111 protein-coding genes, 1 CRISPR repeat array and 2 riboswitches (2 of these 114 cut by a window edge) are annotated in these 115,343 nt (G+C 41.1%); of the genes, 91 read left to right on the top strand and 20 right to left on the bottom strand.

Features of this window, described 5'->3' with window-relative positions; all coding sequences use genetic code 11:
• From cas3 to NST12_RS13525, 10 genes are all read left to right on the top strand, one after another.
• On the top strand, positions 1-8 hold the 3' portion of the coding sequence (gene cas3 / locus NST12_RS13570) for a CRISPR-associated helicase Cas3' (protein WP_341101517.1). It extends 2,509 nt beyond the left edge of the window; only the last 8 of its 2,517 coding nucleotides appear in the window; its start codon lies beyond the left edge, outside the window; its stop codon occupies positions 6-8.
• Between the two features lie 15 nt (positions 9-23).
• On the top strand, positions 24-533 hold the full coding sequence (cas4, locus tag NST12_RS13565; protein ID WP_327824093.1) for a CRISPR-associated protein Cas4: 510 nt from the start codon (positions 24-26) through the stop codon (positions 531-533).
• A gap of 2 nt (positions 534-535) precedes the next feature.
• Entirely contained in the window at positions 536-1,540 is a 1,005-nt protein-coding gene (gene cas1b / locus NST12_RS13560) for a type I-B CRISPR-associated endonuclease Cas1b (protein ID WP_327824094.1), read from the top strand.
• Positions 1,541-1,548: 8 nt separating this feature from the next.
• On the top strand, positions 1,549-1,812 hold the full coding sequence (cas2, locus tag NST12_RS13555) for a CRISPR-associated endonuclease Cas2 (RefSeq protein WP_327824095.1): 264 nt from the start codon (positions 1,549-1,551) through the stop codon (positions 1,810-1,812).
• Positions 1,813-2,022: 210 nt separating this feature from the next.
• Positions 2,023-3,991: a CRISPR direct-repeat array (repeat unit 30 nt; unit sequence GTTTAGATCTTACCTATGAGGAATTGAAAC).
• 454 nt (positions 3,992-4,445) lie between these two features.
• Positions 4,446-5,864, top strand: coding sequence for a glycoside hydrolase family 1 protein (locus tag NST12_RS13550; RefSeq protein ID WP_341101512.1), 1,419 nt, complete (start codon positions 4,446-4,448; stop codon positions 5,862-5,864).
• Positions 5,865-6,883: 1,019 nt separating this feature from the next.
• Positions 6,884-7,600, top strand: a complete 717-nt coding sequence (gene cas6 / locus NST12_RS13545) for a CRISPR-associated endoribonuclease Cas6 (protein ID WP_048623973.1) — start codon at positions 6,884-6,886, stop codon at positions 7,598-7,600.
• Between the two features lie 2 nt (positions 7,601-7,602).
• Positions 7,603-9,396, top strand: a complete 1,794-nt coding sequence (locus NST12_RS13540; protein ID WP_341101510.1) for a hypothetical protein — start codon at positions 7,603-7,605, stop codon at positions 9,394-9,396.
• Positions 9,389-10,288 (top strand): type I-B CRISPR-associated protein Cas7/Cst2/DevR, encoded by a 900-nt coding sequence (gene cas7i / locus NST12_RS13535; RefSeq protein ID WP_341030113.1) that lies wholly within the window; start codon positions 9,389-9,391, stop codon positions 10,286-10,288. The genes NST12_RS13540 and cas7i overlap by 8 nt, the downstream gene beginning before the upstream one ends.
• Positions 10,285-10,977 carry a type I-B CRISPR-associated protein Cas5b gene (gene cas5b / locus NST12_RS13530; protein WP_048623969.1) on the top strand — a complete coding sequence of 231 codons (693 nt, stop codon included), beginning with the start codon at positions 10,285-10,287 and terminating at the stop codon, positions 10,975-10,977. Before cas7i ends, cas5b begins: the two co-directional genes overlap by 4 nt.
• A gap of 1,055 nt (positions 10,978-12,032) precedes the next feature.
• Entirely contained in the window at positions 12,033-12,446 is a 414-nt protein-coding gene (locus NST12_RS13525; protein WP_341101507.1) for a FixH family protein, read from the top strand.
• A gap of 169 nt (positions 12,447-12,615) precedes the next feature.
• Here the strand turns inward: NST12_RS13525 and NST12_RS13520 are convergent, their stop codons facing one another.
• Positions 12,616-13,119 carry a sigma-70 family RNA polymerase sigma factor gene (locus NST12_RS13520; RefSeq protein WP_341101505.1) on the bottom strand — a complete coding sequence of 168 codons (504 nt, stop codon included), beginning with the start codon at positions 13,117-13,119 and terminating at the stop codon, positions 12,616-12,618.
• 484 nt (positions 13,120-13,603) lie between these two features.
• On the opposite strand from NST12_RS13520, the gene NST12_RS13515 reads away from it, so the two are divergent.
• The 14 genes from NST12_RS13515 (at position 13,604) to NST12_RS13450 (ending at position 29,064) form a co-directional block, all read left to right on the top strand.
• Positions 13,604-14,419, top strand: a complete 816-nt coding sequence (locus tag NST12_RS13515) for a basic amino acid ABC transporter substrate-binding protein (RefSeq protein ID WP_341101504.1) — start codon at positions 13,604-13,606, stop codon at positions 14,417-14,419.
• Positions 14,420-14,520: 101 nt separating this feature from the next.
• Entirely contained in the window at positions 14,521-15,177 is a 657-nt protein-coding gene (locus tag NST12_RS13510; protein WP_341101503.1) for an amino acid ABC transporter permease, read from the top strand.
• Positions 15,174-15,896, top strand: coding sequence for an amino acid ABC transporter ATP-binding protein (locus NST12_RS13505; protein ID WP_341101501.1), 723 nt, complete (start codon positions 15,174-15,176; stop codon positions 15,894-15,896). Before NST12_RS13510 ends, NST12_RS13505 begins: the two co-directional genes overlap by 4 nt.
• A 164-nt stretch (positions 15,897-16,060) precedes the next feature.
• A complete protein-coding gene (lepB, locus tag NST12_RS13500) occupies positions 16,061-16,606 on the top strand; it encodes a signal peptidase I (RefSeq protein ID WP_341101500.1) in 546 nt (181 codons plus the stop codon).
• A gap of 838 nt (positions 16,607-17,444) precedes the next feature.
• Positions 17,445-18,263, top strand: coding sequence for an alpha/beta hydrolase family protein (locus NST12_RS13495; protein ID WP_341101498.1), 819 nt, complete (start codon positions 17,445-17,447; stop codon positions 18,261-18,263).
• Between the two features lie 485 nt (positions 18,264-18,748).
• The gene (locus tag NST12_RS13490) at positions 18,749-19,771 is read left to right on the top strand and encodes an AI-2E family transporter (protein ID WP_270583451.1); all 1,023 of its coding nucleotides are present in this window, start codon (positions 18,749-18,751) and stop codon (positions 19,769-19,771) included.
• Between the two features lie 153 nt (positions 19,772-19,924).
• A complete protein-coding gene (locus tag NST12_RS13485) occupies positions 19,925-20,743 on the top strand; it encodes an ABC transporter substrate-binding protein (RefSeq protein WP_341101495.1) in 819 nt (272 codons plus the stop codon).
• A 210-nt stretch (positions 20,744-20,953) separates the two neighbouring features.
• Positions 20,954-23,026: a BglG family transcription antiterminator gene (locus NST12_RS13480; RefSeq protein ID WP_341101493.1), complete on the top strand. Its 2,073-nt coding sequence runs from the start codon at positions 20,954-20,956 to the stop codon at positions 23,024-23,026.
• Positions 23,027-23,039: 13 nt separating this feature from the next.
• Complete coding sequence (locus tag NST12_RS13475; RefSeq protein ID WP_003352540.1) at positions 23,040-23,306, top strand: PTS sugar transporter subunit IIB; 267 nt, start codon at positions 23,040-23,042, stop codon at positions 23,304-23,306.
• Between the two features lie 12 nt (positions 23,307-23,318).
• Positions 23,319-24,581, top strand: coding sequence for a PTS ascorbate transporter subunit IIC (locus NST12_RS13470; RefSeq protein WP_341101491.1), 1,263 nt, complete (start codon positions 23,319-23,321; stop codon positions 24,579-24,581).
• Positions 24,582-24,848: 267 nt separating this feature from the next.
• On the top strand, positions 24,849-25,175 hold the full coding sequence (locus tag NST12_RS13465) for a YnfA family protein (RefSeq protein WP_341101488.1): 327 nt from the start codon (positions 24,849-24,851) through the stop codon (positions 25,173-25,175).
• A 111-nt stretch (positions 25,176-25,286) separates the two neighbouring features.
• The gene (locus tag NST12_RS13460; protein ID WP_341101486.1) at positions 25,287-26,267 is read left to right on the top strand and encodes a S66 peptidase family protein; all 981 of its coding nucleotides are present in this window, start codon (positions 25,287-25,289) and stop codon (positions 26,265-26,267) included.
• 202 nt (positions 26,268-26,469) lie between these two features.
• Positions 26,470-27,645, top strand: coding sequence for a M20 family metallopeptidase (locus tag NST12_RS13455; protein WP_445662332.1), 1,176 nt, complete (start codon positions 26,470-26,472; stop codon positions 27,643-27,645).
• A 270-nt stretch (positions 27,646-27,915) separates the two neighbouring features.
• Positions 27,916-29,064: a saccharopine dehydrogenase family protein gene (locus NST12_RS13450; protein ID WP_341101483.1), complete on the top strand. Its 1,149-nt coding sequence runs from the start codon at positions 27,916-27,918 to the stop codon at positions 29,062-29,064.
• A 161-nt stretch (positions 29,065-29,225) separates the two neighbouring features.
• Here the strand turns inward: NST12_RS13450 and NST12_RS13445 are convergent, their stop codons facing one another.
• Positions 29,226-30,641: a LysM peptidoglycan-binding domain-containing protein gene (locus tag NST12_RS13445; RefSeq protein WP_341101481.1), complete on the bottom strand. Its 1,416-nt coding sequence runs from the start codon at positions 30,639-30,641 to the stop codon at positions 29,226-29,228.
• A 353-nt stretch (positions 30,642-30,994) separates the two neighbouring features.
• On the opposite strand from NST12_RS13445, the gene NST12_RS13440 reads away from it, so the two are divergent.
• The 13 genes from NST12_RS13440 (at position 30,995) to rodA (ending at position 45,780) form a co-directional block, all read left to right on the top strand.
• A complete protein-coding gene (locus NST12_RS13440) occupies positions 30,995-31,873 on the top strand; it encodes a CvfB family protein (RefSeq protein ID WP_327805501.1) in 879 nt (292 codons plus the stop codon).
• 158 nt (positions 31,874-32,031) lie between these two features.
• On the top strand, positions 32,032-32,670 hold the full coding sequence (locus NST12_RS13435) for a TetR/AcrR family transcriptional regulator (RefSeq protein WP_341101479.1): 639 nt from the start codon (positions 32,032-32,034) through the stop codon (positions 32,668-32,670).
• 99 nt (positions 32,671-32,769) lie between these two features.
• The gene (locus NST12_RS13430) at positions 32,770-33,912 is read left to right on the top strand and encodes an acyl-CoA dehydrogenase (RefSeq protein WP_327805499.1); all 1,143 of its coding nucleotides are present in this window, start codon (positions 32,770-32,772) and stop codon (positions 33,910-33,912) included.
• Positions 33,913-33,933: 21 nt separating this feature from the next.
• Positions 33,934-35,574, top strand: coding sequence for an AMP-binding protein (locus tag NST12_RS13425; RefSeq protein ID WP_341030105.1), 1,641 nt, complete (start codon positions 33,934-33,936; stop codon positions 35,572-35,574).
• Position 35,575: 1 nt separating this feature from the next.
• Positions 35,576-36,943 (top strand): acetyl-CoA carboxylase biotin carboxylase subunit, encoded by a 1,368-nt coding sequence (locus NST12_RS13420; RefSeq protein ID WP_003352521.1) that lies wholly within the window; start codon positions 35,576-35,578, stop codon positions 36,941-36,943.
• 219 nt (positions 36,944-37,162) lie between these two features.
• On the top strand, positions 37,163-37,375 hold the full coding sequence (locus NST12_RS13415; protein ID WP_327805493.1) for an acetyl-CoA carboxylase biotin carboxyl carrier protein subunit: 213 nt from the start codon (positions 37,163-37,165) through the stop codon (positions 37,373-37,375).
• Positions 37,376-37,382: 7 nt separating this feature from the next.
• Entirely contained in the window at positions 37,383-38,297 is a 915-nt protein-coding gene (locus tag NST12_RS13410; RefSeq protein ID WP_003352519.1) for a hydroxymethylglutaryl-CoA lyase, read from the top strand.
• A gap of 7 nt (positions 38,298-38,304) precedes the next feature.
• Complete coding sequence (locus NST12_RS13405) at positions 38,305-39,081, top strand: enoyl-CoA hydratase (protein WP_048623950.1); 777 nt, start codon at positions 38,305-38,307, stop codon at positions 39,079-39,081.
• A gap of 14 nt (positions 39,082-39,095) precedes the next feature.
• Entirely contained in the window at positions 39,096-40,637 is a 1,542-nt protein-coding gene (locus NST12_RS13400; RefSeq protein ID WP_341030104.1) for an acyl-CoA carboxylase subunit beta, read from the top strand.
• A 417-nt stretch (positions 40,638-41,054) separates the two neighbouring features.
• Positions 41,055-41,513 (top strand): hypothetical protein, encoded by a 459-nt coding sequence (locus NST12_RS13395; protein WP_341030103.1) that lies wholly within the window; start codon positions 41,055-41,057, stop codon positions 41,511-41,513.
• Between the two features lie 217 nt (positions 41,514-41,730).
• Positions 41,731-42,354, top strand: a complete 624-nt coding sequence (locus NST12_RS13390; protein WP_048623947.1) for a sterol desaturase family protein — start codon at positions 41,731-41,733, stop codon at positions 42,352-42,354.
• A gap of 226 nt (positions 42,355-42,580) precedes the next feature.
• Entirely contained in the window at positions 42,581-43,207 is a 627-nt protein-coding gene (locus NST12_RS13385; RefSeq protein ID WP_048623946.1) for a nitroreductase family protein, read from the top strand.
• A gap of 1,403 nt (positions 43,208-44,610) precedes the next feature.
• Positions 44,611-45,780, top strand: a complete 1,170-nt coding sequence (gene rodA, locus NST12_RS13380; RefSeq protein WP_327804689.1) for a rod shape-determining protein RodA — start codon at positions 44,611-44,613, stop codon at positions 45,778-45,780.
• A 62-nt stretch (positions 45,781-45,842) separates the two neighbouring features.
• Here the strand turns inward: rodA and NST12_RS13375 are convergent, their stop codons facing one another.
• Positions 45,843-47,060 carry an MFS transporter gene (locus NST12_RS13375; RefSeq protein WP_048623944.1) on the bottom strand — a complete coding sequence of 406 codons (1,218 nt, stop codon included), beginning with the start codon at positions 47,058-47,060 and terminating at the stop codon, positions 45,843-45,845.
• 133 nt (positions 47,061-47,193) lie between these two features.
• Between NST12_RS13375 and NST12_RS13370 the strand changes: the two genes are divergently transcribed.
• The 4 genes from NST12_RS13370 to NST12_RS13355 all read left to right on the top strand — a co-directional run bounded on the left by NST12_RS13370 (position 47,194) and on the right by NST12_RS13355 (position 51,201).
• Entirely contained in the window at positions 47,194-47,928 is a 735-nt protein-coding gene (locus NST12_RS13370) for a FadR/GntR family transcriptional regulator (protein WP_048623943.1), read from the top strand.
• A 392-nt stretch (positions 47,929-48,320) separates the two neighbouring features.
• Positions 48,321-49,040: a (Fe-S)-binding protein gene (locus tag NST12_RS13365; RefSeq protein WP_003352507.1), complete on the top strand. Its 720-nt coding sequence runs from the start codon at positions 48,321-48,323 to the stop codon at positions 49,038-49,040.
• 20 nt (positions 49,041-49,060) lie between these two features.
• Positions 49,061-50,485: a LutB/LldF family L-lactate oxidation iron-sulfur protein gene (locus NST12_RS13360; RefSeq protein WP_327824119.1), complete on the top strand. Its 1,425-nt coding sequence runs from the start codon at positions 49,061-49,063 to the stop codon at positions 50,483-50,485.
• A complete protein-coding gene (locus tag NST12_RS13355) occupies positions 50,482-51,201 on the top strand; it encodes a LutC/YkgG family protein (protein WP_341030102.1) in 720 nt (239 codons plus the stop codon). Before NST12_RS13360 ends, NST12_RS13355 begins: the two co-directional genes overlap by 4 nt.
• 78 nt (positions 51,202-51,279) lie before the next feature.
• On the opposite strand, the gene NST12_RS13350 is transcribed toward NST12_RS13355, so the two are convergent.
• A complete protein-coding gene (locus NST12_RS13350) occupies positions 51,280-51,624 on the bottom strand; it encodes a spore coat protein (RefSeq protein ID WP_147542741.1) in 345 nt (114 codons plus the stop codon).
• A gap of 17 nt (positions 51,625-51,641) precedes the next feature.
• Positions 51,642-51,896, bottom strand: coding sequence for a hypothetical protein (locus tag NST12_RS13345; protein ID WP_003352503.1), 255 nt, complete (start codon positions 51,894-51,896; stop codon positions 51,642-51,644).
• Between the two features lie 191 nt (positions 51,897-52,087).
• Here NST12_RS13345 and NST12_RS13340 point away from each other — a divergent pair, with 191 nt between their 5' ends.
• From NST12_RS13340 to yunB, 25 genes are all read left to right on the top strand, one after another.
• Positions 52,088-53,005, top strand: coding sequence for a proline dehydrogenase family protein (locus tag NST12_RS13340; protein WP_048623940.1), 918 nt, complete (start codon positions 52,088-52,090; stop codon positions 53,003-53,005).
• Between the two features lie 333 nt (positions 53,006-53,338).
• Entirely contained in the window at positions 53,339-55,723 is a 2,385-nt protein-coding gene (locus NST12_RS13335; RefSeq protein ID WP_048623939.1) for a 3-hydroxyacyl-CoA dehydrogenase/enoyl-CoA hydratase family protein, read from the top strand.
• A gap of 76 nt (positions 55,724-55,799) precedes the next feature.
• On the top strand, positions 55,800-56,978 hold the full coding sequence (locus NST12_RS13330; RefSeq protein ID WP_003352500.1) for an acetyl-CoA C-acetyltransferase: 1,179 nt from the start codon (positions 55,800-55,802) through the stop codon (positions 56,976-56,978).
• Positions 56,979-57,086: 108 nt separating this feature from the next.
• Positions 57,087-58,874, top strand: a complete 1,788-nt coding sequence (locus tag NST12_RS13325; RefSeq protein WP_048623938.1) for an acyl-CoA dehydrogenase family protein — start codon at positions 57,087-57,089, stop codon at positions 58,872-58,874.
• Positions 58,875-59,024: 150 nt separating this feature from the next.
• Positions 59,025-59,387, top strand: a complete 363-nt coding sequence (locus NST12_RS13320; RefSeq protein ID WP_040340845.1) for an arsenate reductase family protein — start codon at positions 59,025-59,027, stop codon at positions 59,385-59,387.
• Positions 59,388-59,461: 74 nt separating this feature from the next.
• Positions 59,462-59,845 (top strand): glycine cleavage system protein GcvH, encoded by a 384-nt coding sequence (gene gcvH, locus NST12_RS13315; RefSeq protein ID WP_048623937.1) that lies wholly within the window; start codon positions 59,462-59,464, stop codon positions 59,843-59,845.
• Positions 59,846-59,967: 122 nt separating this feature from the next.
• Positions 59,968-60,333, top strand: coding sequence for a toprim domain-containing protein (locus NST12_RS13310; RefSeq protein WP_003352495.1), 366 nt, complete (start codon positions 59,968-59,970; stop codon positions 60,331-60,333).
• Positions 60,323-60,640: a thioredoxin family protein gene (locus NST12_RS13305; protein WP_003352494.1), complete on the top strand. Its 318-nt coding sequence runs from the start codon at positions 60,323-60,325 to the stop codon at positions 60,638-60,640. The genes NST12_RS13310 and NST12_RS13305 overlap by 11 nt, the downstream gene beginning before the upstream one ends.
• A 324-nt stretch (positions 60,641-60,964) precedes the next feature.
• The gene (locus NST12_RS13300; RefSeq protein ID WP_003352493.1) at positions 60,965-61,324 is read left to right on the top strand and encodes a hypothetical protein; all 360 of its coding nucleotides are present in this window, start codon (positions 60,965-60,967) and stop codon (positions 61,322-61,324) included.
• 95 nt (positions 61,325-61,419) lie between these two features.
• Positions 61,420-61,529, top strand: a riboswitch (SAM riboswitch).
• 92 nt (positions 61,530-61,621) lie between these two features.
• Positions 61,622-62,647 carry a methionine ABC transporter ATP-binding protein gene (locus tag NST12_RS13295; RefSeq protein ID WP_048624526.1) on the top strand — a complete coding sequence of 342 codons (1,026 nt, stop codon included), beginning with the start codon at positions 61,622-61,624 and terminating at the stop codon, positions 62,645-62,647.
• Complete coding sequence (locus NST12_RS13290) at positions 62,640-63,308, top strand: methionine ABC transporter permease (protein WP_003352491.1); 669 nt, start codon at positions 62,640-62,642, stop codon at positions 63,306-63,308. The genes NST12_RS13295 and NST12_RS13290 overlap by 8 nt, the downstream gene beginning before the upstream one ends.
• A 14-nt stretch (positions 63,309-63,322) precedes the next feature.
• On the top strand, positions 63,323-64,159 hold the full coding sequence (locus tag NST12_RS13285; protein WP_341101471.1) for a MetQ/NlpA family ABC transporter substrate-binding protein: 837 nt from the start codon (positions 63,323-63,325) through the stop codon (positions 64,157-64,159).
• Between the two features lie 309 nt (positions 64,160-64,468).
• On the top strand, positions 64,469-64,651 hold the full coding sequence (locus NST12_RS13280; RefSeq protein WP_048623934.1) for a hypothetical protein: 183 nt from the start codon (positions 64,469-64,471) through the stop codon (positions 64,649-64,651).
• Positions 64,652-64,899: 248 nt separating this feature from the next.
• Positions 64,900-65,685, top strand: a complete 786-nt coding sequence (sufC, locus tag NST12_RS13275) for a Fe-S cluster assembly ATPase SufC (RefSeq protein WP_341101469.1) — start codon at positions 64,900-64,902, stop codon at positions 65,683-65,685.
• A 17-nt stretch (positions 65,686-65,702) separates the two neighbouring features.
• Positions 65,703-67,007 (top strand): Fe-S cluster assembly protein SufD, encoded by a 1,305-nt coding sequence (gene sufD, locus NST12_RS13270; RefSeq protein WP_048623933.1) that lies wholly within the window; start codon positions 65,703-65,705, stop codon positions 67,005-67,007.
• Between the two features lies 1 nt (position 67,008).
• Positions 67,009-68,238, top strand: a complete 1,230-nt coding sequence (locus NST12_RS13265) for a cysteine desulfurase (protein ID WP_341101467.1) — start codon at positions 67,009-67,011, stop codon at positions 68,236-68,238.
• The gene (gene sufU, locus NST12_RS13260) at positions 68,228-68,668 is read left to right on the top strand and encodes a Fe-S cluster assembly sulfur transfer protein SufU (RefSeq protein WP_003352484.1); all 441 of its coding nucleotides are present in this window, start codon (positions 68,228-68,230) and stop codon (positions 68,666-68,668) included. The genes NST12_RS13265 and sufU overlap by 11 nt, the downstream gene beginning before the upstream one ends.
• Before the next feature lie 116 nt (positions 68,669-68,784).
• Complete coding sequence (sufB, locus tag NST12_RS13255) at positions 68,785-70,182, top strand: Fe-S cluster assembly protein SufB (RefSeq protein WP_003352483.1); 1,398 nt, start codon at positions 68,785-68,787, stop codon at positions 70,180-70,182.
• Positions 70,183-71,353: 1,171 nt separating this feature from the next.
• Positions 71,354-71,617, top strand: a complete 264-nt coding sequence (locus NST12_RS17155; RefSeq protein ID WP_445662348.1) for a fatty acid desaturase — start codon at positions 71,354-71,356, stop codon at positions 71,615-71,617.
• 100 nt (positions 71,618-71,717) lie between these two features.
• The gene (locus tag NST12_RS13250) at positions 71,718-72,881 is read left to right on the top strand and encodes an IS256 family transposase (protein ID WP_048623008.1); all 1,164 of its coding nucleotides are present in this window, start codon (positions 71,718-71,720) and stop codon (positions 72,879-72,881) included.
• A 143-nt stretch (positions 72,882-73,024) separates the two neighbouring features.
• Complete coding sequence (locus NST12_RS13245) at positions 73,025-73,633, top strand: fatty acid desaturase (RefSeq protein ID WP_341102235.1); 609 nt, start codon at positions 73,025-73,027, stop codon at positions 73,631-73,633.
• Complete coding sequence (locus tag NST12_RS13240; protein ID WP_003352481.1) at positions 73,633-74,550, top strand: DMT family transporter; 918 nt, start codon at positions 73,633-73,635, stop codon at positions 74,548-74,550. Before NST12_RS13245 ends, NST12_RS13240 begins: the two co-directional genes overlap by 1 nt.
• Before the next feature lie 550 nt (positions 74,551-75,100).
• Positions 75,101-75,946, top strand: coding sequence for a DUF72 domain-containing protein (locus NST12_RS13235; protein ID WP_048623928.1), 846 nt, complete (start codon positions 75,101-75,103; stop codon positions 75,944-75,946).
• A 329-nt stretch (positions 75,947-76,275) separates the two neighbouring features.
• Positions 76,276-77,646, top strand: coding sequence for a bifunctional metallophosphatase/5'-nucleotidase (locus NST12_RS13230; protein ID WP_341030101.1), 1,371 nt, complete (start codon positions 76,276-76,278; stop codon positions 77,644-77,646).
• Positions 77,647-77,945: 299 nt separating this feature from the next.
• On the top strand, positions 77,946-78,698 hold the full coding sequence (gene yunB, locus NST12_RS13225) for a sporulation protein YunB (RefSeq protein WP_270583989.1): 753 nt from the start codon (positions 77,946-77,948) through the stop codon (positions 78,696-78,698).
• 114 nt (positions 78,699-78,812) lie between these two features.
• On the opposite strand, the gene NST12_RS13220 is transcribed toward yunB, so the two are convergent.
• Entirely contained in the window at positions 78,813-79,805 is a 993-nt protein-coding gene (locus NST12_RS13220; protein WP_341102232.1) for a M23 family metallopeptidase, read from the bottom strand.
• Positions 79,806-79,991: 186 nt separating this feature from the next.
• On the opposite strand from NST12_RS13220, the gene lipA reads away from it, so the two are divergent.
• Entirely contained in the window at positions 79,992-80,942 is a 951-nt protein-coding gene (lipA, locus tag NST12_RS13215; protein ID WP_255287945.1) for a lipoyl synthase, read from the top strand.
• A 282-nt stretch (positions 80,943-81,224) separates the two neighbouring features.
• On the opposite strand, the gene NST12_RS13210 is transcribed toward lipA, so the two are convergent.
• Complete coding sequence (locus NST12_RS13210; protein WP_048623925.1) at positions 81,225-81,911, bottom strand: YhcN/YlaJ family sporulation lipoprotein; 687 nt, start codon at positions 81,909-81,911, stop codon at positions 81,225-81,227.
• A gap of 137 nt (positions 81,912-82,048) precedes the next feature.
• Here NST12_RS13210 and NST12_RS13205 point away from each other — a divergent pair, with 137 nt between their 5' ends.
• The gene (locus NST12_RS13205; RefSeq protein ID WP_270583991.1) at positions 82,049-82,324 is read left to right on the top strand and encodes a YutD family protein; all 276 of its coding nucleotides are present in this window, start codon (positions 82,049-82,051) and stop codon (positions 82,322-82,324) included.
• Between the two features lie 399 nt (positions 82,325-82,723).
• Here NST12_RS13205 and NST12_RS13200 read toward each other — a convergent pair whose 3' ends face one another.
• Both NST12_RS13200 and NST12_RS13195 read right to left on the bottom strand, forming a co-directional pair.
• On the bottom strand, positions 82,724-83,059 hold the full coding sequence (locus NST12_RS13200; protein ID WP_003352471.1) for a hypothetical protein: 336 nt from the start codon (positions 83,057-83,059) through the stop codon (positions 82,724-82,726).
• 61 nt (positions 83,060-83,120) lie between these two features.
• Positions 83,121-83,384 (bottom strand): DUF3055 domain-containing protein, encoded by a 264-nt coding sequence (locus NST12_RS13195; RefSeq protein WP_003352470.1) that lies wholly within the window; start codon positions 83,382-83,384, stop codon positions 83,121-83,123.
• A gap of 105 nt (positions 83,385-83,489) precedes the next feature.
• Here NST12_RS13195 and hepT point away from each other — a divergent pair, with 105 nt between their 5' ends.
• Positions 83,490-83,930, top strand: coding sequence for a type VII toxin-antitoxin system HepT family RNase toxin (gene hepT / locus NST12_RS13190; protein WP_003352469.1), 441 nt, complete (start codon positions 83,490-83,492; stop codon positions 83,928-83,930).
• Positions 83,931-83,993: 63 nt separating this feature from the next.
• Positions 83,994-84,758, top strand: a complete 765-nt coding sequence (locus tag NST12_RS13185) for a TIGR01457 family HAD-type hydrolase (RefSeq protein ID WP_048624523.1) — start codon at positions 83,994-83,996, stop codon at positions 84,756-84,758.
• Between the two features lie 74 nt (positions 84,759-84,832).
• Here the strand turns inward: NST12_RS13185 and NST12_RS13180 are convergent, their stop codons facing one another.
• The gene (locus NST12_RS13180; protein WP_048623923.1) at positions 84,833-85,348 is read right to left on the bottom strand and encodes a phosphatidylglycerophosphatase A family protein; all 516 of its coding nucleotides are present in this window, start codon (positions 85,346-85,348) and stop codon (positions 84,833-84,835) included.
• 371 nt (positions 85,349-85,719) lie between these two features.
• Between NST12_RS13180 and yutH the strand changes: the two genes are divergently transcribed.
• The gene (gene yutH / locus NST12_RS13175; protein WP_048623922.1) at positions 85,720-86,727 is read left to right on the top strand and encodes a spore coat putative kinase YutH; all 1,008 of its coding nucleotides are present in this window, start codon (positions 85,720-85,722) and stop codon (positions 86,725-86,727) included.
• Between the two features lie 253 nt (positions 86,728-86,980).
• On the opposite strand, the gene NST12_RS13170 is transcribed toward yutH, so the two are convergent.
• Positions 86,981-87,217: a NifU family protein gene (locus NST12_RS13170; RefSeq protein ID WP_003352465.1), complete on the bottom strand. Its 237-nt coding sequence runs from the start codon at positions 87,215-87,217 to the stop codon at positions 86,981-86,983.
• 133 nt (positions 87,218-87,350) lie between these two features.
• Between NST12_RS13170 and NST12_RS13165 the strand changes: the two genes are divergently transcribed.
• Positions 87,351-87,674: a YuzD family protein gene (locus tag NST12_RS13165; RefSeq protein ID WP_048623920.1), complete on the top strand. Its 324-nt coding sequence runs from the start codon at positions 87,351-87,353 to the stop codon at positions 87,672-87,674.
• Between the two features lie 182 nt (positions 87,675-87,856).
• Here NST12_RS13165 and NST12_RS13160 read toward each other — a convergent pair whose 3' ends face one another.
• Positions 87,857-88,921, bottom strand: a complete 1,065-nt coding sequence (locus NST12_RS13160; protein ID WP_040340814.1) for an NAD(P)/FAD-dependent oxidoreductase — start codon at positions 88,919-88,921, stop codon at positions 87,857-87,859.
• Positions 88,922-89,144: 223 nt separating this feature from the next.
• Between NST12_RS13160 and NST12_RS13155 the strand changes: the two genes are divergently transcribed.
• Positions 89,145-89,381: a YuzB family protein gene (locus NST12_RS13155; RefSeq protein ID WP_003352462.1), complete on the top strand. Its 237-nt coding sequence runs from the start codon at positions 89,145-89,147 to the stop codon at positions 89,379-89,381.
• A 132-nt stretch (positions 89,382-89,513) separates the two neighbouring features.
• Here the strand turns inward: NST12_RS13155 and NST12_RS13150 are convergent, their stop codons facing one another.
• Entirely contained in the window at positions 89,514-90,197 is a 684-nt protein-coding gene (locus NST12_RS13150) for a DUF2225 domain-containing protein (RefSeq protein WP_341101463.1), read from the bottom strand.
• 338 nt (positions 90,198-90,535) lie between these two features.
• Here NST12_RS13150 and erpA point away from each other — a divergent pair, with 338 nt between their 5' ends.
• Together erpA and NST12_RS13140 are read left to right on the top strand one after the other, a co-directional pair.
• On the top strand, positions 90,536-90,898 hold the full coding sequence (gene erpA / locus NST12_RS13145) for an iron-sulfur cluster insertion protein ErpA (protein WP_003352460.1): 363 nt from the start codon (positions 90,536-90,538) through the stop codon (positions 90,896-90,898).
• A gap of 362 nt (positions 90,899-91,260) precedes the next feature.
• The gene (locus tag NST12_RS13140) at positions 91,261-92,586 is read left to right on the top strand and encodes an L-dopachrome tautomerase-related protein (RefSeq protein ID WP_341101462.1); all 1,326 of its coding nucleotides are present in this window, start codon (positions 91,261-91,263) and stop codon (positions 92,584-92,586) included.
• 325 nt (positions 92,587-92,911) lie between these two features.
• Here NST12_RS13140 and NST12_RS13135 read toward each other — a convergent pair whose 3' ends face one another.
• Positions 92,912-93,925, bottom strand: coding sequence for an NAD(P)/FAD-dependent oxidoreductase (locus NST12_RS13135; RefSeq protein ID WP_412677263.1), 1,014 nt, complete (start codon positions 93,923-93,925; stop codon positions 92,912-92,914).
• A gap of 381 nt (positions 93,926-94,306) precedes the next feature.
• Here NST12_RS13135 and NST12_RS13130 point away from each other — a divergent pair, with 381 nt between their 5' ends.
• Both NST12_RS13130 and NST12_RS13125 read left to right on the top strand, forming a co-directional pair.
• On the top strand, positions 94,307-95,530 hold the full coding sequence (locus NST12_RS13130; RefSeq protein WP_174521023.1) for an NAD(P)/FAD-dependent oxidoreductase: 1,224 nt from the start codon (positions 94,307-94,309) through the stop codon (positions 95,528-95,530).
• A 327-nt stretch (positions 95,531-95,857) separates the two neighbouring features.
• A complete protein-coding gene (locus NST12_RS13125) occupies positions 95,858-96,148 on the top strand; it encodes a YuiB family protein (protein ID WP_048624522.1) in 291 nt (96 codons plus the stop codon).
• An 82-nt stretch (positions 96,149-96,230) separates the two neighbouring features.
• Here NST12_RS13125 and NST12_RS13120 read toward each other — a convergent pair whose 3' ends face one another.
• Entirely contained in the window at positions 96,231-96,683 is a 453-nt protein-coding gene (locus NST12_RS13120) for an OsmC family protein (RefSeq protein ID WP_270584447.1), read from the bottom strand.
• 300 nt (positions 96,684-96,983) lie between these two features.
• Here NST12_RS13120 and NST12_RS13115 point away from each other — a divergent pair, with 300 nt between their 5' ends.
• The 3 genes from NST12_RS13115 to NST12_RS13105 all read left to right on the top strand — a co-directional run bounded on the left by NST12_RS13115 (position 96,984) and on the right by NST12_RS13105 (position 99,647).
• On the top strand, positions 96,984-97,682 hold the full coding sequence (locus tag NST12_RS13115) for a 3D domain-containing protein (protein WP_003353569.1): 699 nt from the start codon (positions 96,984-96,986) through the stop codon (positions 97,680-97,682).
• A gap of 196 nt (positions 97,683-97,878) precedes the next feature.
• The gene (locus NST12_RS13110) at positions 97,879-99,378 is read left to right on the top strand and encodes a leucyl aminopeptidase (RefSeq protein ID WP_341101459.1); all 1,500 of its coding nucleotides are present in this window, start codon (positions 97,879-97,881) and stop codon (positions 99,376-99,378) included.
• A 119-nt stretch (positions 99,379-99,497) separates the two neighbouring features.
• Positions 99,498-99,647 (top strand): hypothetical protein, encoded by a 150-nt coding sequence (locus NST12_RS13105; protein WP_003353567.1) that lies wholly within the window; start codon positions 99,498-99,500, stop codon positions 99,645-99,647.
• Positions 99,648-99,806: 159 nt separating this feature from the next.
• Here NST12_RS13105 and NST12_RS13100 read toward each other — a convergent pair whose 3' ends face one another.
• Positions 99,807-100,202, bottom strand: a complete 396-nt coding sequence (locus NST12_RS13100; RefSeq protein WP_048623912.1) for a hypothetical protein — start codon at positions 100,200-100,202, stop codon at positions 99,807-99,809.
• A gap of 137 nt (positions 100,203-100,339) precedes the next feature.
• Here NST12_RS13100 and NST12_RS13095 point away from each other — a divergent pair, with 137 nt between their 5' ends.
• Both NST12_RS13095 and NST12_RS13090 read left to right on the top strand, forming a co-directional pair.
• Positions 100,340-100,726: a hotdog fold thioesterase gene (locus tag NST12_RS13095; protein WP_327797043.1), complete on the top strand. Its 387-nt coding sequence runs from the start codon at positions 100,340-100,342 to the stop codon at positions 100,724-100,726.
• A 247-nt stretch (positions 100,727-100,973) separates the two neighbouring features.
• Entirely contained in the window at positions 100,974-101,534 is a 561-nt protein-coding gene (locus NST12_RS13090) for a DUF5366 family protein (protein WP_341101458.1), read from the top strand.
• 117 nt (positions 101,535-101,651) lie between these two features.
• Here the strand turns inward: NST12_RS13090 and NST12_RS13085 are convergent, their stop codons facing one another.
• Complete coding sequence (locus NST12_RS13085) at positions 101,652-103,499, bottom strand: transglycosylase domain-containing protein (protein ID WP_341101457.1); 1,848 nt, start codon at positions 103,497-103,499, stop codon at positions 101,652-101,654.
• A gap of 471 nt (positions 103,500-103,970) precedes the next feature.
• Here NST12_RS13085 and NST12_RS13080 point away from each other — a divergent pair, with 471 nt between their 5' ends.
• A complete protein-coding gene (locus NST12_RS13080; protein WP_341101456.1) occupies positions 103,971-104,588 on the top strand; it encodes a hypothetical protein in 618 nt (205 codons plus the stop codon).
• On the top strand, positions 104,585-105,961 hold the full coding sequence (locus NST12_RS13075) for a VanW family protein (protein ID WP_341101454.1): 1,377 nt from the start codon (positions 104,585-104,587) through the stop codon (positions 105,959-105,961). The genes NST12_RS13080 and NST12_RS13075 overlap by 4 nt, the downstream gene beginning before the upstream one ends.
• A gap of 58 nt (positions 105,962-106,019) precedes the next feature.
• On the opposite strand, the gene NST12_RS13070 is transcribed toward NST12_RS13075, so the two are convergent.
• Genes NST12_RS13070 through NST12_RS13060 form a run of 3 tightly spaced genes read right to left on the bottom strand, consistent with a single transcriptional unit; the run spans position 106,020 to position 108,196 of the window.
• Positions 106,020-107,324 carry a hypothetical protein gene (locus tag NST12_RS13070; RefSeq protein ID WP_327797039.1) on the bottom strand — a complete coding sequence of 435 codons (1,305 nt, stop codon included), beginning with the start codon at positions 107,322-107,324 and terminating at the stop codon, positions 106,020-106,022.
• 15 nt (positions 107,325-107,339) lie between these two features.
• A complete protein-coding gene (locus NST12_RS13065; protein WP_327797038.1) occupies positions 107,340-107,786 on the bottom strand; it encodes a PilW family protein in 447 nt (148 codons plus the stop codon).
• Positions 107,783-108,196 carry a type IV pilus modification PilV family protein gene (locus NST12_RS13060; protein WP_328200941.1) on the bottom strand — a complete coding sequence of 138 codons (414 nt, stop codon included), beginning with the start codon at positions 108,194-108,196 and terminating at the stop codon, positions 107,783-107,785. The genes NST12_RS13065 and NST12_RS13060 overlap by 4 nt, the downstream gene beginning before the upstream one ends.
• A 100-nt stretch (positions 108,197-108,296) precedes the next feature.
• On the opposite strand from NST12_RS13060, the gene NST12_RS13055 reads away from it, so the two are divergent.
• The 7 genes from NST12_RS13055 to NST12_RS13025 form a co-directional block, all read left to right on the top strand.
• Positions 108,297-109,925: a GspE/PulE family protein gene (locus tag NST12_RS13055; protein WP_341101452.1), complete on the top strand. Its 1,629-nt coding sequence runs from the start codon at positions 108,297-108,299 to the stop codon at positions 109,923-109,925.
• A 33-nt stretch (positions 109,926-109,958) separates the two neighbouring features.
• A complete protein-coding gene (locus tag NST12_RS13050; RefSeq protein WP_341101450.1) occupies positions 109,959-110,999 on the top strand; it encodes a type IV pilus twitching motility protein PilT in 1,041 nt (346 codons plus the stop codon).
• Entirely contained in the window at positions 110,999-112,204 is a 1,206-nt protein-coding gene (locus tag NST12_RS13045) for a type II secretion system F family protein (protein ID WP_341101448.1), read from the top strand. Before NST12_RS13050 ends, NST12_RS13045 begins: the two co-directional genes overlap by 1 nt.
• A 113-nt stretch (positions 112,205-112,317) precedes the next feature.
• Positions 112,318-112,400, top strand: a riboswitch (cyclic di-GMP riboswitch).
• A gap of 123 nt (positions 112,401-112,523) precedes the next feature.
• Positions 112,524-112,955 carry a competence type IV pilus major pilin ComGC gene (locus tag NST12_RS13040; protein WP_341101446.1) on the top strand — a complete coding sequence of 144 codons (432 nt, stop codon included), beginning with the start codon at positions 112,524-112,526 and terminating at the stop codon, positions 112,953-112,955.
• Positions 112,956-113,146: 191 nt separating this feature from the next.
• A complete protein-coding gene (locus NST12_RS13035) occupies positions 113,147-113,905 on the top strand; it encodes a prepilin peptidase (protein ID WP_270583752.1) in 759 nt (252 codons plus the stop codon).
• Between the two features lie 12 nt (positions 113,906-113,917).
• Positions 113,918-114,904 carry a type IV pilus biogenesis protein PilM gene (gene pilM, locus NST12_RS13030; RefSeq protein WP_327824403.1) on the top strand — a complete coding sequence of 329 codons (987 nt, stop codon included), beginning with the start codon at positions 113,918-113,920 and terminating at the stop codon, positions 114,902-114,904.
• Between the two features lie 18 nt (positions 114,905-114,922).
• On the top strand, positions 114,923-115,343 hold the 5' portion of the coding sequence (locus tag NST12_RS13025) for a hypothetical protein (RefSeq protein WP_048623903.1). The gene runs 212 nt beyond the window's last position; 421 of the gene's 633 nt are visible here — the first part of the coding sequence; it begins with the start codon at positions 114,923-114,925; its stop codon lies beyond the right edge, outside the window.

The following is a 115,343-nucleotide window of genomic DNA, read 5'->3' as shown; positions in this document are numbered from 1 at the left end:
TAATTTAAAATAGGGTGATCAGAATGTCTTTTACATTGGATGTGACCGGTACGCATATTTGGTATTTTTTCATTTGCCACAGGGAGCTTTGGCTCATCATTCATCAAATCGCCGCCGATCAAGATGATGAAAATCTGGATATAGGTCGATTCATTTCAGAGCATAGGTATCAAAACAACAAAAAAGAAGTCGTTATAGGAAACATTAAAGTGGATCGTGTTAGAATGCATGGACAACAACTGATCATTGGTGAGGTAAAAAAATCGTCCCGTTTTAAAGAAAGCGCCCGTTACCAATTATTATTTTACTTGGACACGTTGAAACAGATGGGGATTGAAGCGAAAGGCGAGTTGCTTTTTCCGGAGGAACGGCGACGTGAAGTTGTTGAATGGACACCTGAAGCGAAAGAAAAGCTGGATGAGGCGATTCGAGATATTCGCCTTATCGCAAGTCAACCCGTGCCTCCGCCTCCTAAAAAAATTAATTTTTGCCGGAAATGTGCTTATCGCGAATATTGTTGGGCGGAGGGATAACGATGAAAAAAACATTGTACATCTTCACCAGCGGAGAATTGAAGCGAAAGGATAACAGTCTTTATTTTGAATCGGAGGGTGGACGAAAGTATATCCCGGTTGAAGATACAAATGATATTTACATTTTTGGCGAAGTGGATGTAACAAAACGTTTTCTCGAATTTGTCTCAACAAAGGAAATATGTATCCATTACTTTAATCATTATGGTTTTTATACAGGTACCTTTTATCCACGTGAACATTACAATGCTGGACATGTTATTTTAAAACAGGCGGAACACTACATAGACAAAGAAAAGCGGCTGGAACTGGCTCGAATTTTTATCGCCGGCTCCATTGCTCAAATGAGTCAAGTATTAAAATATTATCGAACACGAGCTAAAAATGGTAAAGAAGAAATCACAGCACTCATTGAGAAATTCAAAGATCGTACAAGTGAACTGAACGAAGGCCATACGGTAGAAGAATTAATGGCGATTGAAGGGCATGCAAGAGAAGATTATTACAAAATGTTTGATTACATCATTAACGACCAAGATTTTCTCTTTGAAAAGAGAAGCAAGCGCCCGCCGTTAAACCGATTGAATGCAATGATTAGTTTCGGCAATTCTTTATGCTATACCACGGTTTTAAGTGAAATATACAAGACGTATCTTGATCCTCGGATAGGTTTTCTGCATGCCACAAATTTCCGCAGATTTTCTTTAAATTTGGATGTGGCCGAGATTTTTAAACCCATCATGGTGGATCGTCTTATATTCATGTTAATTAATAAAAAAATGATTGCGAAGAAAGATTTTGATAAGCAGATGAACGGCATTTTGTTGACTGAATCCGGTCGAAAAAAATTTGTTGCAGAACTGGATAAAAGGATGCGAACGACAGTAAATCATCGGCATTTGGGCAAGTCGGTTTCCTATCGTCGTTTGATTCGGTTAGAGTTATATAAAATTCAAAAACATTTAATGGGTGAAAAAACATATGAACCGTACCGTTCAATGTGGTAGGTGATTGAATGTTTGTCATTTTGGTTTATGATTTTGCAGAAAAGCGGGTAGGTAAAGCGTTAAAAATATCGCGTAAGTATCTTAATTGGGTGCAAAATTCCGTTTTGGAAGGCGAGATTTCCGATGCGAACTATTTTAAGCTGAAAAAAGAATTGCAAGACTTAATGGATCAGGATGAAGATTCTATAATCTTTTACACATTCCGGACACAAAAATATTCCAAGCGGGAAGAATTTGGTGTCAAAAAAGGAGGAGACGAGAATATTATTTAAGTGAGTTTTTGGCAACAACTTTTAGCAAGAGAAAAATGGTACATTTGTCGTCGATCCCCAGTAGCGTCGTAAACCCGGGGGATCGACGACATTTTGTTTTTCAAAAAATCCTTTAGACGGCGCGGTATTTTGGAAATCTCAAAAAATTTACTATGAAAAAAAGGATTTTTATTCTCAATGAAGAATATTGATATATCGATAATTTTTGGGGTTTAGATCTTACCTATGAGGAATTGAAACTTTGAAAATTAGCAAAAAAGTATTTTCGCAGTTTTGGGTTTAGATCTTACCTATGAGGAATTGAAACTCAAACCAATCTTCGACCTTGCTCATACCGTCACGGAGGTTTAGATCTTACCTATGAGGAATTGAAACATCTGTAAAATCTGATGAAATTGATCCAAGGCAGGAAGTTTAGATCTTACCTATGAGGAATTGAAACACGGCACCTAAAATGTTGTAATCAGGGTCTCCAAGTTTAGATCTTACCTATGAGGAATTGAAACTTTTTGAAAATAGTGAAGCAAGTGAAGTGGTTTTATCGTTTAGATCTTACCTATGAGGAATTGAAACTAGAAATCAAAAAATTGACTTTTCATTGGGTAGTACCTGTTTAGATCTTACCTATGAGGAATTGAAACATACCATTCCAAGCATTCGATGCACTGGTTTTTAAACCGTTTAGATCTTACCTATGAGGAATTGAAACTTAAGTAAGTATCTTGCTCCACAATCCCGCAACATGCGTTTAGATCTTACCTATGAGGAATTGAAACTCCCAAGGTAAATTCGCGATTGTAGATGAAGATGATTGTTTAGATCTTACCTATGAGGAATTGAAACTGGACAATCCCATATAAAAAATTTTCTTTTCCGTATGTTTAGATCTTACCTATGAGGAATTGAAACTTGGTCTCATTTGCCTCTTTGGGTTTGAGTAACTTGGTTTAGATCTTACCTATGAGGAATTGAAACGTTTCAGAAAATAATTCAACTCCGAACGTTCCTTCCGTGTTTAGATCTTACCTATGAGGAATTGAAACTTTCGTCAATGACCCATTTCAATTGATCTTCATAATCCGTTTAGATCTTACCTATGAGGAATTGAAACAATTGCTATGAATATCCGTTAGATTACCGGATTTGCGTTTAGATCTTACCTATGAGGAATTGAAACATGAATACTAGGGTGCGACCTGTAACCCCGAACGCCGTTTAGATCTTACCTATGAGGAATTGAAACCAAGATTACAAAGGAGTCAATGCGTCAGCACATGATCCAGTTTAGATCTTACCTATGAGGAATTGAAACAAGCATGGTAACTTTTACCACTGCCAACTGCGCCCAAGTTTAGATCTTACCTATGAGGAATTGAAACCACTTACATTCGAGAGCCAATACCAGGCTCAACAACCGTTTAGATCTTACCTATGAGGAATTGAAACCACAACGATGAACGCCAGCGCCCCAAAGGCTCGTCTCGTTTAGATCTTACCTATGAGGAATTGAAACTTTGACAAAGGAGGTATAGACGGTGAGCGACAACAAAGTTTAGATCTTACCTATGAGGAATTGAAACACGGGATTCGCCGGGTATGACGCTAGCCACGGCTTGTCGTTTAGATCTTACCTATGAGGAATTGAAACTCGGTTATGTTCATTTTTGCGAGCAACTTATCGAGTGCGTTTAGATCTTACCTATGAGGAATTGAAACTTATCCGTTGTTTTTTCGCTTCGTCCGCGTCGTTCCAGTTTAGATCTTACCTATGAGGAATTGAAACTAAGTGAAAAAATCGTTGAATATCAGTTTCTTGAGTAGTTTAGATCTTACCTATGAGGAATTGAAACTATGCTTCACTTGCACTTAGTCCACATGTATATTCGGTTTAGATCTTACCTATGAGGAATTGAAACTCGGCCGATGTCGTCGTCCCAAACAACCATTGCGGGTTTAGATCTTACCTATGAGGAATTGAAACCCGTTCCACAGGACGGATTTCCTGGCGGTAGTATAATGAGTTTAGATCTTACCTATGAGGAATTGAAACACCCAATTTGTTGTATTGTTCGCCAATGCCGAAGCGTTTAGATCTTACCTATGAGGAATTGAAACCTTGATCATTTTTAACATAAAATTCCCATTTACTGTTTAGATCTTACCTATGAGGAATTGAAACCTGAATAACCGGCACATCACCAATCTCAATGCCGTGTTTAAATCTTACCTATAAGGAATCTTTCATTGATATACTGGCCGGCGGGGAGTTTTGTTCGTTAATGGATGGATATAATAAATTTCGTATGCAATCGTTTTGGTTCGGTGAAACTTATGCCTTAGGTCTATTTTTGTGTCTTAATAAGTAAGCGGTTTCGCGAATCGTTAAACAATGATTGACTAGATACATGGACGGATCAACCATTTTGTTTTGGAAGTAAGTGGAATAACTGTACGTTAACTTAGCCTCAGACTATTTACGCAGTTAGAGTAATTAGAGCCAATTTTGACAAATTTAACATTCCGTTGTTGGTGTATCATGAATATGGGAAGAATAAAGGATTCAGAGTATATAGTATAAAAAGCGGCGTTCCTTTTTCTCGCGATAAAAAACTTCAATTTTGGAGGAACATGATATGGACCATAAAACGTTAAAACCTTTTCCAAAAGATTTTTTATGGGGCGCTTCTACATCTGCCTATCAATTTGAAGGAGCATGGAATGAAGACGGCAAAGGACCGTCCGTCATTGACAAAGCTCTCCATCCGGAAGGGACAGCGGATTTCAAAGTAGCCAGCGACCATTATCATCGTTATAAGGAAGATATCGCTTTACTGGCGGAGCTTGGATTGAAAGCCTATCGTTTTTCCATCGCTTGGACTCGGATTTATCCTAATGGAACCGGGGAAGTCAACCGAAAAGGAATTGAATTTTACAATCATCTGATTAACGAACTGATCGCACATGGGATTGAGCCGATTGTGACGATGTATCACTTCGATTTGCCGTACGCTTTGGAGGAAAAAGGCGGATGGTCCAATCGAGAGACGATTGACGCTTTTGAGAGGTATGCCAGAACTTTATTCAGCGAGTTCGGCGACCGTGTGAAGTATTGGCTGACGATCAATGAGCAAAACACGATGATTCTTCATGGCTCAGCCATCGGAACGACGGATCCCGGTATAGAAGATCCAAGAAAAATGCTGTACCAGCAAAATCATCATATGCTTTTGGCCCAAGCAAAAGCGATGAAGCTTTGTCATGAAATGCTCCCGAATGCAAAGATAGGGCCGGCTCCTAATATCGCTTATGTCTATCCGGCGTCTTCCAAACCGGAAGATGTGCTGGCGGCTCAAACTTTCAATTCGATCCGCAACTGGCTTTATTTGGATGCGGCGGTATTCGGACGCTACAACAGCACAGTCTGGGGATACATGGAAGAAAAAGGCTATACTCCTCATGTGGAAGAGGGGGATATGAACATATTAGCTGGCGCCAATCCGGATTTTATTGCGTTTAATTATTATAATTCGATTACGGTCAAAGCAAGCGAAGAGGAAAAAGAGGCGCACAGCACCGGAGACGAGCACATTGTTATTGGTGAACCGGGCGCTTATCAAGGGTGTTCCAATCCATACTTGACAACAACCGAATTTGGCTGGGAAGTCGATCCGATGGGTTTCAGAATTACTTTGCGCGAATTGTACGATCGCTATCATTTACCGTTGATCGTGACGGAAAACGGATTAGGGGCTTACGATAAACTGGAAGATGGCGATGTCATAAATGACGATTACCGCATAGACTACTTGGCCAAACATTTGGAACAATGTCAGTTGGCTATTACGGACGGAGTAGAATTGTTTGGCTACTCGCCTTGGTCCGCCATAGACTTGGTCAGCACTCACCAAGGAATCAACAAACGCTATGGCTTCATTTATGTCAACCGCGATGAGTTTGATTTAAAAGATTTACGCCGCATCAAAAAGAAAAGTTTTTACTGGTATCAAAATGTCATAAAGACCAATGGCGCGATCATTTCCAACAGCAAATAAACCGATCATGAAAAAGACGGAGAAGGGAACACTTTCTCCGTCTTTTTTTTTTGTGTGTGCGCCCGGCATGTACATGAACTATAGGGTGTAAGTCCCGAACCCCGAAGACAGAAGTAGAGGTTAGCCAAGAGCAAGGGTGTCCGTGGTGACGCGGAATCTGAAGGAAGCTGGAGGCAAAACACCGGTCCGAGGAACACGAACCTCATATAAGGCTAGGTATGATTGAGTGAGTTTGCATAACAAAACAAAGCTCTTTCTGTCGAAGGTCATATCGAGTAAATGAGGCGGATAGATGGTGTGAAAGTGCATGTACTTACCCGGGGAGGTCTGGCGGATATGTGAAGTACTCTTCATAACCTACTTAGTGATAAGTAGCTGAACCGTCAGAAGTCAGCAGAGGTCATAGTATTAGTTGGTCTAGAACAACTAAGAAGGACCGAACAATTAAGAGAGAATAGCCCTTGGTATTCAGTGAGTCATGATGAACACAGAAAACGTAGTACCTCACTTGAGGGAGGAAGCGGTGAATCCCGTGGGAGACCTCTTGGAGGGTGGAGTGACCACTGGCATAAAGAGAACAGCTATTCACGGAAGTTATAAAGACTTGCGTCAATTATCTTAATTGAACCGCCGTATACGGAACCGTACTTACGGTGGTGTGAGAGGACGGGAGTTAATCGCTCCCTCCTACTCGATTTCAAAGTGAACGGTGGAAAGAACGGAAACAACGCGTGATTCTGCGTACGGGTCACGTGTGGCAGAACATATTTTTTCACCATAATAAGTTCACCAAATGGATTGGTATATATCCCAGTCAATCCTTTGATTGAAATGATATTGACATTTAGTTTATATTGTCGTTTCAAAATTCCTGTAGGATTTATGTACCAATGTTTCACAAAAGAGTTATTTTTATATAAAAAATAAATTCAAATATTGGGAATAAAGGATTGAAATACTAGGTACAAAGTGCTAATTTTTATTTAAAAGTTTGAAATAGTAAAAAATGGAGGTGTCATATGCGATTTTCTGTCAGCTATCAAGTCAACAAACTTGAAAAAGCTTACCGAATGAGGGTGTACAGTTTAATCAAAGAAGCCGTGCGCACGGTAAATAAGCCCTATTACAACAAGCTTTTTTTGCAGTTTGAAAAGAGGATAAAACCATTTTCGTTTTCTACATATTTGCACAATTTTACATTGGGTGACACCACGATTACCCTTGATCGAATCACCATCACCATCAGCAGTCCTGATATGGAGTTTGCCGTTCACGCTTTTAACGGTCTTAGAAAATTAAAGGAATATTCGGTGAATGGTGAATTGTGGCGTCAATTGAACTTTCAATTATTAAAAGAACCTGTCATTACAAGTCGTAAGGTCGTCTTTCGGACATGCTCCCCTATTTTAATTGAAGATAAAAATGGAAGACCATTGGCGCCGACAGATCCTCTTTATGAAAAAGAACTAAATTATTATGCTAATTTGCAAATTTATCAATTTGCGGGAAGAGATCTTTATGAACCGATCCATATTTCGCCTATACATATGAAAAAAATGGTGATTAAAGAAAGAAATCGACATTTAGAAAAAAATTCCTTTCTTTATTTCACTACATACCGGGGATTGTTCATGTTGGAAGGAAGTCCTCAAGACTTGCAGCTGCTGTACCAATTGGGGATCGGCAAAAGAACGACCTATTTTGGTTTAGTGGAATACGAGTATGAGAAGGTGTAAGAATGGAGATCCAAGTAGATGGAGAGCAGTGGCCGATGGCTGCCGGTTGTATAGGTTTGGCTAAGCTTTATTCGGAAGAAGAATTGCCAAGAACAGCAACAGGCATTCTGTTAAAGGATGACATTCTTGACTCGCTTGCTGAAAAATTTATTCGAGGTTTGATTGATCAGTTCAGTGTTGTAAAACGTGAAGTCAAAAAAATGATGTGGTATGCCGACCAAGCAAACAAACAACCGGAACGGGCAGAGGAGTTCGCGGCAGAAGTTCGAAAAAACATGAACAATCAATATAAAAAAATAGAAAAATATTTCTCTGATACGGAGGAATGCAAGAGATTAAAGGAATTATTGGAAAGATTAAAAGATATCAAAGAGCCCGAGGAAGCTCCCTTTATTCGAGAATACATAGAACAGTACAGAGAAATCGCTTCTACTCCGTTTATTAATGAAAAGCTAACGTTAAATTATGTAAAGGCTGTCATTTTAAATCCTTTCTATGGACAAACCTCCATTCTTCAACCGGTTTTTAATTCTAAAAGTACAGAAGATCATATTCGACAAATGGAAGCCGATTTTATTCAACCGGCAAAATTGGAGTTGATGTTCGCTGAGAAACTCGATTCGGCGGCGAACATTCAAGAGATTGTTGCTTTTCTTGAAGAACATAAAGACTATAAACCTTTTAAAAATTTGTTGAAGACAATCAAGAAGTGGGCAAATAAAGATCAGGTCATCAGCTATCTTCGCCATGAAATTTTGCCTTGTTCTTATATAGAAGGATTGATCGCGACTCAATCTTATGAGGAAATGATTTTTTCGCCTCTAGCATTTTCGAAAAAGAAAGCAGTAAATTTCAACTGGAATTTTGATCAGAATCTGCCGGTTCCAATCAGTGCTGTAGCAAGGTTAATCCTGTTTATGGCTCCTTTTGGCATGGCGTTCTATTCAAGAAGGCTGGGAAATGGACAAGCTAGTGAAACTCTTCACTACGCGGGAATGATTCTTTCGCAAAAACATTTTGCTGAAGTGATTAAAGAAAATCATGCTTATCAAAAGCTTCGAGGAGAAGGTTTAAGTTTTGCGGAAGCCATTGTTGGTCTTTTACGAGAATCGACGGATAAAGCGAAAAAAATCAAAAACCCTTATTTGTTTCTTGAAGTGTATTCCAATTATCAAATGAAAAAAACGCTGCTGGATTGTTATCACATACCGGCCTATCTTGCCCAATATGTTGCGGAACATGGAAAATCACTGGATTTTCTTTATTACCGTGAACATAAAGATTCCTTTTTTAGAGCGGTGTTAAAAGGGATTGATCCGAAAGAAACGATTTTTGCCTATTTACGAATGGCCATTAAGAATCCTCATCATGCAAGGGGAGCTTTTTTTGCAGTACGTGAACGAAAACGAATTCTCGAGGCAAAAAAAGGAGCAGAAAATATGACGAATCATGATAAAACGATCTCTGATGTTTATGATCTCGGTCGTCATTTGCGAAAAGTATTAATGAAAGAACGTATGGATGGACAAGAGAGAAGGCGTTATCGAGCCGGCGGGAAGAAAAAGATAGACGGGATTGCCTATCGTTTGCTTAATGAAGCGAAAGCGGGGAATATAAGAGGATTTATGGAGATGATTTTCCGTGTTTATTTGGCTTCCGGGCTTGATGTACCTTCCGTTTTTATAGATTCGTTTAAAGAAGAAGGGCTGGATTTTGAAACGATTTCAAGTGCCTTTATCGCCGGCCTGATAGGACAAGAACAAACTAAGAACGAAGGAGCTGTGACAAGTGGGTAAAGCGTTATCTTTTACCGTTGTGTTTCAAGCCAATTCTTTAAATTATGGAGAAGGGGTTGCCAACATTGCGGAATTAAAGAAGATTCACAGAGGAAATGGAGACGTACTGACTTTTGCTTCACGACAAAGCATTCGTTACGATATTGTCCGTCTTGGAAACGAGTGGTTTGAATGGAATCTTCAAACGGTTGATAAGACAAAAGGAACATTGCAGTTTCGGGAAGATGTGACGATTGCCGATTCCGTTGAAATGGACTTTTTCGGTTATTTAAAAACGGGAAAAACCTCTCAAAAACGGTCGGCCGTTGTCCGGCTTTCCCATGCCGTCTCCCTTGAACCATACCGCAGCGATATGGAATTTCTCAATAATATGGGGCTTGCGGAGCGGATTCATGAAAATCCCAATCTTGCCAACATTGAACATCATGAAAGTTTTTATACTTATACGGTGACGATCGACTTAGACAGAGTAGGGATCGATGGGGATGTAGAGTTGAGTAAAGAAACTCGTTCCAATCGAGTAGAGCAGTTGCTGGAAATTATAAAATTACTAAACCGCAATATCCGTGGCCGTCAAGAAAGCTTAGCCCCTCTTTTTATCATAGGCGGCTTGTATCCGGTTGCTAATCCATTTTTCTTAGGAAGGATCAAATTAGAGAACGAAGCCCATCATTGGATACTGAATGTTAAAGGATTAAAGGATGTATTAGAAACAACTTTTGCCGGTCAATCCATCCGAGAGCAAACCTATATTGGATATGTTTCGGGCGTATTTGGAAATGAAACAGAGTTTAATGGTTTAGTGAACAGCAGCCAAACAGGTTCCATCGAAGACTTTTTTGCTGCCATGAAAAATGAGGTTCGATCCTACTATGGAGTGAACAATGAATGAAGGCTCTTCGTTTAGAACTATATCAGCAAACAGCTTGTTATAAGAAGCCATTTGCATTCAAAGTATCAGAAACGTATCCTCTTCCTCCCTATTCAACGGTAAAAGGAATGCTTCATGCGGTGATGGGGGCAAATTCTCTCATCCCGATGAAAATCAGCGTTCAAGGAAAATATGATTCGTTAGTGACGGATTACCAAACTCATTATTTTTTTAAGAATGATCGTACGAAGGAATTTGCTTTAATTTTTGACGGGCTGGGATTCGAATTCAATTTGGCAGATGTGACCACGATGCCGATTTATGTACATATGCTTTATGACATTGAATTACTGATTCATGTTCAAGCAGAAGATGAGGTCTTATTGGATCTTGAACGAAACATAAAAACAAACACCACTCATTTAAGCTTGGGAAGATGGGAAGATTTGGTTCGAATCGACCGTTGTGAGATTGTCGAATTGAGAGATTGCGAGGATGAGCCTGTTTTAAAATACAATGCTTATGTTCCGATGAAAATAATAACAGATGAAACTTATTATCCGTATAAGCTGAATTGGACGTATCGTATGATTCAAGGTGTAAGAGTTTGGAATAAAATTGATGTTGGATATATGCTGGCCGGAGAAGCTATTGAACAGTATGACTTATTATCGCTGGATTCATACGGGGATTTGGTTCTTTTTCCTTAAAAATCTTGTGTTTGAAGGAATCTATAGATATATTGGAATGGGATGAGCTTTTATGCGAATCTTTTCCGGGGAAACGATTCAAAAACATGACATGAGATACGGATATGTTTAGGAAATTTCAAGAAATTATGCCGTTCTTTTGTTCCGTTGTTGATAAAGCGAGATTGGCAATTGCTTGTATGGGCAGAAAAGTGATATGATGCCGGAATAGAGGATACGATTTTTCAAAATAAAATTCGAAACGTGAAAAAAACTTTCTTGATTGGGAACAGGTGCTTAAAACGTTTATCATTTGCCATCCGCTCCCGGCCATTCCTTTTTTAAAAAATTAGACCGGGATCAGGATTGATTTGATCTGAACGCAGAGGGATATAAAGTCTTATTCTACGCTTGATGTATTTTGATTGACCACAGGTTTTATCTGAACGTAGAGGGATATAAAGATGCTTTTATTGCTGTTTCTTGCAATGGATCATAAAGTTTTATCTGAACGCAGAGGGATATAAAGATAGAATAAATTTTATTTAACCAATTCATAAAAGGTTGTTTTATCTGAACGTAGAGGGATAAGGAGAAATCCGCATTCACGTATTGCGGCAGGGATGAAGCGAGTTTTATCGAATATATAGTAGGAAATAAAGAGTTTCAAAAGCTGTATTTCTTTTGAAGTTTTAGGTTGTTGATTACGTTGGTTTATTGCATATGTCGTCGCACTTTTTGTCGATTAAGGGTTTCACCATTTTAAAGAAAAAGCTATGAAACGATGATTGTTATGGGATAGAGGCTATGATTTTTGCTTAATAATAAGGAAGATATTCCCTTTTCTTGACAAGGTGGAAAAAATTTACCTAAAATTTGTTCCAAAAGGAAATCCCTTTCAAAGATTTCACAGCGAATATTTAGTGGATGCAATGAAATGGAATTTTTTCTTAATCAATAACTAGAGAGAGTGAAGGAACAACAAGCGAAAGTGTCTTATCGTTCTTTTATTCTGAATTGTCCGATTTGTTTACCAGCGATAAAAATATCCGTTTAAAGAGAAAGGATTGGATAAGATGAGAAAATGGCTTCTTCTTATTTTTATAGTTGCGTTTGGTCTGGTTGCTACGGCATGTTCGGGAAATGGCAAGGAAAAAACGGAGAAGAGCGAAGCAAGCAGCACTCCTATTCCTCTCGATGTGTCCATTCGTTTGCCGAAGGCGATTCAGCCTAATCAAGAAGTGAAAGTGGAAGCGGTGGTGACGCAAGGGCGAGAGAAGGTGGATGACGCGGATGAAGTAAAGTTTGAAATTTGGAAAAAAGGACAAGCCAATCACAAAATGTTAACGGGTAAGCATGAGAAAGACGGGATATATTCGGTACAGACAACATTTGCCGAAAAAGGAGCGTATTATGTTGTGTCCCATGTGACGGCAAGAGGGATACACAATATGCCGCAGAAAGAATTTTGGGTAGGACAACCACAATAAAAAAGCCGGCCTAAAAAGCCGGCTTTTTCCATGCGACAGTCGCCTGCAATCCCCGTTCCATGGAGTTTTGGTCAACCCAAAAAAGCTGATTCGTCCGGCAGGATCACGATTCTGCTTCATTCTAGCCTTCTATAGATTGGTTCTCTTCTATTAAAAACGATTTCCTCTACTATTCTTTATTTCCCGTTTCGGGATTGAATTGTTGTTTTAGTTTTTCCAACGCACCTTTCTTCCATTTTTTCACCGCGCTTTCAGATACACTTGCTTTGTGAGCGATTTCTTTTGTTGTCAATCCATCGTAAAAAGAAGCGATGACCCAAAACTTTTGTTTAGACGTGAGTGTTTTACAATACGATAGCAGGATTTCTTTTTCAAATGGTTCATCATTTGCGGGAAATTCCGAAAATCCGGCATTTGTTTCCACTAATAAAGTAGATGTCGCTTCTTCCCACTTTCTGGCATTGGAAAGTTCGGTCATCATTCTTCCTTTAATGAATGAATAAGCGTAGCTGGCAAAAGCTCCTTTTTCAGGCTGGAAATTTCTTTGCGCCTCCCAAAGGGCAATCAATCCGACTTGATAAAACTCCTGTTTATTTTTATAAATGTGCAGTTTGTTTATAATGGCGTGGATCATAGGTGAATATTTTTCAGCCAACTGCTCAAACGATTCCATTTTCCTTTCCTTTCTGAAAAGCGCGCTTTTCAAATATTCCCGGGTGCTTTCACCTTATCGGGAACTTGGCTCTTTTTCGAAAAGAGAAAAATGAAAAAATAGGAAAATGATAAAGTGAAAATCCATTTTTTCATACGTTATTCTTTTGAAATGAGCAAAAATAAATAGTTTTTGGGCTCATTTAATCGTTTTTGTTTTTCATTCATTCATTCAATAGTCCTTTTCTTTTTGTGCTGAACATGCCATTATAGAGAAAAAGGAAAGGAAAAATCGGAATTTTCCGGAATAAGACGCCTTAAAGGGGGAGAACGAACGTCTCCGCGATAAAATATGATACGTAGGATTGAAGGCACTTATTTATAATCATTACATTTTGAAAATACTGTATAATAAAATAATAGAAAAAAACGTTGAAAAAATGCGGGTTTCGGTTTATTATTTTAGTAACTTGATAACAAATAAAAATAAAGGAGTTTGCATAATTATGAATAAAGTAGGAGCTAAGTTTTCGCTGTTTCTTGCGGTTTGCTTCGTGTTTTTGCTGGCGGCATGCGGATCAAACCAAGGGAAAAGCGATTCTGATGGAAAGATCAAAACGCTAAAGGTAGGAACAAATGCCGCTTTTGCCCCATTTGAATATATGGAGAAAGGGAAAGTGACCGGATTTGATATCGATTTGATCCATGCGGTGGCGAAAGAAGCCGGATATCAAGTCGATGTGCAGCATGAAGGCTGGGATTCCATGTTGGCGAATTTGGAAAACAAACAATCCGATCTGGCTATTTCCGGCATTACGATCAATGATGATCGCAAAAAGACGTATGATTTCTCCCGCCCGTATTTTGAAGCAGCCAATGTCATTGTGGTGAAAAAAGGAAGCAATGTTAAAAATGCCTTGGACTTAAAAGGAAAAAAAGTGGGCGTTCAAAGCGGAACGACTGGACAAGATGCTGCTGAAAAAATATTAGGCAAAAACAGTCAGAATGTGAAAAAATACGAGGATGTAACGGTAGCCTTTATGGCTTTGAAAAATAAAGAAGTAGATGCAGTGGTCATCGATAATGTCGTCGCCAATGAGTACGTAAAAAACCATCCGAAAGAGAATTTAAAGGTCATTACGGACCGCAAAAACTTTGAATCCGAATTTTACGGCATCGCATTTCCTAAAGGCAGCGAGTTGACGCCAAAATTTGATCAAGCGCTTGAAAAAGTGATGGAAAACGGCACCTATGAAAAACTTTATAAAAAGTGGTTTGGAAAAGAGCCGGATATGGAAGTTTTAAAAAAAGCGAAACCATAACTTTCAGCATGCGAATGTGGCAAAAGAACAAGGCTGCCGCCTCATTTTGGGCGCAGCCGATTTTTGCTTTATGAAAACATGGGAAGAAAAGGAGAAGAATCATGGATTTTCAGTATGATATCATCCGAGAATATTTGCCGTATTTTGCAAAAGGTACATTATTGACGATCGGAATGTCCTTGATTGCCGTGCTGATCGGCCTGATTCTTGGGCTGTTGATTGGACTTGGAAAAATGGCGTCCAACAAATGGGTGAGACTCCCTTTTATTTGGCACGTCAACTTTTACAGGGGAACTCCGCTATTCGTGCAAATTTTGTTGATTCATTTCGGAGTGATGCCGCTCTTTATGTCCCCTGTCAATCCGATTGTTTCCGGGATTGTGGCTTTATCTTTAAATTCGTCCGCATACGTCGCGGAGATTTTTCGGGCCGGTATTCAATCGATCGATAAAGGGCAAATGGAAGCGGCTCGTTCATTAGGAATGACGCATGTTCAAGCGATGTGGCACATCATTTTGCCGCAAGCGGTCAAACGGATGATTCCGCCGCTTGGGAACGAATTTATTGTATTATTGAAGGACTCTTCTTTAGCGGCCATTATTGCCGCACCGGAATTAATGTACTGGGGACGTGCTGCCCAAGGTCAGTATTACCGTGTATGGGAGCCATATATTACGGTAGCTCTCATCTATTTAGTGCTCACTCTTTCGTTAACATACTTGCTAAATTATATTGAGAGAAGGTTGGAAAAAGAATGATTTCGGTAAAAGGACTCAAAAAATCATATGGCGATACAGAAGTCTTAAAAGATATTTCCATTGACATCCATCCAAAAGAAGTGGTAGTCGTGATTGGTCCTTCCGGTTCAGGAAAATCCACCTTTTTGAGATGCTTGAACATGTTGGAAACCATTTCTGGAGGACATGTGATTATTGATGGCATGGACTTGGCAGATAAGAAAACGGATATTAACAAAGTTCGCACCGAAGTAGGCATGGTGTTTCAACAATTTAATTTGTTTCCGCATAAAACCGTTCTGGAGAATATTACCTTATCTCCTATCATCGTAAGAAAATGGAGCAAAGAGAAAGCAGAAAAAAAAGCGATGGAGCTGCTTGAGAAAGTAGGTCTTTCCGATAAAGCGAACGTATATCCTCATTCGTTGTCCGGAGGGCAAAAACAGCGTGTTGCGATTGCCAGAGCTCTTGCGATGGAACCGAAAGTCATGTTGTTTGATGAACCGACATCAGCTTTGGATCCGGAAATGGTCGGGGAAGTGTTGGAAGTGATGAAACAGCTTGCTCAAGAGGGAATGACCATGGTGGTCGTTACCCACGAAATGGGATTCGCTCGTGAAGTAGGGGACAGGGTTGTGTTTATGGATGGAGGCTATATTGTGGAAGAAAATACTCCGCAAGAATTGTTCGATCATCCGCAACATGAAAGGACAAAATCGTTTTTAAGCAAAGTATTGTAGAAGCAGCAGACAGCTGTTTCTTTTTTTCATGCCGGCGTGAAAGGTCGATTCTTGAAGTTTGTTCTTGACGGTGTTGGGTGAAAATTCTGTATTTACTTTTTGCAATCTGTCCTCTATGATGAAAATGTACAGGAAGAAAAATTATATGGATAAGGGAGAATGAAATGTCAAATCCAAAATCGGAATGGCTTTCTTGGATAAAGTCGATCTTGTTTGCGCTAATCATTTCGTTTATCATTCATACGTTTCTTTTTTCTCCTTATATAGTAAAAGGAGAATCGATGTCTCCTACTTTGGAAGAAGGAAATAAGTTGATTGTAAACAAGATGAAAAATATAAAGAGATTTGACATTGTGGTGTTCCATGCGCCGGATTCTAATGAGGTATATGTTAAGCGCGTGATTGGACTGCCGGGCGATACAGTAGAAATGAAAAATGATGTTCTGTATATAAACGGAGTAGCGTATAAAGAGCCATACTTAAATAAGCTGAAAAAGCAATATTCCTATTTGAACCGTTTTACCGGAGATTTCACATTAAAAGAAATCACAGGAAAAGAAAAGGTTCCTGATGGTAAAGTATTTGTTCTAGGCGACAATCGTTTAAGAAGCAATGACAGCAGAAGATTTGGATTTATCGACGAAAAGGATATTATTGGTTCGGCCGTTTTTCGTGCTTGGCCCATCCAAAAAATCGGCGTGATGAATTAAGCTGAAAATCAAATCTTCTTGGAGTTTTTGGTACTATGAGTCCGGAGGTAAGTCCAATCGTTGCAATGAATCCTGGAACGTGATATTGCTTACAGCAGCTGCTAAAGGGTTTTCGCCGTTTGTCTCTATACCGCTGGTTTTCCACTGCTTTCATCATTCTAAGGCTAATCAATGTAAACGGCGATGAACCTATTCAATCGCATTTTCTGACAAAGTTTGATTAACAGACATGAAACGGAATAGTCTATTCCTATTGGATTTTATTGAAATAGCCATTTTACGCCTTGATTCGTTCATTTTCTTGAAAAATGCCTCCGAAGATCTCTTTTCCATTTCATTCTTCTTGAATGTTTATGAAAGGAAATGTTCTAATTCCCTCTTCTTCCAACTTACTATTGCTAATTTATGAAGAAAGTGCATGCAAACACGAAGAGGGCCGCAGATCAATCGAAAATGTGAGGTCCCGAACCTTTTTTTGACTGGTACAGGGAGAAAATGACGAGGATTCTTGTAATAGTGTGAAAGATGCATCAAATCCGGACCGGGTCAATGTTTTGGAAAAGAAAATTCTCAGGATCGTTGACAATGTAAAAGAAGCCGTTTATTCTAGAAGAGAATAGGCGAATCCGCCATTCAAGCTGAAAGAAGACTAGTTGTGTTTGACGGTTTATCACTGCCATTTTCTTGATGCCAATTGAACGAGCCGAAAATGTATAAATACGGTTGTTTTTTTGGTAAGACCGCACCTTTTCTTTTGAAGAAGAGGTTTTTCTATACAAATAAAACATACTATTTTAATAAGAATTATAAGAATTAAAAATTTAGGAGGTGCCTTGGGGTGCAAAAACACGTAAGAATTCAATGGAAAGGCCATCATTTGGCTGCGACGATTCACTATCCTGCAGAGTGGACCGATCAGGAAAAAAACGCACGCTATCCTTTAGTCGTGATCTGTCATGGTTTTATAGGAAGCAGGGTAGGAGTAAATCGGTTGTTTTACAAAGCGGCACAAGAATTGGCGGAAGACCAGTATGTGGTGATCCGGTTCGATTATGCGGGATGCGGCGAAAGTGATGGAGACTATGGACAGACAGGCTTGGATGATTTCATCGATCAAACGAATCATGTGATTGATTTTGGGTTACAATTAAACGGAGTGGACGCCGATCAATTGGTCCTTCTTGGGCATAGTCTAGGCGGGGCAGTTGCATCATGGATTGCCGCCAATGATTCAAGAGTGAAAAAATTAATCCTCTGGGCTCCTGTAGGTCAACCGTATAAGGATATTGTCGCCATTGTCGGCGAAAAAGAAGTGGAAAAACTGAAACAAAAAACGTTTATTGATTATATGGGCTATCAGTTGACCTCCCGCTTCTTTCGTTCATTGTCATTGTACCATCCGCTCAAGGAAGCTTCCCGATTTCAAGGAGATGTAATCATTCTTCATGGAACGAATGATGAAGACATTTCTGCCGAATATTGTTTGCGCTACGATTCCGTATTTCAAACAAGAGAAAAAGGAACGTGCGAAAAACGGCTTATTGCCGGGGCAAATCATACTTTTTCCTCCTGTGTCGACCAAAGAGATCTGTTTTCGGAAACAAGACGTTGGCTTGCTGCTGTATTGAAAAGGGAGACGAGAAAAAAAGTCGTCTGACAGCTAATGAATCCAAAAATGGGTTTGACTTTAACATTCACCTTTCCGAAGAGAAAAGAAGTGGTTGGCCTCTCGGGATGGCTCCTGTTGTGAAAGATTTATGTTCATATGATTGCATTATTAAAAAGATGACGATTGACGGATTTGGATGGGCTGGTTCTAATAGGGAGAGCTGGCCTGTTTTATTTTTTAAAAAGGAAAAAATCGCAATTTTTCTCATTATAACGGGCTGGAAGGTATGTTAAAATAATCGTATGGTTCCTTTGAGCAATAGATTGCTGTTTGAATTCTTTTTGAAAAGTAAGGAAAATGGACAATCGAAAGCCCATATTATGTTATAAAAAGATGAAAGGAAAACGGGACGCTGTTTAGGAATCCATCGGCGTGGCGTTGTTTATTGAACAGTGGACAAGCGGCTTGCCCCATTTTCCCTTTACGATTAAATAGCAACTCAAGAGACCTAAAAGGGGGAAAAGAATGAGTCGATGGAAGACTACGTGAAACGATTTGCCAATTCGAAAACATGGCGAAGAATTGTGATTCTGGCCATTATTGTCTTTTTTCTCTATATAGTAAGAAGCATGATGAATGTTATTTTGCTTACATTTATTTTTACCTTTTTGATGGATCGATTGGAAAAAATGGTATCCGGATTCATTCGAATCAATCGAAAAATCACCGTCATCCTTTTATATACCATTGTGGTTGGTTTGCTTTTGTATGGAATTGTCAGGTATTTGCCGGTGATTGTTGCGGAAATTACCCAGTTGGTGAAACAAATCACTGAGTTTTACACGCGGCCGCAGCATAATGTCATCTTGAATTATTTGGTGGACTTCTTAAAAGAAAAGCAAATATCCAGTTATTTGCAGCAAGGCGTTACCTTCTTGCTGAAGTATTTTACGGATATCAGCAAAATCGTACTTCAAGTTTTGCTTGCCATTATTTTAAGTCTGTTTTTTTTGCTGGAAAAAGAGCGGCTTATTCGATTTACCCGTAAATTTAAGCACAGCAAATTGTCCATGTTTTATGACGAAATTGAGTTTTTCGGCCGGAAGTTTGTAAGAACGTTTGGCAAGGTGATTGAGGCCCAAGTCGTTATTGCGATCGTCAATACGATTTTGTCGATTGCCGGACTTTGGATTATGGGGTTTCCCCAATTGTTTGGCTTAGCGATCATGATTCTTTTTCTCGGCTTTATACCGGTTGCCGGAATGATTATTTCGCTTATTCCGCTTTCCATTATCGCATACAGCATCGGCGGGTATATAAAAGTATTGTATGTATTGATTATGATCGCTGTGGTTCATGCGGTCGAAGCCTATTTGCTGAACCCGAAACTCATGTCTTCTAAAACGAATTTGCCTGTTTTTTACACATTTATGGTCCTCATTTTTTCAGAACAATTTTTTGGTGTTTGGGGTTTGATCTTAGGGATTCCGATTTTTGTGTTTTTACTGGATGTTTTAGAGGTCACCGATTCATCCGACAACAAAGAAAAAGAATAAAAGGGAAAGTCTGCATCTCAAAAAAAGATGCAGGCTTTTTTTTGCAGACGACTATTATATGTGCTTCCCAAGTTCGGCATAATCTCTCCTTCTTCTTCATAGATTGATATGGAAAAGCTGAATGGACCAGCTATAGAACCTGTGGAAAAGGAGATGGGAGAGGTGAAGCACAAAAAGAAATGGCTGCTGATGGGGCTAGTATTTATACTGGCAGCGGCTTTATTCGCCGGATGCGGCAAATCGAAAGAAACGGGCACAACAGAAAAAAGCACATTGGATAAGATTAAAAAGCGGGGGGAATTAGTGGTCGGCGTTAAATATGATACGTATTTATTCGGCTATAAGGATCCGAAAACCGGTAAAGTAGAAGGCTTTGATGTTGATATTGCCAAAGCGCTTGCCAAGAAAATTTTCGGCGATGAGAAGAAAGTCAAGCTTGTAGAAGTAACGTCCAAAACGCGAATTCCGATGCTGCAAAACGGCCAAATTGATGCCATTATTGCGACGATGACGATTACGGATGAACGCAAGAAACAAGTCAATTTTTCCGATGTGTATTTTGATGCGGGACAATCTCTGCTTGTGAAAAAGGGCAGTCCGATTAAAAGTGTAAAAGATTTGAAAAAAGGAACGAAAGTATTGGCCGTAAAAGGAGCAACGTCCGGAGATAATGTGAAAGCTAAAGCTCCAGATACGCAAGTGTTGGAATTTGAAAATTACGCCGAAGCGTTTACCGCATTAAAATCGGGAAAAGGGGATGCTTTGACAACGGATAATTCGATCCTTTATGGCATGGCGGCACAAGATCCTAACTATGAAGTGGTTGGCGGAACATTTACGAATGAGCCATACGGCATTGCCGTTCGAAAAGGCGATGAGAAATTCACGAAATACATCAATTCTTTCCTAAAAGAACTGAAGGAAAGCGGAGAGTATGATCGAATCAAGAAAAAATGGATTAAACAACAATAATGCATTTTAGAGCTGGACTAAAAATGGTCCAGTTTTTTTGGATTTTCTTATGATTTAGAGAGTCCTTCGATTCGTCCAATTTTGCACAAAAAACGATACTATATTTGGACTGTTTTTTTCTATTTTTCTGTAATATAGTGAAAACAGATAGAAAAAAATCTTGTTTTACACATATTAGAAAGCGATTACAAAAATCTGGAGGGAGGAATCATGACGCTTGACCACCGCTCCATGGCCGTGCTAACGAAATTGGTTCGATCTCCTTCTTTTGTCACCGTTCAAGAATTAACGGAAAGTTTAAATGTTTCAAAGCGAACAGTTTACTATGATATGAAAAAGATCAACTATTGGTTGGAAAAACAAAAACTTCCTTCCGTTCAGTACGTTCGCTCTCAAGGTTTCTACTTGGAAGAAAAATCAAAACGAGAAATTCCGAAGAAAATACCCTTTGTCTATCGGCATTATGAATATTCGCCGAAAGAACGAAAAGCCAAAATGATGGTTTCGCTTCTGATGAAGGAGCGCCCCGTCTTTCTAGCAGATTTATTGAAGATGGTGGATGTCAGTCGGAATACGGTGATAGAAGATATCAAAGGGTTGAAAGAAGAATGCAAAAAGTTTCATGTACAAATCGTTTCCACTAAAAAGAAAGGGTATATCCTCTTTGGGAAAGAACTGGATTTGCGAAATGCCCTTGTTTACTTCTTGTCCCAGCTAAGTGGCAATAAAGAATGGATGAATGGATTCTTTCCCGTTTTACATGAAATTACAACTGAACATTTAAATTTGATTTACAAAATGATTTCCGAAAGCGAAAGTATGTTAAATCTTCACTTTACGGATGAAGATGTTCAAACGTTAAGTTTGCGTGTTTATCTTTTTTCGAAAAGAATCAAGCAAGGGTATTTTGTGGAAATGGATCCGGTTGAAAAAGACATTCTCCGTTCTACAAAAGAATATTTGGCCGCTCAACATATCGGCAAGCAGTTGGAGCGTTGTTTCAAGCTGGAGATACCGGAAGACGAGATCTATTTTTTGACTACTCACTTACTCAGTTCTAAAATTATCCATTCTCAAAATTTAGATGCGAGGAATTCTGACGTTGCTGCTCTGCGAGAAGTATGTAAAAAAATGGTGGACGATTTTCAAAAATACTCTTGTGTGTTCTTTCGAAATCGAAAAGCGGTGGAGAATCATTTGCTGCTACATTTGAAACCCGCTTTTTATCGGCTGAAATACGGGATCAAAGTGAACAATCCTCTCTTTGACTCCATTAAAACCAATTATGCGGACATATTTGCTTTAACCAAAAAAGTGATTGATCATTTTCAAAAACTGGTGGGAAAGCCTATTCCTGACGACGAAACAGCTTTGCTGGCCGTCCACTTCGGGGGATGGCTCAATCGTGAAGAGGCAGAAGGGCATCAACGTAAAAAAGCGGTGATCGTATGTGCGAATGGAGTAGGAACGTCTTTGATTATGCATAGACAGCTTAAAGAGCTGTTGCCAAACGTCGAGATTGTCGATAGCTTGACGAAAAGACAATATGATTCTGCAAGCCTTGATGTCGATTTTGTAGTATCTACTGTACCGCTTCAAGATCGCGGCATTCCTGTATTTTTGACAAATCCGATTATGAATGAAGCAGAAAAAAACAAGTTGCTGAAATGGACGAACCACTTTACAAATAACAGAGAAAATCTTTCCGTTCAAGCATTCATGAATATGATTGAAAAGTATGCAGATATCCACGACTATGAAGGTCTTGCACGAAAGGTAAAGGAATTTTTGTCCGTTCCTTCCCCGACGATGAAGGAGGTATACAAACCGATGCTCAATGAATTGATTGATGAAGACCACATTGTGTTAAAAGAGGAGGAGAAGAGCTGGGAAGATGCCATAAAAACGGCGGCGGAGCCACTGCTGAAAACGGGTGCGGTCACGGAAGGATATGTCGATGCCATGATTGAAAGCGTCCATGAGTTGGGACCGTATATCGTCATTGCACCAAAAGTAGCGATTCCTCATGCAAGGCCTGAAAAAGGAGTTAATCGACTGGGGATGACATTGCTGCGCTTAAAAAAAGGAGTACCCTTTGCAGAGGATGGTTCACGCAATGTTCATTTGGTTATTGTCTTGGCAGCCGTGGACAATGAAACGCACTTAAAAGCGTTGTCTCAATTATCTAATTTGCTGTCAGACTCTCAAAATATCGAGCAATTAATCAAGGCGGACACAAAAAAAGAGATTCTCGATTTAATCAATCAATATTCAAAAGAATAAGGAGAGATGGAATATGAAAAAGATTTTAGTCGTTTGCGGAAACGGATTAGGAAGCAGTTTAATTGTGGAAATGAATGTAAAAAAAATCTTGAAAGAAATGGGCGTAGAAGCGGAGGTCAGTCATACGGATCTGGCAACAAGCAAATCGGAACAAGCGGATATTTATCTTGGCTCTAAAGAGATTGTAGAAAACTTGGAGGATGGAAAAAGAACGGTTGTCGCATTGAAAAACATTCTCGATCAAAATGAAATCAGAAGAGAGCTTGAAAAATACTTTTAGGAGGAAAAAGCCATGCTGGACTTTTTAATGAAGGACATCTTAGGGACTCCCGCCATTTTAGTCGGCATATTTGCGCTTGTCGGTTTGCTGCTGCAAAAGAAAAATGCGGCAGAAACGGTGTCTGGAACGTTAAAGACGATTATGGGATTTGTGATTTTAAGCGGCGGAGCGAATATTCTCGTAGGCGCCCTTGATATTTTTAGTAAAATGTTTCAACATGCCTTTCGCATTCAAGGCGTTATTCCCAACAATGAAGTGATAGTGGCCATCGCCCAAAAAACATTTGGTAGTGAAACGGCATTAATAATGGTATTTGGTATGATCGTGAATATTATTTTGGCTAGGATTACCCCTTTTAAATACATTTTTTTAACCGGACATCATACTTTATTCATGGCTTGTTTAATTTCTGCCGTTCTGGCAACGGGCGGAATAACCGGAGTACCCCTTGTTATTATTGGATCGATCATTCTCGGATTATTAATGGTAATTTCTCCTGCGATTCTGCAGCCGTTCGTACGCCAAATTACGGGTTCGGATGATATCGCCGTAGGACACTTTGGTTCCTTTGGCTACTTTGTGGCCGGATTTTTGGGCAAAGTATTCGGAAACAAGGAACGTACAACGGAAGAAATAAAAGTCCCGAAATCACTGGGATTTTTGCGGGATACTTCAGTAGCCGTATCGTTGACAATGTGCATCTTGTTCTTCATCGTTGCCGGTTTCGCCGGTCCTGCATTTATCGAAAAGGAGCTAAGCGGCGGAACGAATTTCTTAGTCTTTTCTTTTATGCAATCGATTACCTTTGCCGCCGGAGTGTATATCATTTTATCGGGCGTTCGTTTGATCATCGCAGAAATTGTTCCTGCGTTTAAAGGGATAGCCGATAAGTTTGTAAAAGATGCGAAACCTGCGCTGGATTGCCCAACTGTTTTTCCTTTTGCGCCAAATGCCGTTATTATCGGATTTTTAACTAGTTTTGTGGCCGGGCTGGTTTCGATGTTTTTGCTTCCTTTGTTCCACTTAAAAGTCATTGTGCCCGGTCTTGTTCCTCACTTTTTCACAGGAGCAGCGGCGGGTGTATTCGGAAATGCAACCGGTGGCCGAAGAGGCGCCGTGATCGGCTCATTCGCAAACGGACTGCTGATCTCGTTTTTGCCGGCTATTCTCCTTCCGGTCCTCGGATCGCTTGGTTTCGAAGGAACAACGTTCGGTGACGCTGACTTTGGCATTGTCGGTATTCTTCTTGGCTATTTGATGAAATTGTTTTCTTAATGAAAAGCCAATCTCTTCTAAAGTGAATCCCTTTTGTGCAGACAGTTTTGAAAAAGCTCATCCTGTCTCACAGGAGGGATTTTTCATGGTTTTCGACTGTCTGGTGATAGGGTGTCCACCCGCGGGAACGAGTAAATGACAAATGACAAATGACCTTTAGAGATGACCGTTGCATTTATCTTCTTTCTTGCTGCCATCCTATTCTGACAAACCTATTTTTCTAGTTTATAATAAAACGAGGAAGATGAAATTTTTGGGGTGTGAGCAATGGGAAGAGCGGCGGCTTTGTTTTTGCTGGCGGGATTGGCGGAAATCGGCGGCGGTTATTTGATTTGGCTGTGGATTCGGGAACAATATTCATTCTGGTACGGGGTTATTGGAGCGATTCTACTTGTCCTGTATGGTATCATTCCAACGTTACAAAGCTATCCGGCATTCGGGCGAGTTTATGCCGCTTATGGCGGTGTCTTTATTTTTCTTTCTGTCCTGTGGGGATGGGGAGTCGATAGAAAAACGCCCGATTTATATGATTGGCTCGGTGCTTTGATTTGTTTAGTGGGAGTTGGCGTGATTCTTTGGGCGCCGAGGCATTAGGTTTTGTGATAGTAAAATAATAGATTTGTCAAGCTGTTCGAATGAGCTTCTTGAGAACGGTCCTTGTTTGCAGAAAAATACAACATCGATAGATAGATAGGAGGAAAAGGCATGTTTCCAGCAAGATTGGAACCGGGGGATGAAATCCGTGTCATCGCTCCTTCGACCAGTATGGCGCTTGTCAAAGGAGAGCAGCTGCAATTAGCCAAAGAACGATTAGAGAATTTGGGCTTTCATGTTACATTTGGCCAACATGTCGAGGAGCATGATGAATTTTTTTCTACTTCGGTTGAACACCGTCTTGAAGATTTACACGAAGCTTTTCAAGATAAACAAGTAAAAGCGATATTAACGGCGGTCGGAGGCTATAACAGCAACCAGCTTTTAAAAGAAATGGATTACGACTTGATCAAAGAACACCCTAAAATTTTGTGCGGATGCGGCGACACTACCGCTCTTCAACTGGCGATTTACCGGAAAACCGGCCTTATTACGTACTACGGGCCTCATTTTTCAACATTGGGCATGAAAGTGCCATCCGATTATACGATGCAATGTTTTTTGGAGGCGCTCACAAATGATGCTCCTTTCGACATTGAACCTTCTAAGCAGTGGAGCGATGACAAATGGCATGTAGAGAAAGAGGACCGAATCTATTATCCGCAATCCGATTACGACATCCTTCAAGAAGGTGAAGGAGAAGGCACTCTTGTCGGCGGACATTTATCGACTTTGAATTTGCTGCAAGGGACGGAATTTATGCCTTCATTAAAGGACGCTGTGCTTTTTCTTGAGGACGATGAAGAATGCCATCCATTCGCGTTTGACCGACAGCTTCAATCTTTGCTGCATCTTCCGGACGTTGAAGGGATCAAAGCCATCATCATCGGCCGTTTTCAAAAAAATTCAAACATGACACTCGAAGCATTAAAGAAAATGATTCACAGCAAGAAAGAATTAAAAGGAGTGCCGGTTATTGCGAATGTCAACTTTGGGCATACCGATCCAATCGCCACCATTCCGATTGGCGGACAAGCTTCCATTCATGCTGAAAATGGCGAAGTCTCCATTTCGGTGTATCCGAACAGCTAAAAAAGAAAGCCATCTTTTCATATCCCCTTTCTTAAACGCGATTTGGAAGGGGATACAAGCTGATCTGTTGTATGAATGGACAGGAATTCCGCCTTTTTTGTTGAAAACATTCTCATATACAGTTTTGTACATTCCGAAGTACAGTACTCTTTAATTAGAAATTTTCAGCATATAATTGAAAAAGTAGAAAGGAGGAGGCGGCGTGATTGAGAAAGTGTTCAGCGAGCTGGATGCGATTTTTCCGGAAACGGTCTCATTAAGAAGATTTTTTCATCAATATCCAGAACTTTCTTTTCAAGAGGAAAAAACACCGGCTAAAATTTCGGAATATTTAAATGATTTAGGGGTTAAAACGAGAACGATGGTAGGCGGAAGAGGTGTAGTCGGCATCATTCAAGGAGAACAGCCAGGAAAAACAGTGGCGATTCGGGCTGATTTTGATGCACTGCCTATACAAGATGAAAAACAAGTTCCTTACCGTTCGAAAATACCAGGCGTCATGCATGCCTGCGGACATGATGCCCATACGGCCCTGCTCTTGTCGGTCGCAAAAGCGTTTCAAACGTATCGTGGTCATATAAAAGGAAACATTGTCCTCATTCATCAGTTTGCTGAGGAAGTGCCTCCCGGCGGTGCTCTTCCGATGATTAAGGATGGCTGTCTGGACGGAGTGGATGCCATATTTGGCACCCATCTTTGGACACCGATTCCCGTTGGAAAAATAGCCATTCGAAAAGGACCGATCATGGCGGCAGCTGACAATTTTACAGCGGTGATCAAAGGAAAAGGAGGACATGGCGGCCAGCCGCATGAAACGATCGATCCCATCTTAATAGCAGCTAATTATCTTCAACTGCTTCAACAAATCCCTTCACGATCGATTAATCCAGTGGAGTCCGCTGTTATTTCCGTTGGTTCTTTTCATGCAGGAGAAACATTTAATGTGATTCCGGATCAAGCGGTGATCAAAGGGACGGTTCGAACGTTCAAGCCGGAAATTCAGAATTTGATCATCGAACAGATGGAAACACTTTTGCGAACTCTTTGCCTGGCGAAAAAAGCGGATTATGAATTCCGTTATGAAAAAGGCTATCCACCGGTAGTAAATCATTCAAAAGAAACCGAATTAGCAGCTGCATGTGCGAAAAAAGTGGTGGGAATCGAAAATGTTTTCGAAACAGACCCTTTAATGGTAGGAGAAGATTTCTCCTATTATTTACAAAAAGTACCGGGGACGTTTTTCTTAACCGGAGCCGGAAACCATGAAAAGCTCGCTTCTTTCCCTCATCATCATGCAAAATTCGACATTGATGAACGTGCCATGCTTTATGCAGCCAAGGTGCTGGCAGCAGCGGCCATCCAATATTTGCAAAATTGAATGAAATAGTAGGGCCTCAAAATCGTTGGAGGCCCCATTTTTTTGAAGAAAAAGGAACGCTGGACAATCGCCCTTGAATACATATAAAAAGAATGGATTGATTGGGAAAACAGAAAATAGGAAATGGATTCCATTTGGCGAACCTCTAATAGTCATCTTTAAATGGAGAATAGTGTGGGAATAAAAGTCGGGACGGTGGCAGAAAACAGAAGATGTCGTATCCATGATGCCAACATTTTTTCACCTTCAATAGAATAGGAGGTTGATAACATGAAAGCTTTAGTGTTAGGAGCAGGTCTTATGGGGAAAGAGGCGGCCCGGGATTTAGTGAATAGCGATGGGGTGGAGTTCGTAACGTTGGCTGATGTAGATACCGAAAAAGCTAAGCTGGCATGCGCCGATCTGCACTCGCCAAAGATTCATCCCGTTTTTGTAGATGCGGGCGACGAAACCCAACTGGTGCAATTGATGCGAAAGCATGACATTGTATTAAATGCATTGTTCTATTCTTTTAATTATGCGGTTGCGAAGGCGGCGATTGCTGCCGGCGTCCATTCGGTCGATCTTGGCGGGCATATCGGCCATGTGACCGATCGTGTTTTGGAACTGAACAAAGCGGCGGAGGGTGCCGGCGTTACTTTAATTCCTGATTTGGGGGTAGCGCCAGGTATGATTAATATTTTGTCCGGATATGGGGCGAGTCAATTAGACGAAGTAAAAGAAATCAAAATTTATGTTGGCGGCATCCCCGTTAAGCCTGATCCTCCCCTTGAATACAATCATGTATTTTCAATGGAAGGTGTGTTTGACCATTATACGGATCCTTCGCTGATCATCCGCAACGGACGAAAAGTGGAAGTTCCCTCATTGTCAGAAATAGAGCCAATTTATTTCGAAAAGTTTGGCCCCCTTGAAGCCTTTCATACGGCAGGAGGAACCTCTACTCTTTCCCGCACTTTTCCCCATCTCGATGTTTTAGAGTATAAAACCATCCGCTATCCGGGCCATGCGCAAAAATTCCAATTGCTCGTCGATTTGAATTTAACGAGGAAAGATTATGAAGTTGAAGTGAATGGACAAAAAATCAAGCCTCGGGATGTTTTTTTGAAAGTGATCGACCCGATTGTCGATTTAAAAGGCAAAGATGATGTCGTATTGTTGCGGGTTATCACTGTAGGAAGAAAGTATGGGAGAAGATCGGTTCATACATTTGAAATGAAGACTTATAACGATCGAATTCATAAAGTGACTGCCATGGCGAGATCGACGGCTTACACTCTTTCCGTTGTTGCTCAAATGATCGGAACGGGTACGATTCAAAAGCGTGGGGTGCACCCGCCGGAGACAATCGTTCCCGGCAAGGAATACATCAAGGAAATGGCCAAAAGAGGGGTATTAATTAAGGAAAAAGTGCATTAAAGAGGAATTGGAGTTTAATAGGATACGGATAATAAGTATGAAAACTGCGAAACATGGCTAACGGATGAAAATAGTGGGAATGATGGATATAGATGGAGCATTTTTAGACATAACTCATGGAAAGCCGGTCCTCTGTAATTAGTTGCCGAGGACCGGCTTTTTTACATTCTTTTTCTTGGTTGAAAGTTGCGGCTTTGAATGGCCCAGTTTTGAGGAAACGGGTTGCCAAGAACCCAATAACTGATTCCGCGCAATCCGTATTGTTTAATGATATCCATTTTTGCCTGCATGCTGCGGGCATCTTCAAACCATACTTCATGCCGCTGGCCGGTTTCATCAGTGTAATGAAAGAACGGGGCCTGGTATGCCTCGCTATATTCGATGCTTGTTCGATAGCGAACGGCCAACTGAATGGCTTCCTGCGGACTGATGGTGCGTGCAATGGTCCCTTCCATCCATGGAATTCTCCAATCGCGGCCGTATAACGGTGCACCCATCATAATTTTTCTTCTAGGAATGGCGGTAACGGCGTAATCTAAAACTTGTTTGATTTTATTGATCGGTGCGATGGCCCATGGTCTTCCCCCGGCCCATCCCCACTCGTACGTCATTAAGATGACAAAATCGACGATTTCACCGTGAGCCCGGTAATCATGTGCTTCATATAATAAACCGGGCTGGTTTTCTCTTTCTTTAGGGGCGAGAGCCGTGGATACCGATATCCCTAATGGCCTGAGCCGGCTTACGACCCTCCGCAAAAATGCATTATAATTTTCTCTATCTTGAGGATAGATATATTCAAAATCAAAATTGACCCCTCTGTATCCTTTGGAACGTACTGCCGATAAAATATTGGTGATCAATGTTTCTTGCAGAGAGGGATTTCGCAAAATGGCAGCGGCTCTGTCCGAGTTGAAACTGCCGTTCACAAAATTGGTCAACACCAGCAAAGTCTCTGTTCGATTGGCTGTTGCTGCCTGAAGGAGTCTATCGTCGTTTAATGGTGAAAGGGTTCCATCTTCGCGTATGGAATGGCTGAAGGGGCTTAAATACGTAAAATATTTTCCAAGCCTCAACACCTCTTGCCGGCTGCTTTCGTCTGTACTAGCGGAATAGGCGTTCACTTCAATGACGGACCTTCTCGCGGCTGGAACGATGAGTCGTTGACCTGGTGAAAGCACATTCGGATTTGAAAGGGAGTTGGCTGAAAGAAGCTGTTGTACAGTGACTCCAAAGCGTGCAGCGATTCTACTAAGATTATCTCCTGGACGAACGGTGTAGATCGAGTAGGGAAAAAACAGAATTTGCCCGGCAAAAATAAGCGCCGGATTGGCAATTTGATTGTAATCTGCAAGCGCCTGTTCAGAAATGCCGAACCTGTCAGCGATTTGCCGGAGCTGATCTCCCTGTTTTACTACATATTCCTGTCCGGGGCTGTGAATAACTAGCGCTTGCCCGATCACAAGCTGATTTGGATTCGCCAATTGATTGGCAAGTGAAATATCTTCTACGGAAACTCCGTATCGACGTGCGAGGGTGAATAAGTTTTCACCGCGCTGAATGACATGAATGTGCAATATGCTCAGCTCCTATACTTGGATAAATTCCGTTTTTACCTGAGACGGAAAACACTTTCTTTGCTTTATTCTGAAAAGCAGATTTGAGAAGGACTGTCCGGTAAAATATACGTTTGATACCCATTATATTCAGGAAGGGGCTGGTCATATGTATGACCTTTCGGGTGAAAATCAGAAGAATGATTTGAATTTATAGAGGCGTTTTTTTTGTGAGCAGCTGAATTCCTTTGCGGTCCAGTTCTTTTTTTGGTACCCTTAAGCAAGGTCTATTGGAAAACATCATGATAGCGAGGATTTTTCGGCTCATTGAAAAAAATAGAAAAATAAGATCTTCTAGGAAAGGAAATGATGGAATGGCTGCTCTGCAAGCAGGAACGGTGGTAACGTTAAAACCGGATAAAGAGATGCCATACGGCTGGTTTTTAACGAATGGGAAAGATAGAGTGCTTTTACATAAAAGCGGCATAACGGACGGTTTTCGTCCTGATGAACAAGTTGACGTATTTATCTTTCAAGATCGACAAGGAAGATTAGCGGCCACTATGATCATCCCGGAGATTCAAATCGGTCGCTACGGCTGGGCTGAAGTGGCGGATGTCCATCGTGAACTGGGCGTATTTATTTCTATTGGCATTCATAAAGATATTTTGATCGCGAAAGGAGACCTTCCACCGCTCATGAACGTGTGGCCGAAAAAAGGAGGACGTCTCTATTGCACCTTGAAAACGGACCGGAACGGGCTTCTTTATGCCAAACTGGCAACGGAAGAAGTGATGAAAAATTTATTTGTAGAAGCATCGGCGAAGGATTTCAATAAAGATGTAACCGGCGTCGTATATCGTACGTTAAAGTCAGGAACCTTTGTTTTGACAGAGGAAGGGTACCGCGGATTTATTCACGAATCGCAGAGGATGGAAGAACCCGGCCTCGGCGAAACGGTCCACGCCAGAATTATCGATGTGAAACCAGACGGATCGGTCAATCTCTCCCTTCTGAAAAGAACTCATGAAGCGATCGAAGAAGACGCCGCTGCCATATTGGCTTATTTGCAAACGCGTGGCGGCTCGATGCCTTATAGCGACAAAAGCCACCCCGAAGATATCCAAGCTCGCTTCCGTATGAGCAAAGGGGCTTTTAAACGAGCAATGGGCCGACTGATGAAAGAGGGAAAAATTTATCAAGAAGAAGGATGGACCTATTTAAAGGGTTCTGAAACAAGGGATCAATCGTAATGGTTCTGCAGATGACTTTCATAAAAGACAAAGACCGGACAGCTTCATAAAGAAGCCAACGGTCTTTTTTTGTAACAAAAACTGAATATTCTGATTATTCTGTTTACAGAGAGCGCATCGTATGGTAGTATGTCAAATAAAGGATGGTAATCAGTTTTATGGGAAAAAAATCATTGAAAGAAAAGATTATCGATACAGCGCTGATTCTTTTTGAAAAAGAAGGCTACCACGGGGTGACAGTTGATCGGATTGTAGAACAATGCGGCACATCCAAAGGCGGTTTTTATCACAACTTTAAATCGAAAGATGAATTGCTTTTTCACATTCATGATATTTTTATTTCTTATGTCATTGAAAAAGCGCAAGAAGCATATGATCGATATACGACGCCCGTTTCCAGAATGTGTGCCATCATTCAATCGTTTACGAAAGTATTTGGAATGTATAAACCCCACATCACTGTTTTTTACCAAGAAAGCACCTATCTTAAAGGAGAATTTGAGATCAACATCAATCGGAAGCGCAAACAATATAAAAATATCATTTTGCAAATTGTTCGGGAAGGGCAAGAATCCGGTGATTTTCGTTCAGAAGTCACTGCTGAAATCACCGTCATGGCGGTCATCGGAATGGTGAACTGGTTGTATAAATGGTTTCATGAAGAAGGGCCGCTTTCCATTGAAGACATTGGAAAAATCTACGTTGATTTAATCTTTCATGCCCTTTTAACGGAAAAAGGCATGAAAGATCCGGCAGCACAAGAGCATCTGCTTCGAAATCAGCCGGTAAAGCGGTGAATGAATGGTACTAAAATGGCAAATAAAAAGGGCGACCTCGATCAGTTGGTTCACACGAATATAGACCGACTAGTCGGTTATTAAAAAGGGGGAATTTTCATGAATTTTGAGTTGACAAAAGAACAGCAAATGATCCGTGAAATGGTCAGTGATTTTGCTGAAAAGGAAATCAAACCTTATGCTAGAGAACTTGATCAAAAAGCGGAATTTCCATATGAAACGTTTAAAAAAATGGGCGAACTTGGCCTGCTTGGTATTCCGTTTCCGGAAAAATATGGGGGATCGGGAGGGGATACGATTTCCTACTGTATTGCTGTAGAGGAAATCGGCAAAGCGTGTGGGGGGACAGGTCTCAGTTATGCCGCCGCTATCAGCCTTGGTGCTAGTCCCATCTATTATTTCGGTACAGAGGAACAGAAGAAACAATGGCTCGTTCCAATGGCAAAAGGGGAAACACTGGGCTCTTTCGGTCTGACAGAACCTAATGCCGGGTCCGATGCTGGGGGCACGAGAACCACAGCGATTTTAGACGGAAATGAATATGTTATTAATGGAGAAAAGTGCTGGATTACGAATGCGGGATTTGCTAGACAAGTTATTGTAACCGCTGTCACTGGCAGACGGGATAACGGCCGACCGATTGTTTCAGCCATCATTGTGCCTACGAATAAGCCAGGTGTTCAAATCTCTTGTGACTATGAAAAAATGGGAGTAAGAGCGTCTAATACTTGTCAAATTGTACTCGACAACGTGCGTGTGCCGAAAGAGAATTTGCTCGGCGATCCAGAAAAAGGATTCAGCCAATTTCTTTATACACTGGACGGAGGTCGAATATCCATTGCGGCTCTTTCTGTCGGCATTGCACAAGCAGCGTTTGAAAAAGCTCTTCGTTATGCTAAAGAACGATATCAGTTTGGTCAACCCATTTCAAAATTCCAGGCTATTCAATTTAAATTAGCGGATATGGCAATGGAGATTGAACTCGCTCGCAACCAAGTTTATAAAGCGGCATGGCTGAAGGATCAAGGAAAACCGTTCTCAAAAGAAGCGGCAATCGCCAAATTGTTTGCCTCCGAAACCGGTTTTCGCGTTTGCAATCAAGCGATTCAAATTCATGGAGGATATGGGTATATGCGTGAATATGATGTAGAGAGACACTTGCGCGATATAAAATTAATGGAAATCGGCGAAGGAACATCCGAAATCCAAAGGCTCGTCATCGCGCGTCAACTTGGTTGCTAAAACCATTTTTAGGAGGAGAAAATGGCCGAATTACTACGTAAAACGGTTGGGCAGTTGTTGGAGGAAAAGGTGCATGATTTTCCGGATCACGAGGCATTAGTATATGCCGACCGCAATCTTAGATGGACCTACAGTGAATTGAACGAAGAGTGCAATTTGGTCGCGAAAGGCTTAATGGCGCTAGGGGTGGAAAAGGGAGATCATTTGGCTGTCTGGACCACCAATACCCCAGAATGGGTTGCGCTCCAGTTCGCCACCGGGAAAATGGGCGGCGTTTTAGTTACGGTTAATACGAATTATCGAACCATGGAACTGGAATACTTGCTGAGGCAATCGGATGCCAAGACTTTAATCTTAATAGAAGGATACAGGGGAATTTCTTATGTGGATACGATTTATGAAATATGCCCTGAGCTTCGCCATTCCCAGCCTGGAGAACTGCAATCGAAAAGACTGCCGCTCTTAAAAAATGTGATTGTTTTAAGCGAAAAACCATATAGTGGAATGTACAATTGGTCTCAATTGATAGAAAAGGGAAAAAGGATCAGTGATCAAGAACTGAAAGCACGATCTCGATCTCTTCATCCTGATGACGTCATTAATATGCAATACACTTCGGGAACGACTGGATTTCCGAAAGGGGTTATGTTGACGCATTATAATCTCGTCAACAACGCCCGCAATATCGCTGAATGCATGAAGCTTACGAAAGATGACCGTTTATGCATTCCTGTTCCTTTTTTCCATTGCTTCGGCTGCGTGATCGGTACACTTGCCTCTGTAAGTGTCGGAGCGACGATGGTTCCGGTTCAGGAATTTGACCCTGAGGCTGTCCTGCAAACGGTAGAAAAAGAAAAATGCACAGCCCTTCATGGCGTTCCGACGATGTTTATTTCAGAATTGAATCACCCGAACTTCTCAAAATACAATTTAACGACTTTAAGGACGGGGGTGATGGCGGGTTCTAATTGCCCGATGGAAGTGATGAAGGCAGTCATGGAAAAAATGGGGATGAAGGATATTACCATATGCTACGGACAGACGGAATCTTCGCCTGTCATCACTCAAAGCCGCACGGACGACCCGGTTTCGCTGCGGGTGGAAACAGTAGGAAAAGCATTGCCTCATGTCGAAGTAAAAATTGTGGAACCAGGCAGCAACCGCGTGCTGCCGGCGAACACACAAGGGGAACTCTGTACAAGAGGCTATCATGTGATGAAAGGCTATTATAAAAATCCGGAGGCAACAAAAGAAGTAATAGATGAAGATCACTGGCTCCATACAGGCGATTTGGCGGTAATGGATGAAAATGGCTATGTACGGATTACCGGTCGCCTAAAAGATATGATTATCCGCGGCGGGGAAAATATTTATCCAAGAGAAATCGAGGAATTTCTTTATCAACACCCGAAAATTTTAGATGTGCAAGTAGTGGGAGTGCCGGATGAGAAATTCGGGGAAGAAGTAGGCGCATGGATTATTTTGAAAGAAGGAGAAACAGCCGATGCCGAGGAAATACGAGCGTTCTGCAAAGGAAAGATATCACGGCACAAAGTTCCAAAATACGTTTTCTTTACAGATGAATATCCGATGACCGCTTCGGGAAAAATTCAAAAATTTAAACTTCGGGAAAGGTATTTAGAGGATATAAAGGGGAGATAAGATGTTTTCCAAAATTTTAATCGCCAATCGGGGGGAAATTGCTAGACGAGTCATTCGTACTTGCAAAAAGATGGGGATTGAAACAGTCGCCGTCTATTCGGAAGCGGACAAGGATTCACTGCATGTTCATGAGGCCGATGAAGCGTTCTGCATTGGAAAGCCTCCTGTCAATCAAAGCTATTTAAATATGGATGCTATCATCCGTGTCGCCAAGGAGTCCGGAGCGGAAGCGATTCATCCGGGATACGGATTGTTATCTGAAAATAGCGAATTTTCGAGGGTGTGCCACGATGAAGGACTTGTTTTTATTGGTCCCGGTTCCGATATCATTAAAGCGATGGGAAGCAAAATTGAAGCGAGAAAAACAATGAAACAAGCCGGAATGCCAATTATAGAAGGAATCGATATTCCCCTCCGGAATGAAGAGGAAGCTGTATTGGCTGCAAAAGAAATCGGCTATCCCCTTATGTTAAAGGCTTCTGCAGGCGGTGGAGGGATTGGCATGCAAGTGATTCGTTCTGAAGAAGAGCTGCGAAAAGCATTTGCCGGCAATAAAAAACGAGCGGAATCATTTTTTGGGGACGGGACGATGTATGTAGAAAAGTATATTGAAGACTCGCATCATATCGAGGTGCAAGTGTTAGCCGATTCATTTGGAAATGCTGTAGCGCTTTGGGAACGGGAATGTTCCATTCAAAGACGAAATCAAAAAGTGGTGGAAGAAGCCCCGTCTCCATTTATTAGCGAATCTACTCGGAAAAAAATGTTGGCGTCGGCGCTGCAAGCGGTTCGGAAAATCGGCTATACCAATGCGGGTACGATGGAATGTTTAGTCGATAAAAATCAAAATTTTTACTTTTTGGAAATGAACACAAGACTTCAAGTGGAACATCCTGTCACAGAAGAAATCACCGGACTGGATCTTGTTGAGCACCAAATCAAAATAGCAGCCGGAGAAAGGTTGGAATTTTCCCAAGAAGATATCAAAAGAGACGGCCATGCGATTGAAGTAAGAATTTATGCGGAAGATCCGAATACATTTTATCCATCGCCAGGCAAAATCACTTTTCTGCGATTGCCGGAAGGGGAGGGCATTCGGCATGAAACGGCCATCGAAAAAGGGACGGTGATCACTCCATTTTACGATCCGATGATCGGCAAATTGATTGCCTGGGGAAAAGACCGTCAAGAAGCGTGCAATCGGTTGATCGAGGCTCTGAAACACTATCAAATTGAAGGGATTAAAACCAATATCCCAATGCTTTTAAAAACGGTGTCCCATGAGCGGTTTTTAGCCGGAGACACGACAACGCAGTTTGTGAATCGTCATTATTTGCAAGAAAGCACCAAGCAGCCGAAAACATCATAAGGGAGCTGATTGAAAAAGGAGAATCATACCTTGCCTTCATAGTTTTTCATTATGACCATCAGTAAGATGTATACGAAAAAATATCTGAATTTTCTATAAAAATAAAGGCCGCCTTTCCTTGTTTGCTATAGAAAATTGGGTAACGACGAGAAATGATGGAAAAGGAGGCAATAATTTGTTGGCGGAATACGAGAAATAGGATGTCAGGGGGATGAAAATATGAGTGCCATTCAAGCGAGCATGGCCGGAAGCGTATGGAAAATACTGGTTTCAGAAGGGGAGAAAATAACATCAGGTCAAGATGTGATCATTCTCGAATCAATGAAAATGGAAATTCCCATTTCTTCAGATGAAGAGGGAATCGTAAAAGCCATTCATGTTCAAGAGGGGGATTTTGTCAACGAAGGGGACGATTTGATCGAAATGGAGTAGGGAGGGGATGTTTTTGAAGTGGCCCAAGAAAGTACACATTAAAGAAGTTGGCCCCCGGGATGGTCTCCAAAATGAAGATAAAATTCTTTCTTCTGATGTCAAAGCGGAATGGATCAATCGGCTGTCTGAGGCGGGGCTTGTTTCGATTGAAGTGAGTTCTTTCGTCAACCCGAAATGGATTCCGCAGCTCGCCGATGCCGAAGAGGTATTTTCCAAGATCCATAGAAAAGAAGGAGTCAAGTATGCAGCGCTTGTCCCGAACTTGAGAGGATTGGAAAGAGCGTTGAAAGCGGACGTGGGCGAAGTCTGTCTGTTTATGTCAGCCAGTGAAACGCATAATCAAAAAAATATAAACAAATCCATATCTGAAACTTTTCCGGTTTTAGAAGAAGTCGTGGCAGAAGCCAAATCTGCCGGAAAAACGGTGCGCGGATACGTATCCACAGTGATTGCTTGTCCGTATGAAGGGGAGATTCCGGTTTCTCAAGTCAAAAGGGTGGTAGATCGGCTTCTTGAAATGGGTGTGGATGAAATTTCTCTCGGCGATACGATTGGCGTGGGCGTACCGTCGCAAGTAGAAGCTTTGCTTTCAGAACTTTTGAAATCTTATAAAGCGGATCAGTTTGCGATGCATTTTCATGATACTCGTGGGACTGCGTTAGCCAATGTTCTCATTTCTTTGCAAATGGGGATAACCACTTTTGACAGTTCACTCGGAGGGCTGGGGGGATGTCCGTATGCCGAAGGAGCTACCGGAAATGTCGCAACGGAAGATTTGCTTTACATGCTTACAGGGATGGGGATTGAGACGGGAATTGATCGGAATCGTCTGCTTCAAGCGGCGCATTTTATAGAAGAAAAATTGGAAAAGCCGTTGTCAAGCAAACAAATGGAGTTGGCAAGACGGACGAGGAAGGAGTGAAAAAGCGATGGGTGAAATGGTTCGATGGGAACATAGGGAGAAGATAGCGATCATTATTTTAAACCGCCCGGAAGCAGCTAATGCTTTGTCAAAACAGCTGCTCAGTGAATTAAAACAGCTGCTGCAAACAATAAAAGGACAGAGCGATATTCAAACGGTCATTATTACGGGAAGCGGTCCGTTTTTCTGTGCTGGCGCTGATTTGAAAGAAAGAAAAGGGATGGATGAAGAAGAAGTGAAACAGGCGGTACAACAGATACGTTCCATCATCAACGAAGTGGAAAATGTTCCTCAGCCGACGATTGCCGCCATCAATGGTGCTGCGATGGGAGGAGGTTTGGAATTGGCGCTGGCATGCGATATTCGAATTGCTGCTCAAGATGCCAAACTGGGATTGACCGAGACTTCTCTCGGTATTATCCCCGGTGCGGGAGGCACTCAGCGTCTTCCAAGATTAATCGGGAAAGGAAGAGCAAAAGAATTAATCTTTGCGGCTCGTAAAATTTCAGGGGCAGAAGCCGAAACACTTGGACTGGTGGAATACGCGGTAGAAGCGGAACGAGTGCTGGAGAAGGCTTTTGAACTGGCAAAAGAATTTGTGGAAAACGCTCCGCTTTCTTTGCGGCAAGCCAAAATAGCCGTTAACAAAGGGATGGAAACGGACATCATGACAGGCTTAAAAATAGAAGAATTGGCTTATAACGCTCTTTTAAATAGTTCTGACCGAATAGAAGGGCTCAAAGCGTTTCAGGAAAAACGACAACCCCGATACACGGGAAGATAAAGGAGGGGCACCCAATGTCGGAAATAAAAGCAGCTCTTACCAACTATCATGAGATAAAAGATGGAGTGCTAAAAGGTGGGAATGAAACATACCATCGGAAAAATAAAGCGAAAGGGAAATTATTTGTCCGTGACCGCCTCAAGCTTCTGTTCGACGAAGATATAATAGCGGAGGACGGGCTATTTGCCAATTGTCTTGCCGGTGACCTTCCGGCGGACGGAGTCGTGACGGCGATTGGAAAAATTCATGGACGCACTGTATGCGTAATGGCCAATGATTCCACTGTGAAAGCTGGTTCATGGGGAAAAAGAACAGTGGAAAAAATCATTCGAATTCAGGAAACGGCAGAAAAGCTTCGCTGTCCGCTCATTTATTTGGTTGATTCCGCAGGAGCCCGAATTACCGACCAAATAGAGATGTTTCCTGGAAGGAGAGGAGCGGGAAGAATCTTCTACAATCAAGTAAAACTTTCAGGGAAAATTCCGCAAATCTGTCTGTTATTTGGCCCTTCGGCTGCTGGCGGCGCTTATATTCCCGCTTTTTGCGATATTGTCGTGATGGTGGATGGAAATGCCTCCATGTATTTAGGATCGCCGCGGATGGCGGAAATGGTGATCGGCGAAAAAGTGACGCTTGAACAAATGGGCGGAGCCAAAATGCATTGCAGTGTTTCGGGCTGCGGTGATGTGCTCGTAAAAACCGAAGAGGAAGCCATCGAGTTTTCCCGCCGATATTTAACATACTTCCCGGACAATTACACGCAAAAGCCGAAACGAGCCGAAAAAAAATCTCCCAAATCTTTTGATCAGTCAATCGAAGACATCATTCCAAAAAACCAGAACGCTCCTTTTGATATGTATCAGCTTATTGACCGCATTGTGGATGAAGATTCTTTTTGTGAAATCAAAAAAAGATTTGCGGCTGAACTTATTACGGGTCTTGCTCGTTTAGAAGGGCAGCCGATTGGTATTATTGCTAATCAACCGCGTGTAAAAGGCGGAGTGTTGTTTCATGATTCTGCCGACAAAGCCGCTAAGTTCATTCATTTGTGCGACGCCTTCCATATTCCGCTCTTATTCTTGGCGGACGTTCCCGGTTTCATGATTGGAACGAATGTAGAAAAAGCAGGGATTATTCGCCATGGCGCCAAAATGATCGCGGCAATGAGCGAAGCAACGGTTCCAAAAATGACTGTGATTGTCCGCAAAGCATACGGAGCCGGCCTGTATGCCATGGCGGGTCCCGCTTTTGAACCGGACTGTTGTTTAGCTTTGCCGACTGCCCAAATTGCGGTGATGGGGCCGGAAGCCGCTGTCAACGCGGTGTACGCCAATAAAATAGAAGCGATGGAACCGGAAGAAAGAGCGGCATTTGTGGAAGCAAAGCGTGAAGAATATCGAAAAGATATTGATATATACCGGTTGGCGTCTGAGTTAGTCGTGGACGATATTGTGGAGCCGAATCGACTCCGTGAAGAATTATCCCAACGTCTGGAAGTCTATATGTCCAAGTATCTAGTTTTTTCCGAGCGGAAGCACCCGGTTTATCCTGTCTGATCCAAAAGGACGAAGACAGATGATAAAAAAAACCGTACGCAGATGAAATATTATTAGATAAAACGTATTTTCAAAACTGACAAGCGGGGACTAACCTGGCCCTGCTATTTTTGTGCGTACAGTTTTTGATAACGTCCATTGCTCTTCTGAACTTTTTGTACGAGGGAAAGGCCTCCATACAGTTGGAAAAGCAATTTGAGCATATGTTTCATGAACTGAACATGAACATTGGGCACTTTTTTGAATAAGATAGATCAACGAGCGAAAAGGATTTGGGAAAGGCAGCCGGCTGTTTATGGTCATAGTTTGAAAATCAGTAGTGCATTCTTCATGATTTTGTGACGAGGAAAGACGGAAACCGATCATGCAGAAAACGACTAAAAGGCATTATGTTTTTAAGGGGAGATGAGAACGGAGATGGAAAAATGGAAAAAACGGCTGAATTTCGCTCATAAGGTCCAGGATGATTCTTTTTGGAAATCCGTGTTTCATTCCAGAAAACATGGTCGAGAAGATGGATATTCAGATAAAGAAGAGAAAATGAACTATAATCTTTATCAATGGAACGATTTCCTTGTTCTGGAACTGGAACTCCCCGGTCTGGATCAACATGAGTTTCAAATGTGGATGGACCATCAAAATTTACTGATAAAAACAAAAACCGCCTCATGGAAAAAGAAGAAAGAACCTATCTACTTTGTAAAAAAGCGAAGAGTTATTCCCAATGAGCAGCATATTCCACTGCCCGTCCCTGTTTTCACTCAACCAGTGAACATAAGTCAAAAAAATGGGCTATGGTATTTCCGCTTTAAACCGATTCCAAAAGAAGCAAAATCATACAATACTGGGGGAACTGATTCAAAATCAAACAAGTGATGAATGTTTTTCTTCGGAAAAAATACGTCTGGATTTAAGAAAATGAAACGGAATCGTGGCCGCGTTGAAACACCGAATGGAGCGATTCATTTTTTGGTTTCTGAATCGATGGAAGAAAAGAGTCTATAATAGACATCACTCATCAATTGATTGAATATTATATATAGAAAAAAGCAAGTTTTTGACAAAAAAAATAAAGGAGGGGGGACGACCAAATATGTTCAAGTATGTCCGTGAATTTTGGAATACAACGGAAATGATTGGTTTAGGCTTATTCTTATTTCTCGGATTGAGTTTATCGGTCTTTTATATTCGCTGGCCCCTTTTATTTATTTTTTTAATTGGAATCATATTTTTCGGTATTATGGAATATGTTATTCATCGTTTTCTTTTTCATGGGTCTTTGCCGGAAAAAATAAGATTTTTACAACCTGTAAAAGACTGGCATGATCATCATCACCAACATCCGAGCGAGCTAAAAGGCATTTTGCTGCCTGCTTGGCTGACTCTTCCAATGCTTTTGCTTCTGGTTCTCGCCGTTCAATTAATCATGCGGGATATCACATTTTCCATCGCTTTTGTCACGGGCGTTTCGGGAACGCTGCTTTATCATCAATGGAGGCATTTTTCCGCTCATCGTCCCATTGAGCCTTTCACCCCTATCGGCAAGCGGCTGAAAGTCTATCACTTGCAGCATCACACCATTAACAAAAAATATTGGTTTGGCCTAACGAATCCGCTGATGGATTTGCTGTTGGGAACGTACCGCAACCCGAAGAAACAGGCCCAAAAACAATCTTCACGACGAATGAGCCGCAGCCGAGCAACCGTTATAAAATAATTTCTTCGGAAACAAGCTTTCACCATGATCATTTTTCATGGCATCGAAAGGTCTTTTCTGTTCGGAGACGCTATGATTTGAAATAACCAGGGGCTGACTATTTAGTTGGCTCCTTTTTCCTTTTTTAATGATCATAAAATCTCCTTCTTGACGTGATCTATTATGAAAGATAAACTTTTAACAGTGCTTACTTAAAGTAAGTAATTTGATCATGGAGGGAAGAAATATGACAAGTCATTCTACAGATTTATCTACCGTTATAAAAGAACGCCATTCCGTCAGAAAATATGATCCTAATTATAAAATTGCGAAGGAAGAAATTGAAGAAATTTTAAAGGAAGCCACTTTGGCCCCTTCGTCCAGTAATCTTCAACCATGGCGCTTTCTTGTTATTCAAGATCAAGAAACGAAAAAAGAGCTCCGCGCCATCGCCAATAACCAAGAACAAGTAGAAACATGCTCAGCCGTCATTGCGGTTTTAGGCGATACGGAAATGTATAAAAACGCCGAAAAAGTGTATCGAAGCAACTATGAAGCAGGTTATATGGATGAAGAGAGAATGAGACTCATGATCGAAAACATTAACAAACTTTATCCATCTCTGTCTGCGGAAGACCGGAAAAATATAGCTTCATTTGACGCCGGCCTTGTTTCCATGCAAATCATGCTGATTGCGAAGGCTCGTGGCTATGACACGGTTCCGATGGGCGGTTTTAATAAAAAACAATTCGTTGAAAGATTTAACATTTCCGATCGCTTCGTTCCAACGGTGTTAATTGCCTTAGGAAAAGCGGCTGCGCCTGCTTACAAAACAACAAGAATTCCTGTTGAAGATATCGTTCGCTTCTTATAAAAGTCTTCCCCCGACAGAATAACGGGGGAAGACTTTTTATGTGCGCCCGGCATGTACATGAACTATAGGGTGTAAGTCCCGAACCCCGAAGACAGAAGTAGAGGTTAGCCAAGAGCAAGGGTGTCCGTGGTGACGCGGAATCTGAAGGAAGCTGGAGGCAAAACACCGGTCCGAGGAACACGAACCTCATATAAGGCTAGGTATGATTGAGTGAGTTTGCATAACAAAACAAAGCTCTTTCTGTCGAAGGTCATATCGAGTAAATGAGGCGGATAGATGGTGTGAAAGTGCATGTACTTACCCGGGGAGGTCTGGCGGATATGTGAAGTACTCTTCATAACCTACTTAGTGATAAGTAGCTGAACCGTCAGAAGTCAGCAGAGGTCATAGTATTAGTTGGTCTAGAACAACTAAGAAGGACCGAACAATTAAGAGAGAATAGCCCTTGGTATTCAGTGAGTCATGATGAACACAGAAAACGTAGTACCTCACTTGAGGGAGGAAGCGGTGAATCCCGTGGGAGACCTCTTGGAGGGTGGAGTGACCACTGGCATAAAGAGAACAGCTATTCACGGAAGTTATAAAGACTTGCGTCAATTATCTTAATTGAACCGCCGTATACGGAACCGTACGTACGGTGGTGTGAGAGGACGGGAGTTAATCGCTCCCTCCTACTCGATTCCCCATGAAGGGCAGTCAGTTCTCTTCTTCAAGACAAGCAGGACAGCAACTGTTCTTAAGTGAAGGAGCACTCCCTAATCGTCTTCTTTGTTCATCTAACGATCAGTGGGCCCAAAGGTCCCACAGGTGGAAATCTCTTTTTATTCCGCTTGAAAGGACATGTCAGTCTCTTTTCTAAACTATGAAAATCGGCGAAACAGTCATGGCAAAGCTTTACACCTCTAGAGAGCGTTTATACCTCAAGCATTTGGCATCCTCACCATGATTGTCATCCCTGTTTTGAATATTTATATCCATTTCAAATGAAAGTACATTCGAAATTTCGGCTTATTTTGGAAAAAGAGCATGATTTATAGGCCGTGATCCCATAATTTCATGATCATTTTTCTTTCTCAAAAAGAAGTCACTTAGTCATAGTTCAGCAAATTCACGTTATGTGCTATCATAAAAAGCGGGAAATCGGACATGCAACAAACTTGAAATGAAATCAAAAAGAAATGGATGCAATCACCATCCGGATCATGATTTTGTATAAGTTTAAAAATAGCTGAAACATTGTTTTTAAAATGCTTTTTATTACTCATGTTGTCATTATGGAGAGAGACTTTCGTTATTTATCTTCAAAACTGTTGGATTTGAAACATTTTTCTATTGTGAAATTTACTTGAAAAGGTATAATGTTAGAGGTATATTGTAATTTTCTATGGGAAGAGGAGACATGGATGACTTCTCAAAATCAATCGCAAAGCCGTATTGATTATGGTCTTGTATTCATTTTGCTGTTGTTGTTGATCACTAGTTTAGTTGCGATTTACAGTGCGCAGTCAACTGGTCAATATAAAGAAAATTTCGTTGTCAAACAAATCATGTGGTATGGTGTCGGTATTGGCATCATTGCGTTAGTAATCCGCGTCGATGCCGATCAATGGATGAAGCTTTCATGGTTTACTTACGGTTTGGGCATATTGCTGTTGGCATTTTTAATCGTGGCGCCTTCCAGCATCGCTCCCGTCATCAATGGGGCAAAAAGCTGGTATAAAGTACCTGCCATGGGTTCGTTGCAGCCGTCCGAATTTGAAAAAGTGTTTTTGATTCTTGTGTTGTCTAGAATCATGGTTGAGCACCATCAAAAAAATCCCGTAAAAACAATCGAATCGGATTTTTGGCTCTTGATCAAGATGGGGTTGGCTACCTTTCTGCCGCTTTTTCTTGTGATGCAGCAGCCCGATTTGGGAACATCGCTCGTGTTAATTGCGATCCTGCTTGGAATGATTTTTGTCTCAGGAATTACGTGGAAAATCTTAGTTCCTTTATTCGGTTCAGCTGCTGTATTGATCGTTGGTATTTTCTATATGGTGCTGTGGCATCCGAAAATATTGGAAAAATATTTGGGAGTTAAACAGTACCAGTTTGGGCGGATCTATTCTTGGTTGGATCCGTACAGTTATCAAAGTTCGTCCGGATATCATCTAACCCAATCCCTGTTGGCCATCGGCTCAGGACAAACATTGGGAAAGGGTTTCGGCCAGCGGGATATTTATTTGCCTGAAAGCCACACTGATTTTATATTCAGTATTGTCGGCGAAGAATTCGGATTTCTGGGTGCTAGTGTAGTCATCAGCTTGTTTTTCCTGCTCGTTTACCATTTGACGAAAATAGCGCTTCAAACGAAAAATCCGTTTTATTCTTATATGTGCGCCGGCATTATTTCCATGATTACTTTCCATGTGTTCCAAAACATTGGAATGACTGTCGGGCTTCTTCCAATAACAGGGATCCCTCTTCCGTTTATTAGTTATGGAGGAAGTTCGTTGATGGGAAATATGCTGGCGATGGGGCTGGTTTTTTCTGTGTATTACCATGAAAGACGGTTCATGTTTTCTTCCTATTAGATTATGAAAAAAGGCGTTTTCCAAGGTCTTCGAATCTTGGAAAACGCCTTTTTTTCGTCGTCCTAGTATCCTTTGTGATGAGTCGTGTCCGGTTTTCTTTTTATTTTCAATAACGGAAGAATTTCCGCAATAATGAGCGAGAGGACGAGCAGTGAAGCAATTAATCCGATCACCCCGATCCATCCGAATCGGCTCCAAAATGTGCCGCCCGTTGTACCGACGATGCTTGAGCCAGTATAATAAAACAACAAATATAAAGACGATGCTTGAGCTTTAAAGTTTAGAGCTCTTTGGCCAACCCATCCGCTCGCGATCGAATGTCCGCCAAAAAATCCAAATGTAAACAAGGCCACGCCCATGAGCTTAACCGCCAGTATACTGTTGATCGTCACAATTCCCCCGAGAAGCATAATGCCAATGCTTGCGACAAGAGCTTTCGGCTTGCCAAACCGATCGGCCATTCGTCCCATAAATGTAGAACTGAATGTCCCTACCAAGTATATGAAAAAAATAAGTCCGACAATCGTTTGGCTCAAATGGTAAGGTTCACCCATTAACGGATAGTCGATATAGTTATATAATGTAACAAAACTTCCCATTAACAGGAAGCCCAGACTGTAAAGACAAAGCAGTCCGGGGTCTCTTAAACTTTGGCCAAGAGAGGAAAACAGCTTTCTTAAACTGGCTTTTTGAGCATGAAAATGACGGGAATCCGGAAGGGACTTCCAAAACCAAGCACTGACAAGAAGAGACAGGAAGGCGATGGCGCTTAAAGCAACATGCCAAGAAAACCAATCCGTCAGAGCATCTACGACCACGCGGGAAACCATACCGCCGATGGATGTTCCGCTTACGTACATCCCCATTGCAGTGCCTAGGTTTTTAGGGTGGAATTCTTCATTGATATAGGTCATCGCAATGCTTGGAAATCCCGCTAAGGCAATGCCCATAATCGCTCTTGCCGTTAATAAAAACCAAAAATTTTGACTGAAAGCTGTGACGGCTGCACAAATGGAAGAAAACAGCAAAGAGGCCACCATGATTTTTTTTCTTCCGACTGCATCGGATAAGGCGGAAACGAGAATCATCGAAACAGCTAACAAGCCGGTTGTAAGGGAAAGAGACAGGCTTGCTCGAGCCGGACTTACATCAAATTCTTTTGAAAAAGTGGAGATCAACGGTTGGACGCTATACATCACGGCGAATGTAACAAAACTTCCTAAAAACAGGGAGAGAATCGTTTTTGAATATAATTTGCTCCCCTTTTCGATATATTCCATTGCTTTTACACCCTTTGCATTTGGAACACCAATCTGTTCCAGGTTTCTCTATTATTGTAACTCAAATTTTCCACTTTGATTGGAAAAAGATAATATAATGAAAATAGCAAAGATACAACGGGAGGAAACAATTTTGGAGTTTAAAAAAATAAAGCCGAAAAAAATATATGAAGAAGTGGCGAATGTCCTTCTAGAAATGATCCGCAACGGTGAGTTAAAACCGGGTGATAAATTACAATCGGTTCAGGCATTAGCCGAAAACTTTCAAGTGGGGCGCTCCGCCATTCGCGAGGCGCTTACTTCTCTGCGCGCAATGGGTGTCGTAGAAATGAGGCAGGGAGAGGGCACGTTTGTGAAAGAATTCAATCCGGATGGCATTATGTATCCTCTTTCGCAAGCGTATTTAATGAGTGATGAACAGATTGAGCAATTGCTGGAAATGAGAAAAATTTTGGAAACCGGAATAGTCGCCGCCGCCGCTGTTAAGCGGACAGACAGCGATTTGCGCCAAATTGGCGAGACCTTAGCCGAAATGAAAAAAGCGGTGGGGAATGAGGAATTGGGTGAAAAGGCGGATTTAGACTTTCATATGGCCATTGCTAAAGCTACGCAAAATCATTTGCTTGTTCGATTAATGCACCATGTTTCCGACTTAATGGCAGAAGCGATGAAAGAGACTCGCCGGTTGCTCCTTTATTCTGAGGACGCTACAATGGAGAAATTAAACGAGGAACATGAAAGAATCTATCAGGCTATTGTCGAACGTGATAAGGAAGCCGCACGAAAAGCGATGCTAAAGCATTTAGAAGGTGTAGAGCAAGTCTTGATGGAAGCCTTTGCTGATGAGAAGAAGAAAAACGAAATGTGAAAAGGGCAAGCCTTTTACATATAAAAAATATTGTTATAAGTTTGTGATGATAGGGCATTGACATGGAAGATAAAAGGTAGTATCGGGCTTTGATTAGAAAGCAGCAGCAGGAAATGAACTACCTGTCATCTTCCATGGCGTGCTTGTGGAGTCATCATTATACATATATTTTGGCCATGAAAGCCATAAAAAGCTCCTTTATAAGACAACTCTTATCATTTTTCTTGACCCGACTCAATTTTGATCTTATGGATTGTCCTTGAAAGAATTAAAAAATTTTTTTGAATATTGTACTGATTTTGACATAATTATAGTTATGATATACTATATATCATAAGGTCATCAGATGACCAGTTCTTTAAAGAAGCGATTAGAAAAAGAAGGTGGAACCATTGAAAGTCAGTTTATTTGTTACTTGTCTGGTCGATCTGTTTAAGACGAATGTAGGAAAAGCAACGGTAGAATTGCTGGAACATTTAGGATGTGAAGTTGATTTTCCGGAAAGTCAGATTTGCTGCGGCCAGCCCTCTTACAACAGCGGGTATGTCGAAGAAACGAAGGATGCCATGAAACATATGATTAAGACGTTTGAACATTCAGAGTATGTTGTCGCTCCGTCTGGTTCATGCGCTTTTATGTTTAAGGAATATCCTCATATTTTTAAGGACGATCCAATATGGGAGCCAAAGGCAAGAGAATTGGCCGATAAAACATACGAATTGACACAATTTATTGTCGAAGTTCTTGGTGTCGAAGATGTGGGAGCGAAAATGGAAGGGAAAGCCACTTATCATACTTCCTGTCATATGACCCGTCTTTTGGGGGTGAAGGAAGCGCCGATAAAGTTATTGCGTAACGTGAAAGGACTGGAATTTACACCGTTGCCGGGCGCTCATTTGTGCTGCGGATTTGGTGGAACGTTTTCAGTCAAGATGGGACCGATCTCCGAGCAAATGGTCGATGAAAAAGTTTCAAATGTGGAAAGTACGGGTGCGGATTATTTGATCAGCGCTGATTGTGGTTGTTTGATGAATATCGGGGGACGTATGGAACGTCAAGGAAAACCGATTCGAGTCATGCATATTGCGGAAGTCTTAAACCATAGAGGGTAAAAGAAAAGAGGGGAGAAATCTTGTCGATCAAAATTGGAGTGGGAGACTTTAAAGAACGTGTTCATGAGGAACTGAATAATGAGTTTATGCGCGGCGCGGTTCGTGGCGCTCAAGAACGGCTTCGCATAAAACGTCTGGATGAAGCGGAACAACTTGGAAATTGGGAAGAATGGCGTTCTTTAGGAGAGGAAATTCGTCAGCATGTATTAAATCATTTAGATTATTATCTTTATGAATTAAGCGAAAATGTAGCGAAAAGAGGCGGTCATGTCTTTTTTGCCCGAACGTCGGAAGAAGCTTCTCAATACGTAAAAGAAGTGGTTCAGAAGAAAAAGGCTAAAAAAGTGGTGAAATCCAAGTCGATGGTCACGGAAGAAATTAATTTAAATTCATATTTGGAAGAAGCGGGCTGCGAAGTGATAGAGACGGATCTCGGCGAGTACATTTTGCAAGTGGACGAAGATCACCCATCCCATATCGTCGCTCCGGCTCTTCATAAAAATAAGAATCAAATTCGGGAAGTATTCAAAGAAAAGCTTCATTATTCCAATACGGAAAAGCCTGAGGAAATCACCGCTTTTGTAAGAAAACATCTTCGAAACGAGTTTTTAACAGCCGATGTAGGGATTACCGGATGCAATTTTGCGATTGCCGAAACGGGTTCTATTACCCTCGTGACGAATGAAGGAAACGCTGACCTTGTCATGTCTATTCCCAAAACTCATATTGCCGTGATGGGAATGGAACGAATTGTTCCAACTTTCGAGGAAATGGAAGTTCTTGTAAGTCTGCTTTGCCGAAGTGCCGTTGGACATAAGCTAACCAGCTATGTGACGGCCATTACGGGTCCGAGAGAAGAAGGTGAAGCGGATGGACCGGAGGAATTTCATCTTGTCATCGTGGATAATGGTCGATCGGATATTTTAGGAACGGAATTTCAGCCGGTGCTTCAGTGCATTCGCTGCGCTGCTTGTATCAATGTATGTCCGGTGTATCGACATATCGGTGGACATTCTTACGGCTCCATCTATCCCGGACCGATTGGCGCTGTTCTTTCCCCACTATTGGGCGGATATGAGGAATATAAAGAACTTCCCTATGCTTCCTCGCTGTGCGGAGCTTGTACAGAAGCATGCCCCGTGAAAATTCCTTTGCATGAGCTGCTTCTGAAACATCGGCAAGTCATTGTGGAAAGAGAAGGGAAAGCGCCTTTTTCGGAAAAAATCATGATGAAAGCCTTCGGGCTGGGAGCTTCCTCTGATATGTTGTATGGTTTGGGATCGAGAGCGGCTCATTCCGCTTTGAAACCGTTCACAAAAAACGCGCGTATTTCCAAGGGACCCGGACCGTTAAAGGCATGGACGAAAATACGTGAATTTCCGGCTCCTGAGAAAGAACGTTTCCGAGATTGGTTTAAAAATCGGGAAGGTGGGAAGCAATCATGACGGGAATGATTCAAAATCGAACCTCGTTTTTGGAAAATATAGCTGAAAAATTGGGGCGAAACCCGATAACGAAGGGGGTGCATCGTCCGTCTTACAAGCATACGCCACAATATGAAGTGCTGAAAACAGCTACCCGAGATGAGCTTGTTTCGGTTTTGGCCAGTCAATGTTCGAATATCCATGTTCAATTTATGGAAACAACGGCAGATCATCTTGCTGAACAAGTCAAAACGGCTGTTCGATCATACGGAGGAGGGCCCGTATCCGTTTGGAAAGATGAGCGCTATGCCGAATACGGCCTCACCGACTTGGTAGAAAAAGAATGGCCGCATGAACAGACATTGGTCCATGTTTGGAATGATGATCTAGGGGAAGAAAACATCCGTTTAAGCGAGAAAGCCAATGTGTCGATCGTCTTTAGCGATATCACGCTGGCGGAATCCGGGACGGTCGTATTGTTTACGGGAAAGAACAAAGGACGGTCCATGACATTGCTGCCGAAACACTTTATTGCTTTGATCCCGCAAAGCACTCTTGTCCCAAGAATGACACAGGCCGCTCAAATCATCCGTGAAAAAATCAAAAAAGGTGAAGCCGTTCCTTCTTGCATTCAATTTATTACTGGTCCGAGCAACTCTGCCGATATCGAGTTAAGCACGGTTTATGGAGTCCACGGACCAGTGAAGGCTACGTACATTGTCATCAGCGACCGGTAAAGCATTAGAGCCTGTCCTCTCCTCTCCAAATGGTATTTATTCAGAGGAAGAGATCAGGCTCTTTCTTTAGGCCTCTTTTTATTGAGATGGATTGTTGTACGGAAATTGGCTGGAGTAGCTTTGATGCTGCTGATAAGATTGCTGGATTTTTTGTTGGTCGGCGGCCTCTAATGAATACCAGCCTTTTTGAAACATTTTTAAAAATATATCTCTTTGAGCATTTTGTGTTTCTGTAAGAATGTTTTGCAAATCCCGACGGAGCGGATCAATCGAAATTTCGTTCAATGCAACAGCATACGAAGTAGTCATGTACTTTTCGGTTGCCAGCATATCTTGAATAAAATCGCGATCGTTCATTTGCGGGGTTTCCGGCACCTGTATTTTTGGATTTTGGATTTTTTGCTGTTGATTTTGCATTTCCATCTTGTTTCCCCTTTCCATCATTGCTGCATCCCGTTATTTGGTGATTGCAAATGCGACAAAATAGTTTGATAATGACGCTGATGCATTTGACCGTATGAATCTAAAGCAGATTTGATTTCCGGGTCTTGGCAATTTTGGGCGGCGAAATGAGCCTTTTTCATGGCTAATAAATTCCATGAAAGCATATCATTCACGTAAGAGAGATCTTTTGTCGTCATCACCGGCGGCGAAGACATGAAAGATTGCGGATTATTGGAATATGGTTGCTGCATTTGGTTCCCTCCTTTTTCCCTCTTAGCTTGTCTTTCTCCAGTAAAATTATGCAAATCGGAGCGTTTTTTGAATATATTTTTAAAAACAGGAAATGAAAAGACGAAAGTCTAAAGGCGATCGTGGAACTACACTTTGAAACGTCCGTGTTTTCCTTCGGTAGCTGAAGATTTACGAGAAAAGGGGGAATACGATGGAGAAAATGATGCGAAATTTCTTTTTATTTCTTTCAAGAAATCGCTCATTCACAAAGATTGCCCAAAAATATGGCTTGAAATTCGGTGCATCCCGATTTGTCGCCGGGGAAACACTCCATCAGGCAGTCAAAGTAATTCAAGATTTAAATCAAAAAGGTTTAAGCGTTACAGTCGATTATTTGGGTGAGTTTGTGGAAAATGAAAAAGAAGCAGCAGAAATGGCGAATCAAGCCATTCGTACGATTGAGGCCATAGGGAAAGAATCATTAGATGCCGAGATTTCATTAAAACTGACGTCGTTAGGAAGCGACATCTCTGAACAAACGGTAATGAGCAATATGCGCCGCATTTTGGAGGCGGCAAAAGAACGGTTTGTATTTGTGACCATTGATATGGAAGACTTTTCACGCTGTGAAAACACTCTTTCTGTCTATAAACAGTTAAAAACAGAGTATCCGCAATTGGGGACCGTCATCCAAGCGTATCTATATCGATCCGAAAAAGACATTGACGATCTTGCATCTTTCTCCCCTCATCTTCGACTGGTAAAAGGGGCATACAAAGAACCGGCTTCTGTAGCGTTTCCAAAGAAAACAGATGTGGATGAAAATTATAAAAAACTGGTGAAGAAGCTTTTGTTGAACGGATTTTATACAGCTGTTGCCACTCATGATGATGCTATGATTGACTACACGAAAAAGCTTGTAAAAGAGTACAAGATTTCAAATGAACAATTTGAATTTCAAATGTTGTACGGCATCAGACCGGAAAAGCAGCTTGAATTGGTTGAAGAGGGATATAAAATGCGTGTATATGTACCGTATGGATCGGATTGGTACGGATATTTCATGCGTCGACTGGCGGAACGTCCCGCCAATGTTGGTTTTGTTCTCAAAGGAATGGTCAAAAAATAATGGAAAAACGGGATTGGCTTTGTTCTTTTAGCAGAATCTCGATAACGGCCGCCGTAGTTATTCACGCAATCATTTGCCTTAATGAACAGAGCAAGTGAGTCCTTTCGCAGTATTCAAAATTTATTTTATTTCCGCAGACTATTTTCATTCCTTTTTTTAAAAGTAAAATCGAAAAGAAATGAATAATATGAAACAAATGATCGTCCACTTAAACAAGTAAAAAATTCATCTATTTTGTGCTAATTATTTATTGAAAAATTTAGAATATTAATATATATTGGAAATAGAAAAATGAATGACCATTCATTCAAAAAAGTGAAGGGGGAAATAGTTTTGGTATTACAAATCAAAAAGGCGGCTGTACTAGGATCCGGAGTTATGGGATCAGGAATTGCTGCCCATTTAGCCAATATTGGGCTGCCTACATTATTATTAGATATTGTTCCTCACGAACTGACAGAAGAAGAAAAAGCAAAAGGATTGACCCTTGCAGATAAGAAAGTCCGCAACCGCTTTGCAAGCGACGCTTTAAAAAAGCTTTTAAAACAAAAGCCCTCCCCGCTTACTTCTAAGAACAGCTTAAATCTCATTGAAGCAGGAAATTTGGAGGATGATTTAGAAAGACTCTCTGAATGCGACTGGATTATCGAAGTTGTGGTGGAAAGACTGGACGTAAAAAAGCAAGTATTAGAAAAAATTGATCAATATCGTAAACATGGAAGCATTGTCAGTTCCAATACTTCCGGCATTTCAATCGAAGCTATGGCAGAAGGCCGTTCCGCCGATTTTAAAAAGCATTTTTTAGGAACTCATTTCTTTAACCCCCCTCGTTATTTGAAGCTGTTGGAAGTGATTCCGACAAAAGATACCGATCCTGAAATTGTGCAATTTATAAAGCAATTCGGAGAAGAAACATTAGGAAAAGGGGTGGTAGTAGCCAAAGACACGCCCAATTTTATTGCGAACCGCATTGGCACTTACGGACTGCTCGTAGCTGTTCATGAAATGAAAAAAGCAGGTTTATCGGTTGGAGAAGTCGACTCGATCACCGGACCGTTAATCGGCCGCCCCAAAAGTGCTACTTTCCGTACGCTCGATGTAGTGGGGCTCGATACATTTGTGCATGTGGCCAACAATGTGTATGAAAAAGTCGAAGGAAAAGAAAAAGACGCATTTGAAGTGCCTGATTTTATGAATGAAATGCTGAAAAAAGGAAAACTTGGCGCTAAAACCGGGCAAGGTTTTTTTGTTAAAAAAGGAAAAGAAATACTCGAACTCAATCTGGAAACGCTGGAATATGAACCGAGAAAGTCTTTAAAAACGCCTACGGTAGAAAAAGCGAAGCAATTAAAAGGAACGGCAGAAAAAATGAAAGCGCTTATTTATGCGGATGATCAGGCCGGAACTTTTCTATGGAACGTGCTTGCTTCTACGTTAATCTATTCTGCCAAACTGCTAGGCGAAATCGCTGATACGATCGTAGCGATCGACAATGCTATGAAATGGGGATTTGGCTGGGAATACGGGCCATTTGAAACGTGGGATGCGATCGGAACGGAAACGTCGGTTCAAAAAATGGTATCGGAAGGAATGGACGTTCCCTCATGGGTAAAAGACATGATCGCCTCAGGCAATAAAACTTTTTATAAAGAGGAACAAGGAGAACGATATTTCTATCATAACGGCCGCTACGAAAAGGTTTCAGTGCATCCGAAAGTGATCGATTTGAAAAGCTTGAAAAAACAAGGAAAAGTCATCAAATCCAACAACGGTGCAAGTCTGATTGATTTGGGCGACGAAGTGGCATTGCTTGAATTTCATTCGCCAAACAATGCGATTGGTCCGGACATTGTGGAAATGATCTATTATTCGATTGATGAAGTGGAAAAAAACTATAAAGGACTTGTGATCGGAAATCAAGGGAAAAACTTCTGCGTGGGAGCCAATCTTGCCATGATGCTGATGGAAGCACAAGACGACAATCTGTTTGAACTCGATTTTATCATTCGTCAATTCCAGCAAGCGACACTAAAAATTAAATACAGCAGCAAGCCGGTAGTAGCGGCTCCGTTTGGAATGACATTGGGCGGCGGCGCGGAAGTTTGTTTGCCGGCGGCGCGTATTCAAGCTGCCGCTGAAACGTATATGGGGCTTGTAGAAGTTGGGGTCGGCTTAATTCCGGGAGGTGGTGGAACAAAGGAATTATATTGGAAACATTTATCCAATTTGCCAAGCGGTGTCGATTTTGATTTGCAAAAAATCGCCAATAAAGTTTTTGAAACCATTGCGATGGCGAAAGTGTCTTCTTCCGGTGAAGAAGCCCGCGAAAACAACTTCTTATCGAATGCGGACGGGATCAGCGTCAATCGTGATCATCAATTGTACGATGCAAAACAAGTGGTGCTTTCCCTTTATGAACAAGGATATCGTCCGCCGACCAGGAAAAAAGTGCCCGTTGTAGGAGAAACCGGTTATGCGATGTTGCTCTTGGCGGCTCAATCGATGTTTGAATCAGGATATATTTCCCAATATGATCGCCACATTGCCAAAAAGCTGGCGTATGTCATTGCCGGTGGAAAACTGCCATATGGAACGGAAGTAGATGAACAGTATTTGCTTGATTTAGAAAGAGAGGCTTTCTTGAGCCTGATTGCTGAGCCGAAATCCCAGCAGCGCATGCAGCACATGCTTGTAAAAGGCAAACCGCTGCGCAACTGACTTTTTTGGAGGCGAATCTTTTTGCTAGTCCGCTGGAACAAGAGAGTGAAAAAACAATGTTGAAGGAGGTAGTTTTATGCGAGAAGCGGTCATCGTTGCCGGGGCGCGTACGCCAGTGGGGAAAGCCAAAAAAGGAACATTGGCAACGGTGCGCCCAGATGATCTAGGTGCGCTGGTAGTGAAAGAAACGTTAAAAAGAGCAGGCAATTACGAAGGGAACATCGATGATTTAATTATCGGCTGTGCCATGCCGGAAGCAGAGCAAGGACAAAATGTGGCAAGGAATATTGGAGCTCTTGCCGGCCTTCCGCACACCGTTCCGGCAATTACGATCAATCGCTTTTGTTCGTCCGGTTTACAAGCCATTGCTTTTGCGGCCGAAAAAATTATGGTTGGTCATGCGGATACGATCATCGCCGGAGGAACTGAATCGATGAGCATGGTGCCGATGATGGGGCATGTGGTCAGACCGAATGCAAAATTAGCCGAAACGGCGCCGGAATATTACATGAGCATGGGGCATACCGCTGAACAAGTAGCGAAAAAATTTGGCGTCACTCGCGAAGATCAGGATGCTTTTGCCGTTAGAAGCCATCAGCGTGCCGCCAAAGCGATTGCTTCAGGGAAATTTGATGATGAAATCGTGCCAGTTGAAGCGACAGTCCGTTCAGTCGGACCGGACCATCGGCTGGTGGAAAAAACAGTCACTTTAACGAAAGATGAAGGAGTTCGCCCGAATACCAACATGGAAGTACTCGCCCAATTGCGTCCTGCCTTTTCGGCCAATGGTACGGTAACGGCCGGAAATGCTTCGCAAACGAGCGACGGAGCAGCGGCGGTTATGGTGATGGATCGCGAAAAAGCGGAATCACTCGGTCTGAAACCGATGGCGAAGTTTCGTTCGTTCGCAGTAGGTGGTGTACCTCCGGAAATTATGGGGATCGGCCCTGTCGTTGCGGTTCCGAAAGCATTGAAATTGGCAGGACTGGAAGTGTCGGATATAGGGCTGTTTGAATTGAATGAAGCCTTTGCTTCCCAATCGATTCAAGTTATACGCGAACTGAACCTTGATGAAGAAAAAGTGAACGTCAATGGAGGTGCAATTGCTCTTGGCCACCCGCTCGGTTGTACAGGAGCTAAACTCACCCTTACTCTCCTGCACGAAATGAAGCGCCGGAACGTCCAATTTGGCGTCGTTACGATGTGCATCGGCGGGGGCATGGGTGCTGCCGGAGTTTTTGAATTGATAGATTGATAGGATGAGTGATCCCGAAAAAGAATGGAAAGACTAGCAGGATATGTTATGAGAGTGAACAAAATCGAAACGGCTTCGTCAAATGAAAAATGAATAGGAGGAAGAAAGATGTCAAACCAAACAGATCGTGCCATTATAAAAGGCGGAAGCTTTTTAACGGATGAAATAGATGCAAGTCAAGTATTTACACCGGAAGATTTCACGGAAGAACAAAAAATGATTGCCAAAACAACGGAAGACTATGTAACTAATGAAGTGCTGCCTCAACTGGACTACTTGGAAAAGCATGAATTTGACCGTTCCGTCCAATTAATGAGAAAAGCGGGCGAGTTAGGCTTATTAAGTGCCGATGTTCCGGAAGAATATGGCGGTTTAGGGCTGGACAAAATCAGCTCTGCTTTGATCACGGAAAAAATGGCAAGTGCCGGCGGATTTTCCATTACTCACGGAGCCCATGTCGGCATTGGATCTTTGCCCATCGTATTATTCGGAAATGAAGAACAAAAACAAAAGTACTTGCCGGAATTGGCAACCGGTGAGAAAATCGCTGCTTATGCGTTAACAGAGCCTTCCTCCGGTTCGGATGCATTAGGTGCGAAAACGACTGCCAAGTTAAACGAAGCGGGTACGCACTATATTTTAAACGGGGAGAAACAATGGATTACCAACTCCGGATTTGCCGATGTCTTTGTCGTTTATGCCAAAATTGACGGAGAACATTTCTCGGCTTTTATCGTGGAGCGTGATTTTCCGGGCGTTTCGACAGGACCGGAAGAAAACAAGATGGGGATTAAAAGTTCATCCACCAGGACGTTGATCCTTCAAGATGCGGAAGTTCCGGTGGAAAATTTGCTTGGGGAAGCGGGCAAAGGCCACAAAATTGCCTTTAATATATTGAATATCGGCCGGTACAAATTGGGCGTCGGCACTGTCGGTTCTTCCAAGCGTGTACTGGAAATCACCATTCCGTACGTGAACCAACGTCGGCAATTCAATACACCGATCTCACAATTTCGTTTAACACAAGAAAAGCTTGCTACCATGGCTTCCAAAATTTATGCGAATGAAAGTTCCATTTACCGCACTGTCGGGTTATTTGACAAAGCGATGGGCGAGCTGTCGGAAGAAGAAGCAAAAGACGGAAAAGCGATTGCTGCTTCGATTTCGGAATATGCCATCGAGTGCTCGATTGGAAAATTTTTTGGTTCGGAAGTGCTCGATTACGTGGTAGATGAAGGATTGCAGCTGCACGGCGGCTACGGTTTTATGGAAGAATACGAAATTTCTAGAGCTTACCGTGATTCCCGCATTAACCGTATTTTTGAAGGGACAAACGAAATCAATCGTTTACTAGTGCCGAATACGTTTTTAAGAAAAGCGCTGAAAGGCGAATTGCCTTTGCTTCAAAAAGCGCAAGACCTGCAAAAAGAGCTGATCGTGCTGGCGCCGGAAGATCCGGGATCAGAACCGCTCGCGCGTGAACGATATTTATTAAGAAATGCGAGAAAAGCTGCGTTGCTTGTGTCCGGGCTTGCTGTGCAAACATTTGGCAAAGAGCTTGCGAACGAACAAGAAATCTTGGCGAATATTGCGGACATAGCCGCCAATATTTATGTAATGGAATCATCGATTTTGAGAACTCAAAAGGCATTGGACAGAACCGGCCTTGAAAAGAACAAGCAAAAGCTGCTTTACACAGAAATTTTTTGCCAAGAAGCGTTTGCTCAAATCGAACAAGATGCGAAGGAAACTGTTGCGGCAGTACAAGAAGGCGATGCGCTGCGCGTGACGCTTTCGGCCCTCCGAAAACTTACGCGTCATACGCCTGTCAACATCATTGCGAAAAAACGTGAAGCAGCGGCCAAGCTGATCGAGTCAGAACGATATATTGTGTAAGAAATAGAAATGGATGAGGCGGACAACGATGTCGGCCTCTTTGTTTTCTCTCGAGATTATTTTAAAATAAAGAGGAATTTTACTGTATTTGTCGAACTAAAAAAGGGAAAACTCGCAAAAGCAGCAGAATCTTTTATAAAAGGTGATCACATGAACGTAACATTTTATTGGTATCCGAAATGTGCAACATGCCGAAAAGCAAAGAAATGGCTTGAAGATCATCAAATTGATTTTCAAGAGATACATATTGTCGATAACCCTCCATCGAAAGAGGAGCTGGAAACGCTTTGGCGCAAGAGCGGATTGGAATTAAAAAAATTTTTTAATACGAGTGGGAGAAAGTACAGAGAACTAGGAGTTAAAGACCGTTTGAAAACGGCTTCGGAAGATGAACTTCTTGAATTGCTTGCTTCCGACGGCATGTTAATCAAACGCCCGATCGTGACGGATGGTACGCGTGTCACAGTTGGGTTTCATGAAGATGAATTTGAGAAAATATGGCTGAATAGATAAGGGTGTTTTCTTGCTTTTAGCAATGGAAATAAGTTAATGTAAATTATGAAAATATTGAGAGTGGAGGGATTTTCATGAGTTCGCCGAAAGAACTGAGGTACTCGGAAGAACACGAATGGGTAAAAGTAGAAGGGGACAAAGTGCGCATCGGGATTACGGATTTCGCTCAATCGGAATTAGGGGATATTGTATTTGTTGAACTGCCTGAAGTAGGAACGGAAATTAAATCAGACGAACCGTTTGGCAGTGTGGAATCCGTTAAAACCGTTTCTGAGCTTTATGCTCCTATCAGCGGGAAAATAGTGGAAGTCAATGAAGAATTGAACGACAATCCGGAGTATGTGAACGAATCCCCTTATGAAAAAGCTTGGATGATCGTGGTGGAACCTAGCGATATCAGCCAAGTAGATCAACTGTTGACGGCTGAACAATACGATGAAATGACTAGCGAAGACTAGTATGGCCCCCTGGGTGCTCCCTGGGGGTTTTTTCTATGTTTAAGTAGAGGCTTTTTGCTTTGAAATGGATCGCAAACATGGGACAATGAATGAAGAAAGAAATCAGGCAAGGATGGATAAAGATGAATGGGACGGATAAAGTGATTATTGTGGAAGGAACGTCGGATAAGAGAAAAATTCAAGCGATTATTAAGGAGCCGGTAGAGATTATTTGCACGAATGGAACCATCGGCCTCAGCAAAATGGATGATCTTGTCGATCGACTTTATGGCCGCGATGTGTATATTCTGGTGGATGCTGATACCGCCGGGGAAAAGCTGAGAAAGATGTTTAAACGAGAATTTCCCGAAGCCAGGCATCTTTATGTTGATCGAGCTTTTACGGAGGTCGAAAATACCCCTTTTCGGTATCTAGCCGCCATTTTACTTAGCGCCGGTATCGACATCGATACGAAGTATATTGAAAAGGATGATGAAAGTGGTATCTGATTGGACACAACAACCTCTCCATGAACAAATTTCCGAAACAGGCAAAACGGTATTATATTTTTATACTCCTTTATGCGGAACATGCGCGGTGGCAGGAAAAATGGTGGATGTGATTGAAAAGCTTTTTCCTGATTGCACTTTTGCCAAAGCGGATATCAATTATCATGAGGATTTTGCTCATCAATATGAAATTGAAAGCGTTCCTTGCCTGATGATTTTTGATAAAAAAGAATTAAAAGACAAAATTTATGCCTTTCATTCTGTACCTTTTCTATATGAAAAATTATCTCAATATCAAGCGGGGTAAAGGCATCCTTATGGGCCTTTATCCCGCTGTTATTTTGTGGATGTCCATTTTTGTCATTCAGCAATTCCATTCAGGCAGCGTTTCTAAGTGAAAAATGATTTTAGCCAATGATTGGCTTTCGTGTTTCGCCAACTTGCAAAAATGACATATTTCTTGGGAAATAATTCAAGAAACGTCCTTTTATTTGAAAAAGAGCGGTCGAATGTGAAGAAATGGGTGGAATTTGTCAAAGGGTTTTTCTTTATCTGTCGAATCCTTTTTAAAGGGAATTCACCTGAAAAATGGAACTATGTACAGTAAACATTCAGGTGAAGGGATGAGAAGATGGACAAGTTATTCGCAAGGATTCAAAGGGAATGTTTCGAACGAAAACATCTTTTCCCGATTCTTCCTTCTAATCCACTGACCGTTCTTTTTGATTCAAACGATGAAACATGGATGTTTTCTTTGTCCAAAAGCCAAATGGATTGGAAAAAAGGAACGATTTCAAGCCCGCACTTACATCTTTGCGGGACGGACGAGATTTTTCGAAATATTTTGTTGGGGGAAGAAAGATTGTTGACAGCTGTCAAAAGAAAAGACGTGAGCATATTTGGATCCTTTCGTTTGCAGCTGCAGCTGGAAGCTATTTTGTGGTTATGTAAGGAACGGGAAGAAACCGTCGTATTAGGTAGATTAGGATGAAAGTAACATATTTCTATCAATTTTATTTGACATTATTCGCATGAAAATGTATAATTTTCGAGAAACCAATTTCCGAACAATTTCATAAACACTTGCTCTTATCAAGAGAGGTGGAGGGATGTGCCCAATGAAACCCGGCAACCGTCAATCGTTCAGTTGACATGGTGCCAATTCACACAAAGCAGTTTGCTTTGAGAGATGAGAGAAAGGACGAAGAATACGTAACCTTTCTGCTCATTGGCGGAAAGGTTTTTTTCATTTCAAAAAAGAAAGCAGGTGAATGAATCAATGAGCGAACTGATCTCTTTATCGCAGGTGAAGAAAGTTTTTCGTACAAAAAACGGAAATGTGACAGCCGTTAATAATATAGATTTGCAGATTCAAGAGGGAGAAATTTTCGGTATTATTGGCTACAGTGGAGCCGGAAAAAGCACTCTGATCCGCATGCTGAACGGTTTGGAAATTCCGACAGAAGGCCAAGTGACGGTTGCAGGGCAAGAAATTTCGAAAATTCAAGGCGCTTCTTTACGAAAAGCACGCCAAGAAATCGGCATGATCTTTCAACATTTTAATCTATTATGGTCGCGCACAGTACGGGAAAATATTGCTTTCCCGCTGGAAATCGCCGGAGTGCCGAAAGAAAAACGAATGAAACGTGTAGATGAACTGATTCAATTAGTAGGACTCGAAGGAAGAGAAGACAGCTATCCTTCTCAATTAAGCGGCGGTCAAAAACAAAGAGTAGGCATTGCCAGAGCTCTCGCCAACGAACCGAAAGTATTGCTTTGCGACGAAGCCACTTCTGCATTGGATCCACAGACGACCGATTCGATCCTTGATCTACTTGTCGATATTAATAAACGGCTCGGTTTGACGATCGTGTTAATTACACATGAAATGCATGTAATCAGAAAAATTTGCCATCGCGTGGCAGTTATGGAAAATGGGCAAATCGTTGAAATCGGTCCGGTGCTGGAAGTGTTTAAAAATCCAAAACAGCCGGTAACGAAGCGTTTTGTTCAACAAGTTACCGAACCGGAAGAATCGAAGGAAACGATTGCTCATCTTCTCAAACGCTATAAGGACGGTAAAATTGTCAAACTTACCTTTATTGGCGATTCCGCTGAACAGCCGATCATAGCCAACTTAATCAGAGATTTTCCGGTTGAGGTAAATATTGTTCAGGGGAAAGTGTCCCAAACTCAAAATGGTGCATATGGCACACTGTTTATCCAGATTCAAGGATCGGAACAAGACGTACAAAAAGTGATCGCTTATTTACAAACACAACAAGTAGAGTCGGAGGTCATTACCCATGCTTGAAAAATGGTTTCCAAATGTGGATTGGGCAATGATGTGGCAGGCAACAGAGGAAACCCTATACATGACGGGAGTATCGGTAGTTGCCACCTTTATTCTTGGTTTAATCCTTGGACTTTTGCTTTTTTTAACATCGAAAGGGAACTTATGGGAAAATAAATTTATATATTCCATCGTTGCCGCAGTTGTGAATATTTTCCGTTCGATTCCTTTCATCATTCTCATCGTGCTGCTCATTCCTTTTACAAAAGCGCTTGTCGGCACGATAATCGGTGCGAATGCCGCCTTTCCGGCGTTGATTATTGGCGCAGGCCCATTCTATGCACGGATGGTGGAAATCGGACTTCGTGAAATTGACAAAGGAGTTATTGAAGCAGCTAAAGCGATGGGGGCCAAAACAAGCACGATTATTTGGAAAGTGCTTATTCCTGAATCGCTTCCCGCTTTGGTCTCGGGCATCACAGTGACAGCGATCTCGCTTGTCAGTTACACGGCAATGGCCGGAGTAATCGGTGCGGGTGGTCTTGGAAATCTTGCTTATTTGGATGGGTTCCAACGCAACCATAACGACGTAACTTTAGTAGCTACGATCATTGTGTTGATTATTGTGTTTGTTATTCAGTTTATTGGTGATTTTATCACTTCAAAAATAGATAAAAGATAAAGGGGGAAAATTTGGTGAAAAAGTTCTTTATAGCCATTATTGCATCTGTATTTGTATTGAGTCTTGCTGCATGCGGAAAATCTTCCAGCGAACCAAAAGAAACAACAGGATCCAATAACAAAACCATCATTGTGGGAGCATCTAATGTTCCACATGCTGTCATTTTGGAAAAAGCAAAACCTATCTTGAAAAAGAAAGGCTATAATTTAAAAATTGTCAAATTCCAAGATTATATTATGCCTAACAAAGCATTGGCTGAAGGAAAATTGGATGCGAACTACTTCCAGCACATTCCTTATTTCAAACAACAAATCAAAGAAAACGGCTATAAGTTTGCCAACGCCGGCGGCATCCATATTGAACCAATCGGCTTATATTCGAAAAAATATAAAAACTTAGATCAGCTGCCGAAAGGTGCTGAAATCATTATGTCCAGCTCTGTAGCTGACCACGGTCGGATTTTAACGATGCTTGAGAAAAAAGGCTTGATTAAGCTGAAAAAAGGCGTGAATAAAGAAAACGCAACGGTTCAAGATATTGCAGAAAATCCAAAACATTTTAAATTTAAATACGATGTTGAAGCGTCCATGCTTCCACAAGTATATAAAAACGGCGAAGGCGATGCTGTGTTAATCAATTCCAACTATGCTCTTGACGCGGGATTAAATCCGTTAAAAGATGCGATTGCTTTGGAAGACAAAGATTCTCCGTATGTTAATATCATAGCTGTCCGCAAAGGCGATGAAAAGAAAGCGAAAATTAAAGCACTTGTCGACGTCCTTCATTCTAAAGAAATTCAAGACTTTATCTTGAAAAAATGGGGCGGCGCTGTAGTGCCTGTCAACAAATAAGAAAAGAAAGATGTATCGCTCCTCCTTTATTGTGGAGGAGCTTTTTATTTCACAGCGTCCGCTTGGCTTACATGTATTATTCGCATAGTCCCAATCGCTCAAGGAAAGAATAAGTTTGGATGTTTCAATGAAGGTTTAAAATGGTGAAGAGAGGTTAAATAACTATAGACGGCCGATAAGAACATTCATAACGAACATGACTCTTTCATATAGGTTTATTATTTGATTCTGTCGTTGGTTGAGAAGAACTTTAAACTTAGAGAGGACTGGTTCGTTATTTGTTCTTTAACACTTCAATATACGGAGAGCATGGAAAAGGCCATGTACTGTGCTCATGGTGTAGGGTATAAAGTTTACGGGAGCAATCATGAAGTGAGGATGAAAGTGGAAAAGCGAAGAGAAAAGGATCATTGCCAATCCAAACAAATTGTCGTTGAAATGAACGGAAAGCTGTACTGTCGAAAGCTTTATCATTTGGGAAAACCAGTGTGAGCCCCACGCTGGTTTGTTCTTTTCAATAATAAATTGCGTTAAAATAGTGAATATCGACTACCACCGCCGTTCTGCATAGAAAACAATTGTGAATTTTATAACTAAAGTCGAAATTATTCAAAAAAATACGGAAAAGAACTATTGGAAAAGTTGATATTAGTTTTCATTTGTTATAAGATTGTAATGATAATAAATTGAGAATGAAATGGGTATTCAGCATATATCGAAATTGACGGAGGTAGAAAAGAATGGCATGTTCAACTCTAACAATTAAAGATTTACACGTTGAGATAGAGGGAAAAGAGATTTTAAAAGGAGTGAATCTTGAAGTAAAAACTGGAGAGTTCCACGCAATCATGGGACCGAACGGAACAGGTAAATCAACGTTATCATCCGCGATTATGGGACATCCAAAATACGAAGTAACAAAAGGCAGCATTACGCTTGACGGACAAGATGTTCTTGAAATGGAAGTCGATGAACGGGCTCGTGCCGGATTGTTCTTGGCGATGCAATATCCAAGCGAAATCAGCGGGGTAACGAATGCGGACTTTTTGCGTTCCGCCATTAACGCTCGCCGTGGTGAAGGCAATGAAATTTCGTTGATGAAATTCATTCGCCAAATGGATGAAAAAATGGAGTTTTTGGAAATGGATCCAAATATGGCGCAACGCTATTTAAACGAAGGTTTTTCCGGCGGTGAGAAAAAACGCAATGAAATACTTCAATTAATGATGATTCAACCAAAATTCGCCATTTTGGATGAAATCGACTCAGGACTTGATATCGATGCTTTGAAAGTCGTTGCCAAAGGAATCAACTCCATGCGCAGCAGCGATTTTGGATGCATTATGATTACGCACTATCAACGTTTGTTGAATTATATTACTCCTGATTATGTTCATGTCATGATGCAAGGACGGATCGTAAAATCCGGCGGACCTGAATTGGCTAAACAACTTGAAGAAAACGGCTATGATTGGATCAAAAAAGAACTGGGCATTGAAGACGAAACAGTCGGTCAAGAAGCGTAACAGTTAGGAGGATGAACATGACGGTGGAAACAAAATTACCAGTCAATCGGGAGTATATCCAGTCGTTTTCAAAAGAAAACGGCGAGCCGGAATGGTTTGCAGCTCTTCGAATCGAATCATTAGAGAAGGCTGAAACCCTTCCGTTGCCAAAGGCGGACAAAACGAAAATAGATAAATGGAACTTTACGTCATTTCAAACGCACTATGTAAAAAGCGATACATTTGAATCTCTTGAACAGCTGCCTGAAGACGCAAAAGCATTGATTCGTTTGGAAACCGAGAAAAATCTGTATATTCAACGAAACCAGACTCCGGCTTATCTGCAGTTAACGGATGAACTGAAAGAAAAAGGCGTCATTTTTACCGACATTTTGACAGCGTTAAGAGAACATGGGGATTTAGTGCAAAAATATTTTATGAAACATGTGAAAGCAGACGAAAATAAATTAACGTCTCTGCATGCAGCTTTGTTAAACGGCGGAGTATTCCTTTATATCCCCAAAAACGTGGAGTTGAAGGATCCTATTCAAGCCGTTTTCCTTCAAGACGACAACCAAGTTCCTTTGTTTAACCATGTGTTAATTGTTGCAGATGAAAACAGTTCCGTCACCTATGTGGAAAATTATATTTCCACTGTAGAAGTACCGGAAGGAATTGCGAATATCGTGACAGAAGTCGTTGCTGAAGCAGGTGCAAAAGTAACTTACGGGGCTGTAGACACCCTTGCCAGCGGCGTGACGTCGTATGTCAATCGCCGAGGCACAGCCGGAAGAGATGCACGGATTGAATGGGCTCTCGGGCTTATGAATAACGGCAATACGGTTTCTGAAAATACAACTTATTTGGAAGGCGACGGTTCTTATGGAGATACCAAAACCGTAACCGTAGGCCGAGGCAAGCAAGTGCAAAACTTTACGACAAAGGTTGTACACTTTGGAAAGAATACGCAAGGATTTATTTTAAAGCACGGTGTTGTGAAAGATGAAGCGACTTCGATCTTTAACGGCGTCGGTAAAATCGAGCATGGCGCTTCCAAATCGGATGCTGAACAAGAATCCAGAGTGCTGATGTTAAGCAAAAATGCCCGCGGGGATGCCAATCCTATTTTGTTGATTGATGAAGACGATGTAATGGCCGGTCACGCTGCTTCGGTCGGTCGTATGGATCCCATTCAGCTTTATTATTTAATGAGTCGCGGAATTCCGCGAAAAGAAGCTGAACGATTGATCATACATGGCTTCCTGGCTCCGGTTGTCAACCAATTGCCGATTGAAGGGGTAAAAGAACAGCTTATTCAAGTCATTGAAAGGAAAGTTCGGTAAAATGAATGTGAATGATATTCGAAACTATTTTCCGATATTGAATCAAGAAGTCAATGGCCATCCTTTAGTTTATTTAGACAACGCAGCTACTTCGCAAAAGCCGTTATCCGTCATTGAAGCAATCGAACAATATTACAAAGGCTATAATTCGAATGTCCACAGAGGTGTTCATACGCTCGGCACGAAAGCAACCGACGCTTATGAAGGGGCAAGGGAAAAAGTTCGCAAGTTTATCCACGCCAAATCAGTGGAAGAAGTAGTGTTTACAAGAGGAACGACTGCTTCCATTAATATGCTTGCGGCCAGCTATGGCGAGGAAAATGTGAAAGAAGGCGATGAAATCGTCATTACCTATATGGAACATCACAGCAATTTAATTCCATGGCAGCAGCTTGCCAAAAGAAAGAAAGCGGAATTGAAATACATTCCGTTGGAGGAAGACGGCACTATTACGCTTGAAAAAGTAAGGGAAACCGTTACCCCGAAGACGAAAATTTTGGCTGTCACCCTTGTTTCCAATGTACTTGGAACGATCAATCCGATCAAAGAAATAGCGAACATTGCTCATGAAAATGGAGCTGTCTTGGCGGTGGACGGTGCGCAAGGCGTTCCTCATATGAAAGTAGACGTTCAAGATCTCGATTGCGATTTTCTCTCTTTTTCCGGACATAAAATGTGTGGTCCTACCGGAATCGGTGTTCTTTATGGTAAGAAAGAGCTTCTGGAAAAGATGGAACCGGTAGAGTTTGGCGGCGAGATGATCGATTTTGTCGGTTTGTATGATTCGACATGGAAAGAGCTTCCTTGGAAATTCGAAGGAGGAACTCCGATTATCGCCGGAGCTATCGGTTTAGGCAAGGCTATTGAGTTTCTTGAAGAAGTTGGCTTGGATGAGATTTTAAAACATGAGCATCATCTCGCTGCATATGCATTGGACAAATTGAGTGAAGTGGAAGGAATCGAAGTTTACGGTCCGAAAGATCCGATGAAACGAGCAGGATTAGTGACTTTTAATATAAAAGGCGTCCATCCGCACGATGTAGCGACAGTGCTGGATGCGGAAGGAATTGCCATTCGCGCCGGACATCACTGCGCGCAGCCGTTGATGAAATGGCTCGATGTTTCGGCAACAGCAAGAGCCAGCTTCTATTTATACAATACGGAAGAGGATATTGACCGCTTTGTTTCGGGTATCTTGAAAACAAAGGAGTATTTCAACAATGTCTTTTAATAATTTAGACCAGTTGTATCGAAACGTGATCATGGATCATTATAAGAATCCAAGAAACAAAGGCAGTTTAGAAAACGGGAACTTGACGATCGATATGAATAATCCGACTTGCGGGGATCGCATTCATTTGACCATGAATGTAGAAGACGGTAAAGTGACAGATGCTAAATTCGAAGGAGAAGGCTGTTCCATTTCAATGGCTTCCGCTTCCATGATGACCGAAACGATTAAGGGGAAAAATATCGAGACTGCTTTAAAGCTGTCTAAGATTTTTTCCGACATGATGCAGGGAAAAGATTATCCTGATGATCTAGACCTTGGCGACGTGGAAGCACTTCAAGGCGTTTCTAAATTTCCGGCCCGCATTAAATGTGCTACATTAGCTTGGAAGGCCATGGAAAAAGGTTTAAAAGATCAAGTAGCTCATTAAACCTTTTGAAAATGCAATCATCATTTAGTGTTTGGGTTCAACCTCTTCCTGTAAGAAGGGGAGGTTGAAAAAGAAAGTTTTTGATGGGGCATAATCTCCAAAGGAGGGAAATGAATATGGCAAAAAAAATGCCGGAAATCGGTGATTATAAATACGGTTTTAGGGATAAAGACATCTCGATTTTCCGTACACAACGCGGATTGACTCGGGAAGTTGTGGAAGAAATCTCTCGAATGAAAGAAGAACCACAATGGATGCTGGAATTTCGGCTGAAATCCTTGGAACAATTTTATGCGAAGCCTATGCCGCAATGGGGAGGCGATCTTTCTGCACTAGACTTTGATGAAATTACGTATTACGTAAAACCAACGGAGCATCAAGGTCGTTCTTGGGATGAAGTGCCGGAGGAAATCAAGAAAACGTTTGATAAATTGGGAATTCCGGAAGCAGAGCAAAAATATCTTGCCGGAGTGTCCGCTCAATACGAATCAGAAGTTGTTTACCATAATATGAAACAAGATTTAGAAAAACTTGGGATTATCTTTAAAGATACCGATTCTGCTTTAAAAGAAAACGAAGATATATTCCGTGAACATTTTGCAAAAGTTGTCCCGCCTTCAGATAATAAGTTTGCTGCGTTAAATTCTGCAGTGTGGTCGGGGGGATCATTCATTTATGTTCCGCCGGGTGTAAAAGTGGATACTCCCCTTCAAGCTTACTTCCGCATCAATTCTGAAAATATGGGACAATTTGAACGAACGCTCATCATTGTGGATGAAGGAGCAAGCGTTCATTATGTAGAAGGCTGTACAGCACCGGTCTATACAACGAATTCGCTTCATAGTGCAGTGGTAGAAATTTTCGTGAAAAAAGGTGCTTATTGCCGCTATACGACCATTCAAAACTGGGCAAACAACGTTTATAATTTGGTTACAAAACGCGCCGTGTGTGAAGAAAATGCCACGATGGAATGGATTGACGGCAACATCGGATCCAAATTAACGATGAAATATCCGGCTGTTATCCTGAAAGGAGAAGGGGCTCGAGGAATGACCCTTTCCATCGCAATCGCCGGCAAAGGGCAAGTACAAGATGCCGGAGCGAAAATGATTCACCTTGCTCCAAACACTTCTTCCACTATCGTGTCTAAATCCATTTCTAAACATGGCGGTAAAGTAAACTATCGCGGTCTTGTTCATTTTGGACGGAAAGCGGACGGAGCTCGCTCCAATATTGAATGCGATACGCTGATTATGGATAATCAATCGACATCGGATACCATCCCTGCAAACGAAATTTTAAATGACAATATTTCGCTTGAACATGAGGCAAAAGTATCCAAAGTGTCGGAAGAACAATTATTTTATTTGATGAGCCGCGGAATTTCCGAAGAAGAAGCTACAGAAATGATCGTAATGGGCTTTATCGAACCGTTTACGAAGGAACTTCCAATGGAATACGCGGTAGAAATGAACCGATTAATCAAATTTGAAATGGAAGGAAGCATCGGATAACGTTGATATGATCAACGATTTATCAATTTATAGTAGGAGCTTCCACAATCCATCCACATTTTATAACCATTTGTTACACCGCTGATACAATTCGAGCGCATCATCTTCAATGTGCAGATATGTGTCAGCGGTTGTTTTTATTCTTGCGTGGCCAAGCCGTTCGGATACATATTTAATATTATCCTGGCTTCTACTATATGAAGCACGACTATGCCGCAAACCGGAATCTGCAACTCAGGGAGACTTCTTGAAACTTTTTGTGATCATTTGAATAAGTGATTATGAGGCGATACCGTTGAATACAAAATAGCCCTCATGGAATCCGTAGTATTTTCTGCGGATTCTTTTTTCTTCTAAGATATCTCCAATAAATTTTTTGGATAAAGAACGAACGCCTTACCTTGATTCTTCTTTTGTTGACATTGAACGTTTCTTCAACGTATCACTTATTCCGATCAAGATATAGAGTGGGGCATAACAATGGACATAGAAATGGTGCTGCCAGAGCATGTTGGAATGTTGCAAATGCCCAAACCTAAACCCATATCAGACACAGGATTTTGGGTGGAAAGGTTCACTACGCGATAGAATTATATTTTCTTGTCATATTCAAAGTTTGATATAAGTAAATTACGGAACAGGTAACTGGTTCCTTTCACGAATCTAGATCCAGTTCACAAGGAAATCCGCATCAAAGGCCATGAAAACATGAAGCGGGTGAGATTTGAAAGTGTTGTCAATGTCAGGGCAGTGGATACAAAAAATTACCAAAAAAGAGGATTTTACACTTTTGTGCCGAACTATTCTGAAAAATAAAGAGTTATATTGCTGCGTAATCTTGAAACTGAAATGATGGCCATTATCTTAATTTCTTAAAACCATTATCAATTTTTTCGAATGGCGACGGGGCGAAAGGGTGGGAGGACTTTCCCTTTATAAGTAATGGCAAGAAGGATTAATTTACAAAAAATAATGGACAGATTTGTTGGGTTGATATACAATTCATATTATATTTACCAAAAAATAACAACTGGTGATTTTTTTGGCAGTTGTGAGTATTATCATTTTTCAAAGGATATAAGAGATAACCGTTATATCAATCTAATAATTATCGAGGGGCAATAGGTCTGTTATATGATTATTTAGTGATTGCTCTAGCCATTTACTAAGGATCATTTTATACCCTTTATCTGTACTGGTGATAGGAGCTAGACAAAGAGCATTAGCAACTATATTACATGATGCTTCCCATTTATGCTTAGCTAAAAACAGAAAGTTAAATTATATTTTAGGAACATATTTTTCTGGATATCTTATTGGACAAGAATTTAATATTTACAAGGAATCACATGTGAAAGGCCACCATATTCATCTAGGTGATCCGGAAAAAGACCCGGATTATCAATACCATATAGACGTTGGATTGATGATGTAAATTATTTTGTGTAAGCAAATTTTTCTACTAGAAAAAAAGAAAAAGGCAGGGTATTCTCAGATTTGCGACCAAACAAAACTGAAAGGAGATACCCTACCTTATGAGTAATAGTATACTCAACTCAGATTTCGCAAATCAACTGGAAAATATGATAAAAGATTTTGTTCAAGAAAAGCTTGAATTCATCATGAGAGAAGAAATCAAAAATTTCCTCCAAGTGGAACAGGAACACGTTCAAAACTCAAGAAATGGTTATTATCACCGTACTCTTGATACAAAGTACGGGAAAATAGAAGCTCTTACGGTTCCAAGAGATCGCAACGGGGATTTCCAGACTCAACTGTTTGAGCCTTATCAACGTCAAGACGGCTGGCTGGAACAGGCGATTATTAAAATGTATCAAAGTGGGATGAGCACTCGAGAAATTGGGAAGTTTATCGAAAGAATTCTTGGTTCAACCTACTCTCCTACCACGATTAGTCATATTACAGATGCCGCGTTGGAGGATATTCAAAAATGGCAACAACGTCCATTAAACAAACGGTATTCTGTGTTGTATCTTGATGGGTTTTATATAAAAGTTCGTCGTGATACGTATGCCAAAGAAGTCATTTACGTTGTTCTTGGTGTCAATGAAGAAGGTTATCGTGAAATTCTTGGCTTTTACGTTGGAGGTCAAGAAAGCGCGCATGGCTGGCAAGAGATTCTCCAAGACCTTTATACACGCGGTGCTCATGAAGTCTTACTTGGTGTTTTTGATGGACTCCCAGGTCTTGAAGAAGCCTTTAAAGCCGTCTATCCGAAAGCCGATGTTCAACGATGTGTGGTCCACAAAGTAAGAAATACGTTAAACAAGGTAAGGAAAAAAGACCAATTTGAAGTGGCTGAAGACCTAAAGCTGATCTATCGTTCGATGACAAGAGACGCAGCCATTCAAGCCTTTCATGAGTTTAAAGACAAGTGGTCTAAAAAGTATCCTAGAGAAGTCCAATCTTGGGAACAAGATTTAGATGTCCTCCTAACATTCATGAAATATCCGACCAGTATTCGTAGTGTCATCTACACGACCAATGCGATTGAACGAACGATTAAAGATATACGTAAACGACTCAAAACGATGAACAGCTTAACCAGTATTGAAGCAGCAGAAAAAATCACGTTCTTAACGGTACAGGACTTGAATGAAAAATGGTCCACTAGAAAACTTAAAGGGTTTTCTACGGCATACAAGGCACTTCAAGATATGTTTGAAGAAAGATACTGAAAGACCAAATTTTGTTCATGAAGAACAGAGTCTAGGGAGACTAAGTTGTCTTATATGAGACTGAATATTCAGTCTCATATAAGACAACTAAACACCTCCTCCAAGATTAAAAAAACGTATCTGAGAATACTCTCTTACACAAAATTCTTGACGGTACCGTTGGATTATATCAATTAAAAAACAATCATCAATTTTTATTCAAATATGTATTGAAGCCATTATTTTTAATTAATATCCTTAGTTACGCCTATTATGTTTTTAAGTATAGAATGTTACAATTTAGAAAATATCCCAAGCAATACTTAGCTATGGTTATATATTGGCTGCTTATTCTTGGTACTTTGTTTTATTTCGGAGTATTGAATTACTTTTTATTGTACTGGTTAGTCCCATATTTTACTTCATTTATGGTAATCGGCTGGTTTATTGAACTAGCAGAACATTACCCGTTAGTTCTAACGAATAAAAAAAGTATATACATGACCCGTAATCGATTCAGCCATTGGATAGAAGCGTTCTTCCTTAGTATTCATGCGGAAAATTATCATTTAACACATCATTTACAGGCTAGCATTCCTTATTGGAATATTGGGAAAGCTCACAAAATCATGATGGAGGATGAAACGTATCGAGAATGGAATTTACAAATGGGAGGGGTTTTCTTCTCGGCTAATTCCAACCCTCCATTAATTCAAGATTTACTCAAGAATCATAAACTTCCAATATTAAAACAGAAGGTGAATAATGCTTAATGAAAAAAACATATATAATGGGAGCCGTCTTTGCGTTATCTGCAGCCATCTTGAATGGAACAGTTGGAATTTTTAGTAAGGGATCCTTTCAAAGTAACCTGACACCAGCGGGAGTTTCTTTTTATAAATGTTTGATAGCTTTTGTTTTTATTTCCATACTGGCGTTAGGCAATAAAACACTCCGGACTAATATCATTCGTTTGAAAAGTAAAATAAAGCATATTTTGTTGTGTTCATTCCTGGGAATCTTTGTTTTGTATTTTTTTGAAACGACAGCGTATAAATATGAATCCGTATCCTTTGTAGTATTTATTTTGTTAGGATCTTCCGTCCTAACAACCTTCATATTCAGCTCCATCCTTCTGAAGGAAATAAAAAGAAAGTATCAGTATATTGGATTAGTTTTGCTTCTAATAGGATTACTCATCATGCATTTTTCGGAAGGGGACATTCACGGAGGATCAATTGGCACGGCTTTGGCCGCAATTGCAGGAATAGGATATGGTTTGTTCCTAGTGTTTACCAAAAAATTTGCACTAGACGGAGATTTAGCGCTCATCTGGTATTTAATGCTGTTTGGGAGTTTTTATCTGTTTCTTCCGTTTTATAAAGAAGGATTCGTATGGCCTAGCCTTGGATCCGTTCCATCGCTTATGGGGCTAGCGATTCTTCCAACGATAGGAGGCTTTTACTGTACCACAAAGGCACTAAATTATCTTGAAGCTAATAAAGTTCAGTTTTTTGAACTGACAGAACCTGTATTTGCTACTATATTTGCATTTATCCTTCTTAAAGAATTTGTTCAAGGGTTAGAGTGGTTAGGAGCTTTCTTCATTTTAGTCGCTATTTATTTATCTGAGTATAAGCCGAAACATAAAATAGAATTAGAGAGCCATGATCATCAGCAAACACTTTGATTTAAAAAATCAAGTGATCTAAAAAATAATATTGAAACTTAAATGGATCCAAAGGGAAAGTGAGCGGATGAGAACTTTGCAAACAGGAGCTAAAGAAGCGGAGAGCAAAAAATATTGCTCAAATCAAATATCGTTTTTCTATGATCTTCCTTTTTTGTTTTTGACATCTGACATCCTAAACGCACTTTCCCGATGTATTGTTCCATAAAAATGATGGACTTGCCTATTGATTGCCCACCGAAAATAAAAATTGTGATACTACTTTTGATACCAACATTGCTCAAAAATTCCACTTTGCGAAACCATTTTATGCACTTTCAAGTTTAGGTTTCGTTCTGTTATAATCGAAATGGAAGGATCCATCGGTTAAGACCTGTTCATCAGGTTCGTCATCCGGGCCAGATTCCTTATGAGCATAATCAATGGAAAAATTTTCTTCCATTATTATGTCTGAGGAAGTTAGGCCTTTTCTTTTTGTCTGGATTTATTTCGTTTCAAAAGGGTTATACAGAAAAAACACACTATACTTGAAGATAGCGAGGTATAAAATGTGATTTGGATCGGGGTAACAGGCTGGGGAGATCATCATTCCCTTTATCCTGATGGCATTTCCCCACGTGATAAGCTAAAAGAATATGCGGCGCATTTTCCGATTGTCGAAGTCGACGCTTCGTTTTATGCCATTCAACCTTTAAAAAATGCGGAAAAATGGGTGCAAGACACGCCTGAAAAGTTTCAGTTTATCGTAAAAGCCTATCAAGGAATGACCGGACATGAACGTGGAAAGCTGCCTTTTTCGTCTAAAAAGGAAATGTTTGCAGCTTTTTTGGATTCTATACAGCCTTATCAACAAGCCGGAAAATTAGCCATGGTTCTTTTTCAATTTCCACCGTGGTTTGATTGCCAAAAGAAGAATGTCGATTATTTAAGATATTGCAAAGAGTGGATGAAGGATGTTCCAACGGCTCTTGAATTTCGCCACCAATCATGGTTTTCGAAAGCATGGAAAGATAAGACGTTAGATTTTATGCGACGAGAAGGATGGATTCATAGCGTTTGCGACGAACCACAAGCGGGCAGTGGTTCCATACCGGCTGTTATCGAAGCAACGGACCCTCAAAAGACGCTTGTCCGTTTTCACGGTCGGAATATCCATGGCTGGCGAAAGCCCAATCAAGGCAATTGGCGAGAGGTTCGATATTTATATCGTTACAATAAAGAAGAATTGCTTTCATGGAAAGAAAAATTACTCGATTTAGAGAAGCAAAGCAAAGAAATCTATGTCGTTTTTAATAACAATTCCGGCGGGGATGCAGCTGATAATGCCAAACAAATGATGGATTTATTAGGGTTAGAATATGAAGGCCTAGCACCTAGGCAATTAAATTTATTTTAACACCAGAATTAGATTTTTGGACCAAGCTGTCAGAAATGTGTAAGATGGAAGTATTGAAAAAAATCACCTTAAGAAAAAGTGAATAATGATAGAATTTTCTTACTCATTCCACATATCCGACAGGCGACCGTTTCAGGAAAGGAGGTGGAAACCTGGTGGCTGCCAATGTATAATGTCATGATCGCATCATGAACGGAAAGGAAACAAAGTTTTCCTGTTTCTGGACTCACATGCCGCCTGACGGCCGGTGAATATGCCGAAAAGGTCGGCGATGTTATGTTTCGTATCCTTGCGGTTGGCATTTCAGTTTTTAGTCATCAGGTAAGACGGTGAGCGAAACGATTCATATTTACCACACAAATGATTTTCACAGCCATTTTGAAAATTGGCCGCGAATCCGCCGTTTTCTGCAGGAAAGAAAAAAATGGCATGAAGAAGCGGGGGAAAGCGTGCTGATTTTTGATATCGGGGACCATATTGATCGTTCCCATCCTTATACAGAGGCTACTCTAGGAAAAGGCAATGTCAAGCTGTTAAATAAAGCGGGATATGATGGGGCAACGATCGGGAATAATGAAGGGATGACGTTGCCTAAAGAAGGATTGAATCATTTATATGAGGAGGCCGCATTCCCCGTCATTTGCGCCAATTTATATGATGAAAATGGAAAGAGACCTTCTTGGTGTCGTCCTTATCATATTTATGAGCTGAAAAACGGCTGGAAAGTAGGCGTTACGGGCGTCACTGCCTATTTACCTGAATCTTATCATCTTCTCGGATGGAAAATAACGCTGCCTCTTGATGAATTAAAAGCGCAGGTGGAATATTTGGCGCAAGAAACAGATTTAGTAGTCGTTCTTTCCCATTTAGGCATGCATGAAGATGACAAAATTGCACAGGAAATGGAAGAGGTAGATATAGTGATGGGAGCTCATACCCATCATATTTACCATCAAGGGAAATGGGTCAACGATACACTATTAGCAGCGGCCGGAAAATTCGGGAATTACGTCGGACATATTGTAGTGGAGATCGAACCTGCATCGAAGAAAGGGATAGAGAAAAAAGCGCTGCTTTATGATGTCCATGAATTGAAGCCTGCTATTGGCGAGGAAGAAGAAACGGCCCGTTATCAAAGCGAGGGAAAGCGTTTGTTAAGCCAGCCTGTCGTAAAATTAGATCGCGAGCTCTCGATTGATTGGTTTAAAGCATCACCGTTAGCGGAATGGCTGTGCGAAGGCTTAAGAGAATGGTGCGATGCTGATTGCGCCATTATAAATGCCGGTCTTCTTCTTCGCCCGCTTCGAAAAGGAACGATTACAAAGTTTGATCTTCATCAACTATTGCCTCATCCGATTAATCCTTGTACCATTACCCTCAACGGAGGAGTACTGAAAAAGATCATCGATCAAACTTTGGATGAAAAATGGCCTCATATGCAGGTAAAAGGATTTGGATTCAGGGGGAAAATATGGGGTGAATTTGTATATGATCGGATCGATATCGACAGAGACAACGGTTCCGTTAAAATAAATGGACAAGAGCTGAACTTGGACAAACAATATCGTCTAGCCGTACCGGATCTGTTTACATACGGCGCTTTTTTCCCGGAATTAGTTCGTACTCAAGAAAAGCAATATTATATGCCGGAATTTTTGCGTGATCTGATGGAATGGAAATTAGTGCGCGTATTTGGGTAAGTACAACATTATCGAAGATATTTGGAATTGATAGACGGACAGTGCGGTGGCTGGCATTTCCCCATTTGATTGGCTCTCCCCTCTTATGCCCAATAGACCGATTTCAAATAGGAAAGCGATTCATTAAGGATATCCAGTGTTTTAGCCGTGTGAAAGTGAGCAAGAATGGGCTTCACGACGTTTGGCTCTTAAATGCATTCGGGGCAAGAAAGCGCATTTACATGTGAAGGTGCAAAATAAAAATGATTAATGAATTCCTCCTTTACGAGCATACATATAGCTTGTAAGGGGGGATTTTTTTGCCTGCATTGCGAAAGTACAAACCCCGGAGAGGACCTTTGCCTTTACGGTATGTTTTTGTCATCACGTTCATTCTTTTTGCCTGCTTTACTGCATTAAGCTTATGGCTGATTAATGCAGGGATTAAGCCTACTTTAATGAGCTATGCGGAATCAGAAACGAAAAAAATTGCTTCCATGGTCATTAATAATGCTATTAACCAAAAAGTGGCCAACGTCATGGATATTAACGACATTATCGAAACCGTTCCGAATCGCGATCAAAGCAAGTCTTCTACGACTAGACTGAATACGGAAATTATTAATCGGATTTTGGGAGAGGTAACGAATCAAGTTCAAAACAATTTGCGGGAAGCGGAAAAAGGGAAACTCGAACCGTTGGACTATGCGGATGTCAAATTAGATCCTCAGCAATCAAAAAAACTGGAAGGGATCGTATTTTCCGTTCCGTTAGGCCAGGCAACGAATAACGCCATTCTCGGCAATTTGGGCCCGAATGTCCCTGTCCGTTTTCATGCGGTCGGCGATGTTCGTTCTGATGTCAAATCGACGGTAAGACCTTATGGCATAAACAATGCTTATGTAGAAGTGGCCATCCATGTTCAAGTTAATGTGCAAATCATTATTCCTTTTTCGACCAAAACAACCAAAGTGGAACAGGATATTCCGGTGGCAATGGGAATTATTCAAGGAGACGTGCCTCAATTTTTTGGCGGAAATGGCCATTCTTCTGTTGAAATTCCGGCGAAATAAAAAGCCAGGCGTTCCCATTCGGGCTAAGGAATCGGGAACGCCATGATATCTTTTTATGGTGCGCATATTTTAAGGAAGCTTTTTTGAACGGGATTTTTGAAGAAGGGGCAACGGTTAAGAGTTATTCTTTTTACGTTCTAATCGTTCCATTCGTTCCCATTGTTTTAAGTGAGGATACGGATCGAAAGAATAATCGGTCGTGCCCGTATCTTTATACATACCGTAATGAAGATGAGGTGGGAATTTTCCTGCCGTTCCCGGCGGACCGTATCCAGTGCTGCCGACTCCGCCAATGACCGTGCCGGGTTTTACGACTTTCCCAACTTTTAGATTTTTGGAAAAACCGCTTAAATGGGCAAAATAATGGTACGTATTATTGACATCGCGAATGCCGATTCTCCATCCGCCGTATCGATTCCATCCTTTCATCTCGACAATGCCGTAGCATGTAGAACGGACAGGAACACCATAATCAGCGAAAATATCGGTTCCTTCATGTATACGGCGGCCGCCCCATCCTCTTCTGTCTCCCCAAGTACTTTTATATGAATAATTGTAATTTAATGGAATCGGGAACGCTCTGTCATAAAGATCAAGACGATTGAAAACTTTGTAGATTTTAGCCTGTTCCATAATGATGCTTACCGCTTTATCTCTTTTATAATAAGCCCATAATGCGATGCGGATATTATCTTCATCGGTTCCGTATTTCAGAAAATGCTGGCCGATGGATGCCAACAAATCTTCATCGTTGTTTCTGTCCGCCTTTCCATCACCATTTCCATCCACCCCATAGCCGTTAAAAAAGGCAATCGTTTTCGGATTGGTGTCTTCGCGATTCGGGTTTACCAAACCAGACCATTTTTCGGGGGGGATCCAAATCGAAATAGCTCCTTTAGGCTTAGGCAAGTCTTTTCGGAAGAGGCGTAAGTTTCGTTCATATTGGTCCAGCCCTGCATAGTAATACCAAGGAATGTTCGTTGCAGCTTGCATTTTTTTATATAACTCTATCCGTTGTTTGAAAATCTGCTTTTCCTTCATTGTCTGATTCTCTGCCGCCAAGGAATAAGAAGGGAAGAGGATCAGCAATAATAGCAGGAAAACCATTTTTTTCAAATGAAAGCCTCCCTTTCAAATAAAATAATCGATAACTATACTATTTGAAGAAAAAGGATTCTTTATGAGTTAAAATATTGGCAATCATGAATTCTGAATGCTTGTGTTTCCACTGGAAACTATGGTAAAGTGGCAACAAAGAGAGAAGTTTATTACATTGCCATTGTTTTCGGCTCTTTGGAAGCTACTAAAGAAATGGAGATGTTAAAAATGAGCAAAACGGAGGAATATTTAAGAAAACCCGATTGGTTAAAAATAAAACTAAATACAAACGAAAATTACAAAGGCTTAAAGAAAATGATGAGAGAGAAAAGCCTCCATACCGTCTGTGAAGAAGCGCGCTGTCCCAATATCCATGAATGTTGGGGAGTGAGAAGAACGGCAACATTCATGATTTTAGGGGAAGTATGTACGCGGGCTTGCCGGTTCTGTGCAGTCAAGACTGGTTTGCCGTCGGAACTTGACTGGCAAGAACCGGAACGGGTAGCTGATTCCGTTCAACAAATGAACTTAAAACATGTCGTTGTGACGATGGTGGCAAGAGATGATTTAAAAGATGGAGGAGCTGCCGTAATGGCGGAAACAGTACGCGCCATTCGCAGAAAAAATCCGTTTACAACTGTAGAAGTTCTGCCTTCTGATTTGGGCGGAGTGGAAGAAAATTTGAAAATTTTAATGGATTCTCGTCCAGATATTTTAAATCATAATGTGGAAACGGTGAAACGACTGACACCAAGAGTGCGGGCGCGGGCCACTTATGAACGGTCATTGGAGTTTTTGCGCCGTGCCAAAGAAATGCAGCCTGATATTCCGACAAAGTCGAGCATTATGATCGGACTTGGAGAAACAAAAGAAGAAATTATCGAAACGATGGATGATCTCAGGGCCAATCATGTGGATATTATGACGATCGGCCAATACTTGCAGCCGACGAAAAAGCATTTGCCTGTTAAAAAGTACTATCATCCGGATGAATTTGCGGAATTAAAAGAAATTGCTTTAAGCAAAGGTTTCAGCCACTGTGAAGCGGGACCGCTTGTTCGCTCTTCCTATCATGCGGATGAACAAGTCAACTTAGCTTCTAAAGCAAAAGAAATTATGGATCGGATTGAAGCGCAAAACGCCTAAAGTTTGAAATGATGACGAAATAGAAAAAGTGAGTTCAGCGTAGTTTGCTGAACTCACTTTTTCCGCTAAATAAAACATGTTGAAATAAGGTGTCAGGGGGCATATAGCCGTCCAAACCAGAGCGAGTGAGAAAAACAAAAATAGCTGTATGGAAGTTTTTCCTTTCATCCGCTTTCAACTGATTCTGCCATTTTTTGGAGATTCAGATGATTCCCGCTAGACAGGATCCGTGCGAATGTCCTGTTGCCAGGAGAATGGATTCGCAAAACCGGATTTTCATGATCATTGATGTTTTCTTTTTTGTGCATGATTATCATCTTCGAGCGGGTCGTGAATGCGTTCGCCATTCGGATTTTCGCCGTCCACTATGGAGCGTCCTTGCGGTGAACGATCCAACATGAGGTTGATGGTCCGATTGATGTTTGTTTCAGAATTTCTCGTATTGGCATCCATGGAGGCAAGGTTTTCAACGTCTCTTCTCAAATTTGGATCGTCCGTGACATAAACATGGTACCAGCGAGGGACTACGCTCATGGCCGTTCTTTTCACTTGATCTGCCGTCTCAGAACGGGAAGTATGGGCGTTTTGCCGACGGTCATAGGCTACGAGCACTTCCTCATCTGTTACAAGCGTGGCGCAGTCTTTTACGTCCGGAAGTCCGACGCTCAGTCGGCTGATCGTATCAGCCACCTGCTCTCTGTCCATAGTGTACATGTCTCGATAAGAAATGGTTTTTCCTTGAATCGGGCTTTTTTGATGACGTACATAGCCAAATGCCTCATCACGGTCATCTGTCATGATATTGTATGGTTTTCGATTTTTATCAAAAAGATCTTGATCGTTATTGACATTGAGTGTGTTTCCGTTCCGGTCGTAAATTCCCGAACGATCGCGGTCAGCGGCTTCATTATTGCAGCCGGACAAAACCGCCAAACTTAATAAGCATCCTGCAAAGATGTTTTTTTTCATCTTTTTATCCCCCCTGGGCATAGGATAACCATCTTTTTTTAAATTCCCTTTAGTAATTTGTGGGGGATTCGTTATGTTATAATGGAACAAATAAATTTTTTGGCAGTGAGGAAAGGTTTCAGAATGAGGTGAAAAGCATGATTTGCGTCAATAATCATTGCTATGAAGTAATAGAGGATTACAAAAACGGCTTTCAAGAAGAGGCTTTTCGCCATCGCTATAGTGAGATATTAGGCAAGTATGATTATATTGTCGGTGATTGGGGATATGGCCAGCTGCGGCTGAAAGGCTTCTTTGATGATCAAAGCCAAAAGGCAACTTTTGATACGAAAATTAGCACTTTGAAAGAATATTTATATGAATACTGCAATTTTGGATGCGCTTATTTTGTCTTGAAAAAAGTAAAAAAATAAAACGGTTGCTGCCGTCCTTTTTTTGCTAATCGGCTGTACTTTTCAAATGCCTTTTTTAGAGGAAAAGTGATCCTGTGAAAAAGACTGCCCTTTTCAGCGGGAATTTTCTTTTATCCTCCTGGATGATAATTTTCAACTATCCATCCGTGTACCACGGATGGAAGTTTTATTTTGTCCCGCATGGCAGTAAGTCTCCTTCTCAAAAAAAGTCCAAGAAGGGTTCAACTGCCTCTGAATGCCCGATTGGTTCAACCGGGTAGTTGAACCTTATCCCGCATTAAGGGGCTGTAACCCCCACTTCAAGGGAAGAGAGACAAGAGCAGTCCGAGAACAGGGAACTGCCCCTAAAAGCCCGATTGGTTCCACCAACCCCTAGTGACCTTAGATGGTTAGTGGACCTTATCCCTCAGGATCTAAAGGGTCGGCGTTGCGGTTTGTAGTGTATGGCGGTTCTTCAGTGCGATCAGGGTCATCATGAGGAAGGTGGGCGTCGGGATATTGCCTTGGAAGCCCTTCGTGAAGCGATTTAAATTCATAATTGAACGCACTGTGATGCCGTTGGCCTTCTTCCCAAGGGGTCGATTTATTTTCAACAGGGGTATCTTGCCCTCTTGGAGATCCATAAGGTCCTTCCGGCACTTCTTCAGGTATTAGGAAATTTTTCATGGTTTCGACAACAGAAAAATCTGAATAGGCTTGATCTTCTTTGTCCACTTTTCCAACTCGACGAGACATGGCGGCACCTCCGTATTTGGTCTATACGGTTAGTATGGACGAAATCAGGGTGATCATTCGCTTAAATCATTTCATATAAAAGTTCACGGAGTTCTTGAGCATCTGCTTCACTAAGACGGTACACTTCTTCTAAATATCCGGGCTCTTCCAAATCATCCGTACCGATAATGGCAAAGCGGTTTCCGAGCAAATCCAGCACCAGTTTTTTTCCGTAGTATTTATCTGTTTGAATAATCGCTAGATCAAATCGCTGATTTTCTCCCATAAAACTGATATAGCGTATGTTTGTTTTTTCTGTTTCGTCATATAAAAAAAAGCGTTCCATTAACCAGATTCCTCCCCTTCAACTCAGTATTTTGATTTTACCATGAGACAGCGAAGTATGGTACAATGAAAGTGGCTGAGAAGAGATAAGGGCAGGTGTTGTACCGTGTACTTTGTAGATCGAAACAAAGTCGAAGACAGGCTGACGTATTTGGAAGTTCGTTTAAGCTTATTGGAAACACAGACTGACTGGAAGACAGGTATAGAAAAGGCCGCTTTAGAGCGTGTGGCGCATTCGATCATTGAAGCGGTCATTGATACCGGAAATGATATTATCGATGGATTTATTATGAGAGATCCGGGAAGTTATGACGATATTGTGGATATATTATTGGATGAAAAAGTGATAACAGAAGAATTGGCTGCCTCTTTAAAAGAGATCATCAGCCTCCGAAAAATGCTTGTTCAGGAATATACCACCATTGATCATCAGAAAGTGGACCAAGTATTCAAAAAAAATCTTGAATTATTAAAACAATTTCCAATCAAAGTTCGTTCGTATCTGAACAATGAATTAGGTCCGGTTTCTGCTTTTAAAAATCTATGATCAGCGCTTTCTTTATGGGAGCGTTTTTTTATGAATATGACTGACGATTTGGAAGGAGTTCATATGAAAGCATATAAGGGTTATTTAATAGACTTGGATGGAACGGTGTATAAAGGAACGGAAAAAATCGAAGCCGCCGGTGAATTCGTTCATCGATTGAAGAAAAAAAATATTCCTTATTTGTTTGTAACCAATAATTCGTCTAGAACACCGGAACAGGTGGCAGCAAAATTGAGGGATTTTGATATTCCGGCCACCAAGGAGCAAGTCTATACGACAGCGATGGCGACTGCCAATTTTATGTATGAGAAAAAACCAGGTGCTTCTGTTTATGTGATTGGGGAAGAAGGACTCCGAGAGGCATTGACGGAAAAAGGATTTCGGTTTGTAGACGAGAATCCTGATTTCGTCGTAATCGGAATAGATAGATCGATCAACTACGAAAAATTGACTCTTGCCTGCCTTGGCGTCCGCAACGGGGCAACGTTTATTTCCACTAACAGCGATATTGCCCTTGTAACGGAGAGGGGTTTTCTTCCGGGCAACGGAGCACTAACATCCGTTATTTCTGTGTCGACTCAAACGGAACCTATTTTTATCGGGAAGCCGTCACCAATCATTATGGAACAAGCTCTTGAAGCATTAGGAACTTCCAAAGAAGAGACCATAATGGTGGGAGACAATTATGATACAGATATTCGTGCAGGTATTAATGCCGGTTTGGATACGCTCCTCGTCCATACTGGAGTTACTTTAAAAGAGCATTTGGAGCGTTATGAAGTAAAACCGACCTATACTGTTGATTCTCTTAGCGAGTGGGAAGTATGAAAACAAACAGCCGGGTTCTCCTTCGGACGTACAATGGGAAGGGGAGCCCGGCTGTCCGCTTTTTACACTACCTTTCATGAGTCAATCGTTTCATCGCCATTGCCGGCTCGGTGGGCAAGTCGGCTTGAAGCCGCCGCAGCAATGGCGCCGACAATGTCGTCTAAAAATGTGTTTACTTTTCCGGAAGACTTATCGTTTAAATATTCTAAAATACCCGGTTTGATTTTGTCGATATAGCCATAGTTTGTAAATCCTATCGAACCGTATACGTTTACGATGGAAAAAGCTAATATTTCATCGACTCCATATAGTCCTTCATCTGTTTGAATAATCGATTGTAATGGTTCTTCGAGCTTGCCTTGCTCTGCCAGAACATCTAATTGTATGCCTGTTAATATGGCGTTTTGAACTTCACGCTTTCCGAGAACTGCCTCTACATTTTGAATGCATTCTTCCAGCTGCAAATTGGGATGGTATTTTTTTTGTAAAAACAATACCAGTTTTGCGATATCCTCAATCGTTACTCCTCGTTTTGTCAGCCATTCGCGCGCCATTTTTTCTGTCATGTTTAATGCATCTCTTTTTTTCATTGTCATACCATCACCTTTTTTCTGTAATATTTGGAAAGTATATTTTTTTGTATTACAAGGTTTCTGTTTCTATTTTAATATACTCCATTAAAAAAGATGGAATATAAAGAATTCGATCGGTTTATTCATCTTTTGTAAGAAGACGAAAGAAATCAATCTTGAAAGCCCGTTTTCATTGATTTGCCAGATGAAAAGCGGGATCATAAATTCAATCAATAGACGCAATTATGGGAGCCAGATACATATATATTACTAGTATGTTCAAACTGCATGCTTTCAAAATTTTTTGTGGCTTATTTACACAGGTGAAACATGAAAGCTTTTGGCACGGAAAGGAACGAAACGGGGCCAGTGGCTAAAGGAGGATGGAAATGGATTACTCTCAATTGTTAGAGCAGTATTACGGCATCCAGACAGAAGCCCTCTATTCTAACCAACCCATCCGATATAAAGCAAAGGGTTATCTATATACTATTATAAATGCTACGAAATTGACACAAGAAATGCTCATCGAATTTCGCCAAATGTCTCTGCATCTTCAAAAGTTCGGTGAAAGAGGAGTATCTTCTTTTTGTTTGTCCAAAAACGGAAAATTTTTAGAAACGGTGGAAGGGCAGGACTTCATTGTTTTGCGTAATCCCGTTAAAAAAGGGAGAAGCTACAGCAACATGGGCAGAAAGCTAGCCAAATTTCATTACAGAGGCCGTTTTATCCAAGAAAAGATGGTTCAAACGAATCGAATGGGTACTTGGCGGTTTTTATGGGAAAAGAGGCTGGAGCAGCTTGAAGGCTTTTATCACCGATTGCTTCAACAATCTCCAAGCGACCCGTTTGACATTTTATTCGTGGATATTTTCCCGTATTATATGGGAATGGCGGAAAATGCCATTCAGTATGTAGCCGATACAGAGTTGGATGAAGATCCAATGGAATCTGACGCGGGGACCATATGCCATGAACGTTTTCGACCGGATACTTGGGGAAAAACGGATATCATCAAAAATCCTTTTGATTGGGTTTTTGATCATGCGGCAAGGGATATTTCCGAGTGGATTCGATATCAATTTTGGCATCAACAAACGAGATATAAGGCGGAGATTAAACAATTTATAAAGGGGTATCAATCGATTCAGCCGTTGACGGTGTTTTCCTGGAGATTGATTTTTGCAAGGCTCATGTTTCCGCTTCACTTTTTTGAATGTGTAGAAGATTATTTTATGACGCCTTCTCCCCAAAGAAAAAAGGAACTGGAAGAACAATTAACACGATATATCCGAGATACCAAAGAATACGAACATTTTTTGGCTTCGTTTTATCAGCTGGCGGAAGTGCCTGTAAAAAGAATTCAAATTCCGGTGGTGCCGTGGCTCTTACGGTAACGAAAAAAACACTATGCCTAAAAAAGACCAACTTCCGGAATGTGAAAGTTGGTCTTTTTACTCTGCGTATTATTTTTGCTTTTGTGAAAACAATGGTGATGAAATCAATCAAGACTGCAATTCAAAAAAAAGCTGATTCAAGGAAAAGAATTTCTCCCTTCGGACATATGGATAAGGACAAGCGTTTTTTATGTCTTGTTCTGCTTAGTCAAGGGATCATCTTTCTCCTGATCAGCTTCAAATTCCATCGTTTTTAAAATACTTGTTCGACTTCCACGATTCCGGGGACTTCTTCCAACAAAGCACGTTCGATACCTGCTTTTAATGTAATAGTCGAGCTTGGACAACTGCCGCAGGCGCCCAATAACCGAAGCTTTACGATTCCATCTTCAACGTCCATCAATTGACAGTCGCCGCCGTCGCGAAGTAAAAACGGACGCAATTTATCCAACACTTCTTGCACTTGTTCTTTCATTGCCTGATCGGACATTTGTATCGACTCCTTTCCTACGTTTATTATAATGACTATCATGAAAAAAATCTATCGTCTTTGTTTCGTTTTTGAAAGATTTTGGATAAAATGAAGATGAGAAACGGACAAAGGTTTGGGTGGGGGGAGAGCGGTGCAGAAGCCGATTGAAATTGTCGTATATGGTGCAGAACAGATTTGTGCAAGCTGTGTTCATTTGCCTTCATCGAAAGATACGTTTGAGTGGTTGACGGCAGCTTTGGAAAGAAAGTTTCCACATCAGCCTTTCAAGATGACGTATGTGGATATTTATGATCCACCTGAAGACAAGGAGAAAAAAAGCTTCGCATCCCGAGTGATTGAGGAAGATCTTTTTTATCCTGTGGTGTTAGTTGAAGGAAAAATGGTCGGGGAAGGAAATCTGCGATTAAAAGTCATTTGCGAAGAAATGGAAAAATACGGATACAAAGCTCCATAAAACAATGAATGAGCTGAAAGAAAGCCGATCCACTTAAGGGGCCGGGAACCTCCTTCGTATTAAAAGATGCCCGAATATTTTCATTGCTGCAGTTACGGAGGGACGGCCTTTACAATACAAACTTTTGATTTTGAAAAGTCTGGTTTTCCCGGCCGTTCGTCTGTTAGCCGGGATTGTTTCGATTAACCGTTGTGATATTTGTACAGCCATAGAACCCCGGACTTTAAGAAACGGGCGACGCGGCCGGTAATGGCACGTTCGGCCAAGAAACCAAATCCTTCTTTTTTTCCTAAAGATCCCAAAATTCCTTTCAGTTTAATTTCAGGCATTTTTTCCGGAAGGGGTTCATTTTTCCAGCGTTTCAATAAGACTTGAACGATTTGCTCTGCTTGTTCTTCCGCCAATTGGGCGCTCGGTGCATAAGGAAGGCTTGCACAATCGCCTACTACATAAACATGTTCATTGTTCGGAATATTGTGGTATTGGGTTAACTTCACACGGCCGGAAGCATCTTTTTCCACATCCAATTGCCTGACCAGTCTGTTTGCTTGAATGCCGGCAGTCCAGACAATCGCATCACAAGCAATTTTTTCATCATGGTTGTATAATGTATTTGGCTCCACTTTCGTCACATTGGCGCCATTGATCACTTCTACTCCGTGTTCCGTAAACCAATTTTGTACATAGTTGCTCAATCGTTCAGGAAAAGTGGATAAAATTCTTGGTCCTCGATCAAATAATTTCACTTTTAAATCAGGACGGCTTTCTCGAAGTTCGCTTGCCAGTTCAATTCCGCTTAGACCTGCTCCCACGATGCCGACGGTTGAACCAGCGGGCATATTGTTTAAGCACTGATATGTATTTCTCGCTTTTTCAATCGACTGAATACTATGTGTGTACTCAGCCGCCCCCGGAACTCCATGATATTTGTCTTCGCACCCCAAACCTATTACCAGCTCATCGTACATAATCGGATCTTGTTCTTTCAAATGGATGGTTTTGTTCTCCAAATCGATTTCAGTAATTTCTGCAAAAACATGCGAAAGCTGTGGATGAGTAGGAAAGGGAACCCGTACATGCTGGTCGGAAGTTGTTCCGGCTGCCAAGGCATAATATTCAGTCTTTAAACAATGGTAGGGAACCTTGTCCACAAGTGTAACGGCGACATCCTCCGGAAGATTTGGCAACAGCCGGAGCAATATTCGCATATTCCCATATCCTCCGCCAAGTAAAACCAAGTTTCTCATAAAAAATTTCCCCTTTTGTTCTGCTAAGTCAGTTTTAAAACCCTTTCAATATGAAAAATGCAATAAGAAAAATTATCTATAAAAATACCCCATACAAGAGTATAACGAAAGTTCATGTTTTTCACAACAGCTTATTAAGGGGTTTCCATCATATGTCTATTGGCAAGATACATTTCTTTTCTGACCGGCGGAACAATAGTACAATCAATCCTGGGGTGATGATATGAATCCAATTATTGAATTCTGCGTCAGCAATTTAGCAAGCGGTGCGCAAAAAGCGCTTGAAATATTGGAAGAAGATCCCAATCTGGACATTGTCGAATATGGCTGTCTTAATTATTGCACTCTTTGTGGAGAATCCCTTTTCGCCCTTGTCAACGGCGATCCTGTAAGAGGGGACTCTCCGGAAGAGTTGGTGAAGAATATATATAAACATATCGAAGAAAACCCGATGTTTTAAAAGAGAGAGCTAAAGATGGGAGGCTTGGTGTGAAAAGGGGCGAGAGAAAACGGCAAAAATCATCGTACAAATAGAATATAGAGGCTGTTTAGAAAACAAATTTTGACAGAAGAACCGGGCTTTGCCGCCTTTCTATTCCATTGTTTGTCTGATCATTTGCCACTGATTTTTTGCCATTTCCAAAATCTTTGGTTCTGTAGCGAATTTTTGCCGTTCGATTACTTTGGAAAAATAAAAGGTCGCTTCTTTGTAGTGTCCCAGACGTCTTTTTAATTCCCCGATCAAATATAAAAGTTTTATTTCAGACATTTTTGTTCGTGAAAAGTCTCCTTTTGAATAGGAATCTTCGTATTGTTTGACGGCCATTTCTAAAAAACGATTTTCTTCTTCTTGAATTTTCAAGAGACGGTATAACCAAGCCGTACGCAATGCCAGCCCGCCCGTTGTGATATTTTTTTCATGCTTTAAGGTGGCGCAATAATAAGCTAGTTTGTAGCTGTTAATCCCATCTTTTATGCAACGGTGTTTGCCGTAGTCCTGGTACACCCAGCGCGAGCAAACTTTCTCTTTGATTTCATTTAAAACGGCCGGGGGGAAATATCGGGAAAATTCCTCTGTGTAAGAATAGCCGCAATGGGGGCACACGTTTACAAAGTAAATGATCGGGTTGATTTCAGAATCTTGATAGACAGGGGAAAAATCTGTATCATAAGAAGCCACTTTTATAAAGCGGGAACGTATTTTAGTGGTGGTGAAAATTTTTTTGCAAAGAGGGCATTCTTCAGTTTTTTCGTAAAATGGTGTGATTTCCGCCAAATTTGTTCACTTCCTGAGATGTTTTATTATTTTATTTGATAGGTCTTTTTCATTATACAAAAATTTTTAAAATAGGTCTTTATTCGTTGTAAAAAAATTTAAATAGGCCTTTTTTATTATGAGAATGTATTATCTGAATGGAAAATGAAAAGATGACCCCATAAACGGATTTTATTGTCAAATCATTCAGGGACTTATTCGTGTGTTTTCAAACGGATCTATTGAGGAAAAAAGAAAAACGGATTATACTACAAATAACATCGGAATCTGCTGTTTTTAATCGGGACGGTTTGTACTCCAAAAGAATGGAAATCCAATACAAAAGGAGGTTTTTTGTGATGGAGGGAGTCATTAGCCTTACGGAAGCTGCAGCTTTTCAAATAAAAGATATGATGAAAGAAAATGAAGAAGAAGGCGCTTTTTTGCGCGTGGCTGTCAGAGGCGGCGGCTGCAGCGGATTATCTTACGGAATGGGATTCGACCATGAAGCAAGTGAAGACGATATCCAATTTGAACAACATGGCATTCAAGTATTAGTGGATAAAGCAAGCGCACCGATCTTGCAAGGAACCAAAATTGATTATAAACAATCGTTAATGGGTGGGGGTTTCACAATCGATAATCCAAACGCTATTGCCACATGCGGTTGCGGTTCATCATTCCGTACGGCGCAAAACGTTGGAACGCCGGAAGAGTGCTGAGTCTTCCGCTGGATATGGTCGTTTGATGAGGTTTGTTAATTCCGGTAAAAAATCCGCAGTCCGTGCTTGTATTTTTGAATAAAAACAACCCCAAAATTTGCGATTTAGGGTTGTTAATTACGACCTCTTTTAACGGTTTATGTTAAATCGTTAAAGGAGGTCGTTTTTTTGATGTTAAAAGACAGATCTTTTATCTTTGGAATCGGCTATTTCTTTTTCCCTCTTGTCTTGGATGCAACTATGCCACCGCCTTACTATTCTATGATGACGCCCGGCTTGAGCCCATGCCTTTTTGAACAGCAGACGTATATTGATCAAAGCAGGGAATGATCACGAGGAACCTTAAGAGGAGGTTGGATGACATGCAGGATTCCAAATACAATGGGACAGGTGACTGTCCAAGAAATAATGAGCGACAGTATTATTCCTCGCAGCTCTCCCCTTATCCAATGTATCCTTATCTGCAACATGCTTATCAACATCCTCATCCGTACCAACGAGATCCTTATCGGCTGCGGTATTTTTTTCAAGACGAGAAAGGGAAAATCGGTCGCTACCAAATACTCTTCCATTGGAACCATTTGGATTGGAATTTTCCGAATTTAAGGATGAAGCAGGAATTTGAGGAAAATCAATATTGGAGACATGCCATGCCTGCCGGTATTAAGGTTGATCAGCAAGGCAACTATTATGTATCTGTTCCCCGCTGGGCAGAAGGCATCCCTTCTACTATGAATCGCATTGTCATGAAAAATGGCAAACCGCTGTTAGAAGCTTTTCCAAGCTGGGAATGGAATAAGGCGGGCAACCCTGGAGTGCTGCAATCTGTCCTGGGATATGAAATTGATGAAAACAACCGGATGTGGATGTTAGATCAAGGGAAAATCGCCTATGCGCCTTCGCGGGAAGGTTCACAAAAATTGGTTATATGGGATTTAAATACGAATCAATTGATTGATTCGATCAAAATACCGAATGAGATTGCTTCGTATCGAACTTCCTTTTTAAATGATTTGGTTGTAGACAATAAACATGGTTTTATCTACATCACCGATTCCGGAAATGGTTGGCCCGACCACCCCGTTGTCGGTGGAATCATCGTATACAATATGAGGAAGAAAACTTTCAGACGTGTGCTTGACCGTCATTACAGCACACAAGATTTTCCGGGATTTGTTTTTGAGATTGACTCGAAACCGGTCTTTAAAGACAGACCGATTAAAATAGGGAGCGATGGTATTGCGTTGTCCGCAGATCGTTCCACTTTGTATTATTGCCCGGTTACAGGTCGAAATTTATATGCGATCGATACAGCGCTTTTGAGAAACTTTCAAACACCCTTAGATGAAATCAGTCGAGCGGTTAAAGCGATTGGAAGCAAAGGGACGACCACCGACGGGATGCACGCAGACAACAGAGGAAATGTTTTTTATACGATGCTGGAAGGGAAAGGAATCGGAGTCTATTCTCCTAAGAACAATCGGTTCCATCGCTTCGTCTCTGATGATCGGATGCTGTGGGTAGACGGGGTAGCATTTGATCAAAAGGGGTCCATTATTTTTAACAGCAACCGTCTTCATCAGATGTTTGAACGAAATCAAGACGAAATCGATTGGAGTAATCCATATAATCTCATCGTTTGGAAAGCTTTTGTAGGCAAAAATGTAAAGTCGTACTTATATGCATAAAATAACTTTTTTACAGTCATCCAATAAGCCGGATTTTCATTCCATGACTAGAAATTGCGGCAAAACCAAAAGGCATGCATCATTCACGGCATGCCTTTTGGTTTTGGACGAAAATATTTCCTGCTATTTTAGAGTACTGATTCCCCGGCGCATGTTCCATGGCTTTAAAATCAAAAACGAACCGTCTTTCAGCGATTTTGGGCAAAGGATATATCGGCGGATTGTATGTTTATGAGCTATCTGCACGATGAAGAAGTCGTTCGTTCTTGTTTTGACGAGCCGGTCCAATATGGAACTGTTCCGGTTGAACATCCTTGAAAGCTTTTTATTGTTCAAATAAAGACGTACTGTGCATTGGCTGAACGCGGGACTTTGGATCAATAAAAGCTTTTGCATTGCTGACGGCCGTAGGGGCTTCGCCGAATCCGCTTGCGATCAAATTTACTTTTCCTTCATATGTACAAACGTCTCCGGCCGCATAAACTCCGGGAATATTGGTTTCCATTTTGGAATTGACAACAATGGAGTTTTTGGCGATTTCGATTCCCCAATCTTTGATGGGACCAAGTGAAGAAACAAATCCATAGTTGACGATCAATTCATCCACTTCAATCGTTTCTTCCCGGTCTCCGCGTACTTCATTAAGAACAAGTCCATGGATTGTACGTCCGTCACCGAGTATTTTCGACGGAACGAACGGCGTTTTGATCTCCACGGTAGAAGCTTTCAGTTGTTCGACGCTGTGTTCGTGGGCGCGGAACTTATCTCGGCGGTGAATGATCGTTACTTTTTTAGCGATTGGTTCCAGCATCAATGCCCAATCGACCGCTGAATCTCCCCCGCCGCATATCGCTACATTTTTTCCTTTAAATGTATCCAGATCGTTTACGAAGTAATGAAGGTGATTTCCTTCATACTGCTCCGCTTCTTCAAGCTCCAGTTTTCGAGGTTGGAATGCTCCAATCCCTGCAGTAATAATAACAGATTTTGTATAGTGTATTTCTTTATCTGTCGTTAATCGAAATGTTCCGTCATCCAATTTTTGAAGATCAGTGACCGTTTGTTCCAGGCAAATGGTGGGCTTAAACAGCGATAATTGTTCTTTGAGTTGTTCGACTAAATCGCGTGCTTTAATTTTGGGAAAGCCGGCAACATCGTAAATGTATTTTTCCGGATAAAGAGTAGCCAGCTGGCCGCCAAGTTGGGGCAAGCTCTCAATTAATTTTACGGACGCTTGTCTTAACCCTCCGTAAAAAGCTGCAAACAAGCCGGTTGGTCCACCGCCGATAATCGTCATATCGTACATGTTCGAGTCTTCTTTCAAAACAATCTCCCCCATTTCGATATACTAGCAGATAGCCTTGCATTCATCGCTTTATTGACCAATGGAAGTTTTATTAAACACCATTTTATCATACTCCAATTCAGTGTTTCCATTTTTCAATACAACAAGAGAAAAATATTTCAAAAAATACCAAAATTCATCATTTTCTTTATAAGGGATATAATTTTGAAAACTTCCTTTTAATTGTAGGAAATGGGTTGAAAAGTATATGTAAAAGGAATATATTTATAAGGGAATAATGTTAAGATTTTATGACAAATTTCGAAAAAGTTGTTGTATGCCCTCGTTCGTGAAAAATATCACATGTGATATTTTTAATTGCAAAAAGGAAATAAACTTTTTCGAATTCACTCATACTAAAAGAAAAAGGTGGAAGTGATAACAGTGACTAAGCCAAAAATCGTTGTACTTGGCGCGGGTTATGGTGGATTGATGACTGTAACGCGCCTCCAAAAGATGTTAAGCCAAAACGAAGCGGAAATTGTTTTAGTGAACAAACATGACTATCACTATGAAACGACTTGGCTTCACGAAGCCTCTGCTGGAACCCTTCATCACGACCGGGTGCGCTATGCGATCAGCAATGTAATTAACCGCAGCAAAGTCAAATTTGTTCAAGCTACTGTTGAAAACATTAAACCAAACGAAAATAAAGTAGTTCTTAATAACGGGGAATTGGACTACGATTATCTCGTTGTCGCTTTAGGACCTGAATCGGAAACATTCGGAATTAAAGGCTTGAAAGAGTATGCTTTTGCGATCACGAGCGTGAATGCTGCCCGCCGTATCCGCGAGCATATCGAAACTCAATTTGCTACTTACAACACTGAAAAAGATAAAAAAGAAGAACGTTTAACGATCGTTGTCGGCGGTGCCGGATTTACTGGCATCGAATTTTTAGGGGAATTGACCAATCGTGTTCCTGAACTTTGCCGCGAATACGACGTTGATTTCCAAAAAGTGCGTATCATCTGCGTAGAAGCAGCGCCAACTGTTCTTCCTGGATTTGATCCGGAACTTGTTCAATATGCAATGGAACAGCTGCAAAAGAAAGGCGTTGAATTCCGAATCGGCACGGCCATTAAAGAAGCGACTCCTGACGGTATTATCGTAGCGAAAGGCGAAAATGAAACCGAAGAAATTAAGGCAGGAACTGTTGTTTGGGCTGCGGGAGTTAGAGGAAACTCTGTCATTGAAAAAGCCGGTTTTGAAAACAATCGTGCCCGTGTAAAAGTAGAAGAAGATTTGCGAGCTCCTGGCTACAATAATGTGTTTATTGTAGGAGACTGTTCGCTTGTCATTAATGAAGAAACGAATCGTCCATATCCGCCGACTGCCCAAATTGCCATGCAGCAAGGTGTGGTGTGTGCGAAAAATATCGTAGCCTTATTAAAAGGACAAGAAACTCAAAAATTTGTATTTGATAATAAAGGAACGGTATGTTCTCTTGGCGATGACGACGCAATCGGAATTGTATTCGGCAGAAAGCTGAAAGGTACAAAAGCTTCCTTTATGAAAAAAGTGATTGACAACCGTGCTTTGTTTATGATTGGCGGTTTGTCCTTAGTACTGAAAAAAGGAAAGTTCAAATTTTTCTAAGACAGTCAGCTAAGCCTTTTACAGATAACAAAACGGCTGATTGTACAACAAATAAAAAGGTAATACAACGACAGAACGGCGTAATAAGCCGTTCTGTTTTTTTGTGTGATCGTTGAAACAAAAATCAACAGCAAGGACTACCTGTTCACATTTATCCTTTTAAAATGGGAAACACTTCCAGAAATCAAAAGGGATTGAAAAAATGAGAGAATAAATGAGATTGGAATGGAGGAATAATCGGGAAGATTGGCGTATATAAGAATATTCAGTATACTTTTAAGTCCTGTGGGGTGTTTCCTAGTGCATATTGCTGTTTTATTTATATCGATGCTGCTGTTTTTTGTGCTTTTTTTCGGAATCGGATTTATTTTAAATATGCTGCTTCGAATGACATGGATCATGTCGATTTTATATCCTCTCGTTGTGTTGATCATTGTAGATGGGATTAGTACGCTTTCTTATATAACGCATACTAGAGAGGCTTTCACTACGTTAGGAGAAAGATTGATAGGACTGAAACCGGCCGATATGTTGATTTTGTTAAGCGGCTTAGCCGGGGCCGTTTTATCGGGAATTGTCATAAAGGAATTAAGAAAAAAAGGATATCGAATGTTTTGAAGGGCTGAATCCAAAAGGAAATCACTCTTTTGGATTCAGTCTCTTTTTTGCTCCAAAATCGTTAAAAGTTTTATGTTCACGGTTATTCGGAAGCAACTTGAATGTCTATTTCCAGTTCTATCTCCACATTTCCTTTGACGGCTCGTGAAATCATGCAGGACGATTCTGCTCTTTCAGCAAGACGTTGTGCTCGGCTGATTTCTTTGGCGGTTGCATCACGATGAAGGACTATTTTCGGACGATGGATGATTTTTTTATAAGTCAATACGCCATTGGTTACTTCAACGATCCCTTCTGATTCCAACGTTAACTGTTTCTTCTCCAGCCTGCTTCGTTCCAACATGGCGGCCAATGTAATGATATAACAAGTGGCTGCCGCCCCTAAAAGCATTTCATCCGGATTTGTCCCGACGCCTGGGCCGTCCATTTCCGCCGGAATCGAAACCTTTGTCCGTAAATTCCCAGCTTTTATTTCCCCAACATCATTTCGCAGGCCGGGCCAGTTTGCTTTTAAACGAAAGTGATGTTCCGACATATACATGCCTCCAGATCATTTTTGGCATTATTGTAGCACAATTTGAAACAAAAAAATGAGGGAATGCCTTCGCAAAAGCTTCTAATAAGGCACTGATGGACTAATCGAAGAAAAGCCGGCTTTTTTCTTTTTAGGTCATCTCATCATGGGTGATTTGTATAAAACGGGTTCTTCTCATTCTCATCATGGATTTTCTTCACGAAGCCTTTTTTGTTCACTCCAACCTTTACCAAGTTTTTTCTCCATTTTTGAATAATGTGGCCATCATTTGGAGACCAATAGGGTGAGGGGAGTGAAAGGATGGGACTAATAAAACGGACGTCCAAAAGAGTTTTTATGACCATCTTATTTTTGATCGCACTTATGGCCACTTTTGAAACGATTTCCGGAGTAGATGCGGCTATGATTGGAAATTGGGCTCTTAAACATACGATTTTATCAAAGATGGAAACGAGTGAGCGAAAGCTTGAAGGATTATCCGAAAAAAGGATCGATCAGCTGCTTATGAAACCTGTGCAAGCGAATGCCCAACCGGAGAGGGAGAAGCAGCCCCGTATATTGGAACAAGATGTTGATTGGTCGAAATACCCCCAAAAAACGGTGATTGCGACAGGTTATACAGCCGGAAAAGAATCAACGGGGAAGTCTCCCAGCCATCCCAGTTATGGTATTACATATTCAGGCGTCAAGGTAAAAAGAGATCTTTATTCGACTATTGCCGCTGATACAACGATCTTTCCGATTGGAACGATTTTGTTCATTCCCGGATATGGCTATGGAGTGGTGGCGGATACCGGGAGCGCAATCAAAGGAAATCGGATTGACCTATATTACGAGACAGTTGATGATGTTTATAAAGAGTGGGGGAAGAAAAAACTGGCCGTTTATATTGTCAAAATGGGAAAAGGAACTTTGACAGAAGAAACGCTGGCTTCTTTAAACCAAAATAAAGCTTTGCAAGTATACCGGCAGCAATATATAAAAACCCGCAATGAATAAAAATTTCGAGAGTCAAATAGGATCATCTTTCCATATTGAGCTTGTACAGAAAGAGCGGGATGGAGGGGTTGATCCTTTTGTCTTGTTCTTTTTTTCCAGTAAATAGCAGTTGGAAGTGAACAACTCCAAATATCCATGATCATTTCTGGTGGTTTATTTTCTGCCAGGGTTATAATGGTGTTGGAGGTGTTAAAAGATGTTTCAATTTAGTCATGAAAATCCGTTTCAAATAGAATTGCCTTGCTTAATCGTCGGTTTGTTGGATAAACCCCTTAAGTTTGAAGGAGTTCTTGGCGAATTGGATGAGGCGTTTCAAGGTCAGTTGACGGAACTTGTAAAGACCGGGGATCTTTCCGCCAAATATAAAAGCGTGCAACTGATCCATACATTTGGTTTTGTGCCTGCCAAAAGAATCTTATTTGTCGGTTTGGGAAAAGAAAAAGAACTCACGATTCAGAAATTAAAAATGGCTTTTGGAAAAGCCGCCAAATACATAAAAAATACGCCGGTTCAAAAGGCCGCCATTGCGCTTGATACGTTTATAACGGATAAATGGGATGCCGTTCAAGCTGCAGCGGCATTAGGCGAAGCGGTTCCGCTTTCTACATATGAATTCCGTGATTATAAGCAAAAACCCAATCTGCCGGAACCGCGGATTGAGGAAATGACTGTTTACAGCAGCCATACGATCGGAGAAATCGAACAAGCAGCCAAAGCAGGATACATACTTGGAAAAGCGACGAATTCCGCTCGTACGCTCGTCAATATGCCAAGCAACTTGCTGACTCCGTCCTATCTTGCTACGTACGCAAGCCAATTGGCAGAAAAATATGGATTGGAAGTAGAGATTCTTGGGAAAAGCGAAATCGAAAAACTGGGAATGGGCGCTTTTTTGGCCGTCAATCAAGGTTCCAAAGAAGAACCAAAAATGATTACGCTAAAATATCAAGGAAAAGAAAAGTGGGAAGATGTCATCGGGCTCATCGGAAAAGGCATTACATATGATTCGGGCGGCTACTCGCTCAAAACGAAAAACGGACTTGTCGGCATGAAAACCGATATGGCGGGGGCTGCAGCTGTACTTGGGGCAATGGAGGCGATCGCCGAATGGAAACCTAAAAAAAATGTGGTGGCAGTCATTCCGGCTACAGACAATGTCGTGAGCGCGTCGGCATTTCGGCCTGATGATGTGATAACATCCATGAACGGAAAAACGATCGAAGTATTGAATACGGATGCTGAAGGGCGTTTAGTATTGGCGGATGCCGTCACTTATGCGAAACATCATGGCGCCGAATATTTAGTCGATGTGGCCACATTGACAGGCGGAGTAATCGTTGCGCTCGGGACAGATAAAACGGGAGCGGTCACCAATGATGAGTGGCTTTTTGAACAAATTTTAGAGGCTTCTTTTGAAGCTGGAGAATATATTTGGCGGCTGCCTTATACGGAAGAAGATAAAAAACGGGTTCGAAATAGCCGAATAGCCGATTTAAATAATTCTCCCGGCAGAGAAGGCCATGCGATCATGGGCGCTGCTTTTATTGGAGAATTCGTGGAAGGAGCTCCTTGGGTGCATTTGGATATTGCCGGAACGGCTGATACCGATAAAGACTACGACTTGGGGCCTGCAGGTGCAACGGGCGTCATGACGAGAACGCTTGCTTTATTTGTCGATCGATTTGATAAAGAGTAAGGATACGGCGTTTGATTTTCGTACCGCTGCTTTTCAAAGCTAAATTTTTGGCGGGCCTATACAAAGATTTCCGTCTTTGCATAAGGATAGGGTAGCATAGGAAAAGGAGGTTACCCTATATGTATTATCCGCATCGCTTTTTTCCGGGGGAACCGTTTATCGGTGGACTGCTGGGCGGCTTGCTAGGAACGGCGATAGCGGCATCATTGTTTAGACCGCCATATCCTTTTTACGGTCCGCGTCCGTTTTATCCATATCCGTATTTTTAAACAAGGAAAGAGGCTGATGAATGGAGCAAAGGAAGCCGCTCTATGAAACATGGATCGGCTTCCTAGTTATCAACAGCCTCTTTGAAAGGGATGGCTATTCTCTTGCATACTAAGCAGGTTTTCTATCAAAAAAATGCAGTGAAAAGTTAAAAACCTATATTATTTCTTCCAACGAAGTTCCAACAGTAATCGGCAGCATTCTTTTTTTTGATCTTCATCCATACGGGCAAAGCGAACTAAAAGCCCATCCGGATTAAAATAAATTTCCGGCCGAATTCTAATGCCAATCGATTGAATCATTTGTATCACTTTCGTTGTTTGCGAACGTTGAGCGGCGTCCATCAGCTCTCTTGCATAGGCACTGTTTGTGGAGACCGTATTCAAAAACAGTTGTGCGTCTCTTAACAGTTCCAATGATTTTCTGGCGGATTGAGTGAACTGGTTGATCTGGACGACTGGAAATTGTCGGTTGTTGGGAGGAATGTATGTTGGATGATTTGGACCATAAGGAATAGAATTTGGATCGTTATGAGGCGGGAAAGGAGGCTGGTGCATTCATAGATTCTCCTTCCTGATTCATAAATGTCATTCTGTGGAAAAGATATGTAGCACAGGGGGTGATTATGATAAAATAAGAGAAAATATTTAAAAAACAATGTATTTTCCGAAAAATAAAAAACGGGGGATAGTATATGGAAGAAAATTATGAACAAGGGTTGATAGCCAGTCTTGGCATGAAAATAATCGAAATGAAAAAAGGGAAAGTGGTCATGACCATGCCCGTAGATGACCGCACTCGGCAGCCAATGGGGTTTCTTCATGGAGGGGCTTCTGTTGCATTGGCGGAAACCGCTGCAAGCTTAGGAACAGCACAACTTATTGATCCGGAAACACAGATCTGCTTTGGACTTGAAATAAACGCTAATCATATCCGTTCTAAAACAGAGGGAATGGTGACAGCCCGTGCAGAAGCAGTGCATATTGGAAGGTCTACGTGTGTATGGGAGATCCGGATCGTCGACGAAAACGACCGTCTTATTTGTTTATCGAGATGTACGGTTGCCATTGTCAATAAATGATGATACATAAGAAAGCAAAGTAAACGTAGACCGTTTATTGTACAGTGGTTTTAGAAGCTCTCAAGAATGGCAGGCAGTTGGGAGATGGAGAAAAGATTTTTGGACGATTGAAAATGGAGAAAAGGGATTTTTTGACTGCCATTCTATAAATAAACGAAAAATCAATGTTTTTCTATAAAGCTCTTGTAAATGCAGAAAGGCTCTTGCATAATGAAAGTTGATTCGAGAAAAACAGGAGCGACTGATCATGAAAAATACTTATTTAACAGGTTATTTTCCTTTTTTGACCATTTTATTATTCAGCCTGTCACTGGCGATTTATGTGGAAGACACCATCATGAATTTTTTGAAACAGATTGGCATTTATCAAGGAATGCTGGGAATCATTTCGGAAACAGAATTGAAGCTGGCTGTCATAATTGGACTGATCGCAGTGTTTTTCATGGCGCTGTCGGCTTTAAAAGTAGTCGCTGAAACCATCAATGAACTGGCTTTGCTCTTTTTTTCCACGGATACGGACGGAGACATTTTAAAAAACGTCCGAAATGGTTCACTTATTTTTTTGGCCGGCGGGTTGGTTTCGTTGTGCAGTTATGCATCCATCATTGGGATTATCGCCATATTTCTTTTAACCGTTTTAATCTATTTTATTTATTTTGTTTATAAAATCAGCCCTTCGTTGACAACATCGTTTAAACTCGTCGGTTTTATTTGCTTCCAAATTGTCGTTTGGGGCTTTATTACGTTCGCTCTGCTCTATATGATTCTGAAAATCTATAACACTGCGATGGCCGGATTGCCTATTTAAATCAAAAATGAGAAATGACGAAAAAAGGTCAGTTCCTTCCGATCCCATTCGGGTGACGGAGGAGCTGACCTTTTTTGCTTCAATGATTTTTCTGTTTCAAAAACGAAGAATATTGGATTATTGCATGATCTTCCGCCAAATGAGCAGCTGTGGTCCGTAATGTTCCAATGATTCGATGCTTGACGGTGTATCCCTTCCTACCCAGACACCTGCTGTATATTGATCCGTCAGCCCGACAAACCAGAAGTCGTGGTAATTGTTGGTCGTTCCGGTTTTCCCTCCCACATAAGGGCGGGCGATTTTCGCTTTTTTACCAGTACCGTTTTTTACGACTTCTGCCATTAATTCCCGGACTTTATATACGGTATCCGGCGACCAAATTTTGACAGGTTCATCTTTCCACTGATATAAAACGTGTCCTTTTAAATCCGTCACCTTTTGGATGGCTCTAGGCTTTTTATAGCTGCCATCAATAAATGAGGTGTAGGCGGATGTCATTTCCAGCGGAGTCATCCCGTAAGTAAAGCCTCCGATAGCTGCTGACGGATTCTCGTCCCTTTCTGATACTTTTTCAAAACCAAATTTGTTCAAATAGGAAAAAGAGTTTTTGATCCCGGTTTGCATGAAAATCCGGACGGCAGGAGTATTATACGAATTCGCAAACGCTTTTTTCAGAGTGACGTATCCATATTCTTTTTTGCTGTAGTTTGTCGGACAGTAATTGCCGATGCAGACGTTGTTGGCATTGACAAGACTGGATAAAGAAACATGGAAACGATCGATATACGGCCCGTAGTCGAGCAGCGGTTTAATCGATGATCCCGGCTGCCGGTAAGCAAGGTATGCCCGGTTGAAATCGGTATGGTGAAAATCTTTTCCTCCCACTAATGCGATTATGTTTCGATGTTGATTGTCGATGACCGCAGCAGCACCTTCCACATTGGTATAAGACAAAACGGAAGAAACAGCGTGTTCCGCTTTTTGCTGTATGATTGGATTTAAAGAGGTATAAATCATAATTCCGGATGATAGCACTTTATTTAAGCGGTTTTCCAACTGTTTTTCGATTTGTTCTTTTTCCTTAGGATTTGCATTGGCCAGTTTTTCTTTATACCCTTCTTTTTCCGCAATCAGTTCTTTCAATTCTTCTTGAACATAAGTGGAATAATTGGGAAATTCATCTATTCGCTTTTTCAATTTTAATGTAATGGGTTCTTTTTTGGCTGCTTCAGCTTCTTCAGCTGTAAGAAAGCCGTTTTTCTTCATTAAATCAATCAATCGTTCCTGTCGTTTTTTCGTATTCGCAAAGTGAGTAAGAGGATTATATAAGCTTGGATTATTAGGTATCGCCGCCAGAAAAGCCATCTGTGCTTTCGTTAAATCCTTTACGCTTTTTTGAAAGTAAAACTGGGAAGCGGCTTCCACCCCGTATACTCCGTTTTGAAAATAAATGGTGTTTAAATAAAGATTGAGAATTTGATCTTTCGTTAATTTTTTTTCCAGTTCATAGGCATAAAACACTTCGGATAATTTTCGACTAAACGTTTTGTTGTAATTCAAGTATAAGTTTCGGGCCAGCTGCTGGGTGATGGTGCTTCCGCCTTGCTCGATTTGATGAGAATGAGAATTGACGATCATCGCCCTCAATACGGCGAAAGCGTCTATGCCGCCATGTTCGTAAAATTGCCGGTCCTCAGACTGCAAAAATAATTCCTTCATGAAATCGGGAATGTCTTTGTTGCTCACGACAATTCGATAAGGATTGCGAATTTCCAGAAACGTACGGCCGTTCTGGTCCAAAAATTTGCTTTCTTGAGAAAGATCCACCGAATGTATCGGAATCTTCTTTTCTACAACTTTGTCAAAACTTTCGACATGCTGCGCTTCCTGATTGGCAAAATAAAAAAAGTAAATCGCAAGCGCCATCAGAATGGCAGTGAAGAAGTAGCCAAAAATGGTTTTCATCAATGCAGACCCGCCTTTTCATTCGTACTTTTTCGAGTAAAATGTCAATGTTCTTTACTCCACCAATGATAATAGAAAGACCGCTAAGAATAAAGTAGTAGAGACAATTTTTGCCTTCTGACAGAGCTCTTTTTTGAAATCTGTGATTCTTCCGAATGGCTAAAATAGAGGTCTCTTAAATCATGATCAGCCGCTTCAATCAGAGGCAGGAAGACGTGCATAAGAGTTTTCTAAGAAAAAATGAAGTTGTTCGTAAAGGAAAATTCCTTTTCATCTGAGAAGACGGATCAGCAGCTTCTGGATGAAAAAAGTTGTGTGGCAAAATATGAAACCGAGGGTCGGCAGATAAGCGGCCGTCAGAGGGATTAGCTTATTTATGTTAACCTCTGATTGGATCGCCGCTTAAAAATATAAAAATTTTTCCATAGAATAGGTATTATTTATTAGTATAATAGATTCAAGAAGGGAGAAGTGAATTTCATTTTTGGGGGCATTATGAAAACCATTTTATCTTTCGTCATTCCGATCATCGTATTTTCTTGTTTGTTTTATATGATTCCTTTATCTATGAGTAAACGCCATAAACGTTATTTGATCATAGCAAGTATTTTTTGCTTTTTGATTGCGAAGGTAGCGTTTTTGATTTTTCCGAATGCCGTTGCCGTGGCGATCGCGTTCTTATTTATTCTATGTTTAACCATTCTTTTATATCCAAGAGAACCGTGGTTTGAAGACAATCCGGGAGTGGATCCGTTTGAACTTGCAGAGCCGAAGTTTGACTACGATGAATTGAGAGAAAAAGCAGCGATGGCAGATAATCTTGACATCCCGATCCAACCTAATGGCGGATTGAAAGAAGATCGTCCCGATTCTTTGCGTGATGAATTAACGGCTCCTCCCCTTGACACGGAATATGATCTTTCAATGATTTCGGCCTTAAATGAAGATGAAAGCATGCAAGAAATGTATCAAAAACGGTTTGAAGCATTGAAAGAGGAAGCGGATCCTTTACAACAAAATGAGTCTTCATTTGAAGATATACTGGCTCAGCGCAACAATAAAACGGATGAAAAAGGTGATCTGTCATGAACAGAACAAACATGTTTCGCTTTTTCGCTATTTTGCTGATTTCGACAATTGTTCTGATGGCTCTTTCGAAGATCACCTCTTTGGCGATGGCTTCTTTTTCAAAAAAAGAACCTGTATTTGCAGAAGGTACATATATTGGGCCCATTAATATATCCTCTTTGAATAAAGCAGAAGCGGAATCGAAAATATCAGAAAATGTGTTGGATTGGCAAAAAAAATCGACAGTATCTTTTACTTTTTTTAATAAAACGATTTCCGTACCGATGAGTGTCGTGCATTTTAAAGTTGCATCTTCTTTGAACGCCTGTCTGGATGGCGAGAAAAATATTCTGTATACAGAAGTGGATGAACAATCTCTTAAAACGATTTTGTTCAAGAAATTAGAAAATCCTGAATTAGTCAATTTAATAGATTTGGAAAAGGTAAAGCAGCTGCTGAAGGAAAAAGCGGGTCGTTTAGATTCTTCACAGCAAACGGAGGATTTAGTCCAATATTTGAAAGCGTCTGAAAACAAACCGAAAATAATCGATTCCAAAAGGATTTTCGTAAATGATCCGGCTGACATGGAGGACTGGTTGTCGAGCAATTCCACCATGACGCTGAAGCCGGAGAAAATCTTTTCGTTGAATGATTATATCCAAAATCTGGACAATGATGACAAAGGCTTTTTCATCCAATGCGCTTCTGCCATCTATCAATTAACGTTGCCAACCAATTTACAAATCGTAGAAAGACATATTAGTGATACTTTGCCAGAGGGGATAGAATTAGGTTATGAGGCAAGGGTGGACGGTTCCAAAGCTGATTTAAAAATTTATAATCCCAATCATACGGCGTTTGTCATTAAAAGCGAGAAAATATCAGATCATGTATTAAAGCTCAGTTTAATCGGTCCTAGCGATCCTTTTACTTATCAATTGGTGAAGAAAAACGTAAAAACGTATGCGTCAAGAAAAGTCATACAATACCGACCGTTGGCAGAAACGGCGGCCAATCAAAACGGCAAATACGGGTATTCGGCGGAACTGTATAAACAAGTGGCATTGAATCATAAAGTATTTTATGAATCTCTTGTATCAAAAGATTTTTATTTGCCGATTCCGAAAATTGTTGTGGAAAACTTGAAACAACCAGAAAGTGACGCAACGGCCGATGGAAATTCCGGCACGGAGAATGATGCAACAGAGCACACAGCGAACGAAAAAATCGATCCTGCTTCACAAAATACAACAACGGGGAATACGCCGAACAACGAAGCGGACAACTCATCTCAAACCAGTCAGAATGGCAGTTCCTCCAATCAAGAGAAACCGTCTTCTTCAACACAAAATACGAATCAGAGCCATGGCCATTCAACTGATCGTAATCCATAAAAGAAGCGATCAAAAAACCATCCATTTGGACGATGAAAGTCTAATGGATGGTTTTTCCTTATTTATAGATAACATCTCCTTCTTCAACCGTTATGTTTTTGTTGTCACCGCTGCCGCCGCTTGGAGGGGCCACGGGCTGGTTTAGAACAAAGACGGTGCCATTCGGTTGGTTGTCGCAGCTGCTTGCATGAAGAATAGTGGCATTTGTTCTGATATTGTCTGCCTTTCCATATACACATGCTTTCCCATTGATGGTCAGCCAATTATTGGCGGTGAGATTGCCTTTAACAGTCAGGGTGGAGCTGCTGTCAATGGTTATTGTCGACAAAGAGGCATTTCCGTCGATATCCATCTTCGCATTGTTATGCAGCTGAATGTCGTTATTGGCAAAGAAGTGCCCTTTCACTTGAAGAGTTGATTGATCAATGTTTGCCGTCGGTATGAACATGCTTCCGCTGGCAACCATATTCGAATGATTCGTCAATTGGATGTTATTGCTAGAGTATACATTGGAACCGAACCATAAGCTCGATTGATCCGCATGGAATCCTTTAAAGCTGGCATTCCCTCCGACTGTTAAGTTTGACTGTGAAGAGAGGTCTAAATAATTTTGGAAGTACACATCATTGCCAATGAACAGATTTGTTTTAGTTAAAGAAACATAGTTATTAAACAATGTACTCTTCTGAATTTGCAAAGCCGAATTTGGATTCATTCGAAGAGTATTTTGAAATTTTGCATAACGTGATACATCAACGCTTTGATTTAATTCGTTATAAGAGATGAAATTAAAACTTCCTTCGTAGTGAGTTCTGGAATTGATATTATCATAAAAGTCTTCGAATTTTTCGTCGCCGAAATTCAAAAAACTTGGATTTTTCAGTACGTCAAAATCACTTATATTTGTAAAAATTTGATTGGATCCTGAACCGTCGACGGAACCCATTGTGACGGTATAAGTCTTTTGCAAATCTTTCTTTTGTTTGCCGTCATAAAGGCCGTAGCTGTCAACGGTTATCGTAATGATGCTGTCGTTATTCTTCGTGACAGCCGCTGTATCGACATTCAGTTGATAGGCAACATGGTCATTGAGGGAAACGGGATTCGCCGGTGTGCTGTTTTGCACTTCATTTTGAAGCTCATCTGCTGAATGAAACTCTTTTTTGTCTATGATTTGATCAAACAGTTTTTCAAATAAGGTCATTCCCATTTCAGCTGCATGTTTTGTTTGCATTTTTTGTTCTGATAAAGAGGCTTGTTTCGCTGATTGAATGATCAACGGAAAAAGTGTGATCACAAAAATCATCGTTAATGTAAGAACGAGCAAGACAATGATGAGAACTTGACCATCGTTTTTCTTCATCAAAGGAAGGACCTCCTAATGAATGCGTTCAAGCGTTGTCGACACTTTCACTTGTTGATTGGAAAGATTTCGGTCTTTTACATACAAAAGAATGGGAATAGGTGTATTTGTTTTCAAAGTGACGGAATCTCCCGGCTGAAGTTGATTAGAATTTATGGAGATTTCATAATAGTTTTGATCGTATGTGTATGTGTCATCGTTCGCTGCAATGGTTAATGTCCGGCTGTCGGGACCTAGACGAATCGTTATTTCATTTTGTTTTTCGCTTATTTGATTTAAATGGGATAAAATGATGTCGGCCTCTTGCTGAAGCCTCGCCTGTGCCTGATTATCTTTATATATTTTTATCGCCGAAAACAAGGCTGAAAAAGCAATCGCAATCACGATTGTGCTTAGCGTAATGGCTGCCAGCAATTCGATTAATGTGACTCCTTTTTGTTCATTCCATTGCTTTCTTTTCATGACGATGCCTCTTCCAAATAAACAAATGTTTTCGCAAGGATTTTTTGGCTGTTTGTTTCGATAACAGAGATTTGAACGGGAAGCAACTGCGCTTGATCGGCCTCTGCCGTTCTTTTCATCACGGTTGCTTTGACTTCAAAAGGAGATTGATTGAGATTGTAAGCGCTGATGTTGACTTCATCTCCTTCTTTCGCATTTTTTGGAACGGTTGCTTGATCGGAACGTAATGTAGAAACCGCTTTTTTGGCCAGATAAACGGCCTGTAATTTTTCGCGATTTGACGTATTATAGGCAGTAGATTGAACGTAAATCCCGAACAAGCAAGTAAACACAATCAACAGTAATGTCGTGGCCGCCAGCACCTCAATTAAAGTAAATCCTTGTTCATCATTTTGTCGACATTGAAACATTTGCCACATTCCTTTTCGCAATATGGTATTAAAAGTTCTTATTCTATTTTATAATGAATGGGAAAAAACTACTATAATTGTTTGAAAGTAGGGTTTTGAAATGGAACGGAAACGACTAGGCGATTTACTGGTGGAAGCGGGCGTTATTACGGAAGACCAATTGCAAGAAGCACTCAAAAAGAAGAAAAATCGACAAAAATTAGGCGATGTACTCGTTAGTTTAGGCTATTTAAACGAACAGCAATTAATCGAAGTATTGGAGTTCCAGCTGGGGATTCCGCACGTAAAATTGCCATCCATCCCCATTGATACCACTCTGTTAAAATTCATTCCAAAAGAATTTGCTTTGAAAAATTTAGTCTTTCCAATTGAGAAAAAAGGCCGTGAACTGACGGTGGCGATGTATGATCCATTAGACTTTTACACGATTGATGATTTAACGCTGTCCACTGGACTGCAAATTCGACCCGTAATTGCCACGAGAGAAGATATTATTTCATCGATTTATAAATATTACAATGGAAAGGATCAGTTGAATGAAACCGCTGCGGCGAGCACCAATGTATCAGAGGCAGCGGAGGAGTCCGTCGTTGCTTTAGTCAATGACATTCTGGAAGCAGGCATTCAATTAAAAGCGAGCGATATTCATATCGATGTGCAAGAATCGAAATTGATCGTTCGTTTCAGGATCGATGGCCTATTAAGGACGGAAAGGATTTTATCCAAATCCGTTCATTCTGCCTTAATCGCAAGGATGAAAATATTGGGCAATATGGATATTACGGAGAACCGACTGCCGCAAGACGGAAGAATGAAACTCTCGAAGTACAAAACGATCGATATGCGCATTTCCATTTTGCCAACCATTTATGGAGAAAAAGTGGTGATTCGTTTACTGGATTTGCAAAATATTCGAAAAGATATTTCAGAGGTCGGCTTTAATAAAGTCAACTTGCAACGATTTCAAAAGTTGATTGAAAAACCGTCTGGACTTGTGATTATTACGGGACCGACCGGTTCAGGCAAAACATCGACATTATATGCGGCTTTAAACCACTTAAACACGGAAGAAGTGAACATTGTCACGATCGAAGACCCGGTTGAGTACGAACTGGAAGGCATTAATCAAGTGCAGGTCAATCCATCGATCGGTCTTGATTTTTCAACAGGATTGCGCGCGATTTTAAGACAGGATCCGAATATTATCATGGTGGGGGAAATGCGGGATAAAGAGACGGTTGAAATTGCTATACGTTCTGCGTTAACGGGACATCTTGTTTTCAGCACGATGCACACGAACAGTTCCATCGCCACCATCCCGCGTCTGAATGATATGGGTGTGGAATCCTATTTAGTCGTCTCCGCTTTACAAGGAGTTTTATCCCAAAGACTTGTCCGTAAAATTTGTCCGGATTGCCGCGAAGCTTATGAACCTAGTGAAATGGAAAAAGAGCTCTTTCAAAAGCGCGGACTTCAAATTGACAAGCTTTTTTACGGCAAAGGCTGCATCCATTGTCGCCAAACGGGCTATAAGGGTCGGCTGGCCATTCACGAATTGTTCATCTTAGATGACGAGATTAGACAATTGCTTTATAACCAAAAGAGCATGCAAGAAGTGGAGAAAGCTTGCTTGAAAAAAGGGATGCTCTTCTTGCTGGATGACGGTCTGTTAAAAGCGAAATCAGGTTTGACGACTGTTCGTGAAGTTTTGCAAGCAACCATGAGCTGATGAAAAGCAACATGGCAGGAAAGGGGAAGAAACTTGAAACAACAACTGGAAAATTTATTAAGATCTGCTTTCGAGCTAGGTGCTTCCGATATTCATTTAACCGTTGGGGTTCCGCCTGTTATGAGAATCAACGGCGAACTTAAAAAACACGGTGCGACAACTCTCAAACCGGAGGATACGGAAAATATGGCCAAAGCGATTATTCCGGATTCGATGTGGGAAAAGTTTAAAAAACAAGGAGAGTTGGACTTTTCCTATGGAATTCCGGGGGTATCCCGTTTTCGTGTCAACGCTTACCATCAACGTTCCTGTGTCGGTTTAGCCGTTCGCGTCATTCCCAGAGACATTCCGACATTTGAAGAGCTGAGACTTCCGGCTGTGTTTCGCGATTTTGCCTTATTGCCTCAAGGACTGGTACTGGTGACCGGTCCAACCGGAAGCGGTAAATCGACTACTTTGGCGGCCATGATTGATGAGATGAACCGTACGGTCAAAAAACATATTATCACGTTGGAAGATCCGATCGAATATTTGCATAAACACGGGACATGCATTATTAATCAAAGAGAGGTCGGCTTTGATACCGGATCTTTTGCCAACGCATTGCGAGCTTGTCTCCGCCAAGATCCCGATGTGATATTGGTAGGAGAAATGCGCGATCTTGAAACGATTTCGACTGCGATCACCGCAGCTGAAACGGGCCATTTAGTATTGGCCACGCTGCATACGACCGATGCGCCGACGACGATTGATCGAATCATTGACGTTTTTCCGCCGGGCCAACAGGGACAAGTTAGAATTCAACTGGCTTCAGAGCTGAAAGCCATTATTTCTCAGCGCTTATTTCGAAATCAAAAAAGCAATGGAAGAATTGCCGCCTTTGAAATTTTAATTAATAATCCGGCTGTACGTAATTTAATTCGCAATGAGAAAATTCATCAGATAAGAAGCGTGATGCAGACAAGCAAACATATCGGCATGCAGACGATGCAAATGTCTGTTCAATCTTTGCTGAATCAAAATCTCATTTCATTGGAAGATGCCAAACCTTATATGACAGATGGTGGTTATTGATGGCAGTTTTTCAGTACAGCGGCCGTAATCGCAAAGGGGAAAGAGTGAAAGGAACGGTGAAAGCAGATACTCGCAGCAAAGCGGTGCAAAAGTTGAAAGAAAATGGCATTGCCGTTGCCGCACTGGAAGAGATGACCGGCCTGCTTTACCGTGAAGTCAATATTCTCCCCAAAAAGGTCAAATACAAAGATTTAGTGATTTATATTCGGCAATTTGCAACGCTCATAAAAGCCGGAATCAGCGTTGTGGAAGCGACGAAAATATTATCCGAACAAACAGATAATCGTCTGTTGAAAGATGCGCTTGTCGAAGTCGAAGAAGAAATTCGTTCGGGGATTGCTTATTCTGAGGCTGCCCGAAAATTTCCGAATATTTTCCCGTCCATTTATATAAATATGGTAAAAGCCGGAGAAGTCGGCGGACAGTTGGATGAAATTTTGGACCGGCTGGCGACTTATTTCGAAAAACAATACGAAATCAGGCAAAAAGTGAAATCGGCCATGGTGTATCCGCTGGTGATTCTTTTCGTTGCTATTATGGTAGTCTTTTTTATGTTTATTTATGTTGTGCCCATGTTTGAAGAAATGTTTGCTTCTCTTGGTGCCAATCTGCCGTTGATAACTAGATTGATGCTTATGATCAGTCACGTTTTAACGTCTTACGGTTGGCTTATTGTATTGATTGTGATGGCGTGCTCGCTTTTATTCTGGCTATGGATGCGTTCACCGAGAGGCAATTATTTGCTTGATTATATGAAACTTAAAATTCCCGTATTCGGCAAAATTATTCAAAAATCGGCGCTTGCTCGGATGGCGAGAACATTAAGTTCATTGTTTTCCGCTTCAGTCCCGATTCTTGACTCAATAACCATTGTTGAACGTGTAGTGGACAATCAAGTCATCGTCAATGTGCTCAACAAATCGAAAGAATCATTGGAAGAAGGAAAATCAATGGCTGAGCCGATGATTGGACATTGGGCTTTTCCGCCTTTTGTAACAAGAATGATTATTTTAGGGGAAAGCTCCGGGACGTTAGATTTTATGTTGGAAAAAGTGGCGGATTTTTATGAATCGGAAGTTGAACAAGCAACTGAACAAGTGAAAACATTAATCGAGCCGATGCTCATTGTGTTGTTGGCGGTCGCGGTTGGCATCATCATTTTATCCATTTACGTCCCGATTTTTCGCATTTATCAAGGTTTTTAAAAGAGTAAGTGATAGAAAGTGATAGAGAGACTATTAATAGAAAATTCATACTTTTTTCACGGAAAAATTTAGTGACTTTCTACCTAAAAATCGTATAATAGAGTTGTAAACTTTCGGAATTTGGAGTGATGAAGAGTCATTTGTATCTGGGCACTTGAATGACTTGGAGCGAGTAGTGCAACCTCCCATTTTCTGTTTTCCTAATAAAAATAGTATTTGAGAGGAGTTGGGGGCAATCGTTTAAACATGAAATGATGGCTCAATTTTCTAGTGTTCATTGATCGTTAGAAGAATTATTAGGAAAGAAAGAGGGAGTGTAATGAAAAAATTGCAAGCTGTCGTGAAGAATCAAAAAGGTATGACGCTGATTGAATTATTGGCTGTTGTTGTCATTCTTGCCATTATCGCAGCGGTGGCTGTACCAAGCGTCGGAAAAATTATCGATAACAGCAGAGCCGATTCGAATCGATCCAATGCCTTGTTAATTATTAATGCAGCTAAACTGGCGATTGCCGATGATGAAAACAGTACAGTATCGTCGAAAATAAAAAGTTCAAATGGCGCCACTCTTCAAGATTTGGTGGATGCCGGTTATTTAGATGCGATTCCAAAAGATCCATATGATAAGTCAAAAACTTATGCGAGCGGTAGTTATGTAAAAAAGGATGATACAGGTTATTACATTCAATTAGTAACTAGTAAAGGTACATTTAAAGGCTCTGAAAAAGATATCAACTCAGGCAATTTTTAATCCAATTAATAAGGAATGATCGTTTTAAGGTCTGGATTATTATCCAGGCCGTATCCTTATTTTCACTTACCTTCCGTATTGTGACACAATGGAAAAAAGTCTCTCTCTTAAGTGATGATAGTTTTAGCAATGATCATGGCGTTTTTCGCTTAAGTGAGTATTTGCTATCACAAGGAATGAGAGGATCGAGAATGAATACGTTTTGGACTGTTTATTTTGCCGTAATAGGTCTTGTGTTCGGTTCGTTTTTTAATGTTGTGGGGCTTCGCGTGCCAAACCATGAATCGATCGTTTTTCCAAGCTCGCATTGTCCTTATTGCCATCATAAACTGCGTTGGTTTGAAAATATTCCTTTGTTTTCTTTTTTCTTTCTCAAAGGCAAATGCCGGTCGTGCAAAAGAAAAATTTCATGGATCTATCCTATTTTTGAAGCTGTCACGGGTGTGCTCTTTGCTTTTTCTTTTTATCAATTTGGCTGGAGTATGAATCTGGTGATGGCTTGTTTGTTTACATCCTTGCTCGTCATCATTACCGTTTCGGATTTAGCTTATATGGTGATTCCTGATAAGATTTTGCTGCCGTTTATGATTCTTTTTATCGTCATTCGACTCCTTTCGCCAACCGTACCGTGGTGGAGTTCATGGGCGGGTGCCGTGATTGGATTTGGACTTCTTTTTCTCATCGCGGTTGTGACAAACGGGGCAATGGGCGGAGGAGATATTAAGCTGTACTTTGTCATCGGGTTGATTTTAGGATTAGAAAAGACTCTATTGTCATTTTTTCTGGCTTGCTTGTTTGGATCGTTATTCGGATTGATTCTCCTGTTCAAAGGAAAATTTAAGAAAGGAAAACCGGTTCCTTTTGGCCCGTTTATAGCTGCCGGTGCCATTCTTGCCTTTTTTTATGGACAAGATATGATAGATTTCTACATAAGAACCATGTGGAGTTAAGGAGATCAGGAAATGAAGTCCTATACATATGGCAAACGAAAGAAATTACAAATGATCATAACGGATGATTATTTGCGTTTACTGGTGACAAAAAAAAATACCATTCTCTCATTCAATCAAAAAGCATTGCCGGACGGAATCATTTCAGGCGGATTTATTGAGAATGAAGATTACTTGCTTGGTATGATCGAGGAACAGCTCATAGAATACGGCGCCAAAAAGCTGCCTGCCTTTCTTTGCCTTCCGGACGGGCATACTTTTTTGCGGAAAGTGGCCATTCCTGAAGATGTTCCGAGTGATGAAATGAAAGGATATCTTTATATGGCTGCCAATGATTCCATTCCGCTTCCTTTTGAAGATCCGATTATTGAAACGGTAGAATGGCAAGATGAGAGTGAAAATGGCCGAGAAGCATTGATGATTGCAGCGCGGGAGGCGATTGTGAACCAGTATGTCGGTTTATTGGAAAAACTAAAATTAAAGCCGAGAGTTATGGATTTATCGCTTTTATCGTTGTATCGTCTGTATTACCATTTGAATCGGGTTCGTCCGGATGACCGTATTTTATTGCTGCAAATCCATTATTCGTATATTCAAGTATCGATTTTTGAACAACATCAGCCGATTTATGTTCACTATGTAAACTTGCCTGCAAATAGAGAAGCGTATATCAACCGCTCACATATGGATTATGAATATTATATGCCGGAAGGAATTGAAGATTTGCTCGGTGAATATATTCGCACGATCGTTCAGGAAATAAGCCGATTGCAAAACTTTTACGAATTCACCATCATGCAAGGGGAAAAGCGATTGAATAAAATCGTCGTAGCGGGGGACCATCCTTATTTACAAACCATTTCCGAAGTTTTGCAAGAGCAAATTGAAATGGAGATCGATGATGCATTGACTGTGCCGTTATTTCAAAATAAAGAAAATATCAATATTCCGCCTGCTTTTTCTGACTGTATTGGACTAGCCCTCCACCCTGCAGAATGAGCATCAGAAGGTGAGTATATGTTAGTAGAAATCAATTTCATTGAAAAAAAGAAAAAACCTTCTTATCTCTTGATTGGCCTTTTTATCTTGCTCGTTCTTTTTATTTTTTTGCTTGTTTTTCTTCTCATCTATGGCCATTCATTGCAAAAACAAGAAGCCGAGCTGCAAGAGAAAGTGGATTTTGCCACAAAGCTGCAAGCTGCGAAAATGAAAGCGAACCATCAAAATCCTGAAGTCGAGTCCTTCCATCAATACGAAACGGCTGTGAAATGGGCACAAAATCAACCCATTGAAACGACGAAAATATTGAAAGAACTCACGGAAAAGCTGCCGGAAAGAGGATATTTGTTGCTATTTTCACTGACAGATGATCAAGAAGCGGATATGATCGTTCAATTTGATACAAAAAGCGAGATTGCTTATTATTTGAAACGACTCA

The organism is Bacillus sp. FSL W8-1127 (genome assembly GCF_038006725.1).
In the GTDB taxonomy this organism is placed as follows: domain Bacteria; phylum Bacillota; class Bacilli; order Bacillales; family DSM-4216; genus Bacillus_O; species Bacillus_O smithii.
Note: the sequence above shows the minus strand (reverse complement) of the source record. Positions and strands in the feature narration are given on the sequence as shown.

Excerpts from the sequence above, each read along its gene's own strand:
- cas4 (WP_327824093.1), top strand. The coding sequence starts at position 24 with ATGTCTTTTACATTGGATGTGACCGGTACGCATATTTGGTATTTTTTC.
- cas1b (WP_327824094.1), top strand. The coding sequence starts at position 536 with ATGAAAAAAACATTGTACATCTTCACCAGCGGAGAATTGAAGCGAAAG.
- cas2 (WP_327824095.1), top strand. The coding sequence starts at position 1,549 with ATGTTTGTCATTTTGGTTTATGATTTTGCAGAAAAGCGGGTAGGTAAA.
- NST12_RS13550 (WP_341101512.1), top strand. The coding sequence starts at position 4,446 with ATGGACCATAAAACGTTAAAACCTTTTCCAAAAGATTTTTTATGGGGC.
- cas6 (WP_048623973.1), top strand. The coding sequence starts at position 6,884 with ATGCGATTTTCTGTCAGCTATCAAGTCAACAAACTTGAAAAAGCTTAC.
- NST12_RS13540 (WP_341101510.1), top strand. The coding sequence starts at position 7,603 with ATGGAGATCCAAGTAGATGGAGAGCAGTGGCCGATGGCTGCCGGTTGT.
- cas5b (WP_048623969.1), top strand. The coding sequence starts at position 10,285 with ATGAAGGCTCTTCGTTTAGAACTATATCAGCAAACAGCTTGTTATAAG.
- NST12_RS13525 (WP_341101507.1), top strand. The coding sequence starts at position 12,033 with ATGAGAAAATGGCTTCTTCTTATTTTTATAGTTGCGTTTGGTCTGGTT.
- NST12_RS13520 (WP_341101505.1), bottom strand. The coding sequence starts at position 13,119 with ATGGAATCGTTTGAGCAGTTGGCTGAAAAATATTCACCTATGATCCAC.
- NST12_RS13515 (WP_341101504.1), top strand. The coding sequence starts at position 13,604 with ATGAATAAAGTAGGAGCTAAGTTTTCGCTGTTTCTTGCGGTTTGCTTC.
- NST12_RS13510 (WP_341101503.1), top strand. The coding sequence starts at position 14,521 with ATGGATTTTCAGTATGATATCATCCGAGAATATTTGCCGTATTTTGCA.
- NST12_RS13505 (WP_341101501.1), top strand. The coding sequence starts at position 15,174 with ATGATTTCGGTAAAAGGACTCAAAAAATCATATGGCGATACAGAAGTC.
- lepB (WP_341101500.1), top strand. The coding sequence starts at position 16,061 with ATGTCAAATCCAAAATCGGAATGGCTTTCTTGGATAAAGTCGATCTTG.
- NST12_RS13490 (WP_270583451.1), top strand. The coding sequence starts at position 18,749 with ATGGAAGACTACGTGAAACGATTTGCCAATTCGAAAACATGGCGAAGA.
- NST12_RS13485 (WP_341101495.1), top strand. The coding sequence starts at position 19,925 with ATGGGAGAGGTGAAGCACAAAAAGAAATGGCTGCTGATGGGGCTAGTA.
- NST12_RS13480 (WP_341101493.1), top strand. The coding sequence starts at position 20,954 with ATGACGCTTGACCACCGCTCCATGGCCGTGCTAACGAAATTGGTTCGA.
- NST12_RS13475 (WP_003352540.1), top strand. The coding sequence starts at position 23,040 with ATGAAAAAGATTTTAGTCGTTTGCGGAAACGGATTAGGAAGCAGTTTA.
- NST12_RS13470 (WP_341101491.1), top strand. The coding sequence starts at position 23,319 with ATGCTGGACTTTTTAATGAAGGACATCTTAGGGACTCCCGCCATTTTA.
- NST12_RS13465 (WP_341101488.1), top strand. The coding sequence starts at position 24,849 with ATGGGAAGAGCGGCGGCTTTGTTTTTGCTGGCGGGATTGGCGGAAATC.
- NST12_RS13460 (WP_341101486.1), top strand. The coding sequence starts at position 25,287 with ATGTTTCCAGCAAGATTGGAACCGGGGGATGAAATCCGTGTCATCGCT.
- NST12_RS13450 (WP_341101483.1), top strand. The coding sequence starts at position 27,916 with ATGAAAGCTTTAGTGTTAGGAGCAGGTCTTATGGGGAAAGAGGCGGCC.
- NST12_RS13440 (WP_327805501.1), top strand. The coding sequence starts at position 30,995 with ATGGCTGCTCTGCAAGCAGGAACGGTGGTAACGTTAAAACCGGATAAA.
- NST12_RS13435 (WP_341101479.1), top strand. The coding sequence starts at position 32,032 with ATGGGAAAAAAATCATTGAAAGAAAAGATTATCGATACAGCGCTGATT.
- NST12_RS13430 (WP_327805499.1), top strand. The coding sequence starts at position 32,770 with ATGAATTTTGAGTTGACAAAAGAACAGCAAATGATCCGTGAAATGGTC.
- NST12_RS13425 (WP_341030105.1), top strand. The coding sequence starts at position 33,934 with ATGGCCGAATTACTACGTAAAACGGTTGGGCAGTTGTTGGAGGAAAAG.
- NST12_RS13420 (WP_003352521.1), top strand. The coding sequence starts at position 35,576 with ATGTTTTCCAAAATTTTAATCGCCAATCGGGGGGAAATTGCTAGACGA.
- NST12_RS13415 (WP_327805493.1), top strand. The coding sequence starts at position 37,163 with ATGAGTGCCATTCAAGCGAGCATGGCCGGAAGCGTATGGAAAATACTG.
- NST12_RS13410 (WP_003352519.1), top strand. The coding sequence starts at position 37,383 with ATGTTTTTGAAGTGGCCCAAGAAAGTACACATTAAAGAAGTTGGCCCC.
- NST12_RS13405 (WP_048623950.1), top strand. The coding sequence starts at position 38,305 with ATGGGTGAAATGGTTCGATGGGAACATAGGGAGAAGATAGCGATCATT.
- NST12_RS13400 (WP_341030104.1), top strand. The coding sequence starts at position 39,096 with ATGTCGGAAATAAAAGCAGCTCTTACCAACTATCATGAGATAAAAGAT.
- NST12_RS13395 (WP_341030103.1), top strand. The coding sequence starts at position 41,055 with ATGGAAAAATGGAAAAAACGGCTGAATTTCGCTCATAAGGTCCAGGAT.
- NST12_RS13390 (WP_048623947.1), top strand. The coding sequence starts at position 41,731 with ATGTTCAAGTATGTCCGTGAATTTTGGAATACAACGGAAATGATTGGT.
- NST12_RS13385 (WP_048623946.1), top strand. The coding sequence starts at position 42,581 with ATGACAAGTCATTCTACAGATTTATCTACCGTTATAAAAGAACGCCAT.
- rodA (WP_327804689.1), top strand. The coding sequence starts at position 44,611 with ATGACTTCTCAAAATCAATCGCAAAGCCGTATTGATTATGGTCTTGTA.
- NST12_RS13375 (WP_048623944.1), bottom strand. The coding sequence starts at position 47,060 with ATGGAATATATCGAAAAGGGGAGCAAATTATATTCAAAAACGATTCTC.
- NST12_RS13355 (WP_341030102.1), top strand. The coding sequence starts at position 50,482 with ATGACGGGAATGATTCAAAATCGAACCTCGTTTTTGGAAAATATAGCT.
- NST12_RS13350 (WP_147542741.1), bottom strand. The coding sequence starts at position 51,624 with ATGGAAATGCAAAATCAACAGCAAAAAATCCAAAATCCAAAAATACAG.
- NST12_RS13345 (WP_003352503.1), bottom strand. The coding sequence starts at position 51,896 with ATGCAGCAACCATATTCCAATAATCCGCAATCTTTCATGTCTTCGCCG.
- NST12_RS13340 (WP_048623940.1), top strand. The coding sequence starts at position 52,088 with ATGGAGAAAATGATGCGAAATTTCTTTTTATTTCTTTCAAGAAATCGC.
- NST12_RS13330 (WP_003352500.1), top strand. The coding sequence starts at position 55,800 with ATGCGAGAAGCGGTCATCGTTGCCGGGGCGCGTACGCCAGTGGGGAAA.
- NST12_RS13325 (WP_048623938.1), top strand. The coding sequence starts at position 57,087 with ATGTCAAACCAAACAGATCGTGCCATTATAAAAGGCGGAAGCTTTTTA.
- NST12_RS13320 (WP_040340845.1), top strand. The coding sequence starts at position 59,025 with ATGAACGTAACATTTTATTGGTATCCGAAATGTGCAACATGCCGAAAA.
- gcvH (WP_048623937.1), top strand. The coding sequence starts at position 59,462 with ATGAGTTCGCCGAAAGAACTGAGGTACTCGGAAGAACACGAATGGGTA.
- NST12_RS13310 (WP_003352495.1), top strand. The coding sequence starts at position 59,968 with ATGAATGGGACGGATAAAGTGATTATTGTGGAAGGAACGTCGGATAAG.
- NST12_RS13300 (WP_003352493.1), top strand. The coding sequence starts at position 60,965 with ATGGACAAGTTATTCGCAAGGATTCAAAGGGAATGTTTCGAACGAAAA.
- NST12_RS13290 (WP_003352491.1), top strand. The coding sequence starts at position 62,640 with ATGCTTGAAAAATGGTTTCCAAATGTGGATTGGGCAATGATGTGGCAG.
- NST12_RS13280 (WP_048623934.1), top strand. The coding sequence starts at position 64,469 with ATGGAAAAGGCCATGTACTGTGCTCATGGTGTAGGGTATAAAGTTTAC.
- sufC (WP_341101469.1), top strand. The coding sequence starts at position 64,900 with ATGGCATGTTCAACTCTAACAATTAAAGATTTACACGTTGAGATAGAG.
- sufD (WP_048623933.1), top strand. The coding sequence starts at position 65,703 with ATGACGGTGGAAACAAAATTACCAGTCAATCGGGAGTATATCCAGTCG.
- NST12_RS13265 (WP_341101467.1), top strand. The coding sequence starts at position 67,009 with ATGAATGTGAATGATATTCGAAACTATTTTCCGATATTGAATCAAGAA.
- sufU (WP_003352484.1), top strand. The coding sequence starts at position 68,228 with ATGTCTTTTAATAATTTAGACCAGTTGTATCGAAACGTGATCATGGAT.
- sufB (WP_003352483.1), top strand. The coding sequence starts at position 68,785 with ATGGCAAAAAAAATGCCGGAAATCGGTGATTATAAATACGGTTTTAGG.
- NST12_RS13250 (WP_048623008.1), top strand. The coding sequence starts at position 71,718 with ATGAGTAATAGTATACTCAACTCAGATTTCGCAAATCAACTGGAAAAT.
- NST12_RS13240 (WP_003352481.1), top strand. The coding sequence starts at position 73,633 with ATGAAAAAAACATATATAATGGGAGCCGTCTTTGCGTTATCTGCAGCC.
- NST12_RS13220 (WP_341102232.1), bottom strand. The coding sequence starts at position 79,805 with ATGGTTTTCCTGCTATTATTGCTGATCCTCTTCCCTTCTTATTCCTTG.
- NST12_RS13210 (WP_048623925.1), bottom strand. The coding sequence starts at position 81,911 with ATGAAAAAAAACATCTTTGCAGGATGCTTATTAAGTTTGGCGGTTTTG.
- NST12_RS13205 (WP_270583991.1), top strand. The coding sequence starts at position 82,049 with ATGATTTGCGTCAATAATCATTGCTATGAAGTAATAGAGGATTACAAA.
- NST12_RS13200 (WP_003352471.1), bottom strand. The coding sequence starts at position 83,059 with ATGTCTCGTCGAGTTGGAAAAGTGGACAAAGAAGATCAAGCCTATTCA.
- NST12_RS13195 (WP_003352470.1), bottom strand. The coding sequence starts at position 83,384 with ATGGAACGCTTTTTTTTATATGACGAAACAGAAAAAACAAACATACGC.
- NST12_RS13185 (WP_048624523.1), top strand. The coding sequence starts at position 83,994 with ATGAAAGCATATAAGGGTTATTTAATAGACTTGGATGGAACGGTGTAT.
- NST12_RS13180 (WP_048623923.1), bottom strand. The coding sequence starts at position 85,348 with ATGAAAAAAAGAGATGCATTAAACATGACAGAAAAAATGGCGCGCGAA.
- yutH (WP_048623922.1), top strand. The coding sequence starts at position 85,720 with ATGGATTACTCTCAATTGTTAGAGCAGTATTACGGCATCCAGACAGAA.
- NST12_RS13170 (WP_003352465.1), bottom strand. The coding sequence starts at position 87,217 with ATGTCCGATCAGGCAATGAAAGAACAAGTGCAAGAAGTGTTGGATAAA.
- NST12_RS13160 (WP_040340814.1), bottom strand. The coding sequence starts at position 88,921 with ATGAGAAACTTGGTTTTACTTGGCGGAGGATATGGGAATATGCGAATA.
- NST12_RS13155 (WP_003352462.1), top strand. The coding sequence starts at position 89,145 with ATGAATCCAATTATTGAATTCTGCGTCAGCAATTTAGCAAGCGGTGCG.
- erpA (WP_003352460.1), top strand. The coding sequence starts at position 90,536 with ATGGAGGGAGTCATTAGCCTTACGGAAGCTGCAGCTTTTCAAATAAAA.
- NST12_RS13140 (WP_341101462.1), top strand. The coding sequence starts at position 91,261 with ATGCAGGATTCCAAATACAATGGGACAGGTGACTGTCCAAGAAATAAT.
- NST12_RS13135 (WP_412677263.1), bottom strand. The coding sequence starts at position 93,925 with ATGGGGGAGATTGTTTTGAAAGAAGACTCGAACATGTACGATATGACG.
- NST12_RS13125 (WP_048624522.1), top strand. The coding sequence starts at position 95,858 with ATGCTGCTGTTTTTTGTGCTTTTTTTCGGAATCGGATTTATTTTAAAT.
- NST12_RS13120 (WP_270584447.1), bottom strand. The coding sequence starts at position 96,683 with ATGTCGGAACATCACTTTCGTTTAAAAGCAAACTGGCCCGGCCTGCGA.
- NST12_RS13115 (WP_003353569.1), top strand. The coding sequence starts at position 96,984 with ATGGGACTAATAAAACGGACGTCCAAAAGAGTTTTTATGACCATCTTA.
- NST12_RS13110 (WP_341101459.1), top strand. The coding sequence starts at position 97,879 with ATGTTTCAATTTAGTCATGAAAATCCGTTTCAAATAGAATTGCCTTGC.
- NST12_RS13105 (WP_003353567.1), top strand. The coding sequence starts at position 99,498 with ATGTATTATCCGCATCGCTTTTTTCCGGGGGAACCGTTTATCGGTGGA.
- NST12_RS13100 (WP_048623912.1), bottom strand. The coding sequence starts at position 100,202 with ATGCACCAGCCTCCTTTCCCGCCTCATAACGATCCAAATTCTATTCCT.
- NST12_RS13095 (WP_327797043.1), top strand. The coding sequence starts at position 100,340 with ATGGAAGAAAATTATGAACAAGGGTTGATAGCCAGTCTTGGCATGAAA.
- NST12_RS13090 (WP_341101458.1), top strand. The coding sequence starts at position 100,974 with ATGAAAAATACTTATTTAACAGGTTATTTTCCTTTTTTGACCATTTTA.
- NST12_RS13085 (WP_341101457.1), bottom strand. The coding sequence starts at position 103,499 with ATGAAAACCATTTTTGGCTACTTCTTCACTGCCATTCTGATGGCGCTT.
- NST12_RS13075 (WP_341101454.1), top strand. The coding sequence starts at position 104,585 with ATGAACAGAACAAACATGTTTCGCTTTTTCGCTATTTTGCTGATTTCG.
- NST12_RS13070 (WP_327797039.1), bottom strand. The coding sequence starts at position 107,324 with ATGAAGAAAAACGATGGTCAAGTTCTCATCATTGTCTTGCTCGTTCTT.
- NST12_RS13065 (WP_327797038.1), bottom strand. The coding sequence starts at position 107,786 with ATGAAAAGAAAGCAATGGAATGAACAAAAAGGAGTCACATTAATCGAA.
- NST12_RS13060 (WP_328200941.1), bottom strand. The coding sequence starts at position 108,196 with ATGTTTCAATGTCGACAAAATGATGAACAAGGATTTACTTTAATTGAG.
- NST12_RS13055 (WP_341101452.1), top strand. The coding sequence starts at position 108,297 with ATGGAACGGAAACGACTAGGCGATTTACTGGTGGAAGCGGGCGTTATT.
- NST12_RS13045 (WP_341101448.1), top strand. The coding sequence starts at position 110,999 with ATGGCAGTTTTTCAGTACAGCGGCCGTAATCGCAAAGGGGAAAGAGTG.
- NST12_RS13040 (WP_341101446.1), top strand. The coding sequence starts at position 112,524 with ATGAAAAAATTGCAAGCTGTCGTGAAGAATCAAAAAGGTATGACGCTG.
- NST12_RS13035 (WP_270583752.1), top strand. The coding sequence starts at position 113,147 with ATGAATACGTTTTGGACTGTTTATTTTGCCGTAATAGGTCTTGTGTTC.
- pilM (WP_327824403.1), top strand. The coding sequence starts at position 113,918 with ATGAAGTCCTATACATATGGCAAACGAAAGAAATTACAAATGATCATA.